This window comes from Fervidobacterium changbaicum, from assembly GCF_004117075.1.
Lineage (GTDB): Bacteria > Thermotogota > Thermotogae > Thermotogales > Fervidobacteriaceae > Fervidobacterium > Fervidobacterium islandicum.
Window position 1 is genome coordinate 2,018,500 of record NZ_CP026721.1, and the last position, 115,343, is coordinate 2,133,842.

Sequence of the window (115,343 nt, forward strand, 5' to 3'; positions counted from 1 at the left end):
ATTTTTTCTTTTTCTTCTTCGCATTCACAGCATTCTTAACGCGCATAGTTATTCCTCCTTATTCGGTTTGATTTTTTATCTACTTATTTTTTGCCAAGAAGTCTGAGGATTCTTGGCTTGTCAGCATTTGAAACAACATCTTCGAGTCTTAATGCGCGAAGTGTCGACCTTCTCTTCTTTCCAGTTTTGTGCCATGCGTTAGCATGTCTGCGCATAATCTTTCCATTCTTTGTTACTCTGAACCTTTTGGCAGCAGTCTTGCTTACTTTCATCTTCTTCTTGGCCATTGTTTTTCCCTCCTACTTGGTATTATTTTTTGTATCTCCAACTCTTACAAATTCTTTGGCTTGAGCATCATCCACATGTCTCTTCCTTCAACCTTTGCCTCTTTTTCAACGGTGCCAATGTCGGCAACATCTTTGGCAATACGTTCGAGGATTTCCTTACCTTTGTCCATAAATGCCATTTCTCGTCCGCGGAACATCACAGTGACCTTAACCTTGTTACCATCTTCGATAAATCTTCGGATATGCTTCAGTTTCGTTTGGTAATCGTGTTCATTTATTGCAGGTCTGAACTTCATTTCTTTAATTTCGATAATCTTCTGGTTCTTTTTGGCCTTCTGTTCCCTTTTTGAAAGTTCATACTTATACTTGCCGTAATCGAGAATTCTTGCGACTGGTGGTTGCGCATTTGGAGCGACAAGAATTAGGTCTAAACCTCTTGATTTGGCAAGGTCGATAGCTGCGCTCTTGGACATGACACCAACTACTTTTCCTTCCTCATCAATTACGCGCAGTTCTGAGAACGGGATTTCTTCGTTCTTGATGATCTTTTCTTTTTCGTTCTTAATAGTTTTCCCCTCCTATCAAAAAAATTAATGCGGGCTTGCGCCCGCCATTGAATACCTTCCCAACGATTGATTCACAAAGTTTTGCTATAAACATCACTCACTACTTTTACTTACCCAATAAGCTTTATGCCATTGGGTGGGAAGCCGGGCGCTTCCTCTTTTCACATTTACTTATAAGTGTTGGTTTCCTAAAAAACCTGGTGGGCCGCGTGGGACTCGAACCCACGGCCACCTGATTAAGAGTCAGGTGCTCTACCTGCTGAGCTAGCGGCCCAATCATGGTGCCCCCAGGAGGAATCGAACCTCCATTTGCGGATTAGGAATCCGCCGTTCTATCCTTTGAACTATGGGGGCTTCCCTTCTGGCAGCCCCACGGGGAATCGAACCCCGACCCTCGGACTGAGAATCCGATGGACTAGCCGTTATCCTATGGGGCCATCTTTTCAAAGAGTCAGCTTTCTCATTTTTGCTGACCGTGTTATATATTAACATATAAGAACGAATTGTCAAGAGACGAAGTTTGAAATTCTCTCGTTGAATTATTCCAACTGTAATTGTTGTCTTGGCGATAGTTGATTTAGTTTTCTTAATGAAGAAAACCAACTTATTAAAAATGCTACAATGAGTAGTATAATATTTAATCGTGATGAGATGGCAACTCGGCAGCGAATATTACTAAAGCGTTCGAACAGAAAGTAGGTGGGGAACGTAATGCGTTCAACTTTCTTGAATGACTTTTTAGTTATAATACCCTCTTTTGTTATCAGTGCGATAACAGTACCTATTTTTGGTCGGTTGGCTTACAAATACGGCATTGTTGACAAGCCAGATGGTGAACTTAAACCGCACGAGCGAATAACACCGTACCTCGGGGGGTTGAGTATTTACCTTGGTGTGCTCTTTCCCACTCCTTTTGAGCCTCTAACAAAAATTGCCTTAACCGTGCTGGTTCTTTTAGGACTCTATGATGATGTCAAAAACCTAAGTCCGAAGGTTCGACTTTTGACGGAATTTCTCATTTCTTGTGTGCTTGTGTATAAGTACGTTGGGCTATCTGCCTTTTTCCCGATTTACGTTTTTGTGATAGTTGGTTTGATAAACGCCGTGAATATGATGGACGGTTTGGATGGTGTTTGCGCAAGTGTTTCTGCTATTTCAGCACTTGGTTTAGTGATGGTTGCAACATCAAGATATGACAAAATCTTATTGATTGCGCTTATTGGTGCTCTGCTGGGTTATCTGCTGTACAACTTCCCACCTGCGCGGATATTCATGGGCGATGCGGGAAGTTATATGATTGGTGGCGTGCTTTCGATAGGATTACTCTCAGCACTCCGGAATGCTTCCTCTAATTTCCAATATGTAGTATCAGCTTTCATTTTCCTTTCTCTTTTCTTTTTTGATTTAGGTGCAGGTGTTTTGAGAAGAATTCTGAATGGTCGTAATCCTTTCAGTGGCGACAGAGGGCATTTTTATGATAAAATACAGCTAAAGACACAAAACAAAAGACGTACACTTCTGATTGTGACTTTTACCCAGTTTGCGTTTTTCCTTGTTGGTGTAATATCGAAGCAGGACAAACTGCTTTCAGTAGTAGGGACTGTATTTGTCGTTGTTATGTACTACCTTATCTCTCGCTGGCTGAAAATACTCAAGTATTAAAAAACACTGTGATATAAGGGAGGAGGATGAAAGTGCTTTCGTTATTTGAAGAGCTCGTTCTGTATGTAACTATACCACTTGTTGCGCTCTTTGCCCACAAAGAGTATACCTACGAGTTCAGTACTCCAAAGTACGCGATCCTAACTATCTCGACACTGCTGATAGGGGTGTATCTACTCTTTAAACTCTTACAAACAAAGAAGTTTAAGTTCTACGCGACCAAGGTTCATTTTGTTTGGCTAGCGTTTTCGATAGTGGCTTTGCTCTCGACAATAAACACATGGAGAGACAATCCTTACTTTTTTAGACAGGCTTTCGATATTGGATTATATTTGTTCTTGAACGTGCTTTGGGCATTTTATTTTTCAACGATTCTGGACGACAAGAAAAAGATTGCCAGGTTTCTCTTTGTTTTCGTGTTGACAGGATTGTTCGTCGCAATTAATGCGATTCTTAACTTTTACTTAGGTTACGATATAATGCTTGGACAAGTTGGGAGCCCATTTGAAAGAGCGAGTATAAAGGCGAATATAGGAAATGTGATATTTGTCTCGAACTACTTGAACATGCTTCTGCCTATTGCTCTTTATTTCGTCGTTAGTCTTGACCTTGGTGTTATAAACGTGCAAAGATTCTCCGCTATTTTCTTTTTGAAGTTCCTGTCATTGATTTCTGCGATCCTTTATTTAGACGTGATTATATTTTCCCAAACAAGATCAGAATATCTGGCACTCGTTGTCGAAGTGATTCTACTGGTTGTTGCATACTTCTTTTTCATTAGAAAACGTGAAGATAAAGCCGAAATGGAACTTCAAAAAAGTGCACCTAAGGTGCTCGCCAGATTGAAATCTTTGCGCCGGATCTCTGTTTTGGTATTCATTTTAATGGCACTCTTACTTGTTGTTCTTTACAACATTCCGTCGCCGTTTAACAACTACGGAACTTTCACTATGACCGAAAGATTCAACGCTATGGCTTCGGTATCGAGTAGAGATGAAAGGTTCTTATCTTGGTTCTCTACGTTGTACATGTGGAAAAAACACAAACTCTTAGGTCAAGGGATAGGAACGTACCAACTCTATGGGCTTTACGGGATCGCAGACCTCACCGATGCCAAACCTATCTACAGTTATGGTTGGAACAATTTCAAAAGGGCGCACAACGATTATTTCCAGATACTCGGAGAAACAGGAGTAATTGGACTTTCGTTGATTGTTCTGATGCTTGTGCTACTCACCCTTTATATTGCAAGAAACATCCGCAAAATTCAAGATCGTGACGATATCATCTTGTTTTCTATGCTCGTTTTGAGTGGTATAGTTTTCGCATTCCAAAGTGTCTTCAGTTTCCCAGGTCACCTCTTGCCAAATGCATTGCTGGCAACATTCGTTATAAGTGCAGGGCTGGGCAAGTACTTCAATAAAGTTGATGGCAGAGAATACGAAGTAAAGGGAACAAGAGCTCTGACAGTTGGTTTTGTACTCATATTTGCTGTCGCTGGTTCAACGTACCTAAGATGGAATCATTTCGTTTCAGAGGTGTACTTTAGGAATGGGAACATCGCATTCCAAACTCTTGTAACATTGAGAGATCAGATGACGCAAATAGACAATTATCTGAAACAGTTAGACCAAATCGAGTCTGACTTGAATAATTTCTCAGGCCAATTCCAAATCTACTCGCCCGAGAATTGGCACAAGTATAAGCAATCTCAGTCTGGCACGTTGAGTGGACTCTACAACAGGGCGCAAGCGGAAAGTGAAAGACTGCAGAACATCCAAAACATAAAAAACCAGATAGAACAGAATCGAAGAACACTGATTGCTCAAAAAGAAGCGATACCTCAAGAAGTCAAAAAATACTACGAAGAAGCAAAATCGTATTTCTTGAAAAGTATACAGCTAAACCATACCTACGGAAAGTCGTATTTCTATCTTGCTGCACTTGCCTCTGATCCGATAAGAATTGAAATGCTCAAAGAGGCGCTTAGGAAAGATCCGGAAGCGGTCTTAAGTCAAAATTACGATGAATATCAAAAGATACTACCAGAAAGGTTCAAGTACGCCTATTACAAAGATCTCGCAAAGTATATCAAGGAGAATCCTTCGTTCTTAGATAAAATAGACATGCCGACGGTTCAAGCACTTGTTGATTCATCTTGTCTGTACGAGTTCTCACTTCTCACGTTCACAGAAAGAAATACTTTCAAAACATTGGCAATCAGATACAACTCACTTTATCTTTTTACCAAAATGGTTACCGACACAATAGAGGACGAGGAACTCAAAAAGAAGACAGTGGCTCTTGAATCTGTTTTGTTCAATAAATTCGACACGTGGGTCAGAAGAACCCTCTACATAATGCCCGGTGGATGGAACAGGTTCCCGGACTGGAAAAACATCGATATTGAACTTGCAACAACCGGTGGGCAGGATATTTACCGATACTTCGCAAGTTTAACGGTCCAAGCATTGGATCCAGTTAACGTTGATTCACGAAACCTACTTGTAGATATGGCAAAACTCGAAGCAAAAACGTGCAAGTACATGGAGGAAAAAGGTGTTTGGGGTGTGCCCGATGGTGTACTTGATTATCTACATGCACTCGCCAGGGAGTACCAGATCATTTCGGAATACCAAGAGAGCATTGTTACGTATTCACAGTTACTTGAATGGTACAAAGAAAACTACGACTACATCTCAAAGAAAGTTGACAACAAAGAATTTTGGGACAAGAGCTACGAAAAATTTGTTGAAGATTTGAAAAACCAGCTAGATTCGTTGCTGGCAAAGGATGATAAGGGATATCTCTCAAACAGCCTTACACCTATGTTTGAAGATAGGTTACGAAGATTGTACCAAACCATTATGAGTACTGACTTCAAGCAAATTGAGAAGGAATACGTAGATGAAATTGTGAAATACGCACCTTCACTTTGGCCGAGAGTGGGCAAGTCAAGTGTTTGGAAAACCAATGCTTATAATTCTATGAAAGATTTTGAAAACCAGCTGGGCGCTCTGAATTTCTCAGAAGAGGCGAGGAAAGAACTTAATTCGATTCTAACAGGTGTCATCAACACAGATTTGATGAAGCTTTACGAAAGGTACGCACGCTTCAAGGCACATTACGAACTCATAAAAGACGAATTTCTCAACACAGCACAAGTTCTGATAAGTTTGTATCAGGAAAAACCAGAAGAAGAAATAATGAAGGACTGGAAAGAACCGATGTTCAGCATGCCTGAGTTTAAGAGTAAGGAAGAAGTCTTAAAGTTCCTGAACGAACTCATAGAAAAATACAAATAAAAAAGAATCGACATTTTAAGAACGCAGGGGGTATCCCTGCGTTCTTTTATCTTTTCACTTTTCTATGACTAAAGACCCACTCGATCATTTCTTTGTCCCTGTAAGCCGGTATCCAAGATGCGTGCGGAAAGCTTCCAAGACTTGCCATGAAACCCTTGGGATATTCCGTGTACCTTACAGGTGCTCCTAATTTCTCAAGTGCTTCGACTAAATCGCGCGAGTACTTTACTGGAACAACATCATCGTCCTCGGCATGAAAGAACCAAATTGGGATATGAGAAATTTTGTGAACTTTCTTTACATTTCCACCACCGCAGACGACAACTGCTGCTGCAAATTTTTCAGGACAAAGCGTCAGTAAACCCACCGTGCCAAATCCTCCCATCGACAGACCGGTTATGTATATCCTTTCTGTGTCTACTGGATAGTCGTGAATGACCTTATCAACAATCAAGACAACAGTTAAAAGCAACGAATTTGGCTCAAGTTCGTCACTTGTTCTGAACGAAGTGCCCCAGTATGCATTTTCTGGACATTGTGGAGCTAAAACAAAACACGGATGTTTTTGTTGAACATCTTCACTTGCCCATACCGTTGCGCCCTCGTTTGCGAGGATTTGCTTCGCGTTATCCCTTCCACGTTCACCTGCGCCGTGGAGAAACACAACCAACGGGTAATTCTCCTGGGTTTTCATATTCTCGGGAACAAACAACCTGTAAGGCATTTCGATAAACTCGTCCTTGTATACGAAGGGTTTAAACACGTCAAGATAGTTGATTTTTTCTGACATTGTGCACTCGCCTCCTAACCTCAGTTTTGTGGTCTCAGAAATATTATACATGAGATTTTGAACATTTGGAAAAATTGCGAGCGAGGGATATAATATGTTCAGAATAGCTCGTGTACTTTCATGCTTTGGGGATAGTTCAAATATCTCGAACGGTGGTGGTATGTATGTTGACGTCGTTTAGCAGTTACCTTTTCGTTGGTGCACACCCGGACGATATCGAGATCTGGGCTGGTGGCTTGATTTTCAAAATCCATGAGCGAAACAAAACAGCAAAGGTTTACTGCGTTGTACTTACGGACGGTTCGGCAGGTCAAGGAAGTGTTCAAGAACGCTACGAAGAGTCGATGGAAGCAGCCAAAATGCTAAGGGTTGATTCGTACGAGTTTTTGAACTTCAAAGATGCCAGTTTAGACTTTAACGTTGAACTTTCGAAGGTCATAGCTAACCTGATAAGGAAGTACAAACCGGATGTGTTGGTAACCCATCCTGCGAGTGATAAACATCCAGACCACGCAGCGGTGGGGTTGGCAACGAGCAAGGCTTTGTTCCTTGCAATGGTGTCTCCGGAATTCTTAGACTACGAGCCCCATCTGTGCAGGAATGTACTGAGGTTCGTATCGGATCCGTTCAGCAGTCCCAGTTCAAGAGTGTACGTTGATATTTCTGAAGTATACGAAATGAAAAAGGAGCTTATTGCCAAGTTCAAAACACAACTGGATGTTTTGGAACCTTATTTGCAACTCAACGAACTTTATGGTCGCATGATCGGTGTAAGGGCAGCTGAGCTTTTCGAACCTGAGGTACTGATATTTTGAATGAAAGGAGTGTTTCATTTTGAGGTCAGGGTTTTGGATTAAACTCGCAGCGGTCGGGACAGGTGGCTTTTTAGGTTCGATTATCAGATACCTGATTTCGTTGTGGTTAAACGAAAGATATCCAAATTCTTTTGTACCGTACGGTACTTTGGTAGTTAACATAATAGGGAGCTTTCTTCTCGGAGCCATCATGCAGGTTGCGTTTTATATTCCTATGAACCTATCTTTTAGGTTATTCCTTACAACAGGCATCATGGGCGGGTTAACCACGTTTTCAACACTAACGTACGAGACTATGTCTCTTGTTTACAGTGGAAGCTATTTTGCAGCCACACTGAATATATTGTTCAATTTGGTCCTTGGCCTTTCAAGTGCGTTCGGCGGAAAGGAATTGGTCGACCTCATTTTTGCAGTATTGTAATACGTACATTCATGTAGTCTTGGGGGTGATGGAGCGTGGAAAAGATAATTGGTACATTTGTACGTATTTACGTTAAGGAGAATCAGAAATGCGAAGCTTTCGGAAAAAAACCGCTCAACCAGGTGATTGCAGAAATGGCTGTAAAGATGGATATTACCGATTTCGTTGAATATAAAGCGTTCGAGGGGTATATATTCGATAAAAAGATCCACACGCTGACAAGAGAAGTTATAGACCACGAGCTTCCGATAATAATAGAGTTTTTCACAACAGATGAGAAAGCGCAAAGGTTTCTGGAAACCATGGCACCGTACTTAAAAAATGCGGCGGTACTTGTGTTTAGAGACACAGAGGGGTACTTTTTCACGTAACAGATAACCTCAGGGTATCGACCCTGGTTGTCGAGAGGTGAAACGTATGCGGAACTTTTACAAAAAGACCATAACGAAGGTTCTTATCATTGTATCTTTTCTTCTATTCATTTCGGGATTTTCGATAAAGCCAGTCATTGAAGTTTCGGTAAATATCATTGGAAACGAGAACATTGAAAAGATAACTAAAAGTGTTTTCTTATCTGAACTTCTTGACACAAACAAATTCACAGTAACCTTAGTAGACAACATTAAACAGCTTTTCTTTGAGATGAATCTCCAAGATCTGCTCTCAACAGAAAATGTGATTCTTTCCAAACGTGAATATTCGAAGGGAACACTGAATGTGATCCTTTATCTGAGGAACTTAAATGTGAGAAAGGAAACAGTTGAATACGTACGAAACGATGTTTCTGGCGATTACATTTACGCTGATGGTAAGTACATTCGCGTCATTCAAGGCGCTTGGTTTAAATTTGATGGGAAAAACTATATTCAAGATGAGAATGGTATATACGTAAAGGGAACGGATGGTAAGTACTATTCAGCCTTGGCTTTCTATTCACGCGTGCCGCACGAAAACACCTACTATGTTCTCGATTGTTCGATAAGTTACACGTTGAATGTAGAAAGCACTGATGTGAAAAAAGGTACATTCGATACACACTTAAGCGTTCCATTAGTTGAGCACAGATATGACCCGTACAACAATAAACTCTTAAGAATCGAGTACCCTTCTTCAGACATTTTGGATCGATTTGCTAAAAGTATAAGTTTTGAGCTGGCGAGCAGACTTATGGACCTCAGAAAGCTTTATGGCTTTGTCGAGAATGTAAGAATGCCACGGGTGCTAATTGATATCGGTTCGATAGATGGAGTGAAGCCAGGACTGTGTTTTGGAGTTTACGATGGGAACAATTACATCGCAGAACTAACGGTTGCACGTACTGGAGGCGACTACAGTGAGTGTGAAATAAAGTACATCAAGAAGGGAGCTAAGATAGAAAGAGGTTTCTCTGTTGTGGAGAAGAAACCGGATTTTGTCATTCCGTTAGGTATCAGCGTTCTTTACATGTACCATCCAGAAAATCTTGGCGATATCTGTGCAGAGTTCTCTGTGAAGACTTTGGATATCCACCGAGAAGAGCTTTCTTCAGTTGCTTTCGGCTTGAGTTATGATTTATCCAGCTCGGTAACTGATACCTTCCATGTGAGTTACTTACATCGCATGTTCTCTTCACCTGTTTATTTCATCGCGACTCTCAAAATACCAAAAGATTCCGCATCCCACATTACTCTAATTCCAATGATAGGTCTAAACGTCAGATTCGGCATTTTCACGCTCAGAGCACTTACTACCATCGATCTTTCCAACTTTGAAATAGGTGGTGGTATCTCATGGTGAGAAACCATCTTAAGCGTTTAAATATTTGTGCATTCATAATTACGGTTATTTTTTCCTCAATCATCTTTGCACAAGGTGGAAATTTGAAACTCAGGGTCGTTTTTGATAAGAGTGTTAAACCTTTTTACGAGAATGTTGACCTTAACATTTCATTAATGAGCACATTCTCAGATGTAAAAGAAAACACTGCGAGAATCGTTCATGTGATAGGTGTGTCAAAAGAATCTATAACCCGAAAAGTAAATGACTTTGTGCGTGATGAAAAGGGAGATTACGTTTATTTCAAAGGAAGCTATTACCGAATATCCGATAAAAGAAGGTATTCCTACGATGAAAAGCAGAAAAAGTTTGTAGTTGATAAAAACGGCAGGTATGTATATCTTCAGGAATATGCCTGGGCGAGAAAGCAAGAGGATAAGTACGTAATTAGTGACTTTTATGCGTTGAAAAGCTACGAAGTGCAGGAAACGAAGTACTTTATATTTCTTGTAGTAACAGATATAGAAATATCGACGTTCTTCATCAAATCGATAACCCCGATTGTTGGGAAAGGTTCCACAATTGAAAAGGCGATTGAGAACGCGCACAGGAGATTTTCAACGGTAGTAAACGAGTACAGTCCTGATAAGCTGGACATCGCCGTTCTTTTTGAGAAAGGTTTCGACCCCGTTTTGCGAACAGCCCTATTAACGCAGTTGCAAGAAGACACAAGGTACAATATTTACGACAGGCTTTACATAGATGAGGTTATGGAGATCCTACGAACTTCAGATTTGTTCGGTGTAGAGCAAATCGTTCTTAAATTCCGCCCGCCAAAGTACCTAATTACGTTCGAAAACTTAGTCCAGCTTGATAATCAAACCGCTGAGGACAGATACTACTTTTTCGAAAACCCAGTCAACGGACAATACATAAGAAGGACAATAAATGGTTTGGATGTGCCGGTGAGGGTTGAAGTCGGCGGTTATTATCGATACGATAGTACTAACAAAAGGTACGTTTTTGACATCGAGAAAGGTTCTTATGTAAAGTACTACAAGGGGCCTTGGGAGAAGGATAATTACGTTTTTGAGACGAGGTTCTACGACTACAACCTGTATAAACCCACAAGGCTCACAACATTTTATTCGTTTCTCATGAAGGTGTTCGATACACAAAAGGGTACACTTGTCAGTAGTAAATTCTTTAGTAAGAGTATAGAAACTATCCTGAAAGAGCCTGTCGATCGATTTGGCTCTGAAGTTGTGAACTTCCACACAGATGGGAAAGTTGAAAGTTATTACTCAGCTGCGAGACAAGTTCAAGAATTCCTTCAAACGGTCTTTCCTCTCACTGCAGTTATTTCCGAGACCTTTGGCGAGAAAGCGATAGTTGAAGGTGGTAAAAACATAGGTGCAAAGCCGGGTTACGTTTTTCAAAGCGTATCGGAGGGTTACACAACGGGCTTTTTGAGGTTGGAGAAGGTTCTTGAAAAGAGTTCCGAAGGTAAAATCTTCTATATTGTCCCAGGTGATGATGTTGAACCACACACGCTCGCCTTTGAAACAAAAATGTACCCCAACAACATAGGCCTGCGATTTGGTATGTTTATGAACAAAGAAGCCTACGGTATGAAAATAGGGTATATAAGAAGCGATATCTACGGAAATTATCTGTGGTCACTCACATTCTCTCTTGGAATTCCTTATAATGCGAATTCTCAGTCTGACAAAACGATAGTTCCAATGGGTTTGGAATTCTCAAAATTCTTGTTCGGTGAGAATTTTGAGTTAGTACTTGGCACATCCGTTAAGTACATTTCAGAAAACTCAGGTGAGACTTATATTAGCGATTACGAAATTGTCGCTGGTGTGACGCTCTCATCGTATGTGCGAAATTCCGTACTATCTTACGGAGGTGCTTGCTTTTACACAAGTTTGACTTACACACTCCCAATGAGTAATTTCGAGTTATCACAAAACAACATAAACATTTCTCTTGGATTCGACCTTAGGTTCTAACGTTCTAAATCTTCGGTTTTTTCCATCTTGATATGTGGAATTCCAGCTTCGTAGAAGACATGGCCAACAGATTTGTAACCGAGTTTTTCGTAGAATTCACGAACCTCAAGCTGAGCATTTAGTGTGATCGGCTTGGGGTTCGTTCTCTTTATATAACTTTCTATCGCCTCCATTATCTTCTTGCCGTATCCAAGCCCGCGGAACTCCTTCAGAACTGCGACACGTTCAACCTTCCAGTACTCTCCGATGTCCCTGATCCTTGCCGTTGCTACGTATTTGCCAAAATGTCTGACTAAAAAGTGTATCGCTTGTTCATCTCTACCGTCGAGTTCCAATCTTTCGTCGATCCCCTGGCCGATGACGAAGACCTCGTGCCTGATTCTTTTGCATTCTTCAAATCTTTTATCCGGTAATTTGAAGTGTTCTATTGTCAATAGTTTATCGTACGCATCTTTTAGGCGATTCAATCCTTCTTTCAAAATGGCTCTAGGACATGCGAAGTTCAGCCTGACCGACTGGCCATCACCAAACTCTGCTCCGTCGTTCAAATAAACCTTTGCGTTCTCTAAGAAGAACTTTTGAGGATTTTCAAGACCAAGCGATGAACAATCAAGCCACATCAGATACGTTCCTTCTGGGAGGGTTGGTTTCACAAGCGGCATATGTTCTTTTATGAAATGGTAGGCAAAATCCCGGTTTACTTTTAAATAGTTTCTTAACTGAACAACCCATTCGTCGCATTTATAAGCTGCCTTCAGCGCTTCAAGACTTAATACATTGCCTGTCAAAAGTTCGAGCGATTCTATGTAATTTTTGTAATTCTGCCTGAGAATCTTGTCGGAGATTATCCCGTAAGCGTTTGTCAAACCGGCGATGTTAAACGTCTTTCCCGGCGAGTTAAGTACGATTACATTTTCCTTTCCCACTTTCAGAAAACTTGTAAAAGAATTTGGCTCGTAGATTATATCAGCATGGATCTCATCGGAGACAATTAAGATGTTGTGCCTTTTGGCTATTTCGTATAGTTTCGAGAGTTCATCGAAAGTCCACACCCTGCCAACTGGATTATGCGGATTTGAGATAACTATCATTTTTGTTCGTTTATCGATTGATCTTTCCAAACCTTCGTAATCCATCACCCATTTGCCGTCTTTCAAAATCAACCTGTTCTCAACAAGTCGTCTTCCGTTGTTTTCCACTACTTTGAAAAACGGAGGGTACACCGGTGGTTGAATGATGACCTTATCTCCTGGGAGGGTAAAGATGTTGATTAGGAATGCTATCATAGGTACAACTCCGGGACCGTTGACTATCCATTCCTTTTCTATTCTTACACCGTAAGATTTTTCGTACCATTCAATTATCGCTTCGTAGTACTCGTCTGAGCGGAACGTGTATCCAAAGACCCCGTGTTCTACACGCTTTCTTAGAGCTTCAATGACACAATATGGACTCTTGAAGTCCATATCTGCAACCCACATGGGAATTACATCATCACCGTAGAGCTTAATTATCATATCCCATTTGAAAGAATCTGTGTTTTTTCTGTTTATGAGCTCGTCGAATTGATAACCTTTTTCCATTCCATCCAGCTCCCTTCACTATTGAACTCTTATCACCGTACATTGAGATTATACAACAAAAAAAGCACCCCGGAAGGAGCGCTTTTTAATATCCGCATTTTTAAAAGTTATTCCCACTCAATTGTGGCAGGTGGCTTCGAGGTTATATCGTACACAACTCTGTTAACACCTCTGACTTCGTTTACAATCCTTTTCGCAACATGGTTCAAAAACTCATGAGGTAGTTTTGCCCAATCGGCGGTCATTCCATCTTCGCTCGTAACGGCCCTTAGTGCTATCACATTTTCGTAAGTTCTGTAGTCGCCCATAACTCCGACAGTTTTTACTGGGAGAAGCACAGCAAACGCTTGCCACACTTTGTTGTACAAATCCCATTTCTTCAGCTCCTCGATGAATATCGCATCCGCTTCCTGTAGGATTTTGACAGCTTCCCTCGTCACAGGTCCGATGATTCTAACCGCAAGTCCGGGCCCGGGGAACGGATGGCGATAGAGTATGCTTTCCGGCAAGCCTAATTCCTTTCCAAGTGCTCTCACTTCATCTTTGAAGAGGTACCTGAGCGGTTCGATGATTTTGAACGGCAGCTTTTCTGGTAATCCACCGACGTTGTGATGTGTCTTAATCTTTGCTCCAGCTTTCCTTTCCGCTACTTTACTCTCTATTACGTCCGGATACAATGTCCCTTGTGCCAGATATTCAATATCGCCGTGCTGCTGTCTGAGTTTCATCGCTTCTTCGTAAAAGACGTCTATAAATGTATGCCCGATTCTTTTCCTCTTTTCCTCAGGATCTTCAATTCCCTCCAAGGCTTTGAAAAATCTATCCGATGCGTCAACGTAGTGTATCTTTATTCCCAGTTCTTCAAATCGCTTAACAACTTCCTGACCCTCATTCTTCCTCAAAAGCCCCGTGTCAACAAATATCGGTATCAGTTTGTCAGGTACAGCTTTGTGCAAAAGCATCGCGACAACGGAAGAGTCCACACCACCAGATAGACCCAAGATGACTTTGCCATCGATTTTCTCCCTCAGTTCTTTTATCAATTCTTCGGCAAGGTTCTTCATCGACCAATTCGGAGAAAGTTGCGCTACGACAGTTAGGAAGTTCTTTAAGATTTCTTTCCCATGTTGTGTATGGACAACTTCGGGGTGGAACTGGACACCGAAGTATTTGTCATTTTGACTCCGTATCGCCGCGTAAGGCGAGTTCTCGCTCTTGGCAATTACCTCAAATCCATCCGGCAACACTTCAACCCTATCAGAATGGCTCATCCAGACGGTGAATTTCTCAGGTAGACCTTCGAATATGCCAACATGTTTTACAATTTCAAGTTCAGCAGGGCCAAATTCCCTGTGAGGAGATTTCTCGACTCTACCTCCGAGTTGATGGACGAGCGCTTGAAGACCATAGCAGATTCCAAGCACAGGTAGGTTGCTTTCAAAAACATAGGAAGGTATCTTTGGTGAATTCTCATCGTAGACACTTGCCGGACCTCCGGAAAGAATAAACGCACTTGGTGATAGCCTTTGAACGTTTTCCCAAGGTTCATCATACGGGAGCAGTTCCCCGTAAAACCCTAGTTCCCTGACACGCCGGAGTATCAATTGCGTGTACTGTGAACCAAAATCAAGCACTACTACCGTTTTTCTTTCCATACTCTTCCCCCCACGGTTTTTTAGCTTCTTTTTTGGTTGTACAAATATTTGGTTATACAAAAACACTATCACAACACAACACGTTCTTCAAGCAAAAATATTTGAACTTTGTTTTGCGATTGTTATGAATTCTCTATGAGTACGCTTAATTAATCTGCTTATGGTGGTATAATCTTTTCTGGAGACAATTGAAACGCACAATTTTGGAAAATAACAGGGGGTGTGGGCATGAGTGCAAGAATACTTCTAATTCCGAAACCAAAAGTATTAAAGTGGACCTTTGAAGAATCGGCAATTACAGAAATTCCCAAGTATGGTTTTATCTACACAACGAACGAAAAAATAGCGAGATATCTTAAGCGCAGTGCAGAATCATTTGCGGGATATACAGTAACAAAATCTACAAACGGTGATGAGTTCGTTCAGTTGATTTCAAATCCCTATCTTTTTCCAAAACAAGAGAGTTACAGACTGGTAATAGACGGAAGAATTACGATAATCGCCCATGATGATGCGGGTCTGTTCTATGGAGTACAAACGCTAAGGCAGATTTTGAGACAAAGTTCTCACTTCAATGGTTTGCCGAATGTATTTATCGAAGATTATCCAGACTTTTTGTATCGAGGCATAATGATAGATGTAAGTCGTGACAGAATTCCAAAACTCGAGGTGCTTAAATTCATCATCGAAAAACTTTCAGAGCTGAAGATAAACCAACTGCAGCTTTACACAGAGCACACGTTTGCCTACAGAGGTCATGAAAAGGTGTGGGAAGACTACAGCCCGTTAACACACGAAGAAATCATTGAGCTCGATGCCTTTTGCAAATCGCATTTCATTGAACTTGTCCCTAATCAGAACACGTTCGGACATCTGAGTAAATGGCTCATACACGATGAATACAAGCATCTTGCCGAGGCATCAGATGGATATGAAACACCATGGGGAGGACGGTACGAGTACCCGTTTTCCATCTCGCCGGCAGTACCTGAATCTGTGAAGTTTGTTGAAGACATTCTCAGGGAGTTCTTGCCAAACTTCTCAAGTGAGCAGGTGAATATAGGCTGTGATGAGACGTTTGACTTAGGGCAGGGGAAATCGAAAGACTTGTGTGAAAGATATGGGAAAGGAAAGGTATATTTTGATTTTCTGATGAAGATCTACAATATCGCAAAAAGATACAAAAAGGCTGTTATGTTCTGGGGAGATATCATTGAGAATCATCCCGAATTCATCCCGCAGTTGCCGAAAGATATGATCGCAATGGTGTGGGGTTACGAGGCTGATCACCCATTTGACGAAAAGTGCGAACTTTATTCGAAAAGCGGTCTGTCGTTCTACGTTTGCCCCGGCACGTCCACGTGGAACACCTTTATCGGAAGAACAGATAACGCAATTGAGAACATAAAGAATGCGGTTTACAATGGATATAAGCACGGTGCGATAGGAGTTCTAACTACGGATTGGGGAGACAACGGACATCCACAACACTTGCCTTTCTCATGGATAGGATTTGCTTTCAGTGCGGCTTTAGGATGGAACATCGCCGGGTTGGAAGTTGATGAACTTCTGGACGCTGTAAATCTCCATGTATTTGAAACAGAAAGACCTTTAGCTCAGTTCATACACAGACTTGGACAACTACACAATGCATTACCGTATACACCGAATGGAACTCCTTACTTCTACGCGTTTGTCTACCCAGATAGATTCAGTCAGAACGAGAAACTGAAAGAAATCAGTTACGAAACGTTAGAAAACATCGAGAGTGAACTAAAAACAATGAAGAAGGAGCTCAGTTCATTGGTTTCAGAAGAAAGTAAGCTCTCGGACGTAGTGGAACAAATAAGCAACAACATGGACTTTGCGAAGTTGGGATTGCAAGTACTAAGATTTTTAAGAACGTACGGTTCTGTTGAAAATATCCCTGAGGATGAGTGGAACGAATTCGATAAAGAAATTGATCGTGTTTTGGAAGATTACAGACGAATTTGGTTGAGTTGCAACAGAAAAGGAGGATTAGAGCAGAGCATATATAAACTGACTCGAATAAGAAGAGTTCGAAAAGGAGATAAGCGGGGGTTGATCTTCTAAGTGGTGCAGAAGATGGTAAAACGGACCGTCAAATTGACAGTTGCGCTGATTCCCATTTTTTACATAATCATCGCGTTACTTGTACCTTTTATCCTAAACCTTCGATTTGCCGGAGGGTTTTCTCTTACCGCTCTGGTCGATAACGCTTCGAAGATAAAGTTCACGATATATCAAGCTTTGGTATCTTCGGTATTCACAACACTACTGGGAATACCCGGTGCGTACCTCGTTGGAAGAACTAAGATACATCCGGTTATAAAAAAAGTTTTTCGTGTGATGTCTAGCATACCGTTTGTGTTACCAGGTATCACAATGGCAATAGGCTTTTTCCTGGTATTTGGCAACAAAGGATTGTACTCACATATGCTAAGGCTTCTGGGACTTGATGTTCGCATACTCTACACGTTTACAGCGATACTTTTAGGTCATGTGTTCTACAACTTCCCGCTCTTCATCAGGATAGTTGGGGAAGCTTGGGAGAATATGGATGGTTATTTAATTGAGGCCGCAAAGGTCGATGGCGCCAGTAAATGGCAAGTATTTTGGAAAGTGGAGGTACCGGTACTTCTTCCGTCTATCCTCAGGGCGTTTTTTCTCACATACATTTACACATTTACGAGCTTTTCAGTGGTCTTGATACTCGGTGGTATCAGATACTCCACTCTCGAAGTGGCAATTTACATGTACTCAAGAATTACTTTCGATTTCAAAGCGGCATCCACACTCATGCTTTTCCAACTCTTGTTCATCTCCGTTCTTGGCTTTTTTACATCCATTAAAAGGGAGAGCTATGAAAAGCATCACTACCGGCATCTTGATAAATTCCCTCTTTGGGGCTATTTTTTCTTTGGAGTATCGGCACTTTTGATCTTTATACCGCTTGTTTATTCCGCACTTTCGGGCTTTTTAGATTACTACGGTAAGTTTTCACTGACGAATTTCAGAATGCTTCTCTCAGAAGACTTAGAGTACCTTGTAGGGACGAACTTTAAAAGTATGGTTCTGTACACGGTTGTTATAGCCTTCACCTCTTCACTGATAAGTGTTATAATTTCGATGTTTGCTGGATACTATTCGTCAAGAGGAAGAAGGTCGTATTATATTGTACTCATACCGGCTGCCATGTCGTCGGTGACGATAGCGTTTTCATACGTCTTTGTCAATATTCCCGTGCTTCTTAAACTCATCCTTGTTCATTCTCTGATTAACTTGCCTATCACTTTCGGTATACTTGAAGCTGGGTGGAGGAATGTACCGGAGAGTATCATCGATGCAGCAAAAGTGGACGGAGCAGACGCTGTACGATGGATATGGAAGATAGCGATTCCTTTGATAAAGAACTACGTCTTTATAGCTTTCGTTTATTCGTTTACAATCTCCGTTGGTGAGACATCTGGTACTCTAACACTTGCTGAACCTCCTATAACAACGTTCGCAGCTGTTGTGTTCAGGTTGATGAGTTCAAGGAACACAGAAATAGCGATGGCACTCAATACATTTTACTTTATCTTCGTCGTCTCATTGTTCATAATAATAGAGATGCTAAGAAAGGAGGAAACTGCATGATACTTTTCGGAACAGGTGGTATAAGAGGGATAATGAGAGAAGGGGAGTTCGATGAAAAAACCGTAGCTGTTGCATCGAAGGGCGTAGCCGAGTATATGAAGATGAAAGGTCTCAAAAAAGTTCTGATAGCATATGATACAAGGAACAACTCACAAGAATTTGCAAAGGTCAGTGCATCTGTATTTGCGGGTGAAGGTATGGACGTTTATGTTTTTGGAGAACCAGTACCAACGCCTGTCTTGTCTTATGGTGTACGAAAACTCGGCATGGATATGGGAGTTGTGATAACCGCGAGTCACAACCCCCCTGAATACAACGGTTACAAAGTCTATACATCAAACGGTGTCCAGGCAGTACCAGAAGTTACCGACGTACTTACCGAAATGGTGAAACGAGCATGGAACCAACCAATAAATGCGGTGGAAGAGTATAAAATAGTGCCGAACGAGGTGCTTGATGAATACATTTCGGATGTGGCAAAGCTTGTGAATGTAGATTTAAAAGGCTTGAAGGTAGTTTATTCTCCTCTCCACGGAACAGGTGCAAGATTTGTACCCAAACTACTGAGAATGCTTGGAGCGGAAGTCGTAGAGGTCGTCGAGCAGATGGAGCACAACGGGAATTTCCCAACTGTGAAGACACCGAATCCAGAAGATGATAGAGCACTTGAACTATTGAAAAAGTACATGGCAGACTATAATGTAGACCTTGGACTTGCAACAGACCCAGATGCAGACAGGGTTGGTGTTGTATTTAAAGACGTCAGGTTAACAGGTAATCAGGTCGGGGTTTTACTATCCAAAATGTTGATTGATGAATACTTAAGTTCTGGAAGGAATAAAGGTATGCTCGTAAAGACCATAGTAACAACAGATATGGTGAGACCTATGTGCGACGAAAGTGGGATAAAATTGTTTGAAGTACCGACGGGTTTCAAGTTCATCGGTGATTTGGTTGAGAAAGGGAAAGACCTGGACTTTGTCTTTGGATTCGAAGAAAGTTGTGGGTACTTAACCGGGGATTTAGCAAGAGACAAAGACGCGGTCCTTGCTTGTGGATTGGTGGCAAAAGCAGCCGTTAGGTTTGATCTACTTAACAAGATGGAAGAACTATACAAACAGTACGGATACTATTTTGAAAAACTCGTCAATTTCGACTTCAAATCGGTTGAACAAGCGCTCGATGTATACGCTAAGTTGAAACAAACAAAAGCTGAAGAAGTTAAGCAAGTTATCGACTACTCAGAAGGGTACAACGGGGTAATTCCAAACGAAACTCTGAGATTAGATTTCGACAACGCACGTATTTATGTCAGACCTTCGGGTACAGAACCAAAAATGAAGGCCTACGTGATGGTAAAAGCACAAACAAAAGAGCAAGCGCTCGCTGACTTAGAGAAATTCGAAGCAAAGATAAGGAGTATCGTCGATGGAATTTTAGCAAAATGACGAGATGAAAAAGCGGGGGATTTCCCCCGTTTTTTAAATTCTCAAATTCTCAAATCAGAAGACTACCTTCGATAACTATCTTCGCATCCCCACCCACGTATGCTTTATACACTCCATCTTTCAAGTGTACTTTGGCAAATATGTTGGACATCCTATTCATGGTTTCACCTTGGATTACCTCGTACATCTTTTCCGGTTCAACGATACCGTGCTTGTACAGATAGTAAATCAACGCACCATTCGCTGTTCCCGTTGCGGATTCTTCAGGTATCCCGTAGAGAGGAGCAAAATCTCGACAATTTGCAAGTGCGCGAGTTTCATCAAGCGTGAAAATATGGAAACTAACAATATTGTTTATCCTGCAGTAATCCGATATACTATCAAAATCAGGTGATAACGAGAAAAGCGTCTGTTTTGATTTAACTGGTACGATCAGATCCCAAAGTCCTGTACTGACCGCTTGTGGTTTTAATGTATACTTTCTATCTCCGATCTCATCTTCCTCTATACCAAGCAGTTCAGCCACCTTCTTAATATCATCCATCTCTAGCTCTTCCCCCATTACCGGTGTTGCCTGTTCCATCATCACTTTCCCTTCTTCTATAGATACATCGATAATACCAGCACGAGTGTGAGCTTTGTATACGCAGCCTGCTTTGACTAACTCCAAGTATTCCAATACCTTGAAAGAACCAATTGTCGCGTGGCCGCAGAGGTCAACCTCTGCAACGGGAGTAAAGTACCTGATATCGAATTCATCCTTTGAAATGCTTCTTACAAAAGCCGTTTCAGAGAATCTGACCTCTTTAGCAATGTTCTGCATAACAGAGTCACTTAGATTGTCCTGATTTTCTAAAATCACAACTCCCGCAGGGTTGCCCAAGAATGGCTTGTTTGTAAAAGCATCCGCCACGAAGAACTTCATTTTCCCCCTCCTCGGCAGTATCAGTCTTAAGAGTATTGTACCACACTTAACAATTCTTAAAACTAGAGACCTTTAGACATGATATAATACTTAAAAAAGTGTAGGAGGCTTTGAAATGAGAAAAATAGCGTTTATTTCTGATATACATTCGAACTTAGAAGCTTTAAGTGCAGTACTTGAGGACATCAAAAAGAAGAATTTAGACGAAATATATTGCCTCGGTGACCTTGTAGGCTACGGTCCAAACCCAAACGAAGTGGTTGAGATAATACGTCAGTACAACATCCCGACTGTTATGGGAAATTATGACGATGCAATTGGCTATGAGAAAGACAGCTGCGGCTGTGCGTACAATCCTGGCAGGGAGACAGAAGTAGGGGATGAATCGATCAACTGGACTATAAAACACACCACAAAAGAAAACAAAGACTTTCTCAAAAAGCTCCCCCACAAACTTTCCATCGAAGTTGAGGGTGTAAAGATCTTGCTGGTCCACGGGAGTCCCGCTAATCACTTGCTTGAATATGTGAAACCCTCAACCTCTGCTGATAGGCTGAAGATATTGTTAAGGAATGTAGAAGAAGATATCATCATCAACGGTCACACACACTTGATGATGGCACGGCATCTTTTTGGTAAGACCGTACTAAACCCAGGAAGCGTTGGAAGGACAAAAGACGGTATTCCGGGGGCTACCTATTTGATTTTGTACGTTGAGAGCGGAGTTTACTGGTATGAATTTGTGAGAGTGCCATATGATGTGAAAACAACGGTGGAGAAGATAGTAAAGGCAAGTCTACCTGTTGAACTTGCGACGGTCTTAGCACTCGGTCAGACCTTTGATATGGGAGAAGGAAAAAACGCAAAGTCCACCAACAAAGAGAATCAACAAGAAGATCAAGAAAGTGGTATCGAATTCAAAATATGAACAAATAGTTACTATATAACCTTTTCAAAGCCCTGATAATTTCAGGGCTTTTGGTTTTATTGAAACGCCTGAGGAATAGGAAAGTGTTTGGAATGTGTAACAGAAGATTAGGATAATCCGTTACTGAGGAGGGCTTTACAGTTAACACAAACCATAGTAAAATGGCATTCGCCGTCTGAAAAAAGACAGGCGAAAAGGAAAACAAAAAGCGCAGTTGACAAAATCAAAAGCATGTGGTAAATTAAGTAACGCTTAAGAACGCTTAAGAAAGATTAAGCGAAAAAATTTGAGGTCTTGACAAAAACGATAGTGTGTGATAAATTAGCAAAGCGCACGGACGAAAAGCGACTCGATGAAGGTAAAAAAAGAGTCCGGTCATTGAAATACGAATAGCAGCCACCGAAAAAAGAAAAGAGCAGGGTTGAGCCTGACAAGGATTAGCTTGGAGGGTTTGATCCTGGCTCAGGGTGAACGCTGGCGGCGTGCCTAACACATGCAAGTCGAGCGGTGCAGCTGGAGGCTTTTGCCGAAGGCTGCATAGCGGCGGACGGGTGCGTAACGCGTAGGAACGTGCCCCCTGGAGGCGGATAGCCGTGGGAAACTGCGGGTAAACCGCCGTAGACTCGGGAGAGTAGAGGCCGAAAGGCGCCAGGGGAGCGGCCTGCGTCCCATCAGGTAGTTGGTAGGGTAACGGCCTACCAAGCCTACGACGGGTAGCCGGTCTGAGAGGATGGCCGGCCACAAGGGCACTGAGACACGGGCCCTACTCCTACGGGAGGCAGCAGTGGGGGATATTGGACAATGGGCGGAAGCCTGATCCAGCGACGCCGCGTGGAGGACGAAGCCCTTCGGGGTGTAAACTCCTTTTGTCGGGGAAAAAGGACTGATGGTACCCGACGAATAAGCCCCGGCTAACTACGTGCCAGCAGCCGCGGTAATACGTAGGGGGCGAGCGTTACCCGGAATTACTGGGCGTAAAGGGTGCGTAGGCGGCCGAGTGTGTCTGGCGTAAAATTCCACGGCTCAACTGTGGGTATGCGCTGGAAACTACTTGGCTTGGGTGCGGCAGAGGCAGACGGAACTGCTGGTGTAGGGGTGAAATCCGTAGATATCAGCAGGAACGCCGGTGGAGAAGTCGGTCTGCTGGGCCGTAACCGACGCTGAGGCACGAAAGCTAGGGGAGCGAACCGGATTAGATACCCGGGTAGTCCTAGCCGTAAACGATGCTCACTAGGTGTGGGGACGGAAGTCTCCGTGCTGAAGCGAACGCGATAAGTGAGCCGCCTGGGGAGTACGCCCGCAAGGGTGAAACTCAAAGGAATTGACGGGGCCCGCACAAGCGGTGGAGCGTGTGGTTTAATTGGAAGCTAAGCCAAGAACCTTACCAGGGCTTGACATGCTGGTGGTACCGAGCCGAAAGGTGAGGGACCCTGCCGCAAGGTAGGGAGCCAGCACAGGTGGTGCACGGTCGTCGTCAGCTCGTGCCGTGAGGTGTTGGGTTAAGTCCCGCAACGAGCGCAACCCCTGCCCTTAGTTGCCAGCGGTAAGGCCGGGCACTCTAAGGGGACTGCCGGCGACGAGCCGGAGGAAGGAGGGGATGACGTCAGATACTCGTGCCCCTTATGTCCTGGGCGACACACGCGCTACAATGGGATGGACAGCGGGAAGCGAGGCAGCGATGCTGAGCAAAACCCTGAAACCATCCCCCAGTTCAGATTGTGGGCTGAAACCCGCCCACATGAAGCCGGAATCGCTAGTAATCGCGGATCAGCCACGCCGCGGTGAATACGTTCCCGGGCCTTGTACACACCGCCCGTCAAGCCACCCGAGTCGCGGGCACCCGAAGACGGTGACCCTTAGGGGCGCCGTTGAGGGTGAACGTGGTGAGGGGGGCTAAGTCGTAACAAGGTAGGTGTACCGGAAGGTGCGCCTGGATCACCTCCTTTCTAAGGAGAGGTTGGTGGCTGCTATTCGGATTTGAGTGATCGGGCTCGTAGCTCAGATGGTCAGAGCGCACGCCTGATAAGCGTGAGGTCGGAGGTTCGATTCCTCCCGAGCCCACCATGGGTGGGGACATAGCTCAGCTGGGAGAGCACCTGCTTTGCAAGCAGGGGGTCAGGGGTTCGAATCCCCTTGTCTCCACCAATGGGTGGAGGGTCATTGAAAAGTGCATAGGGTAAGGTGAAGGTACTAAGGGCACGCAGTGGATGCCTAGGCGGCAGGAGGCGAGGAAGGGCGTGGCAAGCTGCGAAAAGCCTGGGGGAGCTGCAAGCGAGCGTTGATCCCAGGATTCCCGAATGGGGCAACCTGCACGGGAGCAATCCCGTGCGCCCGAAAGGGTGCGAAACCCGGGGAAGTGAAACATCTCAGTACCCGGAGGAGAAGAAATCAAACGAGATTCCCTGAGTAGAGGCGATCGAAAGGGGAGGAGCCTAAACCAGCCTTAGTGCTGGGGTTGTGGGACACAGCTAGGCTGAGACCGCTCTGAGGCGTTGTGTAGCCGAACAGTCTGGGAAGGCTGGCCGTAGAGGGTGATAGCCCCGTAGGCGAAACGCAACGCGCAGGAGTGGCTGTGATCCCGAGTAGCGCGGGACTCGAGGAATCCCGCGTGAATCAGGGGGGACCACCCTCCAAGGCTAAATACTACCTGCCGACCGATAGCGCAACCAGTACCGTGAGGGAAAGGTGAAAAGCACCCCGGAAGGGGAGTGAAAGAGACCTGAAACTGCGTGCCTACAAGAAGTCGGAGCCCGCGAGGGTGACGATGTGCCTTTTGATTAATGAGCCTGGGAGTTACCGTACCTGGCGAGGTTAAGCCGGTAGAGGCGGAGCCGAAGCGAAAGCGAGTCCGAAGAGGGCGGAAGTCAGGTACGGTAGACCCGAAGCCGGGTGAGCTACCCATGGGCAGGATGAAGGTGGGGTAAAACCCACTGGAGGTCCGAACCGGTGGATCGTGAAAAATCCTCGGATGACCTGTGGGTAGGAGTGAAAAGCTAACCGAACTCGGTGATAGCTGGTTCTCCCCGAAATGCATTGAGGTGCAGCCTCGGCAGTTCTGTGGTGGAGGTAGAGCACTGATAGGGCTAGTGGGGTTACCTGCGAACCCTGTCAAACTCCGAATGCCACCACACTAGATGCCGGGAGTGAGCCCGCGAGGGATAAGCTCCGCGGACGAGAGGGGAACAACCCAGACCGTCGGCTAAGGGCCCCAAGAGGTGGCTAAGTGTGAAGAGGAAGGATGTGGTGCGTCCTAGACAACCGGGATGTTGGCTTAGAAGCAGCCATCATTTAAAGAGTGCGTAACAGCTCACCGGTCGAGACGCACTGCGCCGAAAATGTGCGGGGCTGAAGCCACCCTCCGAAGCCACGGAACCAGCGGAAGCTGGTTGGTAGGGGAGCGTTCCGCGGTAGGGAGAAGGTAGACCCGTGAGGGCTACTGGACGAGGCGGAAGTGAGAATCCAGGCATGAGTATACGAGAGGATGGTGAGAATCCATCCCCCCGAAAGCCTAAGGGTACCTGGGGAAGGGTCGTCCGCCCAGGGTGAGTCGGGACCTAAGGGAAACCCGAAAGGGGTACCCGATGGGAAACCGGTTAATATTCCGGTACCACCTGCGTATCGAAACTGCAAGCGGGGACGCAGGAGGCTAAGTTCCGGGGATAAGTGGCAAATCCCTCCAAGCGGTTAGGCGAAGAGGGCTGTAGGTAAGTCCGCAGCCTGAGCTGAGCCGTGAAGGGGAGAGCCTTCGGGCTCAACGGGACTGACGCCAGACTGCCAAGAAAAGCCGCGTGTAGTGATACGTGGGTGCCCGTTCCGCAAACCGACACAGGTAGGCGGGCTGAGAAAGCTAAGGGGAGCGGGATAACCCTTGCCAAGGAACTCGGCAAATTGGCCCCGTAACTTCGGGAGAAGGGGTGCTACGGTAGGTTGAACCCAGGGGAAGCCGCAAGGTGGAAACTGGGGGAGGCCGAGGTAGCCGCAGTGACAAGGCCCTGGCGACTGTTTACCAAAAACACAGGTCTCTGCAAACTCGATGAGAGGAAGTATAGGGACTGACGCCTGCCCGGTGCCGGAAGGTTAAGGGGAGGGGTGCAAGCTCCGAACCGAAGCCCCGGTAAACGGCGGCCGTAACTATAACGGTCCTAAGGTAGCGAAATTCCTTGTCGGGTAAGTTCCGACCTGCATGAATGGCGTAACGACTGGGGCACTGTCTCGGCAGGGGACCCGGTGAAATTTCAGTCTGGGTGAAGATGCCCAGTACCCGCAGCTAGACGGAAAGACCCCGTGGAGCTTTACTGTAGCCTGGTATTGTGCTCTGTTGCGGCGTGTACAGGATAGGTGGGAGGCTGAGAACCGTGCTCGCCAGGGTGCGGGGAGCCGCCGGTGGGATACCACCCTCGTCGCAGCGGAGTTCTAACCTACGCGTGTGGAGAGCACGCGAGGGACAGTGCCAGGTGGGCAGTTTGACTGGGGCGGTCGCCTCCTAAAGGGTAACGGAGGCGCGCAAAGCTCGGCTCAGGTGGGTTGGAAATCCACCGTAAGAGTGCAAGGGCAAAAGCCGGGCTGACTGCGAGACCGACGGGTCGAGCAGAGGGGAAACCCGGTCCTAGTGACCCGGCGACTCCGAGTGGAAGGGTCGTCGATCAACGGACAAAAGTTACCCCGGGGATAACAGGCTAGTCTAGCCCGAGAGTTCACATCGACGGCTAGGCTCGGCACCTCGATGTCGGCTCATCCCATCCTGGGGCTGAAGCAGGTCCCAAGGGTTAGGCTGTTCGCCTATTAAAGGGGTACGTGAGCTGGGTTCAGACCGTCGTGAGACAGGTCGGTCCCTATCTGCTGCGGGCGCAGGAGGCTTGAGGAGGGTCGCCCTTTGTACGAGAGGACCAGGGTGAGGGAGCCTCTGGTGTACCAGCTGTCCTGCCAAGGGCATACGCTGGGTAGCCACGCTCCTGAGCGATAACCGCTGAAAGCATCTAAGCGGGAAGCGCGCTCCAAGATGAGGCCTCCAAGGCCGGTCCGAGAAGAGGACCTTGATAGGCCGGTGGTGGGAGCACAGCGATGTGTGGAGCCAACCGGTACTAATAGGCCGACTCCTTCACCTTGACCCTATGCACTTTTGAATGACCCTGGGTGCCGATACCGCGGTGGGAAACACCCAGCTCCATTCCGAACCTGGCCGTTAAGCCACCGCGGGCCGATGGTAGTAAGGGGGCGACCCCTTGCGAGAGTAGGTAGTGCCCAGGATTCCTATATGTTCAAAAAAGCCTCTGCATATCGCAGAGGCTTTTTTATTTTTTGATTATGTGTTAAAATGTTCTGAGCAGATAAACGAAAAGATGAGGTGGTAGGAGTGAATGAACAGAAAATTCAAGAAATACACGTTGTTGGTGCAGGGCTTGCAGGTAGTGAAGTTGCATGGCAGCTTGTGAAAAAGGGTCACAAGGTTGTCATCCATGAGATGAAAAGGATAAAGAAGTCGCCAGTGCACACAAGCAACCTCTTTGCTGAGCTTGTTTGTAGTAATTCGTTGAAGTCGATGGATTTGAAGAATGCCGAAGGGCTTTTGAAAGAAGAAATGAGATTGTTCGGAAGTTTAATTTTGGACTGTGCCATGGAAAATCGAGTGCCTGCGGGAAAAGCTCTAGCTGTTGATAGGGAAAAGTTCGCGAAGTGCGTTACTGAGAAGCTTTTGAAAACCGGACTTGTGGAAGTTGTCGATGAAGAAGTAAAAGAACCGGGTTCTGAAGGCATATGGGTGATAGCTACTGGTCCTACAACGGATGGTGAATTGGCAGAGTGGATTAAAAAAGTTACTGGCGGTGTTTTAAATTTCTTCGATGCGGTTGCACCGATAATCAGTGCGGAAAGCATAAATATGGATGTCTGTTATGTAGCTGATAGATACGGTGTAGGTTCCGGGGATTACATAAACTGTCCAATGAACAAGGAGCAGTACGAGGCGTTTTGGGAAGCGATTGTAAATGCGGAAGTTGTTGAAATGGACGATTTTGATAGAAAGCTTCTTTTCGAACGTTGCCAACCGATAGAAGAAATAGCTCGTAGTGGTAAAGATGCGATGAGGTATGGCCCGTTGAGACCAGTTGGACTTCGAGATCCAAAAACAGGAAAGGAACCATACGCGGTTGTGCAGCTAAGAAAAGAAAATGTAGAAGGAACGATGTATAACCTGGTCGGCTTCCAGACAAGGCTGAAATGGGGAGAACAATTAAGAATAATCAGAATGATTCCGGGATTGGAAAACGCGGAGATTCTAAGATACGGTGTGATGCACAGGAACAGTTATATCGAATCACCGAAAGTTTTAGATAAATTCCTCAGACTGAAAAGTGATCCAAGGATATTCTTCGCTGGTCAGATAACAGGTGTGGAAGGATATGTAGAATCCGCGATGACAGGCCTTTATGTTGGGCTGAATATTGCAAGGTTGGTCGAAGGGAAAGAGATGGTCGAATTCCCAAGAAAGACGATGTGTGGTGCACTGATAGATTACATAACGAGTGCGCATGAATTAAAGCCCATGTATGCGAATTTCGGGCTGATAGGTGGAGGCAAGAATCGCGAAAAGGTCGCACAAAAAGCTTTGGAAGAGATGAAGCAATTTATCGAAAGCACTGGGGAAAAACATATAGAAGGGGGAATCTAGTTTGGAAAGCAAGGTGAATAGGAATATAGAACTCTTGCTGGGAGACTACCGAAAGGCGATTGTTAAGCTTTCCATTCCCAATATGATTGCCATGTTTATCCAAACGTTATACAACCTTGTTGATGCCGTATGGGTTGCAGGTTTGGGACCTTCTACGCTCGCTGGTATGGGCTTGTTTTTCCCGATATACATGATAGTTATCTCAATTGCAACTGGTATAGCGGTCGGTACCAGCTCTGCAATTGCGCGAAGGATAGGTGCTAAGGATTTTGACGGTGCAAATGCGGTGGCTGAACATTCGATAATCCTTGCCATCTTTGTAGGTTTCTTGACCGCTCTTGTTGGTATTTTAACACTTGAAGGGGTTCTTCAGTTCACCGGTGCGTCCGGAGAAGCTCTACAAAAAGCAAAAGAATATGGAGTCATTATCTTTTTGTCTTCAGTATTTGCAATGTTTAACAACGCTGCTATCGGTATCCTCCGTGGTGAGGGAGATTCAAAAAGGCCTATGTATATAATACTTTTCAGTTCGGTTTTGAATATGGTTCTTGATCCGATTTTCATATACGTTTTTAAATGGGGTATTAAAGGAGCAGCGTGGGCGACGAATATCTCGGTATTTGTAGCGAGTGCTATGCTTTTGCACCTTCTGATGTTTTCAAAAAAGACATTTTTGAATGTTGGTTTCAGAAAGTTTGTTCTTACTAAAAGCATCATTCTGGATATCTTTACTGTCGGTTTCCCAACCGCACTTGCGCAGATCACAATGTCTGTAGCTATATATTTCCTTAACTTCTTTGCATCAAAAGCAGGCGGAGATATGGGAGTAGCAACGTTCACAGGTGCTTGGAGGATAATAAACTTAGGAACGTTAACTATTATTGGAATCTCATCGGCCGTAACGACGGTAACTGGGGCAGCATACGGCGCAAGGGATATTAAAAAGCTTGAATCGGCGCTTAACTATGCAATCAAATTCGCAGAGTACTTTGCAATTGCGATAATGGTAGGGATTTTCTTTTTCTCAAAGCCACTTGCGATGATGTTTGCGTACTCCAAAGCTTCTGCTCAGCTCTTGGACAATATCTCTCAGGCTCTTAAGATACTTTGCCTTTTCTTACCAGGTACACCTTTCGGAATGCTCACTTCTGGCATGTTTCAAGGCATTGGACATGGTTACAAAAGTCTGGTAACAACGATATTGAGAACGGTGATATTCCAGCTCTTCTGGACGTGGTTATTTGTAGACGTGTTTAAAATAGGACTGGCTGGAGTATGGTTGGGAATCGTCGTGGGTAACGCTACCGCTTCGATAATAACCTACACGTGGGGCAAGATCACCATAAAGAAGCTGTATTCCATACAGAACCAACAAACGGAAATGGATTAAGAAATCAGAATGCTAAACCATAGGTACGAATCTGACATGCCCTAAGGATTCTTCGGCGATCTTTGTTCCGTGTTTTCTTATTCTTTTCAAGATTTGCACGTATTCGTCTCCGACAGGAATAAGCAAAATCCCACCATCGCTAAGCTGCTCGATCAACGCTGGTGGGATTTCTTTTGCATAGCAAGTCACGGTGATTTTATCGTAAGGAGCGAATTCTTCTAACCCAAACTTTCCATCGCTTAAGAATACTTCGACGTTTTCAAGTCCCAGCTGCTGGATAATTTTTTTTGCCCTATCGTAGAGTGGTTTAACTACTTCGACGGTGTATATCTTTCCAGTTGGACCAACAAGTAATGACATTACAGCAGCGTTGTATCCACTCCCGGTACCAACTTCCAGCACTTTGTTTCCTTCTCTTAGCTCTAAGTATTCGCACATCAATCCCACCATATGTGGGGCGGATATGGTTTGACCGTAGCCTATAGGGAGTGGCGTATCAACGTAAGCACTATCTTGATATTCCGGTGGCACAAAAAGTTTCCTGTCTATTTTGTTCATAGCCTCAATGACTTTTTTTGATACACCGTAATATTCAAGATGTTCGTACAAATATCCCACCTTCTCAAAAAGTGGCTTATAGCTGTTAACCTCTGAAAATCAAATACGCGGTGTATCCTATGTACGCAGCAAAGAAAAGTGCGCCCTCAATCCTGCTTAATCTTAAATCCTTTGAGAAAAGTGTCAGAATAACCGTGATGGCAATAAGCAGTAAGACGTCCGCATTCAATACTATGGGGTAATTTAAAGGATTGATGATAGCGGAAATACCTAGTATGAAGAAAATGTTGAAAATATTAGAACCAACAACATTGCCCAATGCTATCTCATTTTTGCCTTTTATGGCAGCAACAAGTGAAGTGGCAAACTCAGGTATAGATGTACCAGCAGCAACTATTGTCAAACCTATCAACTTATCGGAAACTCCAAATACCTTTGCTATTTGTGTCGCACTGCTGACAATTATACGTCCTCCAAACGAAAGACCTATCAGACCTCCGATTATGTAAATTACGGAGAGCCAGGTACTTATATTTTTTAACTTTGCCATTTCCATCTCCTCAAATATCTCTCTATCTTTTTTTGCCATCTCGAATACGTAAGCAATGAAAATGGCGAAAAAGCATAGTAACACAACACCGTCACCACGTGTAATAAGTGAGGGGAGGTCCCGCCCCTTATTGCCAAGTGCGAGCACAGACAAAGCAGCTATCAGGCTAAGGGGAATTTCTTTCTTCAAAGTCGAATGTTTCACGGCTATCGGTCGTAGCATCGCAGAAAACCCTGCAACCACAAGGATGTTGAAGATATTGCTACCAATTATATTACCAAGTGCGATATCTGAATTCTTCTTGATGGATGAAACAACATTCACCGCTAACTCTGGTGCGGATGTTCCAAAAGCAACTATCGTGAGCCCGATGACAAGGTCTGAAACTCTGAGCTTCTTTGCGATAGCTGAGGCACCCTCTACAACTTTATCGGCACCGATACTTACCAAAACGAGTCCCAAAGCAAACAATAAGAAATTCAGAAGCACAAAAGACACCTCCAACTATCTACTTGATAAATAAATTGCGGAATTCATCCGCGATAGATTGATAACCTAACCTTTGAATAACACATGGTCCAGCTTGCTTGATACTATTATACTACCTACTGCCATTTTTGTATACGGTGGTCTATTTTCGGCGTTAATTGTTAGTCAGAAAAGCGTGGTAGTTCGGTTTTTTCCGTTTGATTTTGAAATGTACAACGCCTCGTCTGCTCTCTTTAAGAAGCTTTCAATCGTATCGCTCCCCTTTAACTGAGTGACTCCAAGACTTATAGTGACTTTGTACGGGGTGTCCTTGAACTTTTCCTCAACCTTTGTACGAATTCTTTCCGCAATCAAGTGTGCTGCATCGATATCTGCTTCTGGTAGGAGAATGAGTATTTCCTCACCTCCCATTCTTATCGGAAAATCACTTGCCCGAACATTTTTCAATATGACCTCCGCTATGCCTTTCAAAACTTCATCACCCACGTTGTGTCCGAACGTGTCATTAATTCTTTTAAAGTCGTCTGCATCGATAGAAATTGCGGACAACGGAATTCTATCAGCTTTGCTTGAAACATAGAGTCGTTCGATTTGGCTGTTAAAAACGTATCTTGTTAGCAATCCGGTCAAAACATCCTTCTCAAGCAGTTGACGAATCTGTTCGTTTAGAGACCTTAGACTTTGATTTTTACTTTCGAGTTCTTTGAGGTAAAGATTTATCTGCTCGCGCTGGTGGAGATACTTTTTTATTGTGTTGGCTAAACTGCCGATTTCGTCGTCTCGGTAGATATATTTCTCAACAGTGTCAGGTGTATGGTTGTCAATTGCGTAGATTATATCACTGAAAGGTTCCAGAGCCAAGTGCTTCAGTTTGACGTAGAACACCGAAAGAATAGATATCAGAATAGCAATAGATGTTATAACCAAAATTACAACGTACAAGAGATATCTTGTGAGCAATGTAAAATTCTTTGAAAAGATAAGATACGCCACTCCCTTACCGGTGTGATCTAAAAGCTTGTAAGAATAAACCAGCTTTGTTATCGAGGAAATACCAGGTTTGTCTGAATAAGAGATAGAGGCTCCTGTTAGCTCTTCTAACTTTACCAGGTCCGTTACAGTCCAGTAGTTCCCAACTGTAATAACACTCGGCTCTTCAATCTGCCATAGGTTCAAGATTCTTGGTGATGGATAAAGAACGAACACCTGGATGGGAAACAAAGTTTCCGGGCTATCCAGAAAGAAATACGTCTTTCCCGTGAGTTGCTTGAAGGAGAGTTTGTCCAAAAGGTTATTAATCCTACTAACGTTTTGGTCGTCGAGAAATAATGTATGTATAAGCCCGTCGCTTTCATAAAATGCAAGAAAATCAATGTCGAGCATTTTAAAATTTGATATCAAACTCTCTTTGTAGAGTGCCAATTCTTCATCAGCTGGAGAAAGCCTATCAAGGAGGCTTTTGTGGGTATCAAGTACGCGTTGGAGTTCCCTACTCTTCTGGCTGAATTGAAATTCCAAATCTTTTGACACGTTCTTTGAAAACTCTTCTAACTGTAAGTTAAATGCGCTTTTTAAATTTGCCATCAGTAGAATGGCTAGTACAAGTGTGAACAAAAGAAAAGCAATAGATGAATAAATGACGAGCTTTCTAAGTTTTTGTGCTATCATATGAAGTTGTTATCCCCCTTGAGACAATTTGAAACGTCAGCGACCAATCTTCGTCTTAGTTTACAAATTTATTATATCACACGACCATTATATCACATAAACAAGTCTTAAAGTAACGTTTTTTCAAAGTTATCTTCTCAAAAGCAGAGGCCTTCTAATATCTTTGGAACAATAAGCATATCGTTCCAAAATATAGCTTAGTTGCCTAAACTCAGTCTATGTGGTATAATATGTCTGAAAATCCGCTGTATTCGAACATGACAGGCCTTACTTTGGATTGACTTTTTTCACCAGTACGAAAACTTTGAAAAATATTCAAAAAATTTAACTTCCCGTACCTTGCAAATGTAATATTTATATTGTACAATTTTTCACGAGCATGAGAAATTCGCACTAACACTACGAAGGAGGGAGAAAGATGAAGATAGCTATCAACGGTTTTGGAAGGATCGGAAGACTTGTTCTTAGAGAACTCATTCGCCGCAACAGTTCAGTTGAAGTAGTTGCTATTAACGATTTGGATAGCCCAGTAACATTGGCACACCTTTTCAAATACGACTCAGTCCACAGGGAATTTCCTGGCGAAGTTAAGGTAGAGGGCGACGTGATGTATGTTAACGGTAAGGCTATAAAAGTATTTGCCGAAAAAGACCCAGCAAACCTTCCATGGAAAGACCTCGGTGTTGACGTAGTTGTTGAATCAACAGGTAAGTTCACAGAAAGAGACGGCGCGATGAAACACATCCAAGCTGGTGCTAAGAAAGTTATCATCACAGCTCCAGCAAAAGGAGAAGACATCACCGTAGTCTTTGGTTGTAACGAGGAACAACTCAAACCAGAACACCAGATTATCTCCTGTGCATCCTGTACAACAAACTCCATCGCTTCAATAGTTAAGGTCATCAATGACGCATTTGGAATAGTAACAGGATACCTTGTAACAGTCCACAGCTACACAAACGACCAGAGAGTTCTTGACCTCCCACACAAAGACCTCAGAAGAGCAAGAGCAGCCGCTTTGAACATCATCCCAACAACAACAGGTGCTGCAAAAGCTGTTGCACTTGTCGTTCCAGAAGTCAAGGGTAAACTCGACGGTATGGCACTGAGAGTTCCAACTCCAGATGGTTCCATCTCCGTTCTCAGCGTCCAGGTTGAAAAGGCAACAACAGCCGAAGAAGTCAACGCAAAAGTCAAAGAAGCAACAGAGGGCAGGCTCAAGGGAATTATCAAATACAACGAAGATCCTATCGTCAGTTCAGACATCGTTGGAACAACGTACGCAGGTATATACGATGCAACACTTACCAAGGTAATGAATGGAACATTCGTAACAGTCTACAGCTGGTACGACAACGAATACGGTTACACTTGCAGAGTTGTCGATACAATCGAGAAAGTTGCAACAATGCTTTAATTCATAAACCGATAAAGGGGGCTTGTCCCCCTTTTTTGTACGGTGTTGATATGTGAATGTAAAATACCTTAGGCTCAGGAGGTGTCGAGAATGGAAAAGCTCACGATTAGGGATGTTGATCTCAAAGGTAAAAGGGTGATAATGAGAGTTGACTTTAACGTTCCTTTGAAAGATGGAAAAGTTGCTGACGATACAAGAATAGTTGAAGCGCTTCCAACAATAAAGTATGCCCTTGATAACGGTGCAAAGGTAATTCTCCTTTCCCACCTTGGCAGACCGAAGGGCGGTCCAGATCCAAAATACTCATTGAAACCAGTTGCAGAAAGACTTTCTGAACTTCTTGGTAAAGAAGTAAAGTTTGTTCCAGCATTGTACGGCGAAGAAGTTGAAAAGGCAGTTGCAGAATTAAAAGAAGGCGAAGTTTTAATGTTGGAAAACACAAGATTCGACCCAGGCGAAGAAAAGAACGATTTGGAACTCGCAAGAAAATGGGCAAGCCTTGCTGATATCCACGTGAACGATGCATTCGGTACAGCTCACAGAGCACACTCAAGTAATGTTGGAATCGCTCAATACATTCCATCCGTTGCTGGATTTTTAATGGAAAAGGAAATTAAGTTCCTTTCCAAAGCAACACTTAATCCTGATAAGCCATACGTGGTTGTCCTTGGCGGTGCAAAGGTTTCCGATAAGATAGGCGTCATAACAAACTTACTCAACAAAGCCGATAGGATAATCATCGGTGGCGCTATGATGTTCACATTCTGGAGAGCTCTCGGCAAACAAACGGGAAACTCTCTTGTTGAAGAAGATAAAATTGAACTTGCAAAACAACTCCTTGAACAGGCAAAAGAAAAAGGTGTCGAACTTGTTATTCCAACAGACGCAGTTTGTGCTCAGAAGATGGAAGCCGGTGTTGAGAAGAAGGTCTTCACTTGCGAAGAAGGTATCCCAGAAGGTTGGGCTGGCTACGACATCGGTCCTGCAAGTATCGAACTAATCAAGTCGAAACTTGCAGATGCGAAGACAGTTGTATGGAACGGACCACTTGGTGTGTTTGAAATCGAAGATTTCGCAACTGGTACAAAAGCGGTTGCAGAGTTCATTGCATCTCTCACCGAAAAAGGCGTAACAACAGTAGTTGGCGGTGGCGACAGCGCAGCAGCAGTTGCTCAGTTTGGTCTTGAAAAGAAATTCAGCCACGTATCAACGGGTGGCGGTGCATCACTCGAATTCCTCGAAGGAAAAGAGTTGCCCGGTATAGTATCAATTGCGAATAAAAAAAAATAACCAATAGGAGATTCATTCTCGCTGGAAATTGGAAGATGAATAAAACACCCAGCGAAGCGCAGCTGTTTGCCAACACTTTGACCAATGCGTTCGCTGGGTTTAATTCTTTTGATATATACATTGCCCCTGTTTTTGTGGCGCTCGATAGAGTTCGAGAAGTTGTTGCATCGAGTAATATAAAACTGGCAGCGCAAAATATGTACTTTGAAGATAGTGGAGCATTCACAGGTGAAGTATCACCGAAGATGCTTAAAGAAATCGGAGTTCAAGCGGTTATAATCGGGCACAGCGAAAGAAGAAGAATTTTCGGAGAAACGGACGAGTTAATTAACAAAAAGGTGAAAAAAGCACTCGCAGAAGGCTTGACTCCAATATTCTGTATAGGCGAAACTCTTGAAGAAAGGCAAAAAGGTTTGACGTTCTGTGTTCTTGAAAAACAAGTTAGAGAAGGTTTGTATGGAATAAGTGCAGAAGATGTCAAGAAAGTTGTAATCGCATACGAACCAGTCTGGGCAATAGGAACTGGTGTTGTCGCAACCCCAGAGCAAGCTCAGGAAGCTCATGAATTTGTGAGAGCACTACTTGAAAAAATGTACGGAGGCGAAGTTGCTCAGTCGGTGACAATCCTTTACGGTGGTAGCGTAACCCCAGAGAACTTCTTCGGTCTTTTTGTCAAACCCGATATCGATGGTGCACTCGTTGGTGGTGCAAGTTTGAAGGAAAGCTTTGTAGAACTTGCAAAGATAATGGCAAGCGTTCTTGGATAAGGCAGGTTTGTAATTAGTCAAGATAGTGAATTTAAAAAGCCCCCGATTTGGGGGCTTTAAATTTTTTCGTCTTTTTCAAATTCTCCATATTTCGTGGTATTCGTGTGGTGTTTCGCAGTATTCACAAACGAACTTTCCATCGATTTGAACAAACGAAGCGGTTACATTTTCACTGTGTGCAGGATTGGTTATACAGTTTTCATTTTTGCAACCAATCTCTTCAAAACCGTATATGCGTGGTGGTAGGTGGATTCTGTATTTTTCAACAACTCTCGAATTCTTGATGATATTAACCGTAGTATTTGGAGAAATGGCGGAAAGTTTCTTGATCTCTTTGAATGACAGGTATCTGTCCGGCAGGCTGATGTATCCTTTGTAGCTACCGTCGGCAGATTTGAAGATACCATCTGCACTGTCAACATCGTAAAGCTTGAGTATTTTCCTTATCTTTACTATCGTGTTGTATATTTCTTCCTGCGATTTTCCTTTCGCAATGTGGTCAATAACCGTCCCATTTTCGATTGGTTTGATGCCACGTTTTCCTTCTTTCAGAACACCTTTCGTCCCATCAACAATCGGTGCTGGGATTATGAAGTTTTCTTCCTCTTGCTGTTCAGATTTTGCTGTATCAAACGGTGCTTCAAGCGCACCTCCAAGCATGGAAAGAAGCACTATTCGTACATAGTATCCGTTTATCGCTTGCTCTTCCCAACCGTTCAAAGGAAGTGTATCAAGGAATGTGGGAATTTCAGGGTTGAATTTCGGTCTTGGCAGAGGATGGTAGAATTTTGTGCCTTCTGGAATTTTGTCGAGCATATCTTGTCTGAATGTCACAGCTTTTCTTAAGAATTTCTCTTTTTCAAGGATGTCTTCACCCATCCTTTCTAATTGCAGGCGGGTGAAGTACCATATCTTTGCCGGATTTCCGTAGCTCAAGTACTCATCTAATGAGTAGAATTGCCTAACTTCAAAACCGTTTCGTTTCATTTTCTGCACGTACCCATCTGGCATTTGTAATTCAGGTGGGGCGATCAAGTCAACTTCGACGTTTTTGAAAACCTTTAAGCCATCAGCTTTGGAGTGGACAGTTCTTCCGTGGAGTAAATCACCAACGAGAGCTATTCTAATATGGGAATTATCAAATTTGTTGTGTTCGAGGAAGGTGTATTCATCGAGAAGTTCTTGGGTAGGATGTTCGTGTTTGCCATCTCCACCGTTGATGAACGCGGGTCTTAAAATACCGTGCCTATCGGCAAACTCTCCAACCTTTCTCTCAAGTAGTCTTACAACACCCTCAAGCCTTGTTCTCAGTACAAAAATGGAGTACTCGCTGTAGCCTGTCAGCATATTGAACGTATCGACGTAGCTTTCTTGCTTGTTAAAAGAGGAGTGTTCTGAATCAAATATGTTCACTTTAGCGCTTCTGTGGAATTTTGCAGCGTTTATGAAGGATTCTTTCGTTCGGGTAGAAGGTTCTACAAATACGATGTAAATCCCTGTGTTACGTTTAATTTCAAATTCCGAAACGTCTTCTTTGTTTTTGATCTTCTCTTTCAATCGCTTTGTTGACTGGTACAGAAAGAGCTGTTCTTCAACCGAAAAATCGTTAATCACTGCCAATGTGCGGCTCAAAAAGTTGCCCATACAACCATCACTCCCCCCACGTTTTTGAGTCTTACTTTTTTGTTTAGCCGGTCTAACCCGGCTTATTCTAACTTAAGTTTCTAGCATATTATACAACACAAACGTGAAATGTGAAGAACCTCTGTTGGGAATGTTGAAAATTCTGTAGATTTCGAAGAACTGGAATGGTATAATTTTGAGCGGCAGGTTTTTTAGAACCAAATTCTAACTGAGGAGGAAACAAAGATGTTTGACAGAATTAACCAAGGTTACCAAACTCAACAACTCTATCCAATACCATCCTGGGTCTACGAAGGTGTTATCTACCAAATCTTCCCCGACAGGTTTGCTATAGGTAAGGGAAAAACTGTTCATGATAAAGCAAAGCTTTACGCAAAACGTGGCGGGAGGATCGTGGATTGGGATGTCCCACCAAAGAGAAAGGATAAGGCAGAACACGTGAAGGATTTCTACGGCGGAGACCTTTGGGGAATTGCAGAGAAGCTCGATTATCTAAAAGACCTCGGTGTTAATGTGATTTACACAAATCCTATATTCCTCTCCCCATCAAATCACAAATACGATGCGATAGACTACATGAGAATTGATCCACAATTCGGAGGGGAACGGGCTTTTAGGTACTACGTTAATAAAGCCAAAGAGGAGGGGTTTAGACTCATACTGGACGGTGTATTTAATCATCTTAGTAGCGAGAATCCGTGGTTCAAAAAAGCACTGAAAGGTGATAGAAGGCATGTTAGCAAATTCGCGATTCACAAAGATGGTCACAGAGCGTGGTACGGACACAAGGCTCTCCCCGAATGGCACCTTGAGGAAGTTGAAGTGATGGAGTACATTCTAAGTGTTGTTGAGCACTATCTGAGAAAAGGTATCGATGGTTGGAGACTGGACGTCGGATACGATTTGGGATATGTGAACAATGCGTTGATTACAAAGACCGCAAAAGAGATTTCGATTGATAAATACGTTGTCACAGAAACGTGGAACTATCCATCGAACTGGTACATGGTCGATGGAATAATGAATTATCACTTCAGAAATTCCGTAATTGCTTACCTGAAAGGTGAGTTCAACAACTTGGCAAAGGCACTGCAAAGTGCGTACAACGACACTCCGAATATCTACGGTTGCTGGAACATGCTCGATAGCCACGACACAGAAAGGCTTGCTACTGTGATACCCGACAAACAACTGCGAAAACTGGCGATAGTCCTGCAATTCACTTATCCCGGAGTGCCCGTGATTTACTACGGCACAGAAATCGGGCTTGAAGGTGGAAACGATCCGGAATGTCGTGCAACGATGAAGTGGAACGAAAAAGAATGGGACACGGATTTAAGGGAGTTCTATAAAAAGCTCATCGCAATTCGAAAAGCGCAAACCGCACTTAAGATTGGTACGTTCGAAGTACTTAACGAGGAACCTCTGGTGTTTTACAGACGCACACCGCATGTTTTGGATGGAATAATAGTGGCGGTAAATAAAGGCAAAAGGGCAGAGCTTAATATCTCGCTTCCCGATGGTAGAGTACTTGCCGGCACATGCTTTGTTGATTTGATTACAAACGAAGAATTCTGGATAACAGGGGGAATAATGAAGATAGATATTCCAGAAAAAGGATTTAGGATACTTAAGATAGTAAACAGACCAAGGAATGGATACAATCAATACAAACGGATTTATTAATATTAACATGGGTTTTTGGCAGCCCATATACTAATTCTTAGGAACATTAAAGGTTTCTTGTTCTGAATTAAGCTACTGAGATTTTTGCCATAGCGAATGCATTTGGCAATTAATCATTCACTAGTCATCAGGAGCGCGTTGTATGAGAAAATTTAAAAATTCAAGTGAATACTACGATTACATAGCTAACATGTACGATGCGATGTACGAAGGCACTTATTGGAATATTGCTAAAAAGCAAATCGTGTTTGAAATAAACAAGTACTTGCCCACATTGTCAGATAAGCATGTTCTTGATGTGGGATGCGGAACAGGTTTTTGGAGTGCCTGGGCTAATAGAAAAGGTGCAAGTGTGGTATGTGTGGAACCTTCTAAGAATATGATTGAAAAAGCAAAGGTTAGATTGAAAAGTGTACTATCCAATGAAGTTGATGGAAGGATTGAATTTCTGAATTGCTTTGCTGAAGATATAGGAAGCTACTATCCACTCGATGGTCAGTTTGATGTTGTGTTTCTCCTCGGGGATGTGCTAAGTTACGTGCAGGATATTCATAGGACCATGAAAAACATCCAAAAGGCAGCCAAGAAAGGGGCATTTGTTTTTGGAACAGTTGATAACTATTATTCATACGTTAAAGATGTTATCGTGTATGGTTCTTGGGATGACTACGAGTATCTGGAAAAGCATCAACGACTCACGATAGGTTCCGAATTTGGGACTTTTGAAGCGCATCCGTTTAAACCTTCTGAACTCGATGAGTTATTTGAAGCATACAGCTTTGAAGTTGTTGAGCTCACGGCTCTTGCGAGTTTTCCGAGTCTGGAATTAAGCATAAAATATGGCAGACATCTGATAAATGAAGCAGAACATTTGTTTTTTGTCGCTCAAAAAAATTAAGGGCATCACCTTCGGATGCCCTTTGTGTTTTTGCTCTTCTTATCTATCACATTCCAACCATCTTTTTGAGTCGCTTATTTCTTATCAAATCATTTCTTTATATGCCTTCCTTTTGAGCGAGCAGTTCAGTTGCTTAGATACGTCATACAGGTTTGTTTGTGAATCGCTCATGACTGAAGTCACGAGCTTCCTGCTTCACTGACAAGACTTGCTACCAGTGGTATGCCACTAATAGTAGAGGTCTCGCCTCCACAGGCATCGCCTTCCGGCTCGGACCGTCCCAGCCCTACGGGTTTATCAACAAGCAACTTTAGCCCTTCTGCTAGAATATTCCTCGCCGCATTGAAATCTCTGTCGTGTACACTACCACAGCTTGGACACTCCCAAACTCTCACACTCAGCTCTTTCACTTCTTCGTTCTTGTATCCACAATCACTGCATTTTTGTGATGATGGAAAATTGGGCGATACCTGCATGAAAATCCTGCTTCGTCTCATGGCCTTGTATTTGAGCATTTGCAAAAATTTCGACCATGATGCATCATGTATACTCTTTGCGAGCCGTCCGTTCTTTACCAGATTCTTAACCCTCAGCTCCTCGCAGATGATAACTTGGTTTTCGTTAATCACCTGCAAGGATAATTTCTCCAGAAAATCATCTCTGATATTTGATATTTTCTGATGCAACTTAGCAAGTTTGATTCTTGCTTTCTCAAAGTTCTTGCTTTTTACTTTCTTTCTTGATAAATCTTTTTGCAGTTTCTTTAGTTTTTTCTCATATTTAGCAAGCACCTTCGGTGCTTCGACACGATTACCGTTGCTATCCACGTAGAAACTTTTAAGCCCAAGGTCGAGTGCAACTGCATAGTTGATTGGTTCTGGTGTTTGGTTTTTGTTATTAACTTTATCAACCTCAACAGCGATTGAAACGTAGTAGTGTCCACTGGGAAGTAACGTAACTGTTGCAGTCTTTATCTTACCGTTGAACGTTCTGTGTATTCGAGCTTTAATCCAACCAAGTTTTGGTAGTCTTATTTTCCCCCAACAGCGGTTCTTAGTCTTATCTTTTGCCATAACTCCGAAATCAATCTGGATGTTGTTGTTTGTAGAATACGTCGTGTATGAAAACCTGTGCGACTTCTTTTTCTTAAAACGTGGCTTGTTAGCTTGACCTTTGAAAAACCTTTGATAAGCTTTATCCAATCTTATCAATGCATCTTCCAGAGCAAATTTATCAACTTCCCTAAGCCAAGGATACTGCTCTTTGAGTACGCTATTTAGGTGTTTTCTACACTCAGCCTCAGTGGTTGCGAGTTTTTGTTCTTTATATCTTTCCTCTCTCCAAGCAAGAAAATAGTTCCACACAAATCTTGTGCAGCCGAATGTTTTGGAAAGTTGTAGTTTTTGTTGCTTGTTTGGATATATCCTATATCTGTACGTGACTATCAACTAGCTTGTGTTCTATTTCGCCGGTAAGGATTTTAAGTCTGTCCTTAACGCACCAGACGATATGGTATTGAATGGAATAAACGTAACCTCTGCCTCTATGAAGATGAGCCACTAGCAACACCCCTACGCGAGATTAACATGGTACGTATATTCCAACATCTGTTGTCATGTGCGTCAAGTCAGAACAATGATTATGATAGCACAACTGTCTGACATACTAACTGTTACTCATGTCTGAAGACACGAGAGTGTCTTTAGCTTCAACGTCCAGCGTCGTTTTTCGACAAGAGTTACTTATTAACAGCTTTAGACTCGACCTCAATCCCGAGTGGTGCGAGTGCTCTTTCAAGTACTCCGTGCATGTACGAGATTACGATACCGTAATTCGTCATCGGGATGCCAAGTCTTTTGAACATTCTAACCCTTCGCATCATCTGATTACGCGTATTTACACAACCGCCGCAGTGGATAACGAGTTTTGCGTCGGCTACTTCCTCGTATTCTGGTAAATCAACACCAGCCCACACTTTGAAATTCACGTTCGCACCTGTGTGGTTTATAAGCCATCTGGGGATTTTTACGCGTCCGATATCTTCACTTAACGGCCTGTGCGTACAACCTTCCATGATGAGAACTGTATCACCATCTTGCAGTTCTTCTATTTTGTACACGCTTTCAACGAAATACCTAATGTCTCCTCTGTAATTCGCTTCGAGTATCGAGAAGGTTGTCAGTGGTATGTCTTGTGGAACGTCCAATGCAACTTTCATTACCGCTTGGGAGTCGGTTATAACAAGCTTCGGTGGTTCGTTGAGTTTTTCCAATGCATGCTTGAGTTCTGTTTCTTTCGTAACGATAGCTACCGCGTTCCTGTCGAGAATTTCTCTAATAGCATGAACTTGCGGCATTATGAGTCTTCCTTTTGGTGCGGCAATGTCAATAGGAACAACCAGCACAACGGTATCACCAGCGTCGACGAATCTCGGTACAAATGGCAGTTCCTCATCTGATGGAATAAGTTCGTTGAGCGCTTTGCCGATTTCATCTAATCCTTCTCGTTTTAGCGAGCTAACTAAGAAAACTCTTGTGTGGTAGAGCGATTCGTACTCACGTGCAATATCGTAAGCTTTATCTCCTAGTAAATCAACCTTGTTGACAACAATGATGAATGGAATCTCAAGCTCGTTGAAAAGTTTAATGATCTTCTCTTCGTACTCGCCTGGGTAATCGTTTACCACCAATATGCCCGCATCGGATTTATAAAAAGCCTTTATCGCTTTTTGAATTCTCTTTTCTCCCAGTTCACCGACGTCATCAAGACCCGGGGTGTCTATCAACGTCACAGGTCCAAGAGGATGAAGTTCCATCGCTTTGTAGACGGGATCCGTGGTGGTGCCCGGGATATCACTAACTATGGAAATGTCCTGTCCTGTTAGTGCGTTCATGAAAGAAGACTTACCGACATTCCTTCTTCCTACTATAGAAATGAACTTCCTAAAGCCACTTGTTGGTAGCAATTACCACACCTCCGATTGAGTGAGCTTACTTTACTACGTAGAAGAATTTCTCATCGGGTACCTTTGGCATACCGTCAGGATACAGTTCGTTCAACTTCTTAAGGTAAGCAAGGACTTCGTCTTTGCACTGTGCAGCAGAGATGTAATTGTACTGGCTTCTGTCAAGCGAGGTTTTTAAGACATTTGCAGGTATTCCAAGCTGTCTGCTTGTGATTTCAACAGCTTTGTCTACATTTTTGTACGACCACGCAAGGCTTTCTTTGAAGGATTTTTCAAAGAGTTTCACCGTCTGTGGGTAATCTATCAACTTTCCAGTTACAAACAATCCTGTGATTGGTATACCGAATTTAAAACCAGTTGCTTTGTTCCATTCATCTTGTAAGTCCATAATTATCTTTCCCTTTGCAAGTGTCATCGTTACGAATGGCTCTGGGATAGCTGCAATCTTTATCTTTCCACTGTTAAAGAGAGAAACAATTTCTTGAGGCTGAGCGTAAGCGAATGTAACGTCTTTGTCTGGTTCAAGTCCATTTCTCACCAGCAAGAATCTGAGCACAACGTCTGCTGTTTGTCCTCTTCCGTGAGCAGTGTATATCTTCTCGCCTTTGAAACTCTGGAAACCTTTGAATTCGAAATCCGGAGCAGCGACAACGTAGAACAACCTCCAGCTGTAGACTCCGACAAGCCTTACGTCGATACCTTTTGTATAAAGGTTTGCACCGAACGTTACCGGCAAAGCCGCAAAGTTCACTTTCTTTGCAACGATGTAAGCTGTTGCTTCGTCCATCGTTTTCCAAAACTTCATTTCGAGTGCCATATCTGTCTTTACCTCTTTGCTAATTAAACCAGCTACTGGGAATATCGTCGGACCGAACGGGTTGATGAACGTTACTCCAAAGATCGCCACTGTAATCAAAACCGACACAAAAACAACAACTTTTCTCAAAAGCTTAATACCTCTCATCCACTCCACCTCCCTAAAATTTTTGAAAGAATTTCAGATTCCGCTTTATAAAATTCAGGATTTGATATGTTCTTAGGTATACCGGAAACGTCGATCTCCTCAACAATCTTGCTCGGTTTATCACTCAGCACGTAAATTTTGTCTGCAAGCAATAGTGCTTCTCTAACATCGTGTGTTACTACAATCATCGCAAAGTTCATATCTTTTTTTCTATCGATTATATCCGAGATTATCGAAATCTTTAAATGGATATCCAACGATGCGAATGGTTCGTCTAATAAGAGCAACTCAGGTTGTATCATCAAAGCTCGCGCAAGGTTTACACGTTGCCTCATCCCACCGCTTAATTTTGATGGCTTGTAGTTAGCAAAATCCCTTAATTTCAATATGTCTAAGATAGTGAAGATCCTTTCCTCGTCTTCTGAGACAAACTTGAGATTCTCAACAACAGTTCTCCATGGTATCAGCCTTGGTTCTTGGAAAACGTAGCCAATCCTTTGAGCTTTGTTATCAACAGTTCCTTCGTATTCATCGATCAAACCTGCGATGATGCGAATCAACGTCGTTTTTCCACATCCTGAAGGTCCAAGCAGTGCTATCGATTCGCCCTTTTTTAAATCAAAGGATATCATTTCAATAACTTTGAGTTTTCCATAGCTCTTGCTTACTGATGTTACTTTTAAGATTTCTTCAAATGCATCCAATTAAACCAGCTCCCAATTCTTTAGAACTTTCTTAACAAAATGGTTCAGGATGTTTTCTACTGCAAGACCCATGAGTATGATAACCGCTGTGTACGCATATACTTTTTCAACAGCGACCGACTGTCTCGCCCAGGCTATAAGTACACCAATCCCCTTATCACCACACATGTACTCAGCTACGACCACAACCTTCCACACGTTGCCGATAACAACTTGCAAAGCACTCAGAAGCTGAGGAACAATCGAGCCAAGGTATACATCTCTCACAACCTTTGAACTGGGAACTCTGTATACTTTCGCCATCTCTATCAATCTCTTATCCGTTGTTCGTATACCAACCGCCGTCGACAATACCGTGTGTGGAAGCAGAGATAATATACTGACAATCACTGGTCCAAGCCAGCCTATGCCCCAGATGAACATAACGAGTGCAAGCCAGGTAACTATCGGAATAGCTTGGATGACGAGTATCCCAGGTCTCAAAATGTCGTACACAGTGTCGTTCAGACCTATGAAAAATCCTATTAAGACACCAATGAATACCGTAACGGTAAGTACAACAGCTATCTTCGAGAGTGTAAAGAAAAGAGCGTTCAGAACTTCATTTTTTTGAAATTCTTCAATTATGGTCTTTAAGACCGTTAGTGGATCTGGGAGTATCAGTTGTGAGTTTATCGCAAATGAAAGTATCGTCCATGTGATAAATATAACTAATATTCCTGCTAAATACTTCCAGATATTTTCCAATCTTCTTCCCCTCTCCAATTTTTTATGAGTCCTTTTGCTTTTGTTCAGTTTCATACATCGTGATTTTTTTGACAAAGTCCACTTCTTTCTGTTATAATTATAGTACCACACAAATGCGGGGGGTGTGAGTATGGCAAGAGATATCACTGTAAGAACTGTCATGGCTGTTCTTGTTGACAAGCGAGAACAGGCTGCCGTTGAAGTTCAGAAACTGTTAACAGAATACGGTTGCTACATTAAGACACGTCTTGGGCTTCATGAAGGCGCAGGTCAGTATTGTTCTCCAGTTGGTCTTATCATCCTTGAACTTGTCGATGATGAAACAAAGCACGAAGAACTCTGTCAAAAACTCAACGCTATCGATGGTGTCCAAGCAAAGTACATGAAACTCGAAATCTAAGCTTACTTTTCTCACACTTTTCACACTTCACGATGGCGGGATTCTCCCGCCATTTTATTTTACTTTTTAACTGGCTCGGCAAGGCTTTCCGTTTTCTTTCTGTATCCGTAACCCTCGCCTACTATTAAACCAACGCTTTTAATCATATGTTTTGTGCATTCAACACACGCTGTATCTCGTTCGAAAAGGCATATCTTACCCGGATAAAGAGAATAGTTTGGTCTGTAAGGATTGGGTGTAAGATTTGGCATGATAACATTCGCTCCGTACTTTAGTCCGTACTGTCTGCCAAGTGGGTTAATCGAACCGAGTGCAGTTGTAGCTGGTATATTTGCAGTCGGCACAACTATCCTTGCAAGTGCTATCATTCTCAAGGTTGTCTGCAAATCGCCACCGGTAGCATCTTTCAATGGCGTGTCGGGGTTTGGTATGAAAGGTCCTATACCTATCATGTCTGCATCGAGCTCTTTGAGAAAGACAAGATCTAAGGCAAGATCGTACGGTGTTTGACCGGGTAATCCAACCATGAAACCAGCCCCTGTTTCATAACCGAGCCTTTTCAGTTCGTACAGATGTGCTTTCCTGTTCTCAAGCGAATCCCCAGGATGCAATTTTGCGTACAGCTGCGGTGAAGCGGTTTCATGGCGCATCAAGTACCTGTCTGCACCAAGTTCTTTCCAGATTCTATATTCTTCAAATGTTCTTTCGCCCAAACTCAGGGTTATCGCAACGTCCAACTTTTTTATCTGCTGGATAATTTCGCACATCATTTCAGTTGTGTAGTACGGATCCTCACCTGATTGCAGCACTATAGTTTTTATTCCGAGCTGTGCTATCAGTTTCGCTCTTTCGATAATTTCTTCCGGGCTCATCCTGTACCTTGCAAGGTTCTTATTTTCCGCCCTTAAACCGCAGTACAAACAATGCTGTGTGCAGTAATTGGAAAACTCAATTATACCTCTCAGATGCACTTCCTCGCCAACGTACTTTCTTCTGATTTCATCAGCAGTCTTGAATATTTCTTCATCGTATCTATCAGTGCTAATTATGTGTGTTAGGTAATCTATGTCGACATTTTGAATCTTCTTTAGGTCTATCATAACAATCACCTCGATGACTTTATCCTGAGAACTGCTTCAGCAACTAAACTCCGTTCCTCGGTTGATAGGTTTTTTTCACAAAAAGCTACGTACTTTTCGTCTTCGTAGACGATAAAACTTTCCCCGTATGTTTCTTCACCTGCTCTTGCGATGCAGGACAACCTTCGACCTATTTTTTCGCATACCCAGAGTTTCGCACCAATTTGCTGGGCGTAAGGAGTGAGTATTTGGCTGAGTCTTTCAAAATCTGACATCTCTCTCACCGCTATCGATGCGCTCTAAGTATTTTTCAACCAAGTCCCTATTATTGACCCTTTCGAGTTCTTTCTGGATCAGCTCGTAACCGAGCTTTTTGGTTTCCTCGGAAGCGTAGTCGTTCAGGTATTCTCTTAGTGTGAAAAGTGCGTTTGGTGTACAGAACCTCTTGACAAAGCCTGGGATGGCGAACTCCATGAAATGTTCCCCAGTTCTTCCCATCCTGTAACAGGCCGTGCAGAAGGAAGGTATGTATCCTTCCTTGAGCAGGTCTTGTATTACCTCCTCAAGTGACCTGTTATCGCCGAGTATGAACTGGCTCTTTCTCACTTTCTCTGGGTCATCCTGTGAATATGAACCTATGCCGATGCTCGAACCTCCATCTATTTGTGATACGCCCATCTTGAGTACTTCTTTTCTCAGATCAGCAGGTTCCCGCGCTGTGAGTATCATACCCGTGTAAGGAACAGCAAGCCTTATTATCGCCACCAGCTTTTTGAAGTCTTCATCGCTAACTTTGTGCGGTGGGTTGTAAGAAATCTCGCTTCCTACAGCTGGTTCAATTCTTGGGAACGAGATTGTGTGTGGACCAACACCGAAACGCTCTTCAAGGTGTATCGTATGGTATATCAAGCCCATCACTTCGAATTTCCAGTTGAACAGTCCGAAGAGTGCACCGATACCGACATCATCGATACCTGCAAGCATCGCGCGGTCAAGTCCGTAGAGTCTCCAAGCGTAATTCGATTTCGGACCTCGTGGGTGTAATTTTTTGTATGTTGGTTGGTGATAGGTCTCTTGGAAAATCTGGAATGTTCCGATTCCAGCCTCTTTGATGATCCTGTAGCCTTCTACAGTTTGCGGTGCAGCGTTGACATTTACCCTTCTTATTTCACCGTTTCCAACTTTCGTTTCGTATATGATTCGGATAGTTTCTGCAATGAATTCAGGGCTGTAGCGTGGATGTTCGCCGTAAACGACAATAAGTCTTTTGTGTCCCTTTGATACCAAAGCCTTAACTTCGTTTCTTAGTTCTTCAAATGTTAGCGTCTTTCTGTAGACCTCTCTGTTCGAAGTTCTAAATCCGCAGTAAACGCAGTCGTTTATACAATCATTGCCGATGTACAGTGGAGCGAAGAGCACAATTCTGTTGCCGTAGATACGCTCTTTAAGCGTGCGTGCAGCGTGGAAAATTTCTTCAAGCAGTTCTGGATCTTCAACGTTGAGTAAAGTTGCGACCTCTTCTGGTTCAAGTCTGTTCTTGTTCAGCGACTTGTCGAGTATTTCCAAAACTTTCTTCCTGTCAGGATTCTTTGTCTTCTCGAGTAGTCCCCAAATCTCTTCCTCAGGAATAAATGTCTTTTCAGTATCGATTTCTTTTGTAAAAACGTACATACTTCCCACCTCCGACATATCTGTAACAACCTTAGATTTTTCTAGTTAACAGCTACACTTTTGACCTTCACGCCTTTTATATTCCCCAACTTCCCTGTGAATGCTCCCATCGTATCGTTGTTTGTCTTCACTATGAGAAAGACGATTGCGATATTTTCATCCGGAACAGGGTATCCGACCCTGAGCTTGATAATATCTGCGTACTGGTGCAAAAGTTCGTTTACTTTTGAGTAGGCATTTTCTCTGTCGTGTACAATGATGTCAACGGTATAGTACCTTTCCTCCACAATTGTTCACCTCCAAGTGATTTGACAACGGCGAGATAAACAAAAATCCCTCTTTCCTTTGAACCAAGGAAAGAGGGATAATCAGCCACCAAGAAAATGATGCGATGCGTAAGAAATGCGCTAATTCATTTAAGACAGTACGTACAACCTTTACTTCCTATCCCTCTTTCCTTGGTGTCAGAGCGCTTTGCTCCTTCACCTCAGAAAGCTTACCAAAATACTTAGCGAAAATATTCACATGTCATATTTATTATACCACGGAAGTTTATACGAATGCAAGTGAGAATTTTATAATGTTAGTTGAATTTTGTACAATATTAGGAAATGTATGCTAAATTTGTGTGTTTTTTCACTTTTTCGGTGCATTTAAATAAAAAGCCGATGTGCTTTGGAGCACACCGGCTTTTGCAAATTGACTTTCTTAGTTTACCTTTTCAGTTTCCTTTTGTTTTTGTGCTTTTCTAACAGCCTTTGACCTATCTGTGTAATGCGTATGGAGCAAGTGGTGTGCGATGTGGCTGTTTGGTTTTTCGAGGAACTCTTCGTACAGCTTTATGATATCCGGGTTTTCGTGAGACCTTCTCAACACGCTTAGCTCGTCGATCGTGTAGATTGCCTGTGCGCGCTTCTTGAGGATGTCTGGATCAAGGCTCTTGGGCTGACCGCCGCCACCGATACAACCACCGAGACAGGCCATTATTTCAACGAAGTCGTAGTACCTCTTACCTTCCTTCATTTCTCTAAGCAGTCTCTTCACGTTCGCCATACCGTGGGCAACAGCAACCTTTATTTTCTTACCTTTGATATCAATTTCAGCCTCTCTCACACCGTCAAGACCACGTACGCTGTCGAAGACAAGTTTTGGCAATTTTTCTCCGGTCAGAACTTCGTAAGCGGTTCTGAGGGCTGCTTCCATAACACCACCGGTAACACCAAACAGCGCACCCGCACCAGTTGATGTACCAAGTGGGTTGTCGTACTGTTCTTCGGGCAAGTTGACAAATGGAATGCCTTTGAGTTTGATGAGTTTTCCAAGTTCTCTTGTTGTGATTACGTAATCTGTTACTTTGATTCCGTCTACAAGTTGCTGAGGTCTGGTGATTTCGTCCTTCTTAGCTGTACACGGCATGATAGAGACCATTACGATATCTTCTGGCTTAACTCCAATTTTCTGTGCGAAGTATGTCTTGACAACGGAGCTCATCATCTGCTGTGGAGATTTCGCCGTTGAGAGGTGTTCTCTAAGTTCTGGCCATTCTTTTTCCATTTCATTTACCCAACCTGGACAGCAGCTTGTAAACATGGGGAATTTTCCACCGTTTTGGAGTCTATGAATGAGTTCGTAGCCTTCCTCCATTATGGTAAGGTCTGCTGCAAAGTTCGTATCGAAGACGTAATCAAATCCAAGCCTTCTTATTGCCGCTACCATCTTTCCCGTGCTTATTGTCCCAGGCTCCATTCCAAATTCCTCACCTATTGCAACTCTAACGGATGGAGCTGTTTGTGCAACGTATACTTTACCAGGTTCTTTACTGTTAAGCATTTTCCAAACTTTCTTCCAATCTGGTGCTTCGTAAATTGCACCTACTGGACACAGATTAGCACACTGACCGCAGCTGATACAATCCGTCTCATAAAGCGGGATACCGAATTCGGTTTCAGGAAGAGATTCATATCCACGTTCAATCATCGAGTAGATATTCATGCCCTGTATCTCACTACAGACTCTAACGCATCTTTGACATTTAATACATTTCGAAAGGTCCCTGTGAACAGATGGACTGCTCATATCGATTTCTTTATCTAGAGCAACATTTACACCAAATATTGGTTGCACATCGTACATGTGAACAAGCTTTTGCAATTCACAGCGACCATCTGCTTCACAGTACATACATTCGTGAGGATGGTTGGACATTATCAAAGAGAGGTTGAACCTTACGGCGCTTTCTACTCTTTCTGTGTTTGTCTTTATCTTCATCCCATCTGCGACTTTTGTTGTACACGCAGGTTGGAGTGTTCTTGCTCCTTCGATCTCAACAACACAGATTCTGCACGCACCAATTGGTTCGAGTTCTGGATGGTGACAAAGCGTTGGAATTTTGAAACCTAAGTCAGCTGCCGCTTCGAGGACTGTTTTGTTTTCTGGAACTTGATAAGGCTTGTCGTTGATATAGATAGTTACCATCGGCCACCCACCTCCGTATAATGATAGCAGAAAATAAGTCTAATTGTATTCTACCACATAAATAAAAAATTCACAAGTTACAAATGCTTTGATTTTACACAAAAATCAAAGATATGTGTTCTTTTACGGCTAATTTTGGTTTTCACAAACATTTTTAGCTCTATGCTTAATTTCATAAAGTACTTTTTTCACAAACCAGAGCAGATAACTCACCGTTTTCAAAATTTTGTTGAAAAGCTAAGATAATAGTCTGTGGTTATAAAAGGTATTGATATTTGTTGTTCCGGACTTGTGTAGTACAGGGCGTTAAAGTAGTTGTACAACAAGTCGTTCAGTGAATAGCCTTGAACGAATCGTAAGGGGCTGTCGGCGCCGTGAATGATGAACCTGTAACCTAATTCGATACCTGAATATCTATCGTAGTACCAAATACCGCCAACTCTCGCAGTGACGTAAAGTGATTTTTGCCTTGCCTCGTTCAGTACAGTCTCCCAATCTTCAGGTTTTTCTTGTGATGTCCAAACGTTAACCAAAACACCACTTTCGATTAGTGTAAATAATTCCAAGTTCTTCGTTAGAAGGAAGCCAGCACTGACAAAACCGCGGCTGATAACACCTGCAACCCAGCTGTTCTGAGAAGGTAGAATAACGGCCCCTGAAATCGCTTGGAGGTGAGGTCTAAAAATCAAAGGTCCGAAAGTTGTGTTGTTGTGAATATACGTTGAGTTGAGTATAATGTACAACTGCACTTCTTCTGGAACGTTTTGACGAGCGTATACCTTACTGACAAAGAATGGATCGATAAAAAATGTATCACTGTTAAAAATTGTGTAGTCTGTGGCGTAGTTTCTTATTCTAAAGTTGAACAAACCAAGGATATCCAATATCGGCTGGGTTGAGACTTCCATGTTCCCTGTTGAAAAGCCGATCGATGTGAACTCGACGAACAAGCCTTCTTTGTGCTGAGGAATGATACTTAAGACAAAATCACTTTCTTCAGCGTATAATACGGAAAAGAGAGACATGAATATTAGCAACCCAAAAACAAAGAACTTCATAATACCACCTCCTCAAGCGGGATAGCTGGGACTTGCAATAATTATACCACCTTTTCCTACGTTTTCCAAAAACCGTTCAAAGGTATGGTATAATTATGAAAATAGACGATATTGAAAAAATGTGGGAGGTAAACAAAGATGGAGACATTAGAGAACAGCAGAGAGATGCTGAAATTTCAGGAAATCAAAGAAAAAGGAAAGGAAAACATCAAGAATTGTAAGCTTTTCATATTAGACATCGATGGGACTTTTTACTTGAGCGGAAGACTTTTCGACGGTTCAAAGAAATTTGTAGAGGCACTTGAAAAGCTTGGTAAAAAGCTTGTTTTCCTCACAAACAACTCTAATAGAACTATAGATAGTTACATCGATGAATTTTCAAAAATGGGAATAAAACTTACAAGAGACCAGATAGTTACCGCAGGTGTTGCTACCGCAGAGTATCTGTACGAAGAATTCGGCCCGAAAAAAGTATACATTGTTGGAACAGAGGATATAAAGTACGAATTTTCAAGACTCGGTCATTCGGTTGTTGAGGAAGATCCAGAGGTGGTCGTGGTAACTTTCGATAAGACTCTGACTTACGAAAAGGTCAAAAAGGCCACTCAGTTTATTTCGAAAGGTGCACTTTTTGTTGTCACCAACCCAGACCTCAATTGTCCATCCTCCGAAGGTCCTCTTCCAGATGCAGGTGCAATCGCGTCCCTCATTAGAAAAGCTTCAGGAGCTTATCCCAACATAATTTTTGGCAAACCAGAACCAAAGCTACTTGAGATGGTAATAAGGCATAACAACGTGAGCAAAGAAGAGACCTGTATGGTTGGTGACAGATTGTACACGGATATACTTGCAGGCATACAAGCAGGCACTTGGACGGTGTTGGTGCTAACTGGAGAAGCCACCGTGGAACAGGTTCAAAAAAGCCCGATAAAACCACATCTGATAGCAAGAGATATAGGAGTCCTTGCCGATATACTACTTGGGGAGATATAAGATAAAAACAAAATCAACTGCACTGGTAGGTATCGTAAATGATAAAGTATGCACTTAGGAGTAAGCCGACTGAGAAGTTAGTTGAACTTGCACAAAGCGGTCTAACGGAAGCAATGGACCTTATCATAGAGAAATTTTACCCAATGGTTGTGAGGATAGCCTCACAGTTCTACGCTCCATGGGCAGAGTTTGACGATATCGTGCAAAACGGTCTAATTGGATTGATAAAGGCTATATTCTATTATGAACCTGGGAAGAGTTCGTTTACAACATTCGCTTGGAGGAGTATCGAATCAGAAGTAAAGACATTCATAACTTACCAAAACCGAAAGAAGAACAAGATGCTCTCGGAATCGACAAGCATGGACTCCATTTTTGATGACGTTGATGATGAACAGATAGATTACTTTGTAGCAGATACGGCACCGACTACTAACGTTGTTAAAAACGCTATCTTGAGTATAGTGCACGAGGAGATTTTAGAGTCGCTGAAAGATGATGAAATAAAGATTTTCGAACTCTGGCTCGACGGTCACAGCTACAAAGAAATAGAAGAGCAGGTTGGTGTCAACTTCAAGAAGGTCGATAATACAGTTCAGAAGGTAAAAAGAATTATCCGTAGTAGGCTCAGTATGTCTATTTTACCTTTCTTGGAAGGATAGGTTGAATTCATCACGGGAAAAGGAGCGATGCTGTTTGGGACGCTTCAGTAGGGTTCGAAGAGCGAAATCTGTCTTTGATATAGATTTCAAAAAGTTGCTTGATGAAGGTAAAAGAATTTTTCTTTTTGATTTTGACAACACTATAAATACGTGGAAATCAGCGCACGTACCTGAAGAAGTAGTCAGCATATTTGAGTTTCTCAAATCAAATGGTGCGGAAGTTTACATTATTTCGAACGGTTCAAAAAGGCTTCTTGATTACGATGTACCGGTGATATGGCGCTCGCTTAAACCTATCGGACTTAAGGTAAGATTGAAACTCAAGGAAAAGCTAAAAAGGAAACACGAAGTAATCGTGATAGGTGACCAATTTTTCACAGATGTGCTCTTTGCCAGATTGCTCGGCGTTGACGTTATCAAGGTAGAACCGTTGGATAGGTCCAACGAGTTCTTCGGTACAAAGGTTCTTAGGTTCTTTGAGAAATTATTCCATCGTGCAGGGCACGGTGAAAAGGGGTGAGCGTATGCATAAAGTAAGACTCGGCATCGTGGGGTGTGGAATTGCGGCACGTGAGTTACACTTTCCTGCACTCGTTCAACTTACAGACAAGTTCGAAATCACAGCGGTCACAAGTAGAAGAAGAGAAAGGGCAGAAGATTTTGCAAGCATGGTTAAAGACGCTCTTGGATACGAGCCTGCTGTTTTCGATTCGTACGAAGAACTGCTCGAGTCAGGAAGCGTAGATGCGGTTGATTTGACACTTCCCATCGAATTGAATGTGCCATTCATATTTAAGGCCGTGGAAAAAGGTATGCATGTGATTTGCGAAAAACCAATATCCACAGATGTTGCAAGCGGGAAAAAGGTAGTTGAACTATCAGCAAATACCGACAAGGTGATTTACATTGCAGAGAACTACAGGCACGATTTCAGATTCAACAAGATAAGAACGTTCATCGATGAAAATACCATAGGTCGACCTATCTTTGTCGCTTGGCACCTTTGGATTGGTATGGATAAGTCGAACAAGTACGTGCAAACCGAATGGCGGCAAAGGCCGAAACACATAGGTGGATTTTTGTCAGATGGTGGTGTTCACCACATAGCTGCACTAAGGGTCATCTTCGGAGATATAGCATGGGTGAGTGGTGTGACAAAAAGGGTCTCTGATTACCTCGGAGATGATGATACGTTATCTACTGTTTTCGAGTTCAACAGCGGTGTGGTAGGTAACTACACAGTTTCCTATGCCGTTAGCGGTAAGCAATATTTCGAGATTGTAGGAACAGACGGAAGAATCTATCTTGACGAAGAAAGAATCACAGTCCGTGGGCAAAGAGAAGAGACGATAAATATACCAAACCAAAACACATTCAAGAACGAGTTCGAAGATTTCTACAGGGTAGTTAAACATGGCGAACCAAACATTTTAGGTCACCCTGTTGAAGCTTTAAAAGACCTTTCATTCTTTGAAGCGGCAATTAAATCGAAAGGTACGAGAATAGAAATTGAAGACCTGTTAAGGTCAACTACCCCCGACTGAAGTCGAGGGCTTGTAAAAGCCCTGGTTGACCAGCCTAAGCACCGGACCCAAAGGACAAGGGGACGAAGGTGCTACGTTGGTAGTAGGCTCAAGACCCACTCCGGAATGCTTCTCCAGTCCCGGACACTGGAAGTGCTGGTTGCAGACAACCTTTGGGGTGTGGGCGAAACGGATCAGCACACGTGCCGGCTACCAACATTGGCGAGGAGAGTGCTAAAGTGAGTCCGCTTTAGCACGTCACAAGGCCCGTAAGGGCATTTTCATGGAGTGAGATGTATGGTGTTTGTGTTAGACAAAAACAAAAAGCCTCTGATGCCCTGTTCAGAAAAGCGCGCAAGACAGTTACTAAGCCGTGGCAGAGCGGTAGTCCACAAAATGCATCCGTTCACTATACGTCTAAAAGACAGAACAGTACAGCAAAGTCAGTTGCAACCATTAAGGCTAAAACTTGACCCTGGCGCAAAAACTACAGGAGTAGCAGTTTTGCGAGAAGACGGCGACGTAGCAGAAACAGTTTTTCTTTGCGAGATACACCACAAGACAGACATAAAGCAAAAACTTGATGCCAGATGTGCTGTTCGTCGAAGCAGAAGAAACAGAAAGACTAGATATCGAAAGCCTAGGTTTCTAAATCGCAGACGGCCTGAAGGGTGGCTGCCACCATCGCTCAAAGCAAGAGTAGACCAGCTTATAAATGCGGTAAGGAAACTGACAAAGCTGTTGCCAATAAGTGCAATATCCATCGAAGATGCAAAGTTTGATACTCAAAAGTTGCAAAATCCAGAGACTTCTGGCATCGAGTATCAACGAGGTACGCTTTTTGGCTACGAGGTAAGGGAATATCTTTTGGAAAAGTGGGGACGAAAGTGTGCGTACTGTGGTAGAAGCGATGTGCCACTGGAAATCGACCACATCGTACCAAGGTCAAGAGGTGGAACAGATAGAGTATCAAACCTAACACTTGCTTGCCGTGAGTGTAACCAAAAGAAGGGCAACAAAACAGCTGCTGAGTTTGGATACCCACATGTTGAAGAGCAGGCAAGACAAACATACAAGCAAGCAGCATTCATGAACTCGATACGCTCATATCTGAGCAAATCATTAAGCAGTTTTGGAATACCAGTTGAATACGGAACAGGAGCGCTAACAAAGGCAAATCGCATTCGTCTGGGGTTTCCCAAAGAGCACTATTTCGATGCATGTTGTGTTGGTGAGAGTACACCGAGTGAGATTCGTATAACACAAAGGTATGTGCAAATATGGCGTGCAGTTGGTCGTGGAACAAGGCAGATGTGTAATACAGATAAGTTTGGTTTCCCACGTGGGCATAGACAAAGACGTAAGAAACACTTTGGTTTTCAAACTGGAGATATAGTTAAAGCTATTGTGCCACGAGGAAAGTACGCTGGCATTTGGGTAGGTGCAGTAGCAGTGAGAGCAAGCGGATTTTTCGACATTAAGGATAAAAATGGCAAAAGGGTATGTCAGGGAATAAGATATAAGTACTGCAATCTGATTCAAACAGCCGATGGTTGGCAATATAGCAAGACAAAAACAAACTATTCTATATCTCACACAACTGAAGTCGCGTGCCTCTAAGTCGGAGGTGAAATTTTCACGGACCAGTTATACATCTCACTCTTGGATAAGTACGTACTATTAACACCACATGTATACGAAAGGATGATTGAAAGGGGAATAACCATCGAGGAATTGATAGAAATGCTCGAATCGAAAGATTCACAAGCGATAATGCAAAGGAATTTCAGAATCAAGATAACCAACGGCAGAATTGCGGCAATTCTTCAACTTTCCAGCGGTGTTTTGTACGTTATAACGGTGTTTAAGGAAGGTAGGAAGGGTTAGTATTCCGATTGCGAGGTGGTAAATATGAAGAAGGTCACCATCTCGGTGTTTGTATTAATAGTGGTATTTATTCTATCTTCGTGTGTCCTGTTTCAAGATACCATTCCTCCGAGTGTTAATCTAACACTTAGTTATACTGTTGCCAAGCCAAACGTCAAAGTATCTGCGACCGTTGAGTTTTCCGACAACGATGTTGTAGACAGAATAGAACTCTATTCTGGTAGTAGCCTTATACAAGTAAGAACAGTTGGTAAAAAGTCCGGAACAGAAGTCTTTGAACTTACAGAAATTCCCATTGAGGAAGGGATTATTAAAGATGTTAGCGTTGTAGCTAAAGTTTACGACAAAGTTGGCAATGCAAAACTGTCCAATCAAGCGACGTTGACACTTGATTTCCGAAAGCCAGTAATAACGATTAAAAATGAGTACGTAGGATACTTTGTGGATGTGGAGGTCCAGAAAGGTCCAAAACTTATTAAAATAGAGATCTATTGCAATAATGGAAAAATTGAAGAGATAGAAACACAGATATCTGAAGGAGTTGTAAGAATTCCAGTTTCTATACCTGACAACAGCACGGAGATTCTTGTGAAAGCGGAAAGTGAGTTCGGCATCTTTGGACAAGCAACTAAGACGATAATTGTTGATAAAGTAGCACCGCAGGTGAGTATTCCAACTGTTATAAGTGCACCTTACGTTAGTGGCACGATTACAATAGATATCACTGCATCTGATGATAACTTGGACAAAGTAGAGTACTACCTCAACAGTTCGAAAATTGGAGAGAAGAAGTCTGGACCGTTTTCTATCAGTATCGATACAGCAAAGTATCCAGATGGAGCATATACTTTTAAAGCTAAAGCGTACGATAAAGCAGGTAATTCAAGCGAAGCGTCTATATCTTTCATCATAGATAACAACCCACCGAGTGTATCGATAAAATCACTGACATCCGAAGCGTACATCTCGGGAACGAAAAATATAGAGGTCTCTGCGGAGGACGGAAACGGTATTAAAAAGGTGGAGTTATATTTGAATAACAACAAAGTTGGTGAAGCTACCTCGTCACCCTACATTTTCAATCTAAACACTTCTGGCTATTCGAATGGACAGTACACTTTAAAAGCGGTTGCATACGATATTTTCGACAAACGCAGTGAAACAAGTATTCAGACATATATTGATAACACACCACCTACTGTTAGTATCGTTTCACCTTCAAGTGGTGAAGTTGTTGTTGGGATAGTTGAGGTTCGTGTCAATGCATCGGATAACTACGGACTTAGCAAATTGGAGTTGTATTTAGACTATTCAAAAGTTGGTGAAAAAACAACTGAGCCGTACTTGTTCACAATCGACACCAGGAGTTACATTTCCGGTACCTCAACTTTGAAGGCAATAGCTTATGATTTGGCAGGAAATAAAAAAGAAGCAAGTATCAATATAACTATTCAAAAACCTCTACCGGGGGATATTATTTGGAAGTTTAAAACAGGTGGAAGTATAGCGAGCTGTCCTGCAATTGATACAAGCTGGAGCAGAAAGGCAATTTACTTTGGCAGTGACGATGGGTATTTGTATGCACTATCGTTCGATGGACAGATGAAGTGGAGGTATAAAACAAACGACTGGGTACACATGTCACCTGTTGTTGATACGGATGGGACAATTTACGTGGGAAGTGATGATGGGTATCTTTATGCTGTCAAACCAGACGGTACTCTCAAATGGAAAACACCTGTTGGGGATTGGGTGAGATCTTCTCCTGCTTTGTACTACTCAACTCTTTATGTTGCAAACAGAGGTGGAGAAATTTATGCTATACGCACATACGATGGAACGAAAAAATGGCGAGTTCAAATCGGCTCTTCAATATACTCTTCACCCGCTGTAGGAAAGGATGGAACGATTTACATAGGTAGTGGTAATGGAAAACTGTATGCTATTGACGATTGGGATGGAGAGACATTGTGGGAATTTAAAACCAACGGCTCTATTCAATCCTCCCCAGCAATCGACAACTATGGAACAGTATATATAGGCAGTGATGATGGCTGTGTTTATGCAGTAAGACCAAATGGTACGCTAAAATGGCAGGTTCAAACTGGTGACTGGGTGCGTTCTTCACCTGTGATTGGTTCTAACGGAACGGTTTATGTAGGTAGTGACGATGGCTATCTTTATGCGATTAATAGTGATGGAATTATAAAATGGACATCCAAAACCAACGGCTATATACGAACCGCTCCTGTAGTTGGTTCGGATGGGACGATATATGTTGCAAGTAACGACGGATACGTATATGCGGTTTCCTCCAGCGGAAAAGAAAAGTGGAGAAGGTCCGTTGGTTACGTTCCCTCTTCAGCAACACTAGACGATGATGGGACTCTTTACATTGGAGCAAATGATGGATACCTATACTGGATTCAAACAAATTCTACATCAGGTCTGGCACGCAGCGATTGGCCGAAGTTTAAGAGAGATTTAAGAAATACAGGATACGTCTGGAGTTACTAAAAAAATGCCGCCCAAATGGGCGGCTTGCTTGCAAGGTTTTGGAGTTAAATATACTTTGCAATTTCTTCAACCGGTTTGCGGATTCTCTCGCTAAATTCCGCTGCTAAGTGTTTTTCATTCAACATATCAATATTTCCCCAATAGCCAACAGCAATGAGGGTTATAACCACTCCTTTGATCTCGAATAGCTCTTTGACTTTGATGGGGTCGTAACCGGCAACCGGGTGTGCAATCAGTCCCATTTGGGTTGCTTGAGCCAAAAGCAATCCAACGGCTGTGCCTGTATCAAATAACGCGTAGTTTCTCCTGTCGCTCAACTGACAGCCAAGTTCATCATCTGTGTAAACTATTATCATAACAGGTGCGTGTTTCATCCAGTAGTTACCTTCTGAGAGTGTGGAGTGCAACTTCTCGAGATTTTCTTTCGTTCTTACAACAAGAAACCGCCAAGGTTGTTTGTTCATGCAGGAAGGTGCAAGGTGAGCAGCTTTTATGAGCGTTTCTATCTTTTCATCTTCGACAGGATCTGGTCTTACACCTCTGAGCGCCCTTCTGAGTAGTATGTTATCATTAAGCGCCTGATCTTCTTGAATTATTCTTTTGTACTCTTGCAAAACTTCCTCTGCATGGCCATTCACGTTGACTTTAATCCATTCTTTTCTGATTCTTCCCCAAGGGTCGACTATGAATGTGGATCTTATAAGCTTGCCGTCCTTTACAACTCCGAATTGCTCTGCTACTGCTTTGTCCGGATCTGACAGCAATTTTACCTTTAGACCTTTCTTTGATTTAAAGCTGGCGATAGCTTTGCAGTCATCAGGTGAGATACCTACAACATTGCCGTTGAATTCATCGATTAACTTTGTGAAGTCTAAACCTTCCAATGTGCACCCGGGAGTATTTGCCTTTGGATAGAAATACACCACTGTGTACCTTCCCAAAAGGTTCTTCCAAGAAAAATCGTTTCCGTCCTCATCTTTCAGAACGAATTGGGGAATGAGTCTGAAACGTGATTGAATCATACCTCCAACCCCCTCAATGCAACAGGTGTTTTATCGTTTTCGTATGGAGCAAGTTGCTCTTCGTACACAGGTTTGTTCGGGTTTACGTATATAACCCCCAGTGCGAGCTTAGAATTATCTGTTGCAATCTTAAACGCAGCTTGCCTATCGGTTGGATCATAACTGTCCGGTAGCAGATATGTGTTTTCTCTGTACCACTGGTAAGTGTTCACTTTGTTGAACGTCACGCACGGTTGGAGTATATCGATGAGTGCGTAACCTTTGTGCTTAATTGCCATCTTGATGAGTTCAACTGTCAGTTGGAAATTTCCCGAAAAGCTTCGGGCAACAAAAGAAGCATCGAGTGCAACGGCAACAGCAATGGGATTGAATGGATCAACCATTACTCCATCGAACTGGAGTGTTGTTACTTGGCCGCGAGCGGTCGTTGGTGAGGCCTGTCCTTTTGTTAATCCGTATATTTGGTTATCGTGGACGATATTTGTTATATCCGGATTCTTCCTTATTGTATGTATAAAATGATTACCACCTTCACCGTACGTACATCCATCTCCACTTTCTGCGATGACAACAAGGTTTGGATTGACCATCTTGATAGCAACAGCTGCCGGCAGTGATCTTCCATGTAAGCCGTTGAACATGTTGGCTTTAACATACTGCGGCATCTTTGCAGCTTGACCTATACCTGAAACCAGAACAACTTGGGTTGGATCAAGCTGAAGCTGTGCAAGTGCTGTTTTCAATTCGTTGATTATTCCAAAATTCCCGCAACCTGGACACCATGCGATATCTGCATCCGGTATATCGTATATCTTTGGATCAAACGCACTACTCATATTACTCAACCTCCTTGGAAATCGCTTCAACAACTTGCTCGACAGAGAATGGGAATCCGTCGTATTTCAAGATTCTTCTGCGCGTATCTACACCGTCGAACGTTAGTTTTATCAAGTTAGCAAACTGACCTATTGCGTTTTGTTCAAGGAATATAATCTTCTCTGCTTTTTTAAAGTAATTCTCCGCAATTGGAGGTACCGGATAGACTTGAGAAAAGTGGAGCATTGCGACGTCTTTTTTTCCGAGCCGTTCGAGAGCTTCTCTTACAATCAGTTGAGTAGAACCCCACGTGACGATTAAGTATTTGTAATCTTCACTTCCGAAAAGTTTCGGTGGCACAGCGTCCTGGAGTATTTTCTCCATCTTCTTCAAACGTTTTTCCACCATTTTCCTTCTTACCTCAGCACTTTCTGTTATGTGTCCATATTCGTCATGTTCATCACTATCAACTCTCACCAATCCCTTTCCGTATCCTGGAATTCCACGCGGTGATATGCCATCATCGGTTAATGCGTATCGCTTGTAATTTTCGTCTGTTTTAATTATGTACCGTTCTATCTTCGCTTGCGGCATTTCGTCTACATTGTAGAAGGAATCGAGGAAGTACTGGTCTGTGAGTACGAAGACTGGGACTTGGTATTTATCAGCCATGTTGAACGCTCTTGCACCAAGTTCATACGCCTCGCACAAATTCCCAGGTGCATAGATAATCCTCGGGAAATCACCATGCCCAGCGTACAGCACTAAGTTCAAATCACCTTGTTCTGTTCTTGTTGGCAGCCCGGTTGCTGGTCCAGGTCTTTGGCCGAGGTGAACAACGATGGGTGTTTCGATCATACCTGACAAGCTAATAGCTTCTGTCATTAATGCGAATCCTCCACCGGATGTCGAAACCATCGCCCTTGCTCCAGCGTACCAAGCGGCTATTGCCATGTTTGCTGCGGCAATCTCGTCCTCTGCTTGGTCCACAAGAATCCCATGTTGTCGTGAAAGCCTCGAGAGTTCCGTAAAGACCGTTGTTGCAGGCGACATTGGATAGGATGATATGAAATTGCAGCCGCCAGCTATTGCACCTTTTGCAACAGCTTCGGAGCCGTTTAAAAGATATTGCTTTTTGACTTCCTCGGAAGGGGTGATTTCGAACTTTAGGCCAAGTGACTTCCCTATTTCATATCCTTTGAGTGCCGCGTTGATGTTTGCCTTAACGACCTCTTCTGATTTCTTTAAAAAATAAGCCCTTATGTTGTTCACCAGTGCATTCTCATCGGCGTTTATAATCCCTGCGAGAACACCTATCGCTACAGAGTTTTCGTATATCTTGTTCCCAAAACTCTCAGCGATTTCCTCAAGCATCAGACCTATCGAGTTCTTTTCCTTCTCTACATACCTCTTTTCACCAAGAATGAGCGTTTCATCTGTGATACGGCTTCTTAACCTCTCTATGGCGTTGTCGTTTAGCGGTACGAGAATGTCTATTCTATCGACGTAGGCTTTCACTGGTTGGGAAGAGATACGTATCTCGGTTGAGTTGTTACCTCCTCGAACTCGTGACATGTACTCTTTTGTTGCAAACACATGAAATCCAGAATCTTTTGCAACTCTTGTCAGAATATGCTCAACCGCTTGAATACCTTGCCCTGCGGCACCACTCAATACAATCGAAATCTCGCTTTTCTTTTCCATAACTATCTCGCCTCCAAAATACTCTCAAAAATTTCTTTGTTTGCACTATAGACGCGTTCACTCATTAGATCCTCCATTGCCATCAAATAGTGTTTTGGTTCTACACCGGGAACTAAGTTATTTTTCGCAACAACACCGAGTAATGCGATGTTCTGCATTCTTGAATCGGGAAGAGCGTATTTGACTTTGAAAACTGATATATTCCTCTGCCTTGCTGTGCTTTCGATTTCTTCCTCTTTTATCTCTGGTTCTTTACCAAGCCTCACTGGTAGTGGTTGCCAGGATGTGTTGTAATAGACAAGTATTCCATTATCTTTCAGATAGTTCAGAGCACGAGCGGCTTCGTGTCTTTCAAGTGCGAGTGCTAAATTCACATCGCCCGGTAGAACGAGCGGAGAATTTACATCGCCAATCTTAATATGCGACGAAACAACGCCTCCTCTTTGTGCTAAACCATGCGTGTCAACACCGATACACCTTTGACCACTGTAATCTATCGCACGGATAAGTATCTCGCTCAACAATCCGATACCTTGACCACCGACACCGATTAAAAAGATATTGAACGCAGTGAATTTCGTCATTTTGCACCACCACCTGTTTCAATCTTTTCAAATTCCAAAGCGCCTGATGGACAGACAACCATACAAGAACCATCACCGATGCATAGGTCTTCGTGAACAAAGATGCTTCCATCATCGGCTCTTTGGAACGAAGGACATGCGAATTTCGTGATACAAACACCAGCTAGTGTGCATCTGTTCGTTACCTTCATCTGCGGTACTTTTATAATGCCTTTTCTCCGCCTTTCCCTTGTGAATTTCAACATACATGGATGCTTGGCTATTACCACGTTGAATTCCGGTGTTTCGAGCGCAGTCTTTAGGATTTCTTCGAGTTTATCTTGCTGGTACGTGTCAACTTCCCAGATGTGTTTAACCCCTATGGCTTCAAGTATCTGCCTTATTTTAATAGCTTTTCCAGGATGGTCTTGATGGCCTGTCATCGCCGTTGTTCCGTTCTCCATCACAACGAGTGTAAAGTTGTGTTTGTTAAAGACAGCGTTGATAATTCCAGGCAATCCGGCGTGGAAGAACGTTGAATCACCAAGGAATGCCACAACTTTCCTATCTTTATTGAACATACTCAAACCGGAAGCAGTACCGGTTGAATGCCCCATGGACAGCAGGATTTGACCAACCTTGTACGGCTCCAAAAATCCCAGCGTATGACAACCTATATCCGCCACAGAAATATCCTTCTCCCTTAAAAGTTTCGATAAAACGTAAAAGACCGGCCTGTGACCGCAGCCTGGACAAAGCTGAGGTGGGCGGTTGACAACACGAACGAACTTTACTGGCTTTTCAACTTTCCTTACCAGCTCAGGTGAGAATTTGGACATAACAGAGTAAACCTTCTCAGGCGTGTATTCACCTATCCAGTCCTCAATATCGGTTTTCCCAACTATCTCGACGTCAATTCTTTCCTCATAGGCGATGGCTTTCACCTTTTCTTCTATAAAATTATCGAGTTCTTCAAGGATTTTCACTACCTTGTGCTTTCTGAGAAATTCCGAAATCGCTTTTCTGGGGAGTGGGTAAACCATTCCCAGCCTTAATATATCAACCTTCTTTGCGCTTTCACCAAGAACATCCAGTAACGAAAGATAAGGAAGCCCAGCGGTTATGATACCAACGTCGCTCCCATTACCTTGCAAGAAAGCGTAATTTTCAGATATCTCCTGCCACCTTAGGAGTTTCTCAAGTGCCCTTCTTTTCATTACAGGTACGTTCTGCGCTATTGGGATGTAAGGTCCGTTGGCGTTTGGATCGAAGAGAGGTTCACCAGTTGGGGATGGTTCGTAAACTCCAAAACTGACCTTCTGTTTAAAGTGTGCGGTGTGGGTTGTCAAGCGAAGAACAACGGGAGAACGCAGCTTTCTTGAGTATTCCACAGCCTTTTTGAACATCTCATAGACTTCCTGCGCATCCTTCGGTTCGAAGATAGGTGTGTATGAGAGCCTTGCGTAGTGCCTGTTGTCCTGTTCGTTTTGTGAACTGTTCGCTCCTGGATCATCGCCGGTTACAATTACCATCCCGCCGGGAATTTCCATCATACTGAGCTGGACAAACGAATCCGCAACAACGTTCATTCCTACACTTTTAAAGAACACGCACGATGTATATCCATTCACCGCCGCTCCAAATGCCAATTCGAGTGCTACTTTCTCGTTTGTTGAAAATTCAAAGTAAAGAGGATTTTTGTCTTTAGGTATAGAATTGATCGCTTCCGCTATTTCTGGCGTGGGAGAGCCAGGATACGAGGTGACCACTTTAACACCACTTTCAAGCATTGCCCGAACAATTGCAGAATTACCAATAACTATCTCGGAAAATGGACCTCGTTGTATCAAAACCTCCCCTAAGCTCTTCATTCGCCCACCTCCTAAAGTAAATTAGGTTTAACTTATTATATCATAAAAGAGTAGACTTTGTACAGATATGAATTTTACACGAAATTTTTCAGAAATCGAAAGTTAGCAAAAAGGTGTATAATGAAGAAAAAAGGTGAAAGGTATATCTAATTAACCATGCAGATAACTTTGGACGATTTTTTCTTTCTTGAAACAGAGTGTGTTTTCAATTATGATATAGTTGAAAAATGAATATCCCCTACCCTTAAAGGTGCGTAAGCTTAAAAGGGAACTCCGGTGAAAATCCGGGACGGTCGGGCCACCGTGAGTGTGGACGAAACCTGCAATATGCCACTGGCTGCAAAGCTGGGAAGGCGCAGGGAGTAGGATGATACACGAGTCGGGAGACCTGCCTTTAAGGGATGGGCACCCCAAAAACCGCAGATTTTTGGGGGAATTTTTCTTTGAATTTTTAAAGGGGAGGTTGATGAGATGAAGGTGCACGAGTATTTGGCAAAACGGGTTCTGAAAGCGGAAGGCGTCAGGATACCAAGCGGTGTTTTGATAACAAGGGAAGATATCTTAGAAAACTTGAGTGGCTTTTCTGAAAGACTTTCCCTGCTTGGATTTCCACAGGTTTTGAAAGCGCAGGTACTCGTCGGTGGGCGCATGAAAGCTGGTGGAGTTAAAATCGTCAAAAACTTAGAAGAGTCTTTCGAAGAAATTGTCAAAATCTCCCAGATGGAAATCAAAGGGGAAAGACCTTATGGGGTTCTCGTGGAAGAATTTATCCCGCACGAAAAAGAAATGTACCTTTCTATTTCAATCGATAGGAACATCAGAGATATCGTTATCGTTTTTGCACCGGAAGGCGGGATAGATGTAGAAGAATATTCGCAAAAGTATCCAGATAGGATTATAAAAAGCAACAATCCAGAGGATTTCCCTGCGGAGTTAAGAAAGCTGATTCTCAAGTTGAAAGATGTATTCGTAAGATACGATTTAACGCTTCTTGAGATTAATCCGTTCGTTGTAAAGGATGGTGAATTTATAGCGCTTGATGCCGTATTCCACGTAGACGATAGTGCTCTGTTCAGACAGCTATGGTTAGATGAAGAGATGCCGGAAAGTTCGTTTGTCAAATTACACGAAGGTGGTGTTGGTGTTATCGGTTGCGGTGCTGGGATTGTAATGGCGACACTTGATGCCCTCGTTGAGCATGGATTTAGACCAGCGAATTTCTGTGACATAGGTGGTGGAGCAACTGCTGAGAGTGTTTACAACGCTTTGAATAAAGTTAAGGAAATCACGAATTGTGCCGTTCTTAACATATTCGGTGGAATTACTGATTGTGTTGAAATAGCCAAGGGAATTATAAATTTTAAGAAGCAAAATCCTGATTTTACTTTACTTATCAGGCTTTCCGGTAACAACGAATTGCTCGCAAGGAAAATGCTTGAAGGATATAACATCCCAACTGTGAGCGATATGAAAGAACTCATCGAGAGTTTAAGAAAAGGTGGGATGGTCCATGTTCTCAGCAAATGACAGAGTTTGTGTGTACGGTGGGACTGGAAGGTACGGTAGTTTTCATTTAAAAAAGATGATTGAATACGGCACAAAGGTTAACTGTGTTGTGAGTAAGAATCGGTTAGTAAGAGAAATTGAAAAGGTAAGAGTTTACCAAAGCCTCTCGCAATTTCCTGACCATATTGACACAGCAATATTTTTCGTTCCTGCCCAGTACGTACTTGAAGCTTTCAACGATGCTGTTGAAAACGGGGTGAAAAAGATCGTTGTAATCACCGAACACGTTCCGATTCATGATTCAATAAGGATGGTTAGTATAGCAAAGAGCAAAGGAGTAATTCTTATAGGTCCAAACTGTCCTGGTGTAATTCATCCTAAAGAAAGGTTCAAAGTCGGAATAATGCCAGAAAAGTACTTTGCACCAGGTTCAGTTGCCATCATTTCCCGCAGTGGAACTTTGATGTATGAAACAGCAAAGCACCTTTCCGAAGGTCCAGGTGTCTCAATCGCACTTGGGTTGGGTGGGGATCCCATAGTTGGTACAAATGTTGCCGAAGCGTTCGAAGTGCTGAAATCGATGGGTTACGATAAGGTACTGCTTATTGGAGAAATTGGTGGGGAAGACGAGATAAGGGGTGTTGAACATGCTTTGAAAATAGGTTTTGAACCTAAAAACATAGTGGCATTCTTTGCAGGAAGGCACGCACCGGAAGGTAAGAGAATGGGACATGCGGGTGCGATTATAGAAGGCGACAGGGGTAAGATTTCTTTTAAAGAGAACTATTTGAAAAATCTCGGTGTTCGGGTGGTGAAGTTCCCGTGGGAAGTACTAAACGCTTGGAAGAATTGATTAAAGAGTATTTACTCTCTTCGCTGGGAGTGTTGCTGACAGCTCTTGGACTTGTTATATTCTTGATTCCTCACAACATAGCCGCCGGAGGGGCGTCTGGGCTTGCCATTGTGCTTAACAAATTGTTGCCGCTTTCCGTCGGTATTTGGATGTACATCGTTAATGCTGTGCTTTTTTTAGTTGCATTCTTAATCATCGGATTTGATTTCAGCTTCAAAACTATCTACTGCACGTTCTTGCTAAACTTTCTGATAGATTTATTCGACAGAATTGTTCCAATATACAAATACCACGGTGAGGAAGTAATTCTTGCGGTCTTCTTCGGAGATATTTTGACAGCCATCGGTATGGCGATAGCGTTTTCACAGAACGCATCAACCGGTGGGACCGATATCATCGCCAAAATCCTAAACAAATTCTTTGGTGCTCCATTTGGTCTGTCGATACTTTTCATCGATTTTGCAATAGGCATCTCTGCAGGATTAGTGTACAACATCGATACTGGACTTTATTCTATCTTGGCGATCATAGTTAATGGAACAACGATAGACTTTGTTTTGAAAGGTCTTGAACTTTCGGTAAATGTGTGGATTATCTCAGATAAACATGAAGAAATCAAAAATTTCGTAACGTCAGAACTTGAACGGGGATGCACAGTTTTCGAAGCTAAAGGGGGATACACGAATAAAGAAAGGATAGCTTTGCTTGTTGTTCTTAAGCGAAGAGAACTCCACGAGCTTGTCAACGCTATAAGAAGAATTGATCCAAGGGCCTTTTTCTTGGTGAACGAAGCAAGACAGGTTTACGGTGAAGGTTTTAAAGAGATAATTTAACTACATCCCTTCCCAAGGTTTGGCATTCCTCTTTCTTGGTTTTATACCCCTCGAGAGTCATTCGAGGGGATTTTTTTGTTTTAATGCGCTATGTCCACGACAGGATTTACCTCTGCTTGCTATTCATTCCATTCATGCTTTAGTTTGTGTCTTAAAACCGAAAAGTCCGAATTTTTTATCTTTATGAATCAAAAAAGGGCACCTTTCGGTGCCCCATTTGTTTTGTAACAAGGCTTATTGTTGTTTATACAACGAATAGAAATCGTTTCCAGGTCTCATCGGGTTATAGCTCCAACCTTTTACCCAAGTACGGAATACGTATGTTGCCGTTGGTTGATATAGTGGAACACTGATGCAGTTATCAATTACGAACTTTTGGATTTGTGTGTACAACTTTCCACGCGACTGTGGATCCGTCTGCGTTGCTGCCTCTTTTATGAGTTCATCAAGGCTTTTTCCACCGAGTTCTTTTCTTGGTGTGCTAACAAATTTCTTAAACGCATCACCTTGCCTGTCCGCATAGTCTCCTGAGCTGTGATAGTGCGTGAAAATGAAGTTGTCCGGATCTGGATAATCTGCCTGCCACGCGTTTATCGAAACTGGAATTTCTCCGTTTTGCGTTGCATCAAGGAAGTTGGGCCATTGTAGTGGTTGAACTTCTATCTTAACTTTACCAGGTGCTGCCATTTCCATATACATCTTAATCATTTCCGCTACTCTCTGCCTTGCTGTATTTCCTTCGTTGAAGGCTATGCTGAACTTTATACCTTTCTGCCAAGCTTGACCATTCCAAGCCTTTTGAAGGTATGTTTTTACGTCGTTAAGATTGAATTTGTAAAGCGGCAGCGAAGGATCGTAACCAAGTAAACCTTGTGGGAGTGCCGTTGGCACTCGTTTACCTGAACCTTTCAAGACTTCTTGAATAAGTGCGTCGTAGTTAATAGCTGCTGCAACAGCTTTTCTTGCGTATATGTCGCTAAAGAAGTCAGGTGGTATACCGTTTCCGTCGAACTTTCCACTTCCGATGAACTTGCTATTTGGATTAACAGACCAGTTAAACAAAAGAACTGTCACTGCGAGTGTCGGAAGGTTTCTGAATATTTGGATATCCTTGTTTGATTTCAGCTGGTCTACAAATTCTATAGAAACGTCTATAGTATCGGCATCTCCTTTTTCAAGCATCGCTTTTCTTGTAGACCACTCTGGAATCGCCCAAATTATTACTTTCTTAATCTTTGCAGGCCCTTTCCAGTAGCTTTCGTTTGCAGCAAGTGATATTTTTTGTTGCTTTCTATCCCATTCTGCAAGTTTGTACGGTCCTGTTCCGTTTGCATAGGTATGGAGGGGCGATTCCTCTTTTGCGACGTTTTTGTATTTCCACCATGTGTCCGCTTTACCATTCCATAGTCCGAGTTTGATACACGTTTCTTTGTCAAGTATTGCTGCCCAGTGAGCGCTTTGTGCTATTATGTTGAGAAATGCACTGTACGGTCTTTTGAGTTTAATGACTACGTTATCCCCTTGAACTGCTATCGCTGGATCAACAACTTGCTTGTAGAAATCAATAACCTTTTGCTTGTATTCTGCTTTTGGTTCGCCACTTTTGTCGAATATTTCGTCTACTGACTTACCAACGAACTCTTCAAGTGCTTCATCTCTTGAGTGGACTCCAAATATTGCGTACCACAGCATCCACATTGGACCGCCTTCTGGGTCGTAAAGCAGACCACGTTCGAATGAGTATTCGACATCTTCTGGTGTAAGTGGGTTACCGTTGTGGAATTTGACACCTTTTCTTATCGGGAATACGTATGTCTTGCCACCGTCTTTGATAAGACCGTTCTTAACAGTTGGAACTTCTGTTGCGAGCCTTGGTTCAAACTCGCTGACGCTTTGTCCTTTGTAAGCGATAAGGTTTTCGTACACGTTGAAGAGAACTTCGCTACTTGCTGTGTCGTATGCCAGATGTGGATCAAGTGTGTCTGGCTCACCTATGGTTGCTTGAACAAAAACCGTGGGGTTAAAAGCTGCAAAAAGTAAGTAGCTTAGAGCAAGAACCGGTACCACCAGTAACTTCTTCATCTGACTCCTCCTCTCGTCCAATGTTGTGGTTTTTCTTTGAGTCCATCCTCTCTTGCAGCTCCCCCCAATCAATCAAATATTATATGTAACTACACAAGCGTGGTCAATCGATATATTTTGTTAACTTTAGTCGCATTTTGCTTTCTATTTATAAATTCTCTTTAAGTGCGTGTTTAAGTTTTTGGCATATATATAGTTGAAAAGGTGAATTTTACTAAGGATAAATAACATGTTGTTTTCTGAGTAGAAAGGTATTGACAAACCATGGGACTCTTGTGGTATAATACAAGCAAAGTGTATGGTTGAGAAAAAACGAGAAAAAGTGAGCAAGAGAAAGATAATAGAATTTAAGATAGTGTTAACTTGTAGTGATGAAAGAGTGTAAGTGTGAAAGAATGAGATTGATATTACCATTGTGCGTTTTCCAAAGATTCTTCACTACACAAAATCCTTGAATATATTTCGCTAAATTCTTCGTATTCTTCAGCCCTCGCTTGAGTCGGAAAAAGTCTTTCAACAATGAAAACTTGGATTCACATTGATTGTTTTTACCGAGCGGTACCACTACGTGATTGATATTTCTGAACAACAGCTTTACTGCACTTTCATATGCACCAAGTCCATCAGTAATAAGTTCAATGTTTCTAGGTTTTGAATTACCAAAGAACTTCTCGAGCAATACTTTGACTTGTCCCATATCACGATACTTTGAGACATGCCAACAAAGAATTAAGTTAGTTTCGTGATCAACTAATAGCCAAACATAGTACTTTTGTTCTTTGAAAACAAGAACAGTTTCATCAGCATGAACTGAGAAAACATTTTCGATGGTAAATGTTGGAAAAAGTACAGAGAATAAAGTACACAATTTAATAACCCATTTGTATATGGTGACATGAGATACTTTGATATTAAGAGAATGAGCAAGAGAGCGATAAGACATATTGTGTTTCATATACAAAACGAAAGCCTTTAAGACGAAAAAGATAGGGAAGCGGAAATATTTAAATTTCTCAGGAATAAGGGTGACTGGTTCGGGGAGGTTAAAAGGTACTCTATCTTTGGTACGACAAGCTCTACAACGGAAGACAACGAAAGAGCGACGGACTTTGTAAATTTGCATAGATTTACCACAAGAAGTGCATTTGGGATAAGGGAAAGAGAAGTTTTTGCGTTTGTGAGAATGGGAGAGTTTGAAAGAATGATGGCAGAGTTTGCAAAGGAATTGTTGGTTACCGTATTTGTCATGACCGTTTTTGTATAAGCTGGTGGAACCGCATTTTGGACAAGAGAGCGTTGAGTTGTTCATATCGGGATACCTCCTTTGTCGAGAGTTGGTTGGGGGGTGTCCCCTCTTTATAAGGATAATGCGGTTTTTGGAAAGTTTCAATACTTTTAGTTAACAGTATCCATCCTTTTGAAGGGGGGATTTTTGTGAAAAAGTGGTTGGTAGTTTTAGCTGGTCTTATTTTTGCGGTCTTAGCACTTGCTGCGTTTGATCCAACTGTCTATGTGGAAGCGACTATAGGTGAGCCGGACACACTTGATCCGCACCTGGCGTACGACACAGCGAGTGGTGAAGTTCTCTTCAACGTGTACGAAAACCTTATCGCTTACAAAGGTAGAAGCGTCAGCGAGTTTGAACCAAGGCTTGCAACAGAAGTCCCAACCGTTAAGAACGGTCTTATCAAAGACGGTGGCAAGACATACGTATTCCCGATAAGAAAAGGTGTCAAATTCCACAACGGTAACCCACTTACACCAGAAGATGTCGAATACTCATTCGAACGTGGTCTGCTTTACGACCCAGAAGGCGGTCCAATGTGGATGCTGTGGTACGCAATATTTGGAGTCCACTCAAGAGATGAAGCACTTGAAGAGTTCGTTGGTAAGTCAGTAGACGAAATATTCGACAAAAGTGGCGAACCAAAAGCAGAATACAAGCAAAAGGTTATTGATTTCTACAAGCAAGTTGTTGATCCAGCGATAGAGGTTCAAGGGGATAACGTAGTGATTAAACTCAAAAGACCATACGGTGCATTTCTCAACATAATAGCGCAGAGTGCTCACTGGGCAGCAATACTTGACAAAGAAACGTGTATCAAACTCGGACTGTGGGATGGTAAAGCAGATACGTGGTGGAAATGGAAGGACATGGAAAAAGAGAAATCACCGCTTTACGCGTACGCCATGGGTACAGGACCTTACAAGTTCGTAGAATGGGATAGAAAACAACAGAAAGTAACACTTGTTGCAAATGAAAGCTACTGGAGAACACCAGCAAAAATTAAGAAAGTCATAATTTGGGGTATTGATGAATGGTCCACAAGAAAGGCAATGCTTGAAAAAGGCGATGCAGACTCGATAGCCGTTGTTCTTGAATACCTTGACCAACTCAGAGGAAACAAGGACATTGAAATTATCGAAAACATTCCAACACTCTCTGTCACAGTTGTTGCATTCGGTTGGTCAGTTAGCCCGAGCAGCAAGTACATCGGCAGTGGTAAACTCGATGGTAACGGTATACCACCTGACTTCTTCAGCGATGTTTATGCAAGAAAAGCTGTTGCAGCAGCAATCAACTACGATGCTCTCATAAGGGATGTTCTTAAAGGATTTGGTAAGAGAATACCAACAGCTTTACCAGAAGGGCTACTTGGGTTTGATCCAACTCTCCCACTCTACAAGTTCAACCTGCAAGAAGTTCAGAACAACCTGAAGAAGGCATGGAACGGACAAGCGTGGCAGAAGGGTATCAAATTCAGCGTTGCATACAACCAAGGTAACATGGCAAGACAAAGGGTTGCGGAAATGATTAAGATGTACATGGAAATGGCAGCACCTGGAAAAGTTAAGATCGACGTTCAACCACTCCAATGGCCAACGTTCCTTGACGCAACAAAACGCGGTGAACTGCCAATATTCATACTTGGATGGCTTGCTGACTTCCCAGACCCAGATAACTTCATATTCACATACTACCACAGCAAGGGTGATTACTCCGGAAGACAAGGAAAGAAATTCCAGGAATTTGTTAGCACACCAAGAAAAGAACTCGGTGGAAAGAGCCTTGATGAACTTATCGAACAAGCAGCAGCTGAAACAGATCCAGCTGTTAGAGCTAAACTCTACATTCAGATCCAGAAGTTTGCCATCGATAACTGCATTAGCATACCAGTCTATCAACCTGTAGGTGTCCGCGTCCAAAGGAAATGGGTCAAAGGTTGGTACGACAACCCAATGAGACCTGGTATGGACTTCTACTCAGTTTGGAAAGAACAATAATCAATAACTAAAAACAAAAACGGGTCGTCCTCTATGGACGGCCCTTTTTTATTTTGTTGTTTATTTTTTCAAATGATTTTAGCCTTTTTGCCCTGATACGTATCTTTTTCGACCAGTCTACGTTCTATCAGATTAACAATCTCTGTCTTCGTTTTTCCCCAATTTCCGAATAGAGTACCAGTTAACGGAGGATCTGCAACTAACCTATGAACAACTATCCGCGGAGAGAGATTCTCAAGGAAGGTCACAGCTCTTTCTACATAGCTCTCAAGTGTGCCTACCTCCAACCGTCCGGCCTTAAACATCTCTCCGAATACAGAACCTTCGACAACATACAGTGAATGAAGCTTTACACCATCAACCTTGAGCGCTGAAAGTATCTTAGCACCTTCTACAACATCCAACATATTATCTCCAGGTAGGTTCAAAATTACATGCGATACGACCTCAAAATCATACTTTTTTAGAAGATTCACAGCGTAAATATACTCAGCTAACGTATGTCCTCTGTTTATTTTCACCAAAGTATGGTAATTTGCAGTTTGTAGTCCAATATCAAACGAAATTTCGATCTTGTATTCTTTTCTTATTTCATCAACCATTTCTAATATCTCTTCATTTATACAATCCGGCCTGGTAGCAATATCAAGTTGGACAATGTCTTCGTCGATAGATTCCACGTATGTTGTCCTCAGAATATCTACAGGAGCGTACGTGTTTGTATAATTTTGAAAGTATGCGATAAATTTCTTAATCCCCTTTTTTCTGTATTTTTCTTTCATTTTTTCTAACTGTTCTCTGATACTCAATCCTGCAAAAGTGCTGAAACCACTGCCTGTTTCATCACAAAAGAAACAACCTGGTTTACCGTTTTCCCTATTTGGACACGTAAATCCTGCATTAAGTGGCAATCTTTGAACTTTTTCGCCATATTTCTTTTTTAGCTCAACACTCAGTTTTCTATACCGGTAACCATCATTGAGAAAGTCGAAAATTTCTTAAGCACCTCCCGTGCGTCTATATTTGGGTATTTCCCATCGATGTAGACAAACCTACCATTCACCATCGTTGCGTAAACCCTATCTGTATAAGCGTGTACAAGATTTTTCAAAAAGTTATCGAGCGGTTGCAATTGCACATTCGATTCCTCGAAAATCGCAAAATCTGCAGGGTTGCCAACTTCGATTGCCCCGCCTTTCATTCTAAGAGCTTCGTATCCGTTTTTTGTAACAGCTAAAAATGCATCTTCGACTTTGAAATTCTCAGGTGAAGAGCTTTTCTGAGCAAGTACAGAAACACGTAAGTCAAACAACAAATTTTGTGAGTTGTTGCTTGCAGGACCGTCTGTGCCTATTGAGATCTTAATGTTCCTCTTTAGCATTTCTGTAACCGGTGGTATTCCATTCCCAAGCTTCATATTGCTCACGGTATTTATTGATGGGTAAGTTCCATCGAGCAATGGTATATCTTGAGGCCTCAATTGGGTGCAATGCACGGGAATAAAGTGTATTTTATCAAATCCGATTTCCATAATTTCTTTCGGAGTGTATTTACCGTACTCCCAGTTATTCTCAAAAAAATGCATAGTTACTGGCATGTCTTCAGCCTTTGCAATCTCCACTATCTTTGCCAGATAACTTCTAGAACAACTGTAGGGTGCATGTGGGCCGAGGCCTATGTAAATTCTGTTTTCATATCCGTTCCAAGTTTCGAACAATTTCAAATTCTCTTCAAGCCTACCATTATCGTCTCCGTCAACATCAACAAGTCCCCTCGTCAAGAGAGCTTTCATTCCAAAATCAGCAACGGCCTTTGCTACCATATCTTCGTGAAAGTACATGTCACAGAAGGCAACTACTCCGTGCGATGCCATTTCCATCATGGAGACTAAAGAACCAAAGTAAACCGCATCTAAGGTTAATTTTTCTTCAGCAGGTAGTATCTTTCCAAACAGCCACTCATTAAACGGAAGGTCTTCTGCGTATCCTCGTAAAAGGGACATAGCAACATGAGTGTGTGTGTTTACAAAACCAGGTGTGACTATCTTCCCCTCAAAGTCTAGAACTTCTTCGTTCTCTAATGGAGTTAGATTCTCCGATACTTCTTTAATTAAACCATCTTCAATTCTAATGTCACATTTCTTCAACTCAAAACCGATAAGGGCCTTTGAACCTTTGAGAAGCATCAGAAAACAACCCTTTCTGCATCGATCCAAAGATGTTCTAAATCATAAAATTCTCTTGCGCCCTTAGTAAATATATGTACCACGATATCTCCAGCATCTATAAGCAGCCAATCGTAGCCCTCTCCCCGGTCGTAATATATAATTTCTTTACCTTTTTCATTGAAAAAGTCCACCACTTCGTCCCTCAAGCTTTTCATGTGTATATTACTGTTTGCTGTGCAGATTACGAAATAGTCCGTTAAGAGTCTTGTCTTACTCATGTTGAGAACAACAGGATCTATAGCTTCCTTCTTTTCAAGTAACACAAGTAAGTCCTTAATCAAGCTAATTTCATCTTTTTCTTTCTGTACCAACACTTACGCACCTCCTATCATCAATTCTTCGCCTATTTTTCCATTTAAAAGATAATCACGTACGTATCCAACCAAATAGAATGAACCTGTCACAAATTTAACTTCTGCTTCAGTTGTCTTAAGCAATTCGACAGCTTTTATATAATCTCGTTCAAACAAAACGTTTTTGCAGTATTTTTTAGCAATTTCGTATGTCTCAGCTACTTTCTCAGCCCTTTTTGACGGAGGTCTTGTTATTATCAACGTATCGAACTTTGGTCCAATCACTTTTAAAACGCCTTCTTTGTCCTTGTCATCCACGATACCGAAAACCGCAGCTTTCCTCTTTTCTGGAAAATACAGATCCAGGTTTTCGGCAAATTTTTCCGCCGCTTGTGGGTTATGGGAACCATCCAGTACAATGTCGTTGACCATTTCAAACCTTCCTGGAATAAATGCCTCTTCAAATGCCCTTTTCACACCATCTTCATCGATTTTTTCAACTAGTTCAAAAGTTTTCAAAGCTAAACCGACGTTGTACAGTTGATGTTTTCCGTTCAGTTTCACTTTGATATTTTTGATAGTTGTGCTACCGTAGTAGTTGTATACATTTGCATTGAATGAAAATTGAACTGGCTCGACGTAGAAATCCTTACCATATTCGTATACCATTGAGTTTTTCTCTCTTGCCACCTGTTTTATAACTTCCAAGGCCGAGTCAGGCATAGCTCCAACGACAACGGGTTTCTGCTCTTTTATAATCCCTGCCTTTTCAAAAGCAATTTGTTCTACAGTGTTACCAAGCACATTTGTGTGTTCTAAAGAAACAGTGCAGATTACAGAGACTTCGGGGATTATAACATTCGTTGAATCGAACCTTCCTCCTAGTCCAACCTCAACACTTCCGTACTCTGCTCTACTTTTCTTCGTTATATAGAAGTACATTGCTGTCATGTACTCAAAAAAACTCGGAGCGAATTCCTCACCTAACTTATCCATTTCTTCAGCGTGTTTTTTAACTTCCAAAGCTGCCTCTACAAATTCATCTTGAGAAATGTATCTTGTGTTGTAGTGGAATCTCTCCAAGATAGTTGACAGATGTGGTGAGTAGAAACCTGTTACGCTGTGTCCGTGATAATACGTGAGGTATTCCAGGAAAGTTGTTACACTGCCCTTTCCATTAGAGCCTGTCACATGGAAATATTTAACTCCAGAATGGGGATTACCCATTCTGGAGAGCAAATTCTCTATCCTGAAAAGTCCGAGTTTCATAGTGTTGTAAGGTCTTGTGAAGTAAAGGTATTTTAAGACTTCAAAAAACGCTTCACACCTCATCCCTGAGCCTCCAGATCGGAGATTATTTGCTCAATCCTATTTATTTGTTCCAAGAATGTTTTTTGCTTTTCTTTTGTTTCCTCAACTATGTCTTCAGGTGCGTTTTTGAGGAAGTTTTCATCTTCAAGTTTTTTGGCAAATTTCTCCAAATCCGTTTTCAATTTTTCAACTTTCTTTCTAAGCCGTTGTACCTCTGCACTTACATCAATGAGTTCACCTAGGGAAACGTAAGCCTCTATATCTAAAGACACGTAAGCCGTTGCACAGAGCTTCGGCCTTGACTCTGTGAACTGGATATTCGAAACATTACCAAGGAATTTGATGTAATCTTGTTCTTCCTCGTTAAGTGTACCCTTTATGAATAGTTCCACCTTCGTTGATTGTGGAACGTTCACTTCTGCTCTAACGTTTCTAACTCCTCTGATGATAGACATTATTTCCTCGAACCTCTTCTCAGCTGCCTCGTCTACGTATTCTTCCGATACCCTTGGCCATGAAGCTACAACTATCGACTCTTCAGCCGTAGGAAGCTTTGTCCACAGTTCTTCCGTTAAGAACGGCATAAACGGATGCAATAACCTTAAGCTCATGTCAAGGACGTAAACAAGAACGTTCTGAACAATTCTTTTATCTTCACTCTTAAGTCTGTTCTTTACAGCTTCTATGTACCAATCACATAATTCATCCCAGAAGAAGTTGTAAATCTCTCCTGCGGCTATGTTGAAATCATAATTGTCTAAAGCTTCTGTAACTTTTCTTATTATTTTCTGCAGTCTTGACAGAATCCATTTGTCTGATAGTTTCAGATGTTCTTTTCGTATTTCGATTTTCTCGAAGTCGTCAAGGTTCATGAAAACGAACCTTGAAGCGTTCCATATCTTATTGGCAAATTTCTTGTAGGTATCAAAGAACCTTACATCGAGTTTCAGGTCTCTGCCTTGTGCTGCAAGGATAGCGAGTGTAAATCTCATAGGATCAGCACCGTATTCATCTATAACTTCAAGTGGATCAATTCCGTTTCCGAGAGACTTACTCATCTTTCTTCCGTATTTATCCCTGACGAGTTGATGGATATATACTTCGCTGAATGGTTTTTCGTTCATAAACTCATAGCCCATCATTATCATCCTGGCAACCCAGAAGAAGATGATATCAAATCCCGTTACCAAGACATCAGTTGGATAGTATCTCTTCAAATCTTCCGTTTCTTCTGGCCAGCCCATTGTACTAAACGGCCAGAGTGCAGAGCTAAACCATGTGTCAAGGACATCTTCATCCTGTCTCAAATTAGTGCTACCACATTTCTCACACAACTTCGGTTCGTCTTCCGACACGTTGTAGTGCCCACAGTTTTGGCATTGCCAGACAGGGATTCTATGCCCCCACCATAGCTGTCTACTAATACACCAATCTCTGATTTCGTACATCCAGTTGAGATAAACTTTCTTCCATCTTTCTGGAATGAATCTGACCTCGTCATTTTCAACGGCTTCTATTGCCCTCTTGGCCAGTGGTTTCATACTCACGAACCATTGGTCCATCAACCTTGGTTCTACAACTGTGTCACATCTGTAGCAGCGTCCTACAGAATGTTTGATTTTTTCAATTTTCACCAAATACCCCTGTGCTTCGAGTTCTTCAACTATAACTTTTCTTGCCTCAGTGGCGGTTAAGCCCTTGAATTTTCCGCCATTTTCATTGATTACGATGTTTTCATCGAAGATATCTACAAATGGCAGATTGTGTCTCTGCCCTATAAGATAATCGTTGGGATCATGTGCTGGTGTTACTTTAAGCGCTCCTGTTCCAAAAGATGGATCAACGTAGTTATCGGCAATTATCGGGAGTTCTCTACTAACCAAAGGTAGTATAGCTGTCTTTCCAACGTATTTTTTATACCTTTCATCTGATGGATGGACTGCAACTGCTGTATCGCCAAGCATTGTTTCTGGCCTGGTAGTTGCTATAATCAAGTAATCATCTTCACCTTTGATAGGATACTTAATGTGGTAAAGCGCACCTTCTTCTTCATGGTACTCAACTTCTTCATCTGAGAGCACTGTTCCACATCTATGACACCAGTTGACGATGTACTTTCCTTTGTAAATTAACCCTTTCTTGTACAAATCCACAAAAACTTTTCTAACCGCTTTAGACAAGCCTTCATCCAAAGTAAAACGCTCACGAGTCCAGTCGACAGACGCCCCTATAGACATTATCTGCTTCTTTATCTCTTCCCTATACTTATTTGCCCAATCCCATACTATCTCCAAGAACTCTTCTCTTGTAAAATCTCTACGACTCCTTCCCTGCGTGGCAAGATACTTTTCAACGGCTGTTTGCGTTGCAATTCCTGCGTGATCTTCGCCGGGAAGCCAGAGTACATCGAAACCTTGCATGCGCTTGTAACGGCTTAGGATATCTTGAATTGTGATATTAAGGGCATGCCCTATATGAATCCTACCAGTTATATTTGGCGGTGGAATAACAATCGAATACTTCGGACCTGTGCCTTTGGGCGTGAAATAGCCTTTTTCAAGCCATTTTTTGTACCACTTCATCTCGATATTTGTTGGATCATAACGTGTTCCTATCTCCATCCTTAGCACCTCCAACCGTACTTATCTCTATATCGCAATCTATTTGGATTTTCTCTGACCCGTACGTTAACAAAAGGTAGTGTAAAGAGTCCTTTATCCTGCTTGCGATCTTTTTTGCTTCGTTGTCATCAATTCCATGGAGTACTATGCAAAAGTCATTACCCTCCATCTTGCAAACGAAATCCTTTGGTATTCTTACACTGTGCTTAATAACTGAAGAAACTCTGGAAAGCACAAAATTTCTTAAATCATCGCTGCTTGCCTGAAATTTGAGCTTTACATGTAAGAGGTAGAACAAATCTTCACTCTGCTTAAGTTGGTCAACTATTCTTTTTGCAAATTCATGGTTTGGCAGTCTTGTAATCGAATCGACCCACTCACCAGTCAATAACTTGTGAAAACCATCCATACGAACTCCTCCTCGGTACTGTTTACATTATTTTACCATACATCTTATGTTGTGGGAATATACCACATGTGTTAGAATAGATAACGAAAATTAAATTGTTCGCATGGCAAACTTTTAAACAACAAACGTTGCGACACAATACCGTGGAAAGGGGTGCGAAAGGTTTATGGGATTAAACATGATGTCTGTTCTATCTGTATTTTCACACTTTTTTCTAGATTTCTACGTATCGTTCTTCAATCCTTTGGGGCCGTTTATAATCCAAAAGTTTCCGATAGAAGTTCGCATGCTAACTTCTTTCCTGGCTTTGTCATCAGCCACAGCCAGTCTTTTCCAAATCTTCTTTGGATTTTTCTTTGATAGGGTGAAGTACACCAAGAGTCTGCTTTTCACGATGTATGTTATGGAAGCATTAGGGATTTCGCTAATAGGCTTATCGACAAACTTTTGGATGTTCATTGCTGCAGTCTTTGTTGTCAGGATTGCGAACTCTGCCTTTCATCCTCTTGGGGCTTCCATGGCCGGCGAGGTTGGGGGAAGAACTGTAGCAGTTTTCTCAATCGCAGGAACGCTTGGAGCCGCACTCGGCCCTGTTTTTATCTCACTTTACGTCTCACATTTTCCAATAGAATCACTTTGGCTAGTAGCACTCCCCGCTGTCGTGCTGGCTTTGTTTTTGCTAAGGATCAACATTCCAAACCGAACGGTTCACAGTCAGAAGTTCGATTTGAAAGAGGTAATGAAGTTACTACCTATATTGCTTGTCGTAACTGTTCGCAGCTTTCTGATGTCAGTTGTGCACACCTACACGCCAATTTACATCACGAACGTGCGTCACTATTCAATCTCACTATCAGGTTTGCTAATAACGTCCGGTATGATAGCAGGCGTTTTTGCCAACTACCTGGGCGTTGTTTTAATGGAAAAAATAGGTGCAAAAAAGCAGGACTTGGTAGCTTTCATAGGCATGGGCCTAACTATATTTTGGTTGATATCTAGTAAAGGCATTGCTTCGATTTTCATTTCCTTTGTACTTTTCGACTTTTTTGGTTTTCTTTTGATGTCTGCAAACGTTGTCCAAGCTCAGAAGATCCTACCGAACAGAAAGGCGTTAGCTTCATCGGTTGCTATGGGATTCGCATGGTCGTTAGGAGATTTCATCGCAACAGGTTATAATTCTGTGGTCGGTAATAACATCATTTTATCATTGGGCCTTGCCATTCCTGTGGCTTTTGTAGCCTCGATATACTTCGGAATAGTCCAGAAATTTGATACAAAATAATAGATGTGCTAAAATTAGTTGGTATGATGAAAAGACTCGATTTTAATAGGAGGAATGGGATCATGATTGACAAAGACTTTTCGAAACACACAAGGGATGTGGGACAAGCTTACACGGTTTACATAGAGCGCTACGCATATGGTGGGTACGGTATCGGGAAACTGCCGGGCGGTAAGTTGGTCTTCGTAGAAGGTACGTATCCAGGTGACTTGGCACAGATCGAAATTCTCCAAGAAAAATCTGATTTGGCTTTTGGAAGACTGGTAAATCTACTAGAAAAGTCAGACATTCGCAGGGCACCGAAGTGCAAATATTTCAATGTTTGTGGCGGATGCCAGATAATGGATGTGGAATACGAGAAACAACTGGAATTGAAAACTCAAATTGTTAAAGAGCAATTAAAACGTATAGGAAAAATCGAAACCGATGTCGCCCGAACAATTCCGAGCGATTTGGAATTCGGTTACAGAAATAAAATGGAGTTTGCATTCTCGTATAGCAACAAGGAAGGCGTTATCCTTGGATTAAAGATGAGAAATAGTAACAGAGTTGTCGATATTGACGAATGTCCAATATCACCCAGCTCGTTTAACAGGGCTTTAGAGGTCGTCCCAGAGATTGTTGAATTAAGCAAAGCTAAAATCTACAATCCGAAAACGCGTTCAGGCATGCTTAAGCATTTGGTTATGAGGTACTCTCACTCTAACAACCAAACTATGGCAATATTCGTCACTAGAACAGAAAGATTTGAAGAAGCGAAGTTTATCAGGGCAGAACTGTTGAAGAGAGTTCCTCAGATAAATTCCATAATTCATGTTATGAATTCCTCAGATAGCGTCGTACTAAGAGGGCCGTACAAAACGCTTTACGGCTCAGGTGTTTTGGAGGTAGAGATGGATTATGAAAAATTCCAAATTCCTCCGACGGCATTTTTTCAAAACAACTATCATGTTGCTGCTAAAATGATAGAATACGTTACAAAACAGCTTGATTTGAAAGGTAGCGAAAGGGTGTTGGACCTCTACGCTGGTGTTGGAACATTCAGTATGCGTTTAGCCATGCTCTCAAAACACGTCACAGCTGTTGAGAGCTCTCATATAGCAGTTAAGGCTGGGAAAGCGAACGCGAATATAAACAATTTGAGAAATGTGAAATTTGAAGAAGCAGATGTCGAAGAATATCTAAAATCGTTTGATAACAAAGTCAACATTATAGTCCTTGACCCACCGCGGAGCGGGGCTGGAAAAGAAGTGTGTGAAGAGATAATACGGATCAGCCCAGAAAAAATAGCTTATATCTCGTGTGATCCTACAACTCTGGCAAGAGATTTGGCGATTCTGAAGGAAAAGTACAAAATAATCTCCGTCCAGCCTTTTGATATGTTCCCTCAGACGTATCACGTGGAAACTGTTGTGTTATTAGAGAAATCGGAGTGATTATACTTGGAAGCAAATCGTTATAGAGATTACATCTCTTCGGAAACGATGATGGGTCCAAACTGTGTAGTGATTCTCGAGGAGTTATTAAATAAATACCCTTTGAAAGTAGGCACTGATGATTTGGTCCTTGACTTAGGATGTGGGAAAGGACTATCAAGTCTTGTCATCGCAAAGGAAACTGGTGCGAAAGTTTATGCAGTTGATCTTTGGATAACTGAGCAAGAAAACTGGAAGCGATTTTCAGAATGGAGCATTGATGATAAGGTAACACCTATTTGTGAAGATGCAAATAATCTGCGTTTTGAAGAAAGGATATTTAGCGCCATGATTAGCATCGATTCCTACCACTATTTTGGTGGTGAGGTTGGGTTTTTTCAAGAAAAAATACTTCCACTTTTGAAAGACGGCGGATAGGTCCTGATAGGCATTCCAGGAGTGAAGGATGAATACGCAGCACAAGTAGAAGAACTCCTATCAGATTGGCTTGGCGATGATGCCAAGATGTTTAAAAGTCCTAAAACTTGGAAGGGGCTCATTGGTGAGAACGAAAGAATAGACTCTGTAGTGACGTGGGAAATGGATGGTTTTGAAGCTGCGTGGGTAGACTGGCTCACAATTGGCAATGAACATGCGTATAAAGATATGCTATACTATGAAAGGATTATAAAGCCGTACACCTGCCTTGTTGGGATATATGTGAAGCTAAAAGGTTAGTTGTTAATTAACAATCGTCAAAAACTTTTGAAAAAATCAGTTAAAAGAATTAGCAAAAGTTAGATTCAAGTTCAAAAACGAGTACGATACTTAAAACTTTATTTGTTTCGTTGGTTTATTTTGTTAAACATTAGACTTGATATAACATGAAAGGTTTGATATAATCAGATTGAGCGTTAATTTGTAAAATCGTCTCCTTTGGAGGTGCTGATGATGGAGATTGTGGCAAAGATTGTTGACGGTGTTTACTATGTTGGCGTAAATGACAGAGACACGCACTTGTTTGAAAACATTTGGCCTTTGACAAAAGGTGTTTCATACAACTCATACCTTGTGGTCGATGAAAAAACCGCACTTATTGATACTGTCAAGGTTAGCAAGATGAAGGAGTATATTGAGAAGATTGCTCAAATCCTCGATGGAAAACCTCTTGATTACTTGATAATAAATCATATGGAGCCTGATCACTCGGGAGCTATATCATCGATAGTTCACGCTTTCCCGAATGTGAAGATCGTCGGGAACAAAAAGACATTTGAATTTATAAAAGCCATGTATCACTTGGAAGCGAATTTCCACGAAGTAAAAGAAGGCGATGAAATTAATCTTGGCAGTAGGACTTTGAAATTTTATATGACCCCTATGGTTCACTGGCCAGAGACAATGATGACTTACGAGTTGAAGGATAAAATCTTGTTCTCTGGTGACGCTTTCGGCGGTTTTGGCTCACTTGATGGTGGCATTTTTGATGATGAAGTGGATGTTGATTACTTTGAAAACGAAATAAGGCGGTACTATTCAAATATCGTCGGTAAATTTGGTCCGATGGTTCAAAAAGCTCTTCAAAAGCTCTCAGGGCTCGAAATCAAAATCGTGTGTTCCACCCATGGCCCTGTATGGAGAACAGATCCAAATCATATAATAAGTGCATATGATAGGTGGAGCAAATATGAATATGAAGAGGGTGTTGTTATAGCCTACGGAACTATGTATGGGAGCACCGAAAAGATGGCGGACTATATTGCGAGAGTCCTTGCAGAAGAAGGAGTTAAGAACATTAGAGTCATGAACACATCAACAACACACGAATCGTTCATCATTAATGAAATCTGGAGATTTAAGGGTGTAATACTCGGAACATGCACTTACAATAACTGGATCTTCCCACCTATGGAGAACTTGGTAATTAATTTATCTCACAAGGGACTTCCCAACAGAGTCTTCGGCGTTTTTGGAACATACGGTTGGAGTGGTGGAGGAGTGAAGGGATTAGTTGAGTACATCCAAAAGAACAAATGGGAACTGGTTGGTGAACCTGTTGAAGTTCAATTCACGCCAAAAGAGGAGGATTTCAACCGCTTAAGAAAGCTTGCGATTGAGATGGCTAAAGCTGTTAAGAAAGCTTGATATAGAAAGAAAGACCTCCGGCTTGCTGCTGGAGGTCTTTTTTATTACCCTTGGAATATTGATTTTTGTTCTGGAACAAGGTTTGGTGGAATCTTACCTTCTAAGGCGTAAATTACATTGAGTGCTACCATTTCTGACATTCGATCTCTTGTTTCGTAAGTTGCAGAACCTATGTGTGGTAAGAGTACTACGTTATCTAATTTTTCTAAACCAGGTGTGAGCTGGGGTTCGTTTTCATAAACATCAAAACCAGCTCCTGCAATTTTTCTTTCTTTAAGAGCCTCGTAGAGGGCCTTCTCATCAACAACGGGTCCTCTGGCTGTATTAATCAAAATAGCATTTGACTTCATTTTAGCAATTCGATTAGCATCTATGAGGTGATACGTTTCTTTCGTCAGCGGTGTATGGATTGAGATGAAGTCTGAGGTTTCGATAAGTGAATCCAAATCGACGTATTCAGCATTGTACTGTCTTTCTATTTCTTCGGGTAGTCGGTGCCTGTTGAAGTACACGATCCTCATTCCAAATCCCAAGGCTCGCCTGGCCACCGCTTGTCCTATTCTACCCATGCCAATAATACCTAACGTCTTACCGTACAAATCGTACCCGAGGAACAATTTTGGCTTCCATCCTACGAAATTACCTTCTCGCACGAATTTGTCTGCCTCTACTATACGTCTTGCAACAGCCAAAATAAGTGCGAACGCTATGTCGGCAGTTGCTTCCGTCAAAACACCTGGTGTGTGAGTTACAAAGATACCTTTCTTAGTCGCTGCTTCCACATCAATGTTGTTATATCCAACAGCGTAGTTCGCTATGATTTTTGTTCTCTCTAAATTATTTATGAATTCTGCATCTATTGGATCTCTAAGTTGTGTGATTACAGCGTCCGCGGATTTTGCTCGCTTAAGAAGTTCTTCTTTTCCCAAAAAATCTTCACCATAGTATACATCAACTTCAAACTTTTCTTTCAGTATTTCGATTCCTTTTTCAGGGATTGCGTAGGTTATAAATACCTTTGGTGTGCCGAGCGTGATCATCAGAATTATTCACCTCCGACTTAGAGGCACGCGACTTCTGTCGTGTGAGACTTGGAATAGTTTGCTTTCCTCTTGCTATATTGCCAACCATCAGCTATTTGAATCAGCTTGCAGTACTTATAACTTATTCCCTGACAAATCCTTTTGCCATTCGTATCCTTAATGTCGAAAAATCCACTTCCTCTCACTGCTACTGCACCTACCCAAATGCCAGCGTACTTTCCTCGTGGCACAATAGCTTTAACTATATCTCCAGTTTGAAAACCAAAGTGTTTCTTACGTCTTTGTCTATGCCCACGTGGAAAACCAAATTTATCAGTATTGCACATCTGCCTTGTACCACGACCAACTGCATGCCAGATTTGCACGTAACTTTGGGTTATACGTATCTCACTTGACGTGCTCTCACCAACACAGCAAGCATCAAAGTAGTGCTTTTTAGGAAGTCCAAGACGAATGCGATTTGCCTTTGTTAGCGCTCCTGTTCCGTATTCAGCTGGTATTCCAAAACCGCTTAATGATTTGCGCAGATATGAGCGTATTGAATTCATGAATGCTGGTTGCTTGTATGTTTGCCTTGCCTGCTCTTCAACATGTGGGTATCCAAACTCAGCAGCTGTTTTGTTGCCCTTCTTTTGGTTACACTCACGGCAAGCAAGTGTTAGATTTGATACTCTATCTGTGCCACCTCTTGACCTTGGTACGATGTGGTCGATTTCCAGTGGTACGTCACTTCTACCACAGTACGCACACTTTCGTCCCCACTTTTCCAAAAGATATTCCCTTACCTCGTAGCCAAAAAGCGTGCCTCGTTGGTATTCGATACCAGAAATCTCTGGATTTTGCAACTTTTGAGTATCGAACTTTGCATCTTCGATGGATATTGCACTTATTGGCAACAGCTTTGTCAGTTTCCTTACCGCATTTATAAGCTGGTTTACTCTTGCTTTGAACGATGGTGGCAGCCACCCTTCAGGCCGTCTGCGATTTAGAAACCTAGGCTTTCGATATCTAGTCTTTCTGTTTCTTCTGCTTCGACGAACAGCACATCTGGCATCAAGTTTTTGCTTTATGTCTGTTTTGTGGTGTATCTCGCAAAGAAAAACTGTTTCTGCTACATCTCCGTCTTCTCGCAAAACTGAAAGACCAGTAACCTTCGCTCCTTGGTCGAGTTTTAATCTTAAAGGTTGTAACTCGCTTTGCTGTACTGTTCTGTCTTTTAGACGTATAGTGAACGGATGCATTTTGTGAACCACTGCCCTGCCACGACTAACTGTCTTGCGCGCTTTTCTGAACAGGGCATCAGAGGCTTTTTGTTTTTGTCCAACACAAACACCATACTTATCACTCCATGAAAATGCCCTAACGGGCCTTGTGACGCGCTAAAGCGGTCTCACTTTAGCACTCTCCTCGCCAATGTTGGTAGCCGGCGCGTGTGCTGGTCCGTTTCGCCCACACCCCAAAGGTTGTCTGCAACCAGCACTTCCAGTGTCCGGGACTGGAGAAGCATCCCGGAGTGGGTCTTGAGCCTACTACCAACGTAGCACCTTCGTCCCCTTGTCCTTCGGGTCCGGTGCTTAGGCTGGTCAACCAGGGCTTTTACAAGCCCTCGACTTCAGTCGGGGGTAGTTGACCCCACCATTTAACTTCCTGTCCTTCGATGAAGACTTTTTCAACTCTTGCTTGTGGTAGGAATGGGTCATTATCCCATATAACAATATCCGCATCCTTCCCTGGTTCCAGTGATCCAACTCTGTCATCAATCCCAAGAATCTTTGCTGGGTTTATTGTCAACATCTTCAGAAGGTCTTCTCTTTTTGCGCCGTACTTCATCGCTAAAGCTGCGTGGACATTTGCGAACTCCAAGTGTATTACTGGATGGTCAACCATAATTGCCGTCAGCACACCTTTTTCATTGAGAATTCTCACATTTTCATAAGTCAGGTCTTTGAGTTCTATTTTGCTTCTAAAATCATGTGGTCCAACGACGACAGGGACGTTATTTTCAACAAGGTAATCAGCTACTTTGTAAGCCTCTGTGCCGTGTTCTATTACTAGTTTAAAACCAAACTCTTTGGCAATTCGTATAGCTGTGACGATGTCCTGTGCTCTGTGTGCATGGATGCGTGCTGGAATTTCACCTTTCAGCACCAGTTCCCCAATCTCGAGCTTCGGGTCTCTATCGAGAAAAACACCATCTTTTTCCAAAGCTCTTTTTTTCTTCTCCATATAATCTTGGACTTTCATGAAGTAGTTTCTCATCACCGCGGCGATTCCCATTCTAGTAGAGGGCATCTTCTTCATCTCACCGTAAACTCTTTTTGGGTTCTCACCTGTAGCCATCTTCAAACCGGCTGGTGATTTTACTATACAATGATCAACGATATGTGACTTAAATTTTAAGATAGCACCTTGTCCACCGATGACATTTGCACTTCCAGGAACTATCATAACGGTCGTAAAGCCACCATTTAAAGCACGTTTAATGGCCGTATCGTACGGATTGAAAGCGTCAATTGCACGGACATCTGGGGTTACAGGATCTGTCATTTCGTTTCCATCCTGAACAAATCCTATTCCCTCTTCAAACAGACCAATATGTGAGTGTGCGTCTATAAATCCTGGAAGGACGAATTTCCCAGCTGCATCGACAACCTCAACCATTTTGTCTTTCAACTTAATAGATTTACCTATTTTCGCGATCTTTCCGTTTTCAATAAGGATATCACCAACAAATGTACCAGATGTAATTGTTACGAGTGTTCCTCCCTTTATAAGTGTTTTCATACTCTTCCTCACCCCTTGTCTTGTTTATCTAACAACACGCAAAATAATTATAACACTTTTAATTCGTAAAGCGAACTAAGAATTTTTGATTTTTTCTGAAATTTAACCTTGTTACATAGCCAAAAACTCTGAATTTGTGGTAAAATTCAAAGTAGAATTTAAAAATCTAAGAAAGAAAGGTTGAGGAGCTGATGAGATGGGAATTAAGAGAGGTTGATGAATCACTTGTCGACCAGCTTACAAGAGAGCTGGAGATTGATCGTTTGGTGGCAAAGTTGTTGGTGCTTCGGGGTATAAAGACCTCCGAACAAGCTCGGAATTTCTTGTATCCGACAAGGAAGGTTTTGCGTTCACCTTTTTTATTGAAGGATATGGACAAATCTGTTGAAATACTTTTAAAAGCGAGAGATAACAGCGAAAAAGTTATGGTACACGGTGATTACGATGTTGATGGAATAACTGGAACTGCTGTTTTGTACACGTTCCTTTCTGAGAATGGTTGGGATGTCGATTATTACATTCCTAAGCGTGCAGATGACGGCTACGGTATTCAACCACAATTCGTAGAAGATGCCTACAAAAGCGGTGTAAGAGTACTTTTAACTGTGGACTGTGGAATCACAGCATTCGAGGCTATTGAAAAAGCCAAAGAACTTGGGATGAAGGTTGTTATCACCGATCATCACCAGCCTAAAGAAACTCTTCCAAATGCTGATGCTATTGTTAATCCAAAACGCCATGATGAAGAATATCCTTTCAGGGAATTTGCAGGTGTTGGTGTGGCTTACAAGCTTGTATCGGCATTAGCTGAAAAGCTTAACATCCACCCTGCTGTTGTTGATGAATTGCTTGACCTTGTTGCACTGGGTACGGTTGCTGACATGGTTGAACTACTTGACGAGAACCGGTACATAGTTAAAGAAGGACTTAAAAGGTTAAACAACACTGCAAAACTCGGTATCGTTCGTTTAGTTCAAAAACTCGGAATATCGATGATAAGCTCCCGTGATATTGGCTACCGAATAGCTCCAAAGTTGAATGCTGCCGGACGGCTCGATTCTCCAGACGATGCGTTCAGGCTCATCATCACTAAAGATGAAGCAAGTGCTACGGAACTTGCTGAGCTGTTGCTTGGATACAATACGACGAGGCAAAGCATAGAGGCAAAGATCTACAATGAAGCTGTCCAAATGGTCGAAGAAAAGGGACTGAGCTCACTTCCAATTGTTGTTGCCTATGGCCGCGGATGGCATTTGGGCGTTATTGGTATTGTTGCGACAAGGTTGGTTCATCTCTACAACAAGCCTGTGATGGTTATCTCCGTCGAAGAAGATGGTATTGCAAGGGGTTCTGCGAGAAGTGTGCAAGGGGTGAATATAATAGAGCTTCTTGAAAGGTTCAGAGACATTTTTGAGGATTTTGGTGGTCACACAATGGCCTTAGGTTTTAGTCTTAAGGAAGAAAAAATACCCGAGTTAATTGAAGCGATTAAGACACATGTAACAGAGGATGACGTAAGGGTTGAACCGGTTGTTATGATTGACGAAAAGATAACAATTGATGAGATTGACGACAGTATCATAAAAGCAATTGAGTTGCTTGAGCCATACGGACATGGCAATCCAGAACCCGTATTCTTGATTCAGAACAGCGCTGTAGAAAGGCTTAAGATTTTTGGTGAGACTGGGTACAATGTACGTGTGACGTTAAAAGGTAACAATAAAAGTATAGAAGGTGTGGGCTTTGGCTTAAAAATTCAACCGTCTGAATTGTATGGATTGCAGCCACAATTCCTCAGGATGGACGTTGTCGGTAATTTGAGGATGGGAGAAACAGGGTTACAGTTAAATCTGTTGGACTTAAGAGTCACCCACGTTAACGATGAAGATTTAGCTGATAGAACCTTTATTCACTCGTTCATATCAAATTGGCGACAACAAAAAGAAGAAGATTATGATCAACATCGAATCGAAGATGATGTATACCAGAGATTACCCCGCGTTGCGGAGCTTAGTGATGTAAAAAGGCCTGCGTTGATACGGTTTGATATACCGTACAGAAATGCGTTCTTCTTCCACTTGATGAGAAAGGGCAGGACTCTCATTATCAATCCTTCTAGCACAGAAGCAATGCACGTGTATGAAAGCCTGCAAAGGCACAATATATCGGGATTGACTTTGGCAAACTCAATCAATCGTGTTGATGGAAGGCACTTAATAACCAACGCTGTATATGCAGAAAAGTTTATCAATTCCATCTCTGATTTTGATTTTGTTGTGCTCAACGAAATTCAGTTTTTGAGCAAATTCGAACCAGATCTTTATGAAAAGATTCTTAGAATGTTTGGGAACAGGGCGTTTTTCACAACATTGTATACATTTGAATCAAACCTCCCAGTGTACGAAGTTATTGGAAAGAGCGATTTTTCGATCGAAGATAAGAGAAACCAACCTAAATCATTGAATAATTCTAACTCTCCGTTGGTTTATCTCTTCTCTACACATAACTCGGTAGAAATCTTTTTCAACAACTACATAAAGCGAGTATCAAGCAGGGATACGGTTTTTTACTCATCTCAACTTGAGCCATTCCAGAGGTTGATAATTTCCCATCTGGTAAGAAAGAGAAAAGTAAAGCGGTTAGTCTCATCAACCAACAATGATTCCTTGCCTTCACTTTTTGGAAAAGTCGAAGTTAGGCTTTTCGACTTCCCGTACACACTGAGCGAAATAATTGATACAGTTAGTGGTGAAGGAAATGTACTGCTACAACTTAACTACTCAAAGCAAGATGTTTTTAGAAAACGTGATTCGCTAAAAAAACTTTTTCCCTCTAAAGAAGAGCTTCAAAAAATCATCGAAGAGTTGAATATATACCTGCCAATGAAAATGGAAGAATTTGAGCAATTCCTTGGTAATTATAACGTACCGAAGGGGGTCATAAAGAGTGTTTACAAGGACCTTGATGGTATTAGAGACAATTTAGTTCGTGCGGTTGATTTCGAGCCAGAAAAGATAACAAGACTCAAAGAGCGTGATATAGAATTGGGATATTTTGAAAGATACACACTTCAAATAGAATCGCTCAATGTAAAAGAGATGTTTAAACTCATCGATGAAAGATACTTGTACGATTCAGAAATAATAATTTAAATTACAAACAAGGAGAACAGAAAATGTCATTTATAGTGGTTGACTATGGAAAAAGTAAATCTGGCTATGCAGTTGGAAGCGTGTTTGTATCAGAAAGTGGGACGCTGAAAACATCGGAATTATTAAGAAAAATCGAGAACTTCGATACTGTTGTTTTCGGCTTGCCTCTTTCTATGAGCGGAAATTATTCAACACAAACATTTGAAGTGATAAAGTTCGCGCTTAAAGTAAAAGACCGCGGCAAGCGCGTATTATTTGTAGATGAGAGGGTAACCACTAAAATGGCAAAAACTTTTGAGAAGAAGGACGACGATAGGTTTAGTGCGGAGCAATTACTCCTTGAGTATATCCAAAACCCTACAAGCGCTGTTGAATTAAGAAAACATGAAGTGATAGAACCAAGGCAAATTTCATGCGATTTTGCACTTTTTATAGAAGTTCCATTTGTCGAAGCGTTCTCAGTAAGGCAAGGCATAGGGTTTTCAAAAGATCTATACATCGCTTATACATTGTTCAAAAATGGTATTTTCGTATACAGAGTTTGGAGAGATTTTTGTCAAGCTCTTGAGTCGCTTGAAAAACTCCCAGAATCGGTTATAATGAATGAAGAATATAGACTACTTTTGTCAGAATTAGATATTGAAGGATTGGAAAAAATTGTCACTCTTTTCAAAGTCGTGGTAAAATAATTGATGTATATCTATAAGAACTAGCTTAATCAAATAATCATCAATCGGCGCGTGCTCGTAGCTCAATTGGATAGAGCGTCGGACTCCGGATCCGAAGATTGCGGGTTCAAGTCCCGCCGAGCACGCCAAGAAAAAACAAAATTCGAAATCGGCAAAGATTGGTAGTATAGGCTTAGAAATCAAAGGAGGAAAGTTATATGAGAGCGACAAATTCAAAACTAGAGAAAGTAAAGGAACGCGTTTTTGAAAAGGAAGTAGACGCTATAGTTGTTATTAATATCGAAAACTCTAATACTGTTACTACTAGATATCTGTCCGGTTTTACGGGAAGTTTTTCTGCACTTTTGATTACGCCAAGAAGGCATATAATTATAACTGACTCAAGGTACTGGACACAAGTCAAGGAAGAAAGCACCTTTGAATTGGTAAAGTACGTACCACCAAGAAGTTTTTTGGATACCGTTGTTGAGTTAATCAAGAACTTAGATTTGAGAAAAATAGCAATTGAAAAAGAAAGGATTTCTGCAAGCATTTTTGAAACTCTGAAAGATAAGCTCAACGACTGCGAGTTCGAGGATATATCATCCTTAGTTGTTGATGTTAGGTCTGTCAAAGATGAAGATGAAATAGAAAAGATAGAAGTTGCTGTAGAGATTGCTCAGGAAGCATTCAAAAAGATGTTGGAAATTGCGAAACCTGGTATCAAAGAAAAAGAACTCGCAGCTTATCTTGAATACCAAATGAAATTACTGGGAGCGGATGATATCGCATTTGATACTATTATCGCATCTGGTTACAGGGGAGCCCTTCCACACGGGCGCGCTTCTGATAAAAGTATTGAAAAAGGTGAGCCTGTTGTTGTTGATTGGGGAGCAAGGTATAAAGGCTACAACAGTGACCTAACACGTGTATTTTGTGTAGGAGAACCTTCTTCCAACGTCAAGGAAGTGCACAGGATAGTATTTGAAGCTCAACAGAAAGCACTGGATGCTATAAAAGCCGGCGTTACCGGAAAAGAAATAGATGCTATAGCAAGAAATTACATTCAAGAGGCTGGATACGGTGAATATTTCGGCCATGGTTTAGGTCACGGCCTAGGTCTTGAAGTACATGAAAATCCAGGGCTTAGTTTCAGATGGGACAAGCCCTTGCAACCTGGGCAGGTTGTTACAGTAGAACCGGGCATATACCTCGAAGGTGAATTTGGTATAAGGATTGAGGAAGACGTTGTAGTTAGAGAAAATGGCTGCGAAATATTAACCAGCCTTCCGAGGGAATTAATTATTATTTGAAGGAATGAAAAGCTTGTCTGGAGATGTTTATAAACACAAGAAGTCTGGTACGGCAAAAGGTCTTGGCAAAGAGCTTACAAAACTGAACCTTATCTCGGGATTGGGATTCACAATAATAGCGAACGTCTTGGTTGGTTACCTTCTTGGGGCTTTTTTAGATGGCCTATTTTCCACAACGAAGATTTTTAAGATTATCTTCATTGTGCTTGGAACATTATCAGGTGTATACAACGGGATAACCTATATTATCAAAGAGCTCGAAAGATATGATAAAATTGAGAAACAAAAGACTGAGGACTTGGCTATATCAAAGGATCAAGAAAAGAGTAAAGACGATGGCAAACAAAACGATGAATAGTTCTGACAAGCAAGTAGTTGTAGGTTTCGTCAAGAAAATGATTATTTACTCGTCCTTCATTTCGCTTGTATTTTTCCTGATAGGAGCTGCATTGAAGCAATTTGATTTTGCACTTGGTGTGATTATAGGCGAAACAGGTGTTATAATTGGATTAATCTCAATTATCACTACAAAAGATCGATACTTCAAGTTTGGAAAAGGGTATTTCAGAACAGGCTATTTTTTGAGATATGCACTTTATTCATCGCTCTTTTTGTTAGCAGCCGTTGTTTCAAATGATCCGGCAGAGGGTATTTTGGGTGTTTTCGCTGGATTGATGAGTCTAAAAATAGTTGTATTTCTCTTTGCCTGGAGGTGGAAACTTTGAGCAAGAAGAAGATGAGTAAGAAGGCGAAAATTCAGCTGATTATTTTCTTGGTAATCTACACTGTCGTGGGACTCTTAAATGCCAAGTTAATGACCGCTCCACCCTCAGAAGCGCTTAAAAATATAGCAAATCGCTGGATCGTTCAGTTTGGTCCTAAAGATGCTTGGTATTACCGAATTAACCCGATGACTGTAATCATGTCTGTTGCTGTAGTTGCCATCATAATTGCCTTTGCAAAGTCCGTTCACAAGGAATTTAAACTTATTCCCAATAGAAAGCAGGCGTTTGCCGAATCCCTCATGGATTTTCTATACGAGATTGTGGAAAGTAGCGTTCCTAATGAAAAGTATGCAAGAACGGTTTTCAAAATCTCTATGACTTTGTTTTTGTACATTGCCGTTTCAAATCTTATTGGAGGATTTATTCCCGGAGTTTCTGTAGATGTATCGATAGCTGAAAATGGAACAAGGGCTGTCAAGTTTGTTTTATTCAACGATACATGGTTCCCACCAACAGGGGATTTAAACACGAATCTTACGTATGCAGTTATGGTTTTCATCATTAGTCAGTATTTTGCCATAAAGACAAAGGGTGTTAAAGGCTGGCTGAAGGGATTCCTTGAACCCGTTGCCTTTATGCTTCCGATGAACATCGTGGGTGAGCTTGCAAAACCGCTTTCTCATGCGATGCGTCTTTTTGGTAACATAACAGGTGGAGGTATACTGGTACTCGTTATCAGTTATCTTGTAAAGTATATGTTCCTACCACCATTTCTGTGGGCATATTTCGGAATATTCTCTGGCTTAATTCAAGCTTTTGTTTTCTCCACGTTAGCAATTGCTTACATGTCTTCTCAGATCGAAGGTTAGTGGATGCATATGAAGAGGCAGTAATATACTATCCGAACTTAAACTTATTGTGAGGAGGGAGTGCTTATGGAATTTTCTGCAGAACTTGCAAAAGCGATTATGGTAGCGGGTAAAGCCATAGGTGCAGGGCTTGCTATGGGTATTGGTGCTATTGGTCCTGGTGTCGGTGAAGGTAGTATTGGTGCACACGCTATGGATGCTATTGCCAGACAGCCAGAGCTTACGAACGTCATAACAACGCGTATGATTCTCGCAGATGCTATTGCTGAAACAACAGGTATCTATTCCCTTGTTATTGCGTTCTTGATACTCTTCGCGTTGTGAGGCGGTCCTTATGGATCTTTTTGAGATCAATTTAACCTCTGCTGTTCAACTTCTGAGCTTTTTGTTTTTGTTGTGGATGTTGAACAAGCTTCTTTACAAGCCTTTCTTTTCCATGATGGATAAACGGAGAGAAAAAATAGAGGGTGACCTGGCTGAAGCCGAACAGCTCCGTAAAAGCGCTGATGCAATGAAAAAGCAAGCAGAAGAGGAACTCAAAGCTGCACGGCAAAAGGCAGAACAAATCATAGCTGCAGCAGAGAGGGAAGCGGAAAAGATTGTCGATGAAGCTAAACAAAGAGCTCAAAAAGAAGCTGAAAAGGTTATAATAAATGCACAAGCAGAAATAGAAAGGCAAAAGCAAGAAGCTATCTCCCAAGTCCAATCCATTGCAACGGAACTTGCTATTAGCCTTGCGATGAAGGTACTCAAGGATGTCGTTGATGAAAAGGCAAAAAGAGAATACCTTATGAAAATCATAAGGGAGCATGAAAAATGATGTACTCGGCTATAGCGAGTAAATATGCAATGGCTTTGTATAACGTTTCAAAAGTTAATAACAAAACGGAAGAATACAAGGAAAACTTGAAAGTTTTTACACAAATATACGACTACATGTCTGTCTTTCTAAACAATCAGGCGATAAAACCGGAAAACCGTGCACAAGTCGTCTGCCAAATAATGAACGAGCTTGGATTAACAGTAGATCATGTTTTTAGCCGTTTCGTTTACCTTCTAATTGCTAACAAGAGACTTAAGTACATCAAACAAATTGCTACATTTTTCGATTACACCATGCTTGAAGACAAAGGCTTGATACCTGTCAATTTGACAGCAGCTATCGAACTCACGGGTGAAGAAGAAAGATTGCTGGCCGACTTTGTTAGAAGATACACAGGTAGAGAACCTGTTTTCAGCATGGCCGTAAACGAAGATTTGATTGCAGGGGTTGTTATGGAATTTGCTGGTAAAAGGTTTGACGCAAGCATCAAAGGAAGACTTGAGAACTTGGCCCGCAACGTGCTGAGAAGAGAGGGGTGATACCTTGAGATTAAACCCTGGAGAGATTGTTAGAGTATTGGAAAGTAAAATAGCAGAATATCAAGAAGAGATAAAGCTTGAAGATGTTGGAAAGGTTATACAAGTCGGAGATGGCATAGCAAGAGTTTATGGATTGAACAACGTAATGGCCAACGAAATGGTTGAATTTGTAGAAACCGGTACCAAAGGATTGGCTTTCAACCTGGAAGAAGATAACGTTGGTATCATTATACTCGGTGATTACAAAGAGATAAAAGAAGGTCATACGGTTCGAAGGCTTAATAGAATCATGGAAATTCCTGTTGGAGAAGGGCTCCTTGGTCGTGTCGTCAATCCTCTTGGAGAACCGCTCGATGGACTTGGCCCCATTGAGTACAAAGAAACAAGACCTGTGGAATTTAAGGCGCCTGGTGTTATTTATAGGAAACCTGTCGATACGCCACTTCAAACAGGTCTCAAAGTTATAGATTCTTTGATACCCATTGGAAGAGGGCAAAGGGAACTAATAATCGGAGATAGGCAGACAGGTAAGACAGCTATAGCAATAGATACAATTATCAACCAAAAAGGTAAAGGAGTATATTGTATCTACGTTGCAATAGGGCAAAAAGCCTCTGCAGTGGCAAGAATAGTCGAAAAGCTCAGGCAAACAGGTGCTATGGAATACACAACCGTTGTTGTTGCGGCTTCGTCTGACCCTGCAACATTACAGTACCTTGCACCGTACGCCGGTTGTGCAATGGGCGAATACTTTATGTTCAATGGGAAGGACGCGCTCGTAGTTTACGACGACCTGTCGAAGCACGCGGTTGCTTACAGGCAAATTTCGTTGCTTTTGAGAAGGCCACCTGGAAGGGAAGCCTACCCTGGTGATGTGTTCTACTTGCACTCAAGATTACTTGAACGTGCGGCAAGGTTGAATGAGGATTACGGAGGCGGTTCTCTGACCGCTCTTCCAATAATTGAGACGCAGGCAAACGATATTTCTGCTTATATTCCAACAAACGTTATTTCCATCACAGATGGTCAGATATACCTTGAACCTAACCTGTTTTATGCAGGACAAAGACCTGCCGTTAACATAGGTCTGTCAGTTTCTCGTGTCGGTGGAGCTGCGCAAATCAAAGCAATGAAGCAAGTCGCAGGTTCTTTGAAGCTCGATTTGGCGCAGTACCGCGAGCTTGAAACATTTGCTCAGTTTGCAACCGAGCTTGATCCAGCTACGCAAGCACAAATAACAAGAGGTCAGAGATTGATGGAGCTCATGAAACAACCGCAATACAGCCCTATGGAAGTTGAAGAGCAAGTGGTGGTACTATTTGCAGGTGTTAATGGCTATCTCGACGACCTGCCGCTATCTGCGGTCCGTCCATTCGAAGATGGATTCTTGAAATTTGTAAAGGAAAAGTACAAAGAAATATTGGACGAAATAAGGACGACAAAGCAGATTTCAAAAGAATTGGAAGAGAAACTGCATAGCATAGTCAAGGAGTTCAAAGAAGAGTTTGTAAAAGTTTACGGGAAGTGATATTAAATGAGCAGAGGTAAACTGCTTCAAATAAAAAGAAAAATCAACGCAACACAGTCACTCCAAAAGATAACAAAAGCCATGGAAATGGTCTCAACTGCCCGCATTAAGAAGGTCGAAAAAAGACTTCAGATGGCACGGGAGTTCCTCAATGAGACTAAAAAAATAGCCGCGCGTGTCCATTTTGAAGTCAAACATCCGTTCGTGACGGGAAACGGCAAAAAGGTCCTTATTGTCATAGGGACCGATATGGGATTGTGCGGTTCATTCCCAACTGAGATTGCAAAAAGGGCGATTTCACTCGATAAGAAGGAAAATTTCGATCAACTGTACATCGTCGGAGCAAAGATTGCGCCTGTTTTTAGAAATAATCCGAAAGTTGTTCGAATATACGAGCACGTATATGAAACACCAACCTTTGATTTCACTAAAACATTGGTTAACGACTTGCTAGCAAACGGCGCTGGAAAGGTAAAGGTCATATACGGAAGGTTTAAAAATAAATTAGCTCAGGTTCCAGACGTGTACGATTTGACACCTATACAGGTAGAAACAAGTTCAGTATCAGGATCAACTGAAAAAGGCGACAGGTACGAATTCGAGCCATCTGAAGAAAGTTTCCAAAACGCACTTGTTGAATTTTACGCTTCAAGTGTTTTGTATTCTTTAGCTTTTGAGACGAAAATTAGTGAGCTCTACGCACGCCAGAATGCTATGCGGAATGCTACCGAAAACGCCGAAGAAGTGGTCAGAATATTGACCATTGAATATAATAAGGCACGTCAAGCTTCAATTACTCAAGAGCTAATAGAAATAGTAACCGGTGCTGATGCATTGAAGGAAGAGTAATAAAGTAATTTCGAGTTGTTTATAAAAAGGAGCGTGGTAAGCGTGTCCAAAAAGTCCGTAGGTAAGATTGTAAGAATAATAGGACCTGTTGTGGACGTGAAATTTCAAGAAGGAGATTTACCAGACATATATGATGCGCTCGTTGTAATAAACCCGCAAACAGGCAAGAAACTTATTCTTGAAGTTGAACAACTCATAGGTGACAACATCGTTAGGACCGTTGCTATGGACAGCACAGATGGTTTAGTTCGTGGGTTAGAAGTAGAGAACACTGGCGAACCAATCAAAGCTCCTGTTGGCCGTGGAGTTTTGGGAAGAATGTTTAACGTTATAGGTGAACCCATCGACGAGCAGGGTGAATTGAAGGACATAGAATATTGGCCAATTCACAGGCCTGCGCCGAGTATGACAGAACAAAAAACTGAGATAGAGATTCTCGAAACAGGTTTGAAGGTTATAGACCTGCTTGCCCCATTCCCAAAAGGGGGTAAGATCGGATTCTTCGGCGGTGCAGGTGTCGGAAAAACCGTTCTTGTTATGGAAATGATCCGAAACATAGCGATCGAGCACCATGGATTTTCCATATTTGCAGGTGTTGGAGAAAGGACAAGGGAAGGAAACGACCTTTACCTTGAAATGACAGAAGCAGGGGTTTTAAACAACACAGTTCTTGTCTTCGGCCAGATGAATGAACCACCTGGAGCGAGGTTTAGGGTTGCACTAACTGCATTGACAATAGCTGAATATTTCAGAGACGTGGAAGGTAGAGATGTGTTACTTTTCATAGATAACATATTCAGGTTTGTCCAGGCTGGTAGCGAAGTTTCAGCCTTACTTGGAAGAATGCCATCAGCCGTTGGTTATCAACCAACACTCTCAACTGATATGGGTGAACTCCAAGAACGAATAACATCAACTAAGAAAGGATCTATTACATCTGTTCAAGCTATTTACGTTCCTGCTGACGATATCACGGATCCGGCGCCTGCCACAACATTTACACATCTTGACGCTACAATCGTTCTTTCAAGGCAACTCGCAGCGCTTGGTCTATACCCGGCTGTTGACCCACTTGACTCCACTTCTAAAATTCTTGATCCAAACATCGTTGGTAAAGAGCATTATGAAGTTGCACGTGGTGTTCAGGAAGTGCTGCAGAGGTACAAAGATTTGCAAGACATAATTGCTATACTCGGTATGGAAGAACTTTCTGAAGAAGATAAATTGATAGTTCAAAGGGCGAGAAAGATCCAGAGATTCCTCACACAGCCAACACACGTTGCAGAAAGGTTCTCTGGAATCCCAGGGGTCTATGTTCCAATAAAAGAAACAATAAGGGGTTTCAAAGAAATATTGGAAGGTAGATACGATGACTTACCAGAAGCTGCATTCTATATGGTTGGAACAATAGATGAGGCTGTTGAAAAAGCGAAAAAACTTATGAAGTCAGCTGTTATTTAAAAGATAAAGAGGAAATGATACTGCTTAGGAGTTGATTTCGATGAAGATAAAAATAGTAACTCCGTATAAAATTGTTGAATTCGACAATGCCAAATTGATAGTTTTTAAAACTGTCGAAGGAGAGATGGGTGTTCTCGATAAGAGAGCACCCATTATTACAAAACTGGCAATATCTGATGTTCGTATTCAGACAGAAAGTGGCGAGGAGAAGCTCAAGGTTATCGATGGCTTTCTCCACTGTGATGGAAGCAGCACCGTTGTTATACTCACAGAGGAAGTTGGAAGACCTGAGGAGTTTGATCCTCACAAATTTCGAAAAGAGGAATAAAAAGACGTAGACAAGTCTTGCAATGCGCTTATATCTGATCGGCAATGCAAAATTACAAATTCTTTGAAGAGGTGAATTCATCTGAAGAGTGCCATAGTGATAGACAGCACTACAAAGTTAAGAGACGATTTTCGTCCAAACATTGATATATACACCGTGCCTGTCCGGGTCTTCATAAACGACCAAGAGTTTGATGACACAGAAGAGATAACGGATAAGATTCTTGAGGCGCTAAATAGGGGTGAAAAAGTAGAGACCTCTCTACCTCGTGTGGATCTTGTCGAGGATTTGCTGGGACGACTGCGAAAAGAATATGACGTTGTCTATGTTTTATCCATCTCCTCTTTACTCAGTGGAACGTATAACCTTTTTTACACAATAGCGAACAAATACGAGAACGTGTTCGTTTTCGATTCAAAGACCGTTAGTATTCAAAATACATACGTTTTAGAGAGGATGGTAAATGATATATCGCTTGGCAAAAAAATAGAAGAAGATGATATAATATCTTATAGAGATGATTCTCTCTTTCTGATTTCCGTTTTTGACGTAACACAGCTTCAAAGAAGTGGAAGGATTGGAAAAGTTACCTCGTTGATAGGTAAAATGATGCACATCAAACCTATACTTACTATAGCGCGAAATGGAGAAGTTCAATTAGTACAAAAGGCCATTGGCATCAAAAAGGTGAAAGACATTATCAGAGAAAAGGTTCAAGAGTTTGTTGAAAAGGCCAGGCAAAAAAATAGGGGAATAAGGGTTTATGGGGCAGTTGGAACGGAAGAATATAAGGATTTTGTGTACGAAGTAGCACAAATGTACGATGTTAAACCATACTTTGTTGATATAGGACCAGCTGTTACAACACATGTTGGGACAGAAGGATTTGGAATACTCGTAGGTTTGGATTTTTGATTCCCAGCGTTATTATTGCACAACGAGGTAGGTGGATCTGTGTGAAAAATATTTACCTCTTTGACAGTTCTGTAGATTACCAGCCTGGCTTTGATTTCGGGGTCCCAACTGACGTATTTCCACTTCGTGTGTATGTGGACGGTAAGGAATATATCGATAAAGTTACTATTACTGACGAACAGTTCTATGAGTTTTGCCTCGCTGGGGCGAAGGTTTCGACCTCTCAACCGAATCCAGAAATGATGAGGGACAAGTTGAAAAAATGTTCTAAAGAATTCGAAAATGTTTACGTGGTCACTATCTCGCAAAAATTGAGTGGAACATATGATACCATCTCGTCTATTGTCAAAGATGAGAGACTGAAAAACGTGACTGTCCTTGACTCGAAGAGTGGTAGTGTAAAGACAACTTACGTGCTACAGCGCGTGATCAACGCCGCCGAAAATGGCATCAAAGTAACTCAGGAGATAGTTGATACATTTGTTAAGGAGAGTCTATTAGTTTTTTCCGTTTCCTCGCTTGAGTATCTCGAGCGTGGTGGAAGAATAGGTCATGCTAAAGCGTTGCTCGGAAAACTTTTAAGAATCAAACCTATACTCACAACGAACGACGAAGGTTATACAGCTTCACTCGGGATGGAACGAACCCATGACGGACTTATAAACCGAATGAGAGAGCTAACAAAAGAGTTCATGGCAAAAGTAGATAATCCGATAGTAATTGGTGGATACGGAGTTGTTCACATGAAAGAATATCTTGACAAACTTTTGAAAGGATTCAATGTTCACTCAGTGGCGCGAATTGGACCTGCAATAGCTGCTCATGTTGGGCCAGAAGTCTTCGGCCTAGTTGTTGGAAGGGGGTTTTGATTGATGATTAAAGATTATTTGAACAGCGTTATTGAAGAAAAATCCTCTAAGGATTTTATCGTGTTCTCAGCCGTGATTTTTTCAATAGGATTTGTTCTCTCCATTATCTCGAACGCGTTTTTCTTCATTGACCATCCGGTGGTTAAAGTTTTCATTGGAATTGCGAACACTGTCTTCTTTATAGGTGTTGTTGGAGTAAGTATTGTAATTTCTAAGTGGTTTAAGAATACGGATGAAAAACTTTACGCACTTGCCAATCTCTATCTTACGTTCACTTTGATTTTTGCTTTCATGTCTTACTTCGTTCCATTCCTTTTCCTTGTAACCGTTGCACTTATCATAGCATTGATTTTGACTGCGAAGAAATTCATTCTTGGCGAAGAGAAATTACTTGTTGGTAAAACTGTTTCATATTTCCTCATCACTCTGTCTTTCTACACGATGGAACTTGTGACCGAGCTGAACGAACAAATCATACGGAGGTGATTCTATGGACGTCAAGACATTCGCTCGCGGCTTTGAACTCTCAGAAGCTATCGAAAGTTACCTCGACAGAAAACTTGAAAAGGTGAAAAGAGCTCTAGGAATGTTCGTTTCACGGGATGACGTGCACATTGAAGCACGTTTTGACAAAGACGGACCATACTATACCTTAAGATTGATGACACACATTAACGGTAAGGATATTGTTGTCCAGGAAAAAGCAAACGACATTTATGGAGTTATCGACATCGCATGTGATAATTTTGAAAAAGCAATTAAAAGAGAAAGAGAACTGCACAAGTCCTACCACAAATCGAGTGTGAAAGGTTTAACAGAAGCGATGGCCGAAGAACTTTCTCCCAGGTATGAAATTGAAGACGAAGAAGACAAAATTGACAGTGTAAAAAGAGTTTATCTTATGCAAGCTTCGCTGGAAGAAGCGATTGCCCAAATGGACGTCATGGGACATCAGTTCTTCGTTTTCAGGAATGTCGATACCGGAGAAATTAATATGCTCTACAGAAAGAACGGAAAGTACGCATTGATAGAGTTCCAAGAGTGAGAACGATTAATAAAAAATCGGAAGAATTTGCTGAATAAAAAATATGAAACCAACAACAAGTGCCCCTTTGCGGGGCACTTGTTGTTGAATTGAGTGAGAAATGACGCAATTTTTGAGTGGTAAAAACTTAATTTTGAACAACTGGACAATATGCAATAGTCGTTTCAAGTATCTTGGCAAAGATATCCGAAACATCGTAATTAACGAATGGACCGTGAACGACTCTCTTTATTTTTCTAACCGAAGTACTTTTAATTATCTTAAGAAAATGTTTTTTGAGTTTCTTTATAACCTAACTTGAGTTGTTTTTCCGACGACCTTTTTGATCTTCTCCATAACATCTTTTGGACTTCTTCCAAAAACTCTTATCATTGCTTCTTTTCCAAACCATCCTTCGTCGTAAATGATGTCCGGTATCTGTTCCGAAGTTCTCACAGCACTTTTTATCATCCATTCCATCGATTTTCCATCTTCATTTCTAACCTCATCTGGTTCACTTGCTCTGTCGTACTTGAAAACTTTCAGCCCAGCATTCACTGCGTTTTCTATGTATTCAGGGAGGTACCTAATGTTACTAACACATCTAATCTGTGGGGCGTATTTCTTTGCTGTTAGACACATTCTTGCTGTGTGTGACTTGTCCTTAAAAGCAGGTCCTGACACAAATGTTGGAATTCCTTCTTTGAGCCTAATTCTTCCGGGGAATTTGGCTACTTCGTATTCATTTTCTGACCAAGGTAGAGCATACGACACGTTCTGCCCAACTTCAGGTACCGTGTACTTTCCTATTCTCACAAGCTCTTCGACTATCTCTTCGAGTTCTTCCAAAGCTTCATATTTCATCCATTCACGAGCAAGTTTTTCAGTCTGTACTTGCCTCAATGGTTCCTCCTTTCCGCTGAGTATGAGAATCTTTTTCATGATTCTCATTGTCTCAATTATGGCTTCGTTCGGTGGATATCCAAGATATATGAATCCTGCTAATAAACTGCTGAATGCACAACCTGTGCCGTGAAAGTGCGATTTACCATTGTGGATTATTCTTTCTTCTGCAAAGTACTTGCCCGAGTACAAAACAGAAATTCTGTCAGAATGATCGTTCGAATGTCCAAATGTTATTACGAACTTCTTATCAGAATCGCGCTCTGCTATGTGGAGAACTTGAAGCTTTTCAGCTTCGTTGTTGTTTAGAACAACAAGATCCGCGTAATCAAGATTTTCCTTCACTATTTCGGCAGATTCAAAAAAGTAACCAGAACTTGAGCTAAGAATCACGTTCCAAATGATTTTGGCATTTGGGAACTTCTCTCTTATAAGCTTTACAAACTCTGGCGAAATGAGTCCGATTTTTATCACCTTAGGTTCCGGAAGAACTGACAACTCTCTTTCAATTTCTTCCCACTTCCTGAAAGTTATAGAGAAAACCCTTTCACTATTTTGGACGGTATAACAGCTTACAACCCCGAATGCCGTTATCCCAAGAAGCGAAAGAGACTTTATATCTTGAAGTATACCCGCTCCCGCAGACGGGTCAAAGCCAGATATCACAAGTAGCATCATAATCCCTCCCAAAAGGCTATAAGTTTTTCAAGTCCCTCTTGACAATCGTTCGATGCTTCAAGCGTAAAATCGCAATTTAGTGACCTTATTCGTTCGAGTAGTATTTTGAATTCCGCAGAACACCCCCAAGGGGCATGGTGACACTTTTCGTAAACCTTTGAATCAGCGTAGTAAAGGTGCACTTCGGAGATGTATTCTTCAACAACATCCACGAACTCCACAGTGCTAAAGCCGTATCGTTCGCTATCGAGTAACAGATGGCCTAAGTCAAGACAGAGAGTTGTACCAGTTTGCTCGAGAAACCACCTGTAGTCTTTTGCGTTGTGGAAATATTCGTTGTAGTAAACGTTTTCTATTCTTACCTGACAATAATTGCTCAGATTTCTAACGTGTTCAATTGCTTCCTTCAAGATATTTTTGTCCTTCAACCAATTCTCTGTTTGCTTTGCGTTTGGAAAGTGGATTACGACATACTCAGCTCCTATCTCTTTTGCTAATTTGCAGCATTGTTCGTTCTTTTCATAAGTTTCTTTTCTTAGTTCGGTTGAAAGCGAAGATGGATTGGGATGAACAGCTTGGTATCTGAAAACAAACGGTGCGTGAATACCAAAAGTAGCACCCTTCTCATTTAAAAAATCAAGGACAACTGGAAGGTCCTCCTTTTTGAAAAAGGTAAGTTCGTAATGCGTTGAATTTGGAAGAGTTTTGAGAAGCGAGACATTAGCTCGAATTAAACTTGTAGAAACACATTTTCTTTTTCTTTTCAAGCTCATAGTGCCACATCACCTGAACAGTTACATCATAACTGTTATCTTACCTTCCGAAAAATCTTTAGTGACTTTAATAGCACAAAAAGGACCGCACATGGAACATCCTTCAGACTCGTATGGTCTGGATTTCAGTTTCTTTTTTGCATCCTCGGAATGTATCGCGAGTTCGAACATTTTGTTCCAATCGAATCTTGCTCGAGCCAAAGCCATTTGATGTTCCAATTCCAGCGCTTTCTTATTGCCCCTTGCAACATCAGCGATAACCGCAGCTATCTTTGAAGCAATTACGCCGTACTTAACATCTTCTACATCCGGTAGTGCCACGTGTTCGGCAGGAGTTACGTAACAGATGAAATCGCAGCCGTGATAAGCAGCGAAGGCAGCTCCAACTGCGCTCACTATGTGATCATGCCCCACTCCCCGGTCTGTCGGAAGTGGGCCAAGTAAGAATATGGGAGCTCCCTTACCTATCTTTTTCATCAACTTCACGTTGGTTTCTATCTCGTTCAGTGGTACATGTCCAGGACCTTCTAACATCACTTGGACACCTTTTTCCCTTGCCCTATCCACAAGTTGACTCATGACAAAGAGCTCTTCCAACTGCTGAGGGTCGGTTGCATCAACCACAGCGCCTGGTCTCATCCCGTCGCCTAAGCTCAGCGTGATGTCGAATTCCGCAGCTATATCAAGTATCTCATCGAAATGCTCATAGAACGGATTCTCCCTATTGTTCTTTATCATCCATCCTGCGATAATAGCCCCACCTCGACTCACGATCTTTAGAATCCGCTTACTGTCTTTGAGCTTTTTTAACACATCCTTAGTGATTCCAACATGGATGGTCATGAAATCTATGCCATCTTTGGCATGAGCATAAACCATGTCTATAAAATCTTTCTCTGAAAAATCGATGACGTTCTTTCCTTCCTCATATGCTTTGACCGCCGAATCGTAAATGGGAACCGAGCCAACGGGTACGGGTGAGTTCTCAACGATGATTCTCCTCATCTCCGATAGATTACCCCAAGTTGATAGCACCATAACTGAATCAGCACCGGCACTAAGGGCAACGTTCAACTTTTCCAGTTCTTCCTTGAGAGACGAGTACCCAAAAGACGTTCCTATGTTCGCGTTCACCTTTACTGAGAAATTAGAACCGATAACCTTCGGTTTACTGATGTTGTGCAATCTGTTCTTTGGAATGACAGCCTGACCGTTTGCCAGCTTTTCCATAATCACTTCGACAGATACTCCTTCACCCAACGCGCAGATTCTCATCTCTTCAGAAACTATATTGTTCCGAGCCATCTGCATTTGTGTCATGAACCTATCGCTCATCGTCGCTCCCTCCCATCTTTCTTAGTTCGTTGGATATGAGTTCGGCAGCCCTTAGACCGGACATTATCATTCCTCCGAATATCGGTCCCATCCTTGGCCCTGCTCCAACGCTCACGGCCGCCATTCCGACAATGTACAATCCGGGGTAGATTTCCCTTGTATTTTCAACAACAAATCTTTCGCCGTTTTCTGCATCCATCGGAAACTCGTATCCGACTATTCCGAAGTTGTAGGAAGCTTCGGTGGAACCACCAATGGATGAAATTATCCCACGTTTTGATAGCAATTTCACGAGATTGGCTGGGTGACCTGTTCCATCGACCGTGAACTTTGAGACAATGCTTATTGGATCAACGTGTAGCTTTTCCCTTAAAGTTGGTGTCCAGTTGATTACGACTCCAGAAACTCTCCTATCGTACATCACCAAGTCCTCGACAAACACGTTGTTGAAAATCATCGTCCCTGCAAGCGTTGTATGGTAGAGCAGGGCTGAAGCAAGATGAACAGAATCGGTAACGATGAACTCGTCGAATTTTTTGAACCTTATACCGAGTTCTTTAAGATAACCTTCCAGTTCAGATTCCAGCACGACTTCGTTGAACATCATTCCACCGCCCCAAATACCTCCACCAGGCTCGTTTTTTGCTTCAAAAATAGCAACTTTGTAGCCCTTCTTAGATAGCTCCAGTGAAAGCGTGAGAGCACTAGGACCACATCCGGCAATTGCCACATCAACTTCCAAGGCGTTTGAAAGCTTTTCGAAGAAGTTCTCAACAATGAGCTTTGAAATCGTAAGATCTTTCCCCATAAGTTGTTCAACCTCCTTTTTTAGTGTGTAAAAAAAAGTCCCTCCGAATTTCATCTTCGGAGGGACCTTTCTACATTTGATTTTCTGCTTGTAATACAAGTTGTCTCACATTTTTGCCCAATCCCTCCGCCGGTATTACCCGGATCAGGTTCGAAGGGTCGAAGGATTGACTCCTTCCTCTCAGCCCCGCATTCAGGAGCTCCCCTCGGGCTAATAGTATTCAACTGTCTAACTTGAGCTTACCATTTGAAATCGGTTTTGTCAAGTTTAGGAAAATATCCCAAAAAACGTTTAAATTTGAGGCTTAGCGGTTCCCTTTGATATTTGACGAAAAGTTTCTCATTTCAACATAGTGTACAGCTTTCTTTTTATCGTTCAAAAACTTAAGACAAGTAGTATAATAAATATTGGAAAGTTTGAATAGCGAACTAATCTTTCAACTTGTTTTTTGAGGGGAGGGAACAGAATGGAACTTCGGGAAGTGATTTTGAAAAGAAGAAGTATAAGGAAATTTAAACAGGAAAGCGTGCCTTTCGATTTATTAAAACAGATTGCAAAATACTCCCTGTTAGCTCCAAGTGGCCGAAACTCAAGACCTGTTGATCTGGTTATTGTGACTGATAGAGATAAGATCCAAGAAATTAAGAGAGCAAGGCAGGGTGCGTTTTCATTTCTTGAAACAGCACCTGCATGTATCGTTGTTGCAGCAAACGAAGTTAGTTCTACCTGGCTTTCAGATGCTTCTATCGTGGCCACATACATACAGCTTCTGTGCGTTGAAAACGGACTTGGCAGTTGCTGGGGTCACGCACACGAACGTTTCCAAGATGGTATTTCCGTTGAAGCCAAGATTAAAGAAATACTTCACATTCCGGAAGGTTATAGGGTCTTGTGCGTGATAGGTATCGGTTATCCTGACGAGCAAAAAGACACACACGTTTTGGAAGAAGTTGATGAAAAGAAAATCCACATTAGCAAGTGGTAAAAATTGCATAGATCGTTTTTCGAAGAGCCTTACAGATGGAAGGGAGATGAAGACATGGGTGAACTAAAAAAAGAGAAAACAACGGATATACTTAAAACCAACAAAGACCAGGTTGTCCAGCTTTCGATATTGGTTGAAGTAGCGCATCCTGTGGTTCGCATGCCTGTTGTCGATGGTGATGGTAATTCGTTCTACTTTCCGGGAGTTGGAGGCATTACTTACAACTTCGGGCTTGGTGATAACGCTTTCAAAATGCACGGTGATCACATCGAACCTGATGTTAGCACAAAGAACAAAGACAAAGATTTGAATCCCACATGCATGGCTCTTGCATGCATAGGAAATGAAGCAACGGTAGTATCCGGAGATGCAAAAGGCATGAAAGGCTACGTGATTGGAAAACATGGAGGTATAGATCACATTCTTATTTGGTTCCCTGAAAAGGAAAAGTTAGCAATTGGTGATAAGATACAGATAAAAGCGTGGGGGCAGGGTTTGGAACTTCTTGATTATCCAGAAGTGAAGGTTATGAACATAGACCCATGCCTGTTTGAAAAAATTCCAATAAAGCTCAAGAAAGGAAAACTCCACGTGCCAGTTACCGCTGTAGTTCCTGCGCATTTGACAGGCTCTGGTATAGGGGCAGGTAATCCTGCAGCAACCGACTACGATATGAATACGCTCGATAAGGAGGAAATAAAAAAGTATGGTCTTGACAAAGTGCGTATCGGGGATTTAGTTGCTATATCAGACCACTATAATGGCTATGGAGCTGGAGGCTACAAAGGCGGAGCACTTTCGATAGGTGTCGTAGTCCATTCAGATTGTTTTAAGACCGGTCATGGACCAGGTATGGTGATAATAATGACTTCCAAAGAAGGGAAAATTGTTCCCGTTATTGACGAAAATAGTAATATAAAAAATTACCTTGAGATTTGAGAGTTCTTTAGATTTGTAAGTTGCTTCAACTTCCCGCCCATTGAGGGCGGGATTTTTATTTCCCATTCCGAGAGTCAGGATAAGGAAGAAACACTACAATATTTAGAATATACTACTTCTATTATCACCTCTTTCGATTTATTTCCGGAATACTCCTTATTTCGATATATCGTTCTTTCGTGCTACGGGTGTTATAATGTGAAAGGTGATTCACATGAAATATGACATATGATTCACCTTTCAACGAAGTATTTGTTAGAATACATTTTTATTTAAGAATAGGAGGTTTGGTTATGAAGTACGCTAAGATCATTTCTTCAGGCATGTACGTTCCGCAGAAAGTCATGACGAATGCTGAGTTCGAAAAGCTTACGATGTTCACTATCGATCCGTATTTTTCTGATGTGATTGGTATCAACCACAGACATGTTTCTGAAGATTGGGAAACACCTACATATATGGCAGCGGAAGCTGCAAAAAAAGCACTTGCACGAGTCGGTATGAAGCCTGAGGAAGTTGACCTAATAATCGTTGGTACAGATACTCCGGAATCTGTATCCCCACCGGATGCACCGAGAGTGCAGTATCTCATAGGCGCACACAAGGCAGAACCTCTCGCATTCAACGTGAATGCTTCGTGTGCGAATGGAGCACTAATGCTCGACATCGCTGCGAGATACATCGCTATGGGGGATTACAAAAACGTCCTTGTAATAGGCACGTACGCAATGACGAAATTCTTAAGTTGGAAATATTCTTGGGAAGCGCTTTTCAGCGATGGTGCAGGTGCACTTTTACTTACGTCATCTGATGAACCAGGATACATAGGTAGTGTGGCACGTGCTGATGGCAGCTGGTGGCAGAATTGGGGAATTTATATGGGTGCTGGTACAATGAATTTGGCAGGTTTCGAAAGAGGCCTCCACAAATTAGACCTTAGGGCAGCATATCCGTCGACGGTTAACGAAGAAGGCTGGCCGATGCTGATTAATAGGCTCATGGAGAAATACAGTATCACGAAGGACGAGATAGGCATGATTTTCTTCACGCAGGTGAGAAAGAAGACGATAGAGAAGGTTATGGAGATATTGGGCTTACCTGTTGAAAGAGCGCACATGATTATGCACAAATACGGCTACACGGGCTCTGCGTGTGTATACATGGCTTACGACGACGCTTTCGATGAAGGGAAAATCGAGGAGTTGAAAGGAAAAGTGGTCATTTTCTTAACATCCGGTGTGGGATATCAACAAGTTGCTACCGCTTTCAGAATGTAGTACATTCGAATTCTTTGTAAAGCATGAATTATTTACCATGTTTACTGAATCACTTAGGGAAGGTGTGGAGGGACCGGTATTGAAAAAAGACGTTTTGAAAGATGAACAATTATCTAATGGTTCAAAAAAGATGAAACGAATACCTCAGCGCGTAGATGGAATTGAATCAAAAGGCAAGCTTAAAATGGCTGCTATTAAGCTTTTTAGTGAAAACAATTTTGCTGATGTGTCCATTTCTCAGATCGCTAAACATGCTGGTCTAAGCACCGCCGCTTTTTATCAATACTACATTAATAAAGACGAATTGTTCAGAGAAATTGTTGATGAATTGATGGAAAATCTCAAAACAACGCTAAATGGTGATTCTATAACGGAAGTTGCTTTGAAATACTTCGAATTTTGTAGGTTAAACAAAGATTTAATTCAAGCGATTCACCTTAACGAGTACCATTTTGAATGGCTACGAAACGAGTTCGAAGAGCTCATATACTCTGTTTCAGAAAAGTATGGGCTAACGGATGTTGGGCAGTTCTATTTCTGGTCACCTATAAGGTTTGTAGTGAACTTTGGCGATCTTTTGAACGTTGAAGTAGAGCCGAAAGCCTTTATCTCACTTATCATGAACGGTCTTCAAAGAAAAGAAAAAGGTTCCCGAAAACTTCCTAAGGAAATATTTGAATTCAAACCAGAAAAGCACGTTCTAGAAATTGACGAAAAGCGAGAACTAATACTTGCGAATTCAGAAACGCTCTTTGGCACTTATGGTTACCAAAAAACACAGATATACGACATCGCAAGGTCATCTGGAATTGCAGTTGGAACTATTTATCTGTACTTTGAGAACAAAAAGGAAATCTTACGTGAACTGGTTCGATGGATAAACAAGGGATTAAGGTACAACGTCAGAAAGGCGCTGGAAAATGTTAAGAATTACCCAAGGTTGATTCAGGAAATTGCTGGATTGTATGCTTTTGTTCAGTTTTTCAAAAGCCATGCGAGTATGTACAAAATCGTGAGAGAAAGTCAATCGCTTGACTTGGAGATCGCAAAAGAATACTACTCTTCAATCTTTCAATCCTACTGCAAAGCCCTGAAAACTGCAATTCAAGATGGTCAACTGGACTTGGACATGGAACACCTTGATAATGTAGATTCCGAACGTATTCTAAGTTACATCGCCATGATTTTCATGGGAATCGGTCACTACTTGGGCGAAAGATATGTTCTTGCTGGTAAGGTTACAGATACAAAAAAATTGGAACATTTCTTAGAGGAGATCTTTGTTTACCTGTCGGAAGGGCTGGGGGTGAAGTAGCGTGGATTTCAAAGATGAATATCAAAAAAGACTCACAAATATCGAAAACGTACTCTCAATCCTACAGGACAATTGGACAATAGTTGTCGGAATGACTCCTATGGAACCTAAGGTTTTTCTCAGAAACCTTCATCGAACGCAAGCGAGCGGATTGGAAGTTTTCACGTGTTTGAACACAGAACCTTATGAATTTTGTTCAAAAGAAGAATATTCCAATAGATTCTACAACTATTCTTGGTTTTTTGGACCCTTCAATCGAAAGCTTTCGAAGAACACATACTACGTTCCAAATAACCTGCACCAAGCTGGAGTGAATTTGATACAGTCCACAAAAGTCAACGTTTTCGTTGGTGTAGCGTCTCCCATGGATGAGAAAGGTTTCTTCACGCTGTCGGCGAGCGTTGTTTACGAAAAGGATGTGCTTGAGAATGCTGATATAGTTATCCTCGAAGTGAATCCCAACGCGCCGAGAACACATGGTGATACACATGTTCACATCTCTGAAGTTGATTACATAATCGAAGTAGACTATCCTTTGCCACAAGCCGAACTTCTTGAACCAGCTGAAGTAGAGGAGAAAATAGCACAGCATATTGTTGAACTAATAGAAAATGGCTCCACTATCCAGCTTGGTATTGGAGGAATTCCAAACGCCGTTGCAAAATTTCTGGTTGAGAAAAGAGATTTGGGCATCCACACGGAAATGTTCACC

Annotated in this window: 99 protein-coding genes, 6 tRNA genes, 3 rRNA genes, 1 pseudogene and 2 riboswitches (2 of these 111 only partly in view); of the genes and pseudogenes, 63 read left to right on the forward strand and 46 right to left on the reverse strand. The window is 42.2% G+C overall.

From position 1 onward, the window contains the following. The 6 genes from rplT to CBS1_RS09215 all read right to left on the reverse strand — a co-directional run. Positions 1 to 46: the start of a 50S ribosomal protein L20 gene (rplT, locus tag CBS1_RS09190; protein WP_033191369.1), read on the reverse strand. The gene continues 311 nt to the left of window position 1, outside the view; only the first 46 of its 357 coding nucleotides appear in the window; the start codon lies at positions 44 to 46; the stop codon falls past the left edge of the window. Between the two features lie 37 nt (positions 47 to 83). Then, positions 84 to 287 (reverse strand): 50S ribosomal protein L35, encoded by a 204-nt coding sequence (gene rpmI, locus CBS1_RS09195; protein ID WP_033191368.1) that lies wholly within the window; start codon positions 285 to 287, stop codon positions 84 to 86. A 44-nt stretch (positions 288 to 331) separates the two neighbouring features. Continuing rightward, entirely contained in the window at positions 332 to 853 is a 522-nt protein-coding gene (gene infC / locus CBS1_RS09200) for a translation initiation factor IF-3 (RefSeq protein WP_084384006.1), read from the reverse strand. Between the two features lie 198 nt (positions 854 to 1,051). Then, a tRNA-Lys gene (locus CBS1_RS09205) sits at positions 1,052 to 1,127 on the reverse strand. A gap of 5 nt (positions 1,128 to 1,132) precedes the next feature. Further along, a tRNA-Arg gene (locus tag CBS1_RS09210) sits at positions 1,133 to 1,207 on the reverse strand. Positions 1,208 to 1,215: 8 nt separating this feature from the next. Next, positions 1,216 to 1,290: transfer RNA gene (locus CBS1_RS09215), tRNA-Glu, on the reverse strand. A gap of 274 nt (positions 1,291 to 1,564) precedes the next feature. On the opposite strand from CBS1_RS09215, the gene CBS1_RS09220 reads away from it, so the two are divergent. After that, positions 1,565 to 2,515, forward strand: a complete 951-nt coding sequence (locus tag CBS1_RS09220) for a glycosyltransferase family 4 protein (protein WP_052107101.1) — start codon at positions 1,565 to 1,567, stop codon at positions 2,513 to 2,515. Positions 2,516 to 2,541: 26 nt separating this feature from the next. Beyond that, positions 2,542 to 5,820 carry an O-antigen ligase family protein gene (locus CBS1_RS09225; protein ID WP_236938452.1) on the forward strand — a complete coding sequence of 1,093 codons (3,279 nt, stop codon included), beginning with the start codon at positions 2,542 to 2,544 and terminating at the stop codon, positions 5,818 to 5,820. A 46-nt stretch (positions 5,821 to 5,866) separates the two neighbouring features. Here CBS1_RS09225 and CBS1_RS09230 read toward each other — a convergent pair whose 3' ends face one another. Further along, complete coding sequence (locus CBS1_RS09230; RefSeq protein ID WP_176759506.1) at positions 5,867 to 6,610, reverse strand: carboxylesterase family protein; 744 nt, start codon at positions 6,608 to 6,610, stop codon at positions 5,867 to 5,869. 164 nt (positions 6,611 to 6,774) lie between these two features. Here CBS1_RS09230 and CBS1_RS09235 point away from each other — a divergent pair, with 164 nt between their 5' ends. The 5 genes from CBS1_RS09235 to CBS1_RS09255 are packed head-to-tail and all read left to right on the forward strand — an operon-like array spanning position 6,775 to position 11,622. Beyond that, entirely contained in the window at positions 6,775 to 7,425 is a 651-nt protein-coding gene (locus CBS1_RS09235) for a PIG-L deacetylase family protein (RefSeq protein ID WP_033191364.1), read from the forward strand. Between the two features lie 19 nt (positions 7,426 to 7,444). Next, entirely contained in the window at positions 7,445 to 7,846 is a 402-nt protein-coding gene (crcB, locus tag CBS1_RS09240; protein WP_033191363.1) for a fluoride efflux transporter CrcB, read from the forward strand. A gap of 35 nt (positions 7,847 to 7,881) precedes the next feature. After that, positions 7,882 to 8,217: a DUF190 domain-containing protein gene (locus CBS1_RS09245; protein WP_033191362.1), complete on the forward strand. Its 336-nt coding sequence runs from the start codon at positions 7,882 to 7,884 to the stop codon at positions 8,215 to 8,217. 46 nt (positions 8,218 to 8,263) lie between these two features. Further along, positions 8,264 to 9,622: a hypothetical protein gene (locus tag CBS1_RS09250; RefSeq protein ID WP_090223136.1), complete on the forward strand. Its 1,359-nt coding sequence runs from the start codon at positions 8,264 to 8,266 to the stop codon at positions 9,620 to 9,622. Continuing rightward, the gene (locus CBS1_RS09255; protein WP_143004753.1) at positions 9,619 to 11,622 is read left to right on the forward strand and encodes a hypothetical protein; all 2,004 of its coding nucleotides are present in this window, start codon (positions 9,619 to 9,621) and stop codon (positions 11,620 to 11,622) included. The genes CBS1_RS09250 and CBS1_RS09255 overlap by 4 nt, the downstream gene beginning before the upstream one ends. Here the strand turns inward: CBS1_RS09255 and CBS1_RS09260 are convergent. Together CBS1_RS09260 and guaA are read right to left on the reverse strand one after the other, a co-directional pair. After that, positions 11,619 to 13,205, reverse strand: a complete 1,587-nt coding sequence (locus CBS1_RS09260; RefSeq protein WP_033191359.1) for a PatB family C-S lyase — start codon at positions 13,203 to 13,205, stop codon at positions 11,619 to 11,621. The genes CBS1_RS09255 and CBS1_RS09260 overlap by 4 nt on opposite strands. A 107-nt stretch (positions 13,206 to 13,312) precedes the next feature. Beyond that, positions 13,313 to 14,860 (reverse strand): glutamine-hydrolyzing GMP synthase, encoded by a 1,548-nt coding sequence (gene guaA, locus CBS1_RS09265; RefSeq protein ID WP_090223132.1) that lies wholly within the window; start codon positions 14,858 to 14,860, stop codon positions 13,313 to 13,315. Between the two features lie 228 nt (positions 14,861 to 15,088). Between guaA and CBS1_RS09270 the strand changes: the two genes are divergently transcribed. From CBS1_RS09270 to CBS1_RS09280, 3 genes are read left to right on the forward strand one after another with little or no spacing between them, the layout of a single operon-like run. Continuing rightward, entirely contained in the window at positions 15,089 to 16,954 is a 1,866-nt protein-coding gene (locus tag CBS1_RS09270; protein ID WP_090223130.1) for a family 20 glycosylhydrolase, read from the forward strand. A 12-nt stretch (positions 16,955 to 16,966) separates the two neighbouring features. Then, positions 16,967 to 18,520, forward strand: a complete 1,554-nt coding sequence (locus CBS1_RS09275) for an ABC transporter permease (RefSeq protein WP_090223139.1) — start codon at positions 16,967 to 16,969, stop codon at positions 18,518 to 18,520. Continuing rightward, the gene (locus tag CBS1_RS09280) at positions 18,517 to 19,968 is read left to right on the forward strand and encodes a phospho-sugar mutase (protein ID WP_090223128.1); all 1,452 of its coding nucleotides are present in this window, start codon (positions 18,517 to 18,519) and stop codon (positions 19,966 to 19,968) included. The genes CBS1_RS09275 and CBS1_RS09280 overlap by 4 nt, the downstream gene beginning before the upstream one ends. Before the next feature lie 49 nt (positions 19,969 to 20,017). Here the strand turns inward: CBS1_RS09280 and CBS1_RS09285 are convergent, their stop codons facing one another. After that, a complete protein-coding gene (locus CBS1_RS09285; RefSeq protein ID WP_033191355.1) occupies positions 20,018 to 20,893 on the reverse strand; it encodes a PhzF family phenazine biosynthesis protein in 876 nt (291 codons plus the stop codon). A gap of 115 nt (positions 20,894 to 21,008) precedes the next feature. Between CBS1_RS09285 and CBS1_RS09290 the strand changes: the two genes are divergently transcribed. The 8 genes from CBS1_RS09290 to CBS1_RS09325 all read left to right on the forward strand — a co-directional run bounded on the left by CBS1_RS09290 (position 21,009) and on the right by CBS1_RS09325 (position 29,878). Further along, on the forward strand, positions 21,009 to 21,821 hold the full coding sequence (locus CBS1_RS09290) for a metallophosphoesterase family protein (protein WP_090223127.1): 813 nt from the start codon (positions 21,009 to 21,011) through the stop codon (positions 21,819 to 21,821). A 439-nt stretch (positions 21,822 to 22,260) separates the two neighbouring features. After that, a 16S ribosomal RNA gene (locus CBS1_RS09295) occupies positions 22,261 to 23,767 on the forward strand. Between the two features lie 41 nt (positions 23,768 to 23,808). After that, a tRNA-Ile gene (locus CBS1_RS09300) sits at positions 23,809 to 23,885 on the forward strand. Positions 23,886 to 23,890: 5 nt separating this feature from the next. After that, positions 23,891 to 23,966: transfer RNA gene (locus CBS1_RS09305), tRNA-Ala, on the forward strand. Between the two features lie 35 nt (positions 23,967 to 24,001). Beyond that, a 23S ribosomal RNA gene (locus CBS1_RS09310) occupies positions 24,002 to 26,926 on the forward strand. Positions 26,927 to 26,950: 24 nt separating this feature from the next. Beyond that, positions 26,951 to 27,067 (forward strand): 5S ribosomal RNA (gene rrf, locus CBS1_RS09315). The 16S, 23S and 5S rRNA genes sit together here with 2 tRNA genes alongside, the layout of an rRNA operon. Before the next feature lie 122 nt (positions 27,068 to 27,189). Continuing rightward, positions 27,190 to 28,488, forward strand: coding sequence for a methylenetetrahydrofolate--tRNA-(uracil(54)-C(5))-methyltransferase (FADH(2)-oxidizing) TrmFO (gene trmFO / locus CBS1_RS09320; RefSeq protein ID WP_407918651.1), 1,299 nt, complete (start codon positions 27,190 to 27,192; stop codon positions 28,486 to 28,488). Between the two features lies 1 nt (position 28,489). After that, positions 28,490 to 29,878 carry an MATE family efflux transporter gene (locus tag CBS1_RS09325; protein WP_033191353.1) on the forward strand — a complete coding sequence of 463 codons (1,389 nt, stop codon included), beginning with the start codon at positions 28,490 to 28,492 and terminating at the stop codon, positions 29,876 to 29,878. A 12-nt stretch (positions 29,879 to 29,890) separates the two neighbouring features. On the opposite strand, the gene pcm is transcribed toward CBS1_RS09325, so the two are convergent. The 3 genes from pcm to CBS1_RS09340 all read right to left on the reverse strand — a co-directional run bounded on the left by pcm (position 29,891) and on the right by CBS1_RS09340 (position 33,143). After that, on the reverse strand, positions 29,891 to 30,487 hold the full coding sequence (pcm, locus tag CBS1_RS09330; protein WP_033191352.1) for a protein-L-isoaspartate O-methyltransferase: 597 nt from the start codon (positions 30,485 to 30,487) through the stop codon (positions 29,891 to 29,893). 34 nt (positions 30,488 to 30,521) lie between these two features. Continuing rightward, the gene (locus tag CBS1_RS09335; protein WP_033191351.1) at positions 30,522 to 31,475 is read right to left on the reverse strand and encodes a calcium/sodium antiporter; all 954 of its coding nucleotides are present in this window, start codon (positions 31,473 to 31,475) and stop codon (positions 30,522 to 30,524) included. Positions 31,476 to 31,640: 165 nt separating this feature from the next. After that, positions 31,641 to 33,143 (reverse strand): GGDEF domain-containing protein, encoded by a 1,503-nt coding sequence (locus tag CBS1_RS09340; protein ID WP_090222811.1) that lies wholly within the window; start codon positions 33,141 to 33,143, stop codon positions 31,641 to 31,643. A gap of 418 nt (positions 33,144 to 33,561) precedes the next feature. Here CBS1_RS09340 and gap point away from each other — a divergent pair, with 418 nt between their 5' ends. The 3 genes from gap (at position 33,562) to tpiA (ending at position 36,617) form a co-directional block, all read left to right on the forward strand. Continuing rightward, positions 33,562 to 34,560 carry a type I glyceraldehyde-3-phosphate dehydrogenase gene (gap, locus tag CBS1_RS09345; protein WP_033191350.1) on the forward strand — a complete coding sequence of 333 codons (999 nt, stop codon included), beginning with the start codon at positions 33,562 to 33,564 and terminating at the stop codon, positions 34,558 to 34,560. A 90-nt stretch (positions 34,561 to 34,650) separates the two neighbouring features. Further along, the gene (locus CBS1_RS09350; protein ID WP_033191349.1) at positions 34,651 to 35,850 is read left to right on the forward strand and encodes a phosphoglycerate kinase; all 1,200 of its coding nucleotides are present in this window, start codon (positions 34,651 to 34,653) and stop codon (positions 35,848 to 35,850) included. A 14-nt stretch (positions 35,851 to 35,864) separates the two neighbouring features. Further along, a complete protein-coding gene (gene tpiA / locus CBS1_RS09355; RefSeq protein ID WP_275060694.1) occupies positions 35,865 to 36,617 on the forward strand; it encodes a triose-phosphate isomerase in 753 nt (250 codons plus the stop codon). A 75-nt stretch (positions 36,618 to 36,692) separates the two neighbouring features. Here tpiA and CBS1_RS09360 read toward each other — a convergent pair whose 3' ends face one another. After that, positions 36,693 to 38,261 (reverse strand): bifunctional aspartate carbamoyltransferase catalytic subunit/aspartate carbamoyltransferase regulatory subunit, encoded by a 1,569-nt coding sequence (locus tag CBS1_RS09360; protein WP_090222813.1) that lies wholly within the window; start codon positions 38,259 to 38,261, stop codon positions 36,693 to 36,695. Between the two features lie 225 nt (positions 38,262 to 38,486). On the opposite strand from CBS1_RS09360, the gene aglB reads away from it, so the two are divergent. Further along, positions 38,487 to 39,947 carry a cyclomaltodextrinase gene (aglB, locus tag CBS1_RS09365; protein WP_052107099.1) on the forward strand — a complete coding sequence of 487 codons (1,461 nt, stop codon included), beginning with the start codon at positions 38,487 to 38,489 and terminating at the stop codon, positions 39,945 to 39,947. 142 nt (positions 39,948 to 40,089) lie between these two features. Further along, positions 40,090 to 40,845, forward strand: a complete 756-nt coding sequence (locus tag CBS1_RS09370) for a class I SAM-dependent methyltransferase (RefSeq protein WP_033191346.1) — start codon at positions 40,090 to 40,092, stop codon at positions 40,843 to 40,845. A gap of 179 nt (positions 40,846 to 41,024) precedes the next feature. Here the strand turns inward: CBS1_RS09370 and tnpB are convergent, their stop codons facing one another. The 6 genes from tnpB to CBS1_RS09400 all read right to left on the reverse strand — a co-directional run bounded on the left by tnpB (position 41,025) and on the right by CBS1_RS09400 (position 46,225). Next, positions 41,025 to 42,293, reverse strand: coding sequence for an IS200/IS605 family element RNA-guided endonuclease TnpB (tnpB, locus tag CBS1_RS09375; protein WP_203225728.1), 1,269 nt, complete (start codon positions 42,291 to 42,293; stop codon positions 41,025 to 41,027). Continuing rightward, positions 42,271 to 42,414, reverse strand: a complete 144-nt coding sequence (locus tag CBS1_RS10905) for a transposase (protein WP_084384008.1) — start codon at positions 42,412 to 42,414, stop codon at positions 42,271 to 42,273. Before CBS1_RS10905 ends, tnpB begins: the two co-directional genes overlap by 23 nt. Before the next feature lie 169 nt (positions 42,415 to 42,583). Then, positions 42,584 to 43,810: a [FeFe] hydrogenase H-cluster maturation GTPase HydF gene (hydF, locus tag CBS1_RS09385; RefSeq protein ID WP_033191345.1), complete on the reverse strand. Its 1,227-nt coding sequence runs from the start codon at positions 43,808 to 43,810 to the stop codon at positions 42,584 to 42,586. A gap of 25 nt (positions 43,811 to 43,835) precedes the next feature. Then, positions 43,836 to 44,774: an ABC transporter substrate-binding protein gene (locus CBS1_RS09390; RefSeq protein WP_052107098.1), complete on the reverse strand. Its 939-nt coding sequence runs from the start codon at positions 44,772 to 44,774 to the stop codon at positions 43,836 to 43,838. Further along, positions 44,771 to 45,478: an ABC transporter ATP-binding protein gene (locus CBS1_RS09395; RefSeq protein ID WP_033191344.1), complete on the reverse strand. Its 708-nt coding sequence runs from the start codon at positions 45,476 to 45,478 to the stop codon at positions 44,771 to 44,773. Before CBS1_RS09395 ends, CBS1_RS09390 begins: the two co-directional genes overlap by 4 nt. Beyond that, entirely contained in the window at positions 45,479 to 46,225 is a 747-nt protein-coding gene (locus tag CBS1_RS09400; RefSeq protein WP_052107260.1) for an ABC transporter permease, read from the reverse strand. 130 nt (positions 46,226 to 46,355) lie between these two features. Between CBS1_RS09400 and CBS1_RS09405 the strand changes: the two genes are divergently transcribed. Continuing rightward, on the forward strand, positions 46,356 to 46,625 hold the full coding sequence (locus tag CBS1_RS09405) for a CPF_0552 family protein (protein WP_033191343.1): 270 nt from the start codon (positions 46,356 to 46,358) through the stop codon (positions 46,623 to 46,625). Positions 46,626 to 46,684: 59 nt separating this feature from the next. On the opposite strand, the gene hydE is transcribed toward CBS1_RS09405, so the two are convergent. The 6 genes from hydE to CBS1_RS09435 all read right to left on the reverse strand — a co-directional run bounded on the left by hydE (position 46,685) and on the right by CBS1_RS09435 (position 52,908). Then, positions 46,685 to 47,725 (reverse strand): [FeFe] hydrogenase H-cluster radical SAM maturase HydE, encoded by a 1,041-nt coding sequence (hydE, locus tag CBS1_RS09410; protein ID WP_033191342.1) that lies wholly within the window; start codon positions 47,723 to 47,725, stop codon positions 46,685 to 46,687. Between the two features lie 5 nt (positions 47,726 to 47,730). Continuing rightward, on the reverse strand, positions 47,731 to 47,979 hold the full coding sequence (locus CBS1_RS09415) for a hypothetical protein (RefSeq protein ID WP_033191341.1): 249 nt from the start codon (positions 47,977 to 47,979) through the stop codon (positions 47,731 to 47,733). After that, the gene (gene hydG / locus CBS1_RS09420; protein ID WP_090222815.1) at positions 47,966 to 49,375 is read right to left on the reverse strand and encodes a [FeFe] hydrogenase H-cluster radical SAM maturase HydG; all 1,410 of its coding nucleotides are present in this window, start codon (positions 49,373 to 49,375) and stop codon (positions 47,966 to 47,968) included. The genes CBS1_RS09415 and hydG overlap by 14 nt, the downstream gene beginning before the upstream one ends. 41 nt (positions 49,376 to 49,416) lie before the next feature. Beyond that, a complete protein-coding gene (locus CBS1_RS09425) occupies positions 49,417 to 49,662 on the reverse strand; it encodes a TM1266 family iron-only hydrogenase system putative regulator (RefSeq protein WP_033191339.1) in 246 nt (81 codons plus the stop codon). A 421-nt stretch (positions 49,663 to 50,083) separates the two neighbouring features. After that, a complete protein-coding gene (locus CBS1_RS09430) occupies positions 50,084 to 51,850 on the reverse strand; it encodes an NADH-dependent [FeFe] hydrogenase, group A6 (protein WP_033191338.1) in 1,767 nt (588 codons plus the stop codon). A 218-nt stretch (positions 51,851 to 52,068) separates the two neighbouring features. After that, complete coding sequence (locus CBS1_RS09435) at positions 52,069 to 52,908, reverse strand: hypothetical protein (protein ID WP_090222818.1); 840 nt, start codon at positions 52,906 to 52,908, stop codon at positions 52,069 to 52,071. A gap of 138 nt (positions 52,909 to 53,046) precedes the next feature. On the opposite strand from CBS1_RS09435, the gene CBS1_RS09440 reads away from it, so the two are divergent. From CBS1_RS09440 to CBS1_RS09470, 7 genes are all read left to right on the forward strand, one after another. Beyond that, positions 53,047 to 53,901, forward strand: a complete 855-nt coding sequence (locus tag CBS1_RS09440) for an HAD-IIA family hydrolase (RefSeq protein WP_084384009.1) — start codon at positions 53,047 to 53,049, stop codon at positions 53,899 to 53,901. A gap of 38 nt (positions 53,902 to 53,939) precedes the next feature. Next, complete coding sequence (locus tag CBS1_RS09445; RefSeq protein ID WP_033191337.1) at positions 53,940 to 54,563, forward strand: sigma-70 family RNA polymerase sigma factor; 624 nt, start codon at positions 53,940 to 53,942, stop codon at positions 54,561 to 54,563. Between the two features lie 34 nt (positions 54,564 to 54,597). Then, entirely contained in the window at positions 54,598 to 55,083 is a 486-nt protein-coding gene (locus tag CBS1_RS09450) for a YqeG family HAD IIIA-type phosphatase (protein WP_090222820.1), read from the forward strand. Positions 55,084 to 55,087: 4 nt separating this feature from the next. Further along, entirely contained in the window at positions 55,088 to 56,107 is a 1,020-nt protein-coding gene (locus tag CBS1_RS09455; RefSeq protein ID WP_090222821.1) for a Gfo/Idh/MocA family protein, read from the forward strand. 276 nt (positions 56,108 to 56,383) lie between these two features. Further along, the gene (iscB, locus tag CBS1_RS09460) at positions 56,384 to 57,706 is read left to right on the forward strand and encodes an RNA-guided endonuclease IscB (protein WP_090222823.1); all 1,323 of its coding nucleotides are present in this window, start codon (positions 56,384 to 56,386) and stop codon (positions 57,704 to 57,706) included. A 42-nt stretch (positions 57,707 to 57,748) separates the two neighbouring features. Further along, a complete protein-coding gene (locus CBS1_RS09465; RefSeq protein WP_033191333.1) occupies positions 57,749 to 57,973 on the forward strand; it encodes a DUF4258 domain-containing protein in 225 nt (74 codons plus the stop codon). A gap of 24 nt (positions 57,974 to 57,997) precedes the next feature. Then, entirely contained in the window at positions 57,998 to 60,490 is a 2,493-nt protein-coding gene (locus CBS1_RS09470; RefSeq protein WP_090222824.1) for a beta-alanine-activating enzyme beta-propeller domain-containing protein, read from the forward strand. A gap of 44 nt (positions 60,491 to 60,534) precedes the next feature. On the opposite strand, the gene CBS1_RS09475 is transcribed toward CBS1_RS09470, so the two are convergent. Genes CBS1_RS09475 through CBS1_RS09495 form a run of 5 tightly spaced genes read right to left on the reverse strand, consistent with a single transcriptional unit; the run spans position 60,535 to position 66,466 of the window. After that, complete coding sequence (locus tag CBS1_RS09475; protein WP_090222826.1) at positions 60,535 to 61,512, reverse strand: redoxin domain-containing protein; 978 nt, start codon at positions 61,510 to 61,512, stop codon at positions 60,535 to 60,537. Next, a complete protein-coding gene (locus CBS1_RS09480; RefSeq protein WP_033191331.1) occupies positions 61,509 to 62,348 on the reverse strand; it encodes a thiamine pyrophosphate-dependent enzyme in 840 nt (279 codons plus the stop codon). The genes CBS1_RS09475 and CBS1_RS09480 overlap by 4 nt, the downstream gene beginning before the upstream one ends. A 1-nt stretch (position 62,349) precedes the next feature. Then, positions 62,350 to 64,032, reverse strand: a complete 1,683-nt coding sequence (locus CBS1_RS09485) for a 2-oxoacid:acceptor oxidoreductase subunit alpha (protein ID WP_090222828.1) — start codon at positions 64,030 to 64,032, stop codon at positions 62,350 to 62,352. 2 nt (positions 64,033 to 64,034) lie between these two features. Continuing rightward, positions 64,035 to 64,616, reverse strand: a complete 582-nt coding sequence (locus CBS1_RS09490) for a 2-oxoacid:acceptor oxidoreductase family protein (protein WP_033191329.1) — start codon at positions 64,614 to 64,616, stop codon at positions 64,035 to 64,037. Further along, entirely contained in the window at positions 64,613 to 66,466 is a 1,854-nt protein-coding gene (locus CBS1_RS09495) for a thiamine pyrophosphate-dependent enzyme (RefSeq protein ID WP_033191328.1), read from the reverse strand. The genes CBS1_RS09490 and CBS1_RS09495 overlap by 4 nt, the downstream gene beginning before the upstream one ends. A 231-nt stretch (positions 66,467 to 66,697) precedes the next feature. Continuing rightward, a riboswitch (cobalamin riboswitch) is annotated at positions 66,698 to 66,876 on the forward strand. A 61-nt stretch (positions 66,877 to 66,937) separates the two neighbouring features. Between CBS1_RS09495 and CBS1_RS09500 the strand changes: the two genes are divergently transcribed. Genes CBS1_RS09500 through CBS1_RS09510 form a run of 3 tightly spaced genes read left to right on the forward strand, consistent with a single transcriptional unit; the run spans position 66,938 to position 69,658 of the window. Beyond that, positions 66,938 to 67,993, forward strand: a complete 1,056-nt coding sequence (locus CBS1_RS09500) for an ATP-grasp domain-containing protein (protein WP_033191327.1) — start codon at positions 66,938 to 66,940, stop codon at positions 67,991 to 67,993. Next, positions 67,977 to 68,825, forward strand: coding sequence for a succinate--CoA ligase subunit alpha (locus tag CBS1_RS09505; protein ID WP_033191326.1), 849 nt, complete (start codon positions 67,977 to 67,979; stop codon positions 68,823 to 68,825). Before CBS1_RS09500 ends, CBS1_RS09505 begins: the two co-directional genes overlap by 17 nt. Continuing rightward, a complete protein-coding gene (locus tag CBS1_RS09510) occupies positions 68,795 to 69,658 on the forward strand; it encodes a YitT family protein (protein WP_090222829.1) in 864 nt (287 codons plus the stop codon). Before CBS1_RS09505 ends, CBS1_RS09510 begins: the two co-directional genes overlap by 31 nt. Before the next feature lie 234 nt (positions 69,659 to 69,892). Here the strand turns inward: CBS1_RS09510 and CBS1_RS09515 are convergent, their stop codons facing one another. Beyond that, positions 69,893 to 71,740: an ABC transporter substrate-binding protein gene (locus CBS1_RS09515; RefSeq protein WP_090222831.1), complete on the reverse strand. Its 1,848-nt coding sequence runs from the start codon at positions 71,738 to 71,740 to the stop codon at positions 69,893 to 69,895. Positions 71,741 to 72,098: 358 nt separating this feature from the next. After that, positions 72,099 to 73,049: a DDE-type integrase/transposase/recombinase gene (locus tag CBS1_RS10565; protein WP_014452073.1), complete on the reverse strand. Its 951-nt coding sequence runs from the start codon at positions 73,047 to 73,049 to the stop codon at positions 72,099 to 72,101. A 125-nt stretch (positions 73,050 to 73,174) separates the two neighbouring features. Between CBS1_RS10565 and CBS1_RS09520 the strand changes: the two genes are divergently transcribed. Next, positions 73,175 to 75,025 (forward strand): ABC transporter substrate-binding protein, encoded by a 1,851-nt coding sequence (locus CBS1_RS09520; RefSeq protein ID WP_033191062.1) that lies wholly within the window; start codon positions 73,175 to 73,177, stop codon positions 75,023 to 75,025. A 68-nt stretch (positions 75,026 to 75,093) separates the two neighbouring features. Here the strand turns inward: CBS1_RS09520 and mnmL are convergent, their stop codons facing one another. From mnmL to CBS1_RS09550, 6 genes are read right to left on the reverse strand one after another with little or no spacing between them, the layout of a single operon-like run. After that, positions 75,094 to 75,936 (reverse strand): tRNA modification radical SAM protein MnmL/YtqA, encoded by an 843-nt coding sequence (gene mnmL / locus CBS1_RS09525; protein ID WP_241685519.1) that lies wholly within the window; start codon positions 75,934 to 75,936, stop codon positions 75,094 to 75,096. A gap of 41 nt (positions 75,937 to 75,977) precedes the next feature. Next, positions 75,978 to 77,210, reverse strand: a complete 1,233-nt coding sequence (locus CBS1_RS09530) for an amidohydrolase (RefSeq protein ID WP_090222362.1) — start codon at positions 77,208 to 77,210, stop codon at positions 75,978 to 75,980. Further along, entirely contained in the window at positions 77,210 to 77,539 is a 330-nt protein-coding gene (gene rsfS, locus CBS1_RS09535) for a ribosome silencing factor (RefSeq protein ID WP_033192397.1), read from the reverse strand. The genes CBS1_RS09530 and rsfS overlap by 1 nt, the downstream gene beginning before the upstream one ends. A 27-nt stretch (positions 77,540 to 77,566) precedes the next feature. Then, entirely contained in the window at positions 77,567 to 78,877 is a 1,311-nt protein-coding gene (locus CBS1_RS09540) for a bifunctional folylpolyglutamate synthase/dihydrofolate synthase (protein ID WP_090222363.1), read from the reverse strand. After that, entirely contained in the window at positions 78,874 to 81,477 is a 2,604-nt protein-coding gene (locus CBS1_RS09545; RefSeq protein WP_090222364.1) for a valine--tRNA ligase, read from the reverse strand. The genes CBS1_RS09540 and CBS1_RS09545 overlap by 4 nt, the downstream gene beginning before the upstream one ends. Then, positions 81,455 to 81,886, reverse strand: coding sequence for a GGDEF domain-containing protein (locus tag CBS1_RS09550; RefSeq protein ID WP_090222366.1), 432 nt, complete (start codon positions 81,884 to 81,886; stop codon positions 81,455 to 81,457). The genes CBS1_RS09545 and CBS1_RS09550 overlap by 23 nt, the downstream gene beginning before the upstream one ends. A gap of 166 nt (positions 81,887 to 82,052) precedes the next feature. Here CBS1_RS09550 and CBS1_RS09555 point away from each other — a divergent pair, with 166 nt between their 5' ends. The 5 genes from CBS1_RS09555 (at position 82,053) to CBS1_RS09570 (ending at position 86,728) form a co-directional block, all read left to right on the forward strand. Then, entirely contained in the window at positions 82,053 to 83,168 is a 1,116-nt protein-coding gene (locus CBS1_RS09555) for an MFS transporter (RefSeq protein WP_052107048.1), read from the forward strand. A 62-nt stretch (positions 83,169 to 83,230) separates the two neighbouring features. Then, positions 83,231 to 84,604 carry a 23S rRNA (uracil(1939)-C(5))-methyltransferase RlmD gene (gene rlmD / locus CBS1_RS09560; protein WP_090222368.1) on the forward strand — a complete coding sequence of 458 codons (1,374 nt, stop codon included), beginning with the start codon at positions 83,231 to 83,233 and terminating at the stop codon, positions 84,602 to 84,604. A gap of 6 nt (positions 84,605 to 84,610) precedes the next feature. Then, complete coding sequence (locus tag CBS1_RS10570) at positions 84,611 to 85,021, forward strand: SAM-dependent methyltransferase (protein WP_203225738.1); 411 nt, start codon at positions 84,611 to 84,613, stop codon at positions 85,019 to 85,021. A 21-nt stretch (positions 85,022 to 85,042) separates the two neighbouring features. After that, positions 85,043 to 85,321, forward strand: coding sequence for a hypothetical protein (locus CBS1_RS10575; protein ID WP_203225737.1), 279 nt, complete (start codon positions 85,043 to 85,045; stop codon positions 85,319 to 85,321). A 213-nt stretch (positions 85,322 to 85,534) separates the two neighbouring features. Then, a complete protein-coding gene (locus CBS1_RS09570) occupies positions 85,535 to 86,728 on the forward strand; it encodes an FprA family A-type flavoprotein (RefSeq protein ID WP_033191068.1) in 1,194 nt (397 codons plus the stop codon). Positions 86,729 to 86,772: 44 nt separating this feature from the next. On the opposite strand, the gene CBS1_RS09575 is transcribed toward CBS1_RS09570, so the two are convergent. The 3 genes and pseudogenes from CBS1_RS09575 to CBS1_RS09585 form a co-directional block, all read right to left on the reverse strand. Beyond that, positions 86,773 to 87,768, reverse strand: a complete 996-nt coding sequence (locus CBS1_RS09575; RefSeq protein ID WP_033191069.1) for a 2-hydroxyacid dehydrogenase — start codon at positions 87,766 to 87,768, stop codon at positions 86,773 to 86,775. 20 nt (positions 87,769 to 87,788) lie between these two features. Continuing rightward, positions 87,789 to 89,107: pseudogene (gene iscB / locus CBS1_RS09580) on the reverse strand (RNA-guided endonuclease IscB). A 260-nt stretch (positions 89,108 to 89,367) separates the two neighbouring features. Further along, a complete protein-coding gene (locus CBS1_RS09585; protein WP_033191070.1) occupies positions 89,368 to 90,555 on the reverse strand; it encodes an amidohydrolase in 1,188 nt (395 codons plus the stop codon). Positions 90,556 to 90,746: 191 nt separating this feature from the next. On the opposite strand from CBS1_RS09585, the gene recJ reads away from it, so the two are divergent. The 18 genes from recJ to CBS1_RS09675 all read left to right on the forward strand — a co-directional run bounded on the left by recJ (position 90,747) and on the right by CBS1_RS09675 (position 105,639). Further along, a complete protein-coding gene (recJ, locus tag CBS1_RS09590) occupies positions 90,747 to 93,707 on the forward strand; it encodes a single-stranded-DNA-specific exonuclease RecJ (protein WP_033191071.1) in 2,961 nt (986 codons plus the stop codon). 23 nt (positions 93,708 to 93,730) lie between these two features. After that, complete coding sequence (ruvX, locus tag CBS1_RS09595; protein WP_033191072.1) at positions 93,731 to 94,396, forward strand: Holliday junction resolvase RuvX; 666 nt, start codon at positions 93,731 to 93,733, stop codon at positions 94,394 to 94,396. Positions 94,397 to 94,447: 51 nt separating this feature from the next. Beyond that, a tRNA-Arg gene (locus tag CBS1_RS09600) sits at positions 94,448 to 94,524 on the forward strand. A gap of 69 nt (positions 94,525 to 94,593) precedes the next feature. Then, positions 94,594 to 95,688 (forward strand): M24 family metallopeptidase, encoded by a 1,095-nt coding sequence (locus CBS1_RS09605; RefSeq protein WP_033191073.1) that lies wholly within the window; start codon positions 94,594 to 94,596, stop codon positions 95,686 to 95,688. A gap of 13 nt (positions 95,689 to 95,701) precedes the next feature. After that, on the forward strand, positions 95,702 to 96,046 hold the full coding sequence (locus CBS1_RS09610) for an AtpZ/AtpI family protein (protein WP_241685521.1): 345 nt from the start codon (positions 95,702 to 95,704) through the stop codon (positions 96,044 to 96,046). After that, a complete protein-coding gene (locus CBS1_RS09615) occupies positions 96,024 to 96,413 on the forward strand; it encodes a hypothetical protein (protein WP_033191074.1) in 390 nt (129 codons plus the stop codon). Before CBS1_RS09610 ends, CBS1_RS09615 begins: the two co-directional genes overlap by 23 nt. 11 nt (positions 96,414 to 96,424) lie before the next feature. After that, the gene (atpB, locus tag CBS1_RS09620) at positions 96,425 to 97,282 is read left to right on the forward strand and encodes a F0F1 ATP synthase subunit A (protein WP_033192402.1); all 858 of its coding nucleotides are present in this window, start codon (positions 96,425 to 96,427) and stop codon (positions 97,280 to 97,282) included. Positions 97,283 to 97,348: 66 nt separating this feature from the next. Next, a complete protein-coding gene (locus tag CBS1_RS09625; RefSeq protein WP_033191075.1) occupies positions 97,349 to 97,606 on the forward strand; it encodes a F0F1 ATP synthase subunit C in 258 nt (85 codons plus the stop codon). A 10-nt stretch (positions 97,607 to 97,616) separates the two neighbouring features. After that, complete coding sequence (gene atpF / locus CBS1_RS09630; protein ID WP_033191076.1) at positions 97,617 to 98,102, forward strand: F0F1 ATP synthase subunit B; 486 nt, start codon at positions 97,617 to 97,619, stop codon at positions 98,100 to 98,102. Further along, on the forward strand, positions 98,099 to 98,644 hold the full coding sequence (locus CBS1_RS09635) for a F0F1 ATP synthase subunit delta (RefSeq protein WP_090222372.1): 546 nt from the start codon (positions 98,099 to 98,101) through the stop codon (positions 98,642 to 98,644). Before atpF ends, CBS1_RS09635 begins: the two co-directional genes overlap by 4 nt. A gap of 4 nt (positions 98,645 to 98,648) precedes the next feature. Next, a complete protein-coding gene (gene atpA, locus CBS1_RS09640; protein ID WP_033191078.1) occupies positions 98,649 to 100,172 on the forward strand; it encodes a F0F1 ATP synthase subunit alpha in 1,524 nt (507 codons plus the stop codon). A gap of 6 nt (positions 100,173 to 100,178) precedes the next feature. Continuing rightward, positions 100,179 to 101,021 carry an ATP synthase F1 subunit gamma gene (gene atpG, locus CBS1_RS09645; RefSeq protein WP_090222374.1) on the forward strand — a complete coding sequence of 281 codons (843 nt, stop codon included), beginning with the start codon at positions 100,179 to 100,181 and terminating at the stop codon, positions 101,019 to 101,021. A 42-nt stretch (positions 101,022 to 101,063) separates the two neighbouring features. After that, on the forward strand, positions 101,064 to 102,482 hold the full coding sequence (gene atpD / locus CBS1_RS09650; protein WP_033191080.1) for a F0F1 ATP synthase subunit beta: 1,419 nt from the start codon (positions 101,064 to 101,066) through the stop codon (positions 102,480 to 102,482). A 40-nt stretch (positions 102,483 to 102,522) separates the two neighbouring features. Next, the gene (locus CBS1_RS09655) at positions 102,523 to 102,810 is read left to right on the forward strand and encodes a F0F1 ATP synthase subunit epsilon (protein WP_033191081.1); all 288 of its coding nucleotides are present in this window, start codon (positions 102,523 to 102,525) and stop codon (positions 102,808 to 102,810) included. A gap of 96 nt (positions 102,811 to 102,906) precedes the next feature. Further along, complete coding sequence (locus tag CBS1_RS09660) at positions 102,907 to 103,725, forward strand: DegV family protein (RefSeq protein ID WP_236938531.1); 819 nt, start codon at positions 102,907 to 102,909, stop codon at positions 103,723 to 103,725. A gap of 41 nt (positions 103,726 to 103,766) precedes the next feature. Continuing rightward, positions 103,767 to 104,594, forward strand: coding sequence for a DegV family protein (locus CBS1_RS09665; protein WP_090222376.1), 828 nt, complete (start codon positions 103,767 to 103,769; stop codon positions 104,592 to 104,594). Between the two features lie 3 nt (positions 104,595 to 104,597). Next, a complete protein-coding gene (locus tag CBS1_RS09670) occupies positions 104,598 to 105,080 on the forward strand; it encodes a hypothetical protein (RefSeq protein ID WP_033191083.1) in 483 nt (160 codons plus the stop codon). A 4-nt stretch (positions 105,081 to 105,084) separates the two neighbouring features. Beyond that, positions 105,085 to 105,639, forward strand: a complete 555-nt coding sequence (locus CBS1_RS09675; protein WP_090222377.1) for a ribosome hibernation promotion factor — start codon at positions 105,085 to 105,087, stop codon at positions 105,637 to 105,639. A gap of 285 nt (positions 105,640 to 105,924) precedes the next feature. Here the strand turns inward: CBS1_RS09675 and CBS1_RS09680 are convergent, their stop codons facing one another. The 4 genes from CBS1_RS09680 to CBS1_RS09695 are packed head-to-tail and all read right to left on the reverse strand — an operon-like array spanning position 105,925 to position 110,115. After that, positions 105,925 to 107,196 (reverse strand): thiamine-phosphate synthase family protein, encoded by a 1,272-nt coding sequence (locus CBS1_RS09680; protein WP_090222379.1) that lies wholly within the window; start codon positions 107,194 to 107,196, stop codon positions 105,925 to 105,927. Further along, on the reverse strand, positions 107,196 to 107,972 hold the full coding sequence (locus CBS1_RS09685; RefSeq protein WP_033191086.1) for a TIM barrel protein: 777 nt from the start codon (positions 107,970 to 107,972) through the stop codon (positions 107,196 to 107,198). Before CBS1_RS09685 ends, CBS1_RS09680 begins: the two co-directional genes overlap by 1 nt. A gap of 21 nt (positions 107,973 to 107,993) precedes the next feature. Then, positions 107,994 to 109,292, reverse strand: a complete 1,299-nt coding sequence (gene thiC / locus CBS1_RS09690; protein WP_090222414.1) for a phosphomethylpyrimidine synthase ThiC — start codon at positions 109,290 to 109,292, stop codon at positions 107,994 to 107,996. Positions 109,293 to 109,296: 4 nt separating this feature from the next. Beyond that, positions 109,297 to 110,115, reverse strand: coding sequence for a sulfide-dependent adenosine diphosphate thiazole synthase (locus CBS1_RS09695; RefSeq protein ID WP_033192405.1), 819 nt, complete (start codon positions 110,113 to 110,115; stop codon positions 109,297 to 109,299). Positions 110,116 to 110,218: 103 nt separating this feature from the next. Then, a riboswitch (TPP riboswitch) is annotated at positions 110,219 to 110,331 on the reverse strand. 250 nt (positions 110,332 to 110,581) lie between these two features. On the opposite strand from CBS1_RS09695, the gene CBS1_RS09700 reads away from it, so the two are divergent. The 5 genes from CBS1_RS09700 to CBS1_RS09720 all read left to right on the forward strand — a co-directional run. Beyond that, positions 110,582 to 111,100 carry a nitroreductase family protein gene (locus CBS1_RS09700; protein WP_090222381.1) on the forward strand — a complete coding sequence of 173 codons (519 nt, stop codon included), beginning with the start codon at positions 110,582 to 110,584 and terminating at the stop codon, positions 111,098 to 111,100. Positions 111,101 to 111,154: 54 nt separating this feature from the next. Continuing rightward, positions 111,155 to 112,039: a DUF4438 domain-containing protein gene (locus tag CBS1_RS09705; protein ID WP_052107252.1), complete on the forward strand. Its 885-nt coding sequence runs from the start codon at positions 111,155 to 111,157 to the stop codon at positions 112,037 to 112,039. A gap of 293 nt (positions 112,040 to 112,332) precedes the next feature. Next, positions 112,333 to 113,316, forward strand: a complete 984-nt coding sequence (locus tag CBS1_RS09710) for a 3-oxoacyl-ACP synthase III family protein (RefSeq protein WP_033191088.1) — start codon at positions 112,333 to 112,335, stop codon at positions 113,314 to 113,316. Positions 113,317 to 113,395: 79 nt separating this feature from the next. Continuing rightward, positions 113,396 to 114,631 carry a TetR/AcrR family transcriptional regulator gene (locus CBS1_RS09715; RefSeq protein WP_241685523.1) on the forward strand — a complete coding sequence of 412 codons (1,236 nt, stop codon included), beginning with the start codon at positions 113,396 to 113,398 and terminating at the stop codon, positions 114,629 to 114,631. Between the two features lies 1 nt (position 114,632). Next, positions 114,633 to 115,343, forward strand: partial view of an acetyl-CoA hydrolase/transferase family protein gene (locus CBS1_RS09720; RefSeq protein ID WP_090222382.1) — the 5' portion only. 573 nt of this gene lie beyond the right edge of the window; only the first 711 of its 1,284 coding nucleotides appear in the window; its start codon is at positions 114,633 to 114,635; its stop codon lies beyond the right edge, outside the window.

Coding starts and splice junctions, on each gene's coding strand:
- rpmI (WP_033191368.1), bottom strand. CDS start 287: ATGGCCAAGAAGAAGATGAAAGTAAGCAAGACTGCTGCCAAAAGGTTC.
- CBS1_RS09220 (WP_052107101.1), top strand. CDS start 1,565: ATGCGTTCAACTTTCTTGAATGACTTTTTAGTTATAATACCCTCTTTT.
- CBS1_RS09225 (WP_236938452.1), top strand. CDS start 2,542: ATGAAAGTGCTTTCGTTATTTGAAGAGCTCGTTCTGTATGTAACTATA.
- CBS1_RS09230 (WP_176759506.1), bottom strand. CDS start 6,610: ATGTCAGAAAAAATCAACTATCTTGACGTGTTTAAACCCTTCGTATAC.
- CBS1_RS09235 (WP_033191364.1), top strand. CDS start 6,775: ATGTTGACGTCGTTTAGCAGTTACCTTTTCGTTGGTGCACACCCGGAC.
- CBS1_RS09250 (WP_090223136.1), top strand. CDS start 8,264: ATGCGGAACTTTTACAAAAAGACCATAACGAAGGTTCTTATCATTGTA.
- CBS1_RS09260 (WP_033191359.1), bottom strand. CDS start 13,205: ATGGAAAAAGGTTATCAATTCGACGAGCTCATAAACAGAAAAAACACA.
- guaA (WP_090223132.1), bottom strand. CDS start 14,860: ATGGAAAGAAAAACGGTAGTAGTGCTTGATTTTGGTTCACAGTACACG.
- CBS1_RS09270 (WP_090223130.1), top strand. CDS start 15,089: ATGAGTGCAAGAATACTTCTAATTCCGAAACCAAAAGTATTAAAGTGG.
- CBS1_RS09275 (WP_090223139.1), top strand. CDS start 16,967: ATGGTAAAACGGACCGTCAAATTGACAGTTGCGCTGATTCCCATTTTT.
- CBS1_RS09280 (WP_090223128.1), top strand. CDS start 18,517: ATGATACTTTTCGGAACAGGTGGTATAAGAGGGATAATGAGAGAAGGG.
- CBS1_RS09285 (WP_033191355.1), bottom strand. CDS start 20,893: ATGAAGTTCTTCGTGGCGGATGCTTTTACAAACAAGCCATTCTTGGGC.
- CBS1_RS09290 (WP_090223127.1), top strand. CDS start 21,009: ATGAGAAAAATAGCGTTTATTTCTGATATACATTCGAACTTAGAAGCT.
- CBS1_RS09340 (WP_090222811.1), bottom strand. CDS start 33,143: ATGATAGCACAAAAACTTAGAAAGCTCGTCATTTATTCATCTATTGCT.
- gap (WP_033191350.1), top strand. CDS start 33,562: ATGAAGATAGCTATCAACGGTTTTGGAAGGATCGGAAGACTTGTTCTT.
- CBS1_RS09350 (WP_033191349.1), top strand. CDS start 34,651: ATGGAAAAGCTCACGATTAGGGATGTTGATCTCAAAGGTAAAAGGGTG.
- CBS1_RS09360 (WP_090222813.1), bottom strand. CDS start 38,261: ATGGGCAACTTTTTGAGCCGCACATTGGCAGTGATTAACGATTTTTCG.
- aglB (WP_052107099.1), top strand. CDS start 38,487: ATGTTTGACAGAATTAACCAAGGTTACCAAACTCAACAACTCTATCCA.
- CBS1_RS09370 (WP_033191346.1), top strand. CDS start 40,090: ATGAGAAAATTTAAAAATTCAAGTGAATACTACGATTACATAGCTAAC.
- CBS1_RS09390 (WP_052107098.1), bottom strand. CDS start 44,774: ATGAGAGGTATTAAGCTTTTGAGAAAAGTTGTTGTTTTTGTGTCGGTT.
- CBS1_RS09405 (WP_033191343.1), top strand. CDS start 46,356: ATGGCAAGAGATATCACTGTAAGAACTGTCATGGCTGTTCTTGTTGAC.
- hydE (WP_033191342.1), bottom strand. CDS start 47,725: ATGATAGACCTAAAGAAGATTCAAAATGTCGACATAGATTACCTAACA.
- CBS1_RS09415 (WP_033191341.1), bottom strand. CDS start 47,979: ATGTCAGATTTTGAAAGACTCAGCCAAATACTCACTCCTTACGCCCAG.
- hydG (WP_090222815.1), bottom strand. CDS start 49,375: ATGTACGTTTTTACAAAAGAAATCGATACTGAAAAGACATTTATTCCT.
- CBS1_RS09430 (WP_033191338.1), bottom strand. CDS start 51,850: ATGGTAACTATCTATATCAACGACAAGCCTTATCAAGTTCCAGAAAAC.
- CBS1_RS09435 (WP_090222818.1), bottom strand. CDS start 52,908: ATGAAGTTCTTTGTTTTTGGGTTGCTAATATTCATGTCTCTCTTTTCC.
- CBS1_RS09440 (WP_084384009.1), top strand. CDS start 53,047: ATGGAGACATTAGAGAACAGCAGAGAGATGCTGAAATTTCAGGAAATC.
- CBS1_RS09445 (WP_033191337.1), top strand. CDS start 53,940: ATGATAAAGTATGCACTTAGGAGTAAGCCGACTGAGAAGTTAGTTGAA.
- CBS1_RS09455 (WP_090222821.1), top strand. CDS start 55,088: ATGCATAAAGTAAGACTCGGCATCGTGGGGTGTGGAATTGCGGCACGT.
- iscB (WP_090222823.1), top strand. CDS start 56,384: ATGGTGTTTGTGTTAGACAAAAACAAAAAGCCTCTGATGCCCTGTTCA.
- CBS1_RS09470 (WP_090222824.1), top strand. CDS start 57,998: ATGAAGAAGGTCACCATCTCGGTGTTTGTATTAATAGTGGTATTTATT.
- CBS1_RS09475 (WP_090222826.1), bottom strand. CDS start 61,512: ATGATTCAATCACGTTTCAGACTCATTCCCCAATTCGTTCTGAAAGAT.
- CBS1_RS09480 (WP_033191331.1), bottom strand. CDS start 62,348: ATGAGTAGTGCGTTTGATCCAAAGATATACGATATACCGGATGCAGAT.
- CBS1_RS09485 (WP_090222828.1), bottom strand. CDS start 64,032: ATGGAAAAGAAAAGCGAGATTTCGATTGTATTGAGTGGTGCCGCAGGG.
- CBS1_RS09490 (WP_033191329.1), bottom strand. CDS start 64,616: ATGACGAAATTCACTGCGTTCAATATCTTTTTAATCGGTGTCGGTGGT.
- CBS1_RS09495 (WP_033191328.1), bottom strand. CDS start 66,466: ATGAAGAGCTTAGGGGAGGTTTTGATACAACGAGGTCCATTTTCCGAG.
- CBS1_RS09500 (WP_033191327.1), top strand. CDS start 66,938: ATGAAGGTGCACGAGTATTTGGCAAAACGGGTTCTGAAAGCGGAAGGC.
- CBS1_RS09505 (WP_033191326.1), top strand. CDS start 67,977: ATGTTCTCAGCAAATGACAGAGTTTGTGTGTACGGTGGGACTGGAAGG.
- CBS1_RS09515 (WP_090222831.1), bottom strand. CDS start 71,740: ATGAAGAAGTTACTGGTGGTACCGGTTCTTGCTCTAAGCTACTTACTT.
- CBS1_RS10565 (WP_014452073.1), bottom strand. CDS start 73,049: ATGAACAACTCAACGCTCTCTTGTCCAAAATGCGGTTCCACCAGCTTA.
- CBS1_RS09530 (WP_090222362.1), bottom strand. CDS start 77,210: ATGCTTCTCAAAGGTTCAAAGGCCCTTATCGGTTTTGAGTTGAAGAAA.
- CBS1_RS09540 (WP_090222363.1), bottom strand. CDS start 78,877: ATGAGGTGTGAAGCGTTTTTTGAAGTCTTAAAATACCTTTACTTCACA.
- CBS1_RS09545 (WP_090222364.1), bottom strand. CDS start 81,477: ATGGAGATAGGAACACGTTATGATCCAACAAATATCGAGATGAAGTGG.
- CBS1_RS09550 (WP_090222366.1), bottom strand. CDS start 81,886: ATGGATGGTTTTCACAAGTTATTGACTGGTGAGTGGGTCGATTCGATT.
- CBS1_RS09555 (WP_052107048.1), top strand. CDS start 82,053: ATGGGATTAAACATGATGTCTGTTCTATCTGTATTTTCACACTTTTTT.
- rlmD (WP_090222368.1), top strand. CDS start 83,231: ATGATTGACAAAGACTTTTCGAAACACACAAGGGATGTGGGACAAGCT.
- CBS1_RS09570 (WP_033191068.1), top strand. CDS start 85,535: ATGGAGATTGTGGCAAAGATTGTTGACGGTGTTTACTATGTTGGCGTA.
- CBS1_RS09575 (WP_033191069.1), bottom strand. CDS start 87,768: ATGATCACGCTCGGCACACCAAAGGTATTTATAACCTACGCAATCCCT.
- CBS1_RS09585 (WP_033191070.1), bottom strand. CDS start 90,555: ATGAAAACACTTATAAAGGGAGGAACACTCGTAACAATTACATCTGGT.
- recJ (WP_033191071.1), top strand. CDS start 90,747: ATGAGATGGGAATTAAGAGAGGTTGATGAATCACTTGTCGACCAGCTT.
- ruvX (WP_033191072.1), top strand. CDS start 93,731: ATGTCATTTATAGTGGTTGACTATGGAAAAAGTAAATCTGGCTATGCA.
- CBS1_RS09605 (WP_033191073.1), top strand. CDS start 94,594: ATGAGAGCGACAAATTCAAAACTAGAGAAAGTAAAGGAACGCGTTTTT.
- CBS1_RS09615 (WP_033191074.1), top strand. CDS start 96,024: ATGGCAAACAAAACGATGAATAGTTCTGACAAGCAAGTAGTTGTAGGT.
- atpB (WP_033192402.1), top strand. CDS start 96,425: ATGAGTAAGAAGGCGAAAATTCAGCTGATTATTTTCTTGGTAATCTAC.
- CBS1_RS09625 (WP_033191075.1), top strand. CDS start 97,349: ATGGAATTTTCTGCAGAACTTGCAAAAGCGATTATGGTAGCGGGTAAA.
- atpF (WP_033191076.1), top strand. CDS start 97,617: ATGGATCTTTTTGAGATCAATTTAACCTCTGCTGTTCAACTTCTGAGC.
- CBS1_RS09635 (WP_090222372.1), top strand. CDS start 98,099: ATGATGTACTCGGCTATAGCGAGTAAATATGCAATGGCTTTGTATAAC.
- atpG (WP_090222374.1), top strand. CDS start 100,179: ATGAGCAGAGGTAAACTGCTTCAAATAAAAAGAAAAATCAACGCAACA.
- CBS1_RS09655 (WP_033191081.1), top strand. CDS start 102,523: ATGAAGATAAAAATAGTAACTCCGTATAAAATTGTTGAATTCGACAAT.
- CBS1_RS09670 (WP_033191083.1), top strand. CDS start 104,598: ATGATTAAAGATTATTTGAACAGCGTTATTGAAGAAAAATCCTCTAAG.
- CBS1_RS09675 (WP_090222377.1), top strand. CDS start 105,085: ATGGACGTCAAGACATTCGCTCGCGGCTTTGAACTCTCAGAAGCTATC.
- CBS1_RS09680 (WP_090222379.1), bottom strand. CDS start 107,196: ATGCTACTTGTGATATCTGGCTTTGACCCGTCTGCGGGAGCGGGTATA.
- CBS1_RS09685 (WP_033191086.1), bottom strand. CDS start 107,972: ATGAGCTTGAAAAGAAAAAGAAAATGTGTTTCTACAAGTTTAATTCGA.
- thiC (WP_090222414.1), bottom strand. CDS start 109,292: ATGACACAAATGCAGATGGCTCGGAACAATATAGTTTCTGAAGAGATG.
- CBS1_RS09695 (WP_033192405.1), bottom strand. CDS start 110,115: ATGGGGAAAGATCTTACGATTTCAAAGCTCATTGTTGAGAACTTCTTC.
- CBS1_RS09700 (WP_090222381.1), top strand. CDS start 110,582: ATGGAACTTCGGGAAGTGATTTTGAAAAGAAGAAGTATAAGGAAATTT.
- CBS1_RS09705 (WP_052107252.1), top strand. CDS start 111,155: ATGGGTGAACTAAAAAAAGAGAAAACAACGGATATACTTAAAACCAAC.
- CBS1_RS09710 (WP_033191088.1), top strand. CDS start 112,333: ATGAAGTACGCTAAGATCATTTCTTCAGGCATGTACGTTCCGCAGAAA.